Origin of the sequence: Paenibacillus hodogayensis (assembly GCF_039536325.1) — a bacterium.
GTDB lineage: Bacteria > Bacillota > Bacilli > Paenibacillales > NBRC-103111 > Paenibacillus_AB > Paenibacillus_AB hodogayensis.
In genome coordinates this window covers 173,015-288,357 of sequence record NZ_BAAAYO010000006.1, presented here as the reverse complement: position 1 = coordinate 288,357, position 115,343 = coordinate 173,015, and the positions used below count along the sequence as shown (strand labels likewise).

Below are 115,343 nucleotides of genomic sequence, written 5' to 3'. Positions count from 1 at the left end.
CAATATGTCGCAATCGACATCCGACGTTTGCCACACGGCGATGCGCATGACGCTTATCTCGGCGTGGGCCGGGTTGAAGCGGGAGCTGGATTTGCTGCATGCGCTGGCGAAAGTGAAGGCGTCCGAATTCGCAGACGTGCGGACCATCGCCCGCACGTGCCTGCAGGACGGCATGTCCGTCTCCTACGGCGATACGTTCGGCGGCTATGCCGCCTTGTTCGCCAGGAGAACCGGCGCTCTCGACGAGGCGTTCGGGAAGCTTCGGCAAGTGAATCTCGGCGGAACCGTTATCGGGTCCGGCCTGGGGGCGTCGGAGTCGTATCGCCGGATCATACTGGATAAGCTGCGGACGACGACGGGCGAGAGCTACGTTTACCGTGCCAGCTTATACGATGCGGCGCAAAATCCGGACGATTTGGCGGAAGTGTCCGCTCAGCTCGCTTTGCTGGCGCAAGCGCTGCTGAAAGTGGCCAAAGACTTCCGGCTGCTCTCGTCCGGTCCCGAGGCCGGCTTGGCCGAGCTCGTCCTGCCTTCCGTGCAGGCCGGCTCCTCCTTTTTCCCTGGCAAGGTCAACCCGGTTGTGGCGGAGACGCTCATTCAATGCTGCTTTCAGGTGCTCGGCTGCGACCGGACGGTACAGGCGGCCTTGGAGCACGGCGAGTTGAATCTGAACGTGTGGGAGCCGGCGGCGGGCATCAACGTTCTCGAAGCGGCGCAGATGCTCGCTGCGGCGGTTCGCCAGTTCGCGGACAAATGCCTCCGCGGCGTAACGGTCAATCGGGAACGCTGCGCGGTTTACTCCCGCAGCCTCATCCCGCTTGTGGTCGAGATGAAGGAGACATACGGATACGCGGCCGTTTCAAGCTTGTTGAAAGAGGCGGAGCGACAAGGCAAGGACCCCAAAGCATGGCTTATACAAGGAGGAGAACGCAATGGAGCAAGCGCGTCTGGATTGGGCGAACGAATGGCTGAAGACGACTAAGAGGCTTTATATAAACGGGGAATGGGTAGAGGGAGCCGGTCCGACGCTGGAAACGATCAATCCGGCTACCGGCGCGACGCTTGGCGCACTCGGAGGGGCAAGCAAGGACGATGTGGACGCGGCTGTGAAGGCAGCCAATGCCGCATTCCGGGCGGGCCCGTGGAAAGAGATGAGCCGCAAGGAGCGGGCCAACGTCTTGCATGCGATCGCCGATGCGATCCGCAGCCATCACGCGGAGCTCGCGACGCTGGAGTCGCTGGACAACGGAAAGCTGTACAAGGAGTCGTTCGCGGACGATATTCCGGAATGCGCGGATATTTTCGATTATTATGCGGGGTGGACCGATAAGTTTTACGGGGAGACGTGCCCGGTGGAAGGCTCTTACTTGAGCTATACGACACGGGAGCCGGTCGGCGTATGCGGGCAAATCGTGCCGTGGAACTTCCCGCTGCTCATGGCCTGCTGGAAGCTGGCTCCCGCATTGGCGATGGGCAACACGGTTGTGCTCAAGCCTTCAAGCGCGACTTCGCTGACGGCGATCCGCCTGTTCGAGATTTTGCACGAAAGGGCCGTGCTGCCGCCAGGCACGATCAATCTCATTCTGGGCAGCGGCAGCATCGGTACGGCGATTACGAAGCATATGGACGTCCATAAGGTTTCTTTCACCGGCAGCACCTCCGTCGGCAAGCAGCTCGTCCACGACTCGGCGGATTCCAATCTGAAGACGGTCACGCTCGAGTTGGGCGGGAAATCGCCCAATATCGTGTTTGCCGACGTCCCGGATCTGGATTTTGCCGTGGAACGTTCCTTCTACGGCTTGTTCACGCATAAAGGGGAGAAGTGCTCGGCGCCGACCCGGCTGCTCGTGCAGGAGAGCATCTACGCAACGTTTGTCGAGCGTCTTGCTCAACTTGCGGATAGCTATGTCTGCGGCGATCCTTTCGATCCGGACAGCGATCAGGGACCGCAATGCACGAAAGCGCATATGGAAAGCATTTTGCGCTATATCGAGATCGGCGAGCAGGAGGGCGCGCGCGTCGTGGCCGGCGGCCGGCGCGATACGGAGGGCACGAATGGCGACGGCTATTACGTGCGGCCGACTATATTTGCCGACGTCTCCAACGACATGCGCATCGCGCAGGAGGAAATATTCGGGCCGGTGCTCGTGGTCATTCCGTTCAAGGACGAAGAAGAAGCGGTAAGGCTCGCCAACGATTCCATATACGGGCTCGCGGCAGGCGTATGGACGAATGACGTATCGCGCGCCCATCGGGTGGCGAACTCGCTGGAGGCGGGAATGGTGTTCGTCAACAAGTACGGCTGCTACGATTTTGCCAGCCCGTTCGGAGGAGCGAAGCAAAGCGGCTGGGGCAAGGAATACGCGGTCCATTCGCTGGAATCGTATACGAAAGTGAAATCGATCTGGGTAAAAATCTAACCAATTACAGACGGAACAGGAGAATGCACGGTGGACATGAAAGCTGCGGTAATGAGAGAGGCGAACAAGCCGTTGACGATCGAGCGGGTGCAGCTGGCGCCGCCGGGACCGAGCGAGGTGCTGGTCAAGGTCGAGGCTTCCGGCGTCTGCCATAGTGATCTGAACAGCCTGATGGATGAAACGACGCCGACGCCTTCCATTCTCGGCCACGAGGGCGCGGGAATCGTGGTAGAGGTCGGATCCAACGTTCGCCACGTACGACCGGGCGATAAAGTGGCGCTGAGCTGGGTGCCGTTTTGCGGGACGTGTCCGTTCTGCGAGCAAGGACAGGTGCATCTGTGCGAGGCCGCCTTCGGACCGATGTTCAACGGGACTTTGCTGGACGGCACGTCCAGACTGAGCCAGGGAGGAAAGCCTATGTATCACTACTCCCTGTTGTCCACGTTCGCCGAATATACGGTCGTGGCCGAGCGATCTTGCGTCAAGCTCCCGGACGAAATGCCGCTTGTGCAAGCTTCGCTGCTGGGCTGCGGCGTCGCGACCGGATACGGCGCCGCGGTCAATGCGGCCAAGGTGACGCCCGGCTCATCGGTGGCCATTTTCGGCATCGGCGGCGTCGGCATCAATGCCATTCAAGGGGCGCGCATCGCGGGAGCTTCGAAGATTATCGCTTGTGACGTAAAACCGAAAAATCTCGAGCTGGCCAAAGCCTACGGCGCGACGCACACGGTCCATGTAGCGGAGCAGGATGCGGTCGAAGCCTTGAAGGAGCTGACCGGCGGTTACGGGGTGCAGTTCGCGATCGACGCCTCGGGCAATACGAACGCGGGCAGCACCGCATGGCAGGCGACGCGCAAAGGCGGTACGACGGTTATTGTCGGAGCGTATCACCCGCAGAAGCAGCTGAGCCTTCCGGCCGGCGGCTTTCACCGTGTCGGCAAAACGCTCAAGGGGAGCTTTTACGGAGACGTTCACCCGCTCCGGGATATTGCCGCTCTCGCCCAGCTTTATTTGGACGGCAAGCTGATGCTGGACGAGCTCGTGCTGGAGCAAATACCGCTGGAGGAGATCAATCGCGCGTTCGATTCGTTCCACGACTGCAATTGCGTAAATGTGGGTCGAAGCGTCATTGTGCTGTAATGGACACGGGGGACTTCGCTGCGGCGGGCTCCCCCGGTGCCGTTGCTGGGGGGGCGATCCGTCATGTGGTCCACGTTGGCGACCATTCTCGTCATTCAAATTGTGTACGTATCCGTTTTGACCGTTCGCCAAATTTTTACGCTTAAAGGCTATCGCTACAGGGCCGCTCTGCTTAGCTCGATCGATATTATGGTGTATGTCATCGGCTTTAAAATCGTCTTGGATCACCTCGATCAGCCCGCCAGTCTGATCGTCTATTGCCTCGGCTACGGGGCAGGCATTCTCATTGGCATCAAAATCGAAGAAAGACTGGCTCTCGGTTTCACCAATGTCCAAATTTTTCTGAAGCACGACGGCTTGGAAATCGCCCGGAAGCTGCGGACGAAGGGGTACGGCCTGACGATCTGGCATGCCGAGGGCATTCACGGGGAAAGTCTCGTGTTCTCCATCATTATTCCGCGTAAAAAACAGTCCCGACTTTATCAGGAAATCGTGGCGCTGGACCCGACCGCCTTTATCGTATCGTACGATGCCAAATACTATCGGGGCGGATTTTTGGCCAAGACGCCGGCCATGCGGAAAGACAACCGTTCCGCAACGAACAGGGAGGCTGGATTATGAACGAGACCGTATGCATCACCGGAGCAAGCCGCGGATTGGGCTTCGAGCTTGCCCGGCTGTTCTATGCCCGGGGCTATCGGGTGTTTCCGCTGGTCAGGTCGCCCGCATCGGCGGCTGCGCTGCTCCGGGAAATGCCGGAGTGCCGTCCGATTGTGGCCGATGTCGCCGACGACGGCTGCACGGTCGCCATGAGAACGGCTTTGGACGAACACTCCGGAACGCTCGACTTATTGATCAATAATGCGGGAATCTCGGGCATCGCCGACCGCTTCGCGAACGTATCTCCTCGCGAGACCGGCGAGCTGTTCAACGTACACTGCTCCGGCATTATCCGTACCGTTCATGGAGCGCTGCCTATGTTGGAGCGGTCATCCAATCCGCGAATTATCAATATTTCGTCCAGATTGGCGTCGTTATCCAAGACGGCTGCCGGCGAATTTAATCAGGGAGGATTTACGTATTCCTACCGGATGGCCAAAGCCGCGCAAAATATGCTGACGCTTTGCCTGCATCAGGAATTAAGCGGCAGGGGAATCCACGTGAGCGCCGTTCATCCGGGGAAAATTCAGACCGGCTGTGCCGCTCACGATGCCGATTTGAAGCCGCATGAGGCGGCGGAAAACGTATTCGACTGGTGTCGGACGGCCGGTCCGCTTAATTCCGGGCAATTCGTCGAAGCGGGCGCGGGAAAGCTGCCGTGGTAAACCGGCTTGCGTCGGCTGCGGTGTCGTTTCAACCCTCCGTTCACGGGTAATAACAAAAAAAGCGGTTTCGCTTTTTACCGGGAGGGGGCTATCGTATGAAGCGCATGGACAAGACGAAGCAATTGGTCAAGGCGCTGCTGAAGCGCTGCCGGGAGGACGAGGTGGCGGCGCTGGGCGCTCAGCTCAGCTACTACAGCGTGCTCGCTTTTTTTCCGTTCTTGATCTTCGTCGTCAGTCTGATCGGGTTCGCTAATTTGTCGAGCGACGATTTTATGGAAGATTTGATTCTTGTACTGCCCGGGGAGACGGGGAATACGGTCAGCGATATTATCGCCGAGGTCACGGCCAACCGCAGCGGCACGCTCATGTCGATCGGCATGCTGACGACGATCTGGGCGGCCTCCAACGGCATGAACGCTTTGATTAAAGGCTTGAACAAGGCGTACGACCGCCAGGAAAGCCGGCCCTTCTGGAAAGTGCGGGGGTTGGCCGTGCTGTCGACCGTGCTGCTTGCCGTCTTCATTCCGTTCGTCATGGGGCTGCTTATTTTCGGCAAAGCGATCAGCGGGTACGTGTTTCAATTGGCCGATTACTCCGGCAGCTTCGAGGCCATGTGGGGAATCGCCCGCTATGCGCTTCCGATTGTGGCGCTGGCCGTCGTGTTCCTCCTGCTGTATTGGATCGTACCGGACCGGAAGATGGCGATCCGCGAGGCGGTTCCCGGCACGTTGTTTACGACGTTCGGTTTGCTCGTCACGTCGGCGGGTTTTTCCTTCTATGTCAATAACTTCGGCACCTATACGAAAACGTACGGCAGTCTCGGCGGGATTATCGTGCTGTTGATCTGGCTCTATATGAGCGCGATGATCGTGATGATCGGCGGGGAAATCAATGCGGCGCTCGCATTCGACAGACCGGAGCGGCGCAGGGAGGAGCGGCAATCGCCATACGGATCCAAGGCTGCGCGTTCGGAAACGAACAATAACGGCGGCGGTATTCATGCCTGAACTGCTTGCGGCGATAGTAGCGCTTTCTTTTTACGCACTGACTTAACGCTAACCCCATTCTTCGGAGGAGTTAGCGTTTTTTGGTTTTCCGGCTGTACCAGTCGGCGGCTACGAGCGATAGCAGGATGGGCCCGTGCGTAATGCCGTTCACGACGATAAAGGTCCAAGGCCGCGGGGCGAACGTCAAGTATACTTCGTTATGAGGAACGTAACGGATCATGAGCAGAAGCCAGCAGCCGCTGAACAAGTATGCCCACACGAAAGCGTTAAATTTCATGAAAGACACCTTCCCATGCTCAGTTTCCCGTTCTTTCTCCCCTTTTATGCAAGGCATAATTTACAACGGCTGGCGCATACTGAGTGTACTCGTACCTTGTCAGACCTTTTAAGCGATTTCGTCAAAGGCCCGAAGCTTCCGAGTACGACGTACGGCTCTGTGTTTGTAAGAGGGAAAGGAAGACATACGCTATGGAGCGCGGGACTGTCATTTCCAACCAACAGCTGATGGCTTTGATCGTCATATCTACCGTCGGCACCTCGAGCTTATACGCTCCGGCCACGCTGTCCCATTATGCCGAGCGGGATTCGTGGCTGCTTGTGATGGTCGGCTGCGCGATCGGATTGTTGAATCTATTCGTATTTTTGCAGCTCAACAAGCTGCATCCCGACAAAAATCTGATCGAAATATGCCGCGAAGTGTTCGGACGATGGTTCGGGGGCTTGCTCGCTTTTGCTTTTATTTGCTATTTACTCGATTTGACGTCATGGGTGCTGCGCGAGTTTGCCCAATTTTTCATCATTGCACTGAATCCGATGATTCCCCAGAACTGGTATCTGATTGCCGGCGTCATCATGTGCGCGTATGCGGTTTATCACGGGCTGGAAGTTTTTGCGCGCGTGTCCCTCATTATTTTGGCCGTGACGATCGCGACATTCCTGACCATCTATGTGATGCTAGGCAATCAGTATCATCCCGAATATTTGCTGCCCGTCTTGGAAAATGGTTTGCTGCAGCCGCTGAAGGGAACGGTGGCGGTCTCGTCATGGTTCGGAGATCTGATGATCGTCTCGATGATTCTTAAGCATGTGAAGCGTTCGAAAAAGACGGTTCGCTGGGCGATCGCCGGCGTCGGCATTACCGGCTGCTTGTTGATGCTGTCCGTCGTCGGCTGCACGATTGTCTTTGGCGGGAAAACGACGAGCACGTTTACGTATCCGAGCATCAGTCTTATTCAAAACATTAAGCTGTTCCGCAATATCGAGAGACTGGATGCCGCTTTGATCGTCGTTTGGGTAATGAGCTGCTTTATCAAGATTACCGTCTATTTCTGGTCGGCGCTGAAGGGGATGACAGATTGGCTAAAGCTAAGCCGCCCGCGCTTGTTCATCGTACCGATGGCCGCGAGTCTGGTCGTGTGCTCCAAATATAAAGTGTGGGGCTTGATCGAGTTGGCGAGCTTCTACGATAAGCAAGCCTGGTATTTTGTTCTGTTCCAACTGCTCCTTCCCTCGCTGCTGTTGGGTGCGGCCTGGGTAAAGCAGAAGGCGAACAATCGGGAGGAGGGGCAATATGGTACGGGATAAGCCGCAGGAGCTGTCGTCCGACAGCGAGGACAACAAACGGCTCTTGCTCGATCGGATGCAGCAGACGCAGGATCTGGTCATGATCGATCTTGACGACGGGAAGAAGGGAACGGTCACCTTTTGCTATCTGGAGGGGCTCACCGACGATACGAAGCTGGAACGGCTGCTTGCCTTATACCGCAGTCATCATTCGGGATTGCAGCCGTATCGCATACAGAGCGGCATTCGCGCAATCAGAGATATAGCCCGAGAGCTGGCTTCCGGCATGACAGTGATGCTTGTGCACGGGGAGAAGAGCGCGATCGCTCTGGACACTCTGGGCGTAGAGCTGAGAAGCGTGGAGGAGCCGGCCAGCGAATCGACCGTAAAAGGCCCGCGCAGCGGATTCACGGAATCGTTCCGCAACAATATCGCTTTGGTGCGCTACTATTGCCCGTCCGCGGATCTGAAGGTGGAATATAAAGAAGTCGGGACGGTGAGCGAGCTAAAGCTAGCGGTTTTGTCGTGCGGCGGCATCGTCAATCCGCATCTGCTGAACGAGGTGCACCGGCGCCTCGCCGAAATTCCCGCCGATGCCGTCATAGGAACGAACTATATCGAAGAGTGGATAACCGATAACCGGGGCACGCTGTTTCCGCTAATCGAATCGACGGAAAGACCGGACCGCGTAGTCGCTGCCTTGATGGAAGGCCGCATCGCCATTCTCGTGCAAGGCAGCCCATTCGCGCTGATCGCGCCCTTCGTCTTCCTCCAAGCTTTTCAGGTGAGCGAGGATTACGCCTGGAACTATTACATCAGCTCCAGCATCCGCATGCTCCGTCTGCTATGCGCGGTGATCGGTATGCTGCTTCCGGCCTTCTACGTAGCGACGGTCACCTTCCATCAGGAATTGGTCCCCACGCCTCTCTTGCAAAGCATCGCCTCGGCGAAAGAGCCGGTGCCGTTCCCGGCGGTCGTGGAAAGCTTCACGATGATGATCGCCTTCGAAATCATGCGCGAGGCAGGCGTACGGATGCCGAAGCAGGTCGGGCAGGCCGTCAGCATCGTCGGGGCGCTGATTCTCGGACAGGCCGCCGTGCAGGCAGGCATCGTCTCGCCGATTATGGTAATCGTGGCCGCGCTGACCGGCATCGCCACATTTACGCTGCCTCCTACGGCGATGAACTACGTCGTGCGCATGATCCAATTCGGGATGACGCTGTTCGCCTCCATCCTCGGGTATGTAGGCATTATGGTCGGCATCATTATGCTGATGACGTATTTGGCGTCCTTGCGGTCTTTCGGGGTGCCGTATTTTGCTCCGGCCGCCCCATTCAATCTCGAAGAGCTGAGCGATATCGTCGTGCGTCGCCCGGCTACGCTCAACAACAAGCGCCCGGCCTTGTTCCAGCCGCTGAGGCGGATGAGGTTCCGGGGCAGGTCGGGACGATGAACGCGCGCGTGCCGTCCCGGCTCTTGCTGCTGGCGGTTTTGCTTTTCGCGACTGGCTGCAAAGGCAATGTGGAGCTGAACGAAATCCATATCGTACATTCCATCGCCCTTGATCAGGGGGAGGAAGGGCGCCTCCTGCTGACGGCCGAAATCGCCAAACTTACGCCAAGCGGGCAGCAGCCCAAAGGGATGCAAAACGATAAGTTTTTCTTGTCCTATGAAAGCGAAAGTTTGTTCGAGGCAGCTCGTCTGATGCGCAACAAATCCGATCGTACGCTGCTGTGGGGGCATACGACCGTTATCCTGCTGAGCAAGGACGTCGCCAAGCAGGGGATTGCAAAGCATATTGACGCTATTCGCCGATTGAGGCAAATTCGCAATTCCACGCTGCTGTATATTACGGAAGGCAAAGCGTACGAGACGATGAGCGTCGCCTCGCCCAGCGCTTCGATCTCGTCGCAGGTGCTGCGAGGTTTGGTCGAAGGCGGAGAGGTAACCGCCTCCACCCGGGAGACGAAGCTGATCGAAGTGTACCAGGAACTTATCAACGGATACAAGGATGTAACCATCCCGGCCATCGCAAAGGCGGCCGATCCTTCCGAGGGCGGAAAGCCGGTGCTGGAGGCCAACGGCTTGTACGCCTTTCACGGAGATCGTCTGGCGGGTCTTATGCGCGGAGCGGAAACGAAAGGATTCCTTCGGGCAAGCAATCAGATGAGCGGCTCCGTCGAATCGATCGGTTGCGGTTCGTCCGGACAGACGATTACATTCGAGAATATTGCTAGCTCGGTAACCGTACATACCGATTTCGACGCGAATGGAAAGCCGCGCGTAGGCATCGATATCAATGCCGACTTGAATATTACGAGCTTGCCTTGCAGGGAATTCGAGATTACAACGGAGTCGGTCGGTCAATGGGAATTCCAATTGAACGCTTCGATCGCCGAAGAAATCCGCCAATTTGTCCGTTATTCCCAAAAGCACAAAACCGATCTGCTCGGTATCGGCGAGCGCATTCACCGCAAGTATCCCAAGCAATGGAAAGCGTTGAAGGACGACTGGGTCGAGCGCTATGCCGACGTCGAGTTCGATGTGACCGTTCATTCCCGGATCGACCATTCCAATTTCATTATGTAAGCTCGGCGAGGGCCGGACCGACTACCGGCCCTATTCAATCGCATCGCCGAAGATAAAGAATAGGGCCAAGTCGGCGCATCATATTCTCCTTTATAACCATGAAGGCGTGATGCATATGAATAAGAGCAGAACAGTAGTCGTTCTGATGATAAGAGGCTCCACCATCAAAACATTCATCCTTTTGGACCTGCTCCTCGGTTCGGGGATCTTTTATGTCGTTAAATTTGTCGCGGCAAGCACATTGGCGGCTTCCATCGGCAGCTACCTGGGAACGGAAGGAATCAAGAAGGCTCCGAAGTTTTTTAAAAGATGACGCTTGTTCCGCCGCAACATGCTTGTATGTTTGAGCAATATCGTTGGATGTCTTCTTTCCTGTAAGCCATTACAATGGGTTGGGGAACGGATATTTCAATGATCGGAGTGTTGCGGATGTCTACGTTAGAAGCGATCAAGCCCGTCAAACGGCCGCGAATCGGTCTGTATTCCGTCGGCCTGCGCGCCTACTGGGAGCAGTTTCCGGGGCTGCGGGAACGGCTGTCCGAATACGGGCGTTTTATCGAGAAGCAAATGTCGGCCTGGGGGGACGTACGCCATTACGGGCTTGTCGACACCGAGGAGGAAGGTCGGCGGGCGGGGGAATGGTTCAATGGTCAAAACGTGGATCTCGTTTTCTGCCATGCCGCCACCTATTCGACCAGCTCGACCGTGCTTCCGGTTCATCAGCGGTGCAAGGCGCCTGCTGTGTTTCTGAATTTGCAGCCGACCGCGCGGATCGATTACGACCGGACGACGACGGGAGAGTGGCTGGCCCATTGCGGGGCTTGTCCGGTCCCGGAGTTCGCCAACGCGTTCAATCGCGCCGGAATCCCGTTCCGGGTCGTGAACGGCTTGCTCGGGCTGGATTATACGCCGGAGGCGTCTCTGACGAACGAAACGACGCACGAGCGCCCCGAGGCGGAGCGCTCGTGGCGGGAAATCAAGCAATGGATTGCCGCCGCTTCCGTTCGCCGGACACTGTACGGCTCGCGATTCGGCTTTCTCGGCAACACGTACGGCGGCATGCTCGACATGTACAGCGATTTTACGATGGTGCAGGCGCAAACCGGGCTGCAGGTCGTCGTGCTGGAAATGTGCGATCTGGATCGGCTGCTGAAAGACGTAACGGAACGGGAAGCGAAGGCGAAGCTGGACGACATCCGCGACATGTTCCGGATCAGCGACGATTCTCCGGCGGACAAAATCGCGAGAGAGCCGACGGACGAGCAGCTGGCATGGTCGTGCAAAGTGGCCGCCGCCCAGGAGAAGCTTGTCCGCGAATACGACCTGGACGCTTTGGCCTACTATTACCATGGCGCTCCCGGCGGCGTTTACGAGAAGCTGCAAAGCGGCTTTATCGTCGGCCATTCGCTGCTTCTCGCGCGTGGTATTCCTTGTGCGGGGGAAGGGGATCTGAAAACGGCGGTGGGGATGAAAATATGCGACATTCTGGGCAAAGGCGGCAGCTTCTCGGAATTTGTCGTAGTCGATTACGACGACGAAACGATTGTGCTTGGCCACGACGGTCCGTTCCATATCGCTATAGCCGAGGGTAAGCCGGTGCTTCGCGGCATGGGACTTTACCACGGCAAGCAGGGCGCGGGCGTATCGGTGGAGGCGACCGTGAGGAAAGGGCCGGTGACGACGCTCAACGTGACGCAGACCGGAGATGGCAGGCTGAAGCTGATCAGCAGCGAAGGAGAGGCGACCGACGGGCCGATTATGCGAATCGGCAATACGCAGACGCCGGTGCGGTTCCGCCTGCATCCGGACGACTATATGACGCAATGGTTTGCCGAAGCGCCGACCCATCACTCCGCGATGTCGGTCGGCCATAACGCGTCCCTGTTTCGTAAAGTCGGCGAGCTGCTGGATATGAAGCACGTAACGCTGTAAGACCGCCAAGGCGCGTCCGGTCTAATGCGTTCAGAACCGACGACGCGCCTTCAAAAGTCGAGAGCTCCGGCACCGATAGCCGGGGCTTTTTGGCGTCCGGCCCAAGCTCCGTCATGCTTTGCGTCGCAATAATCCGCGTATTTCCCGGATCGAACGGCTTTCCGGAAGCCCTGTGTGAACAAGTTAACGGATTGCCTCCCATGTAAGAAATTTACCGTAGTTATCATTTCGCCCCATTGACTATACTTGAAGCAGGATCAGGTCAAGGTTCTGCCACGCTATCCGGCTTCGATGCGCAGCGGGCGCCCGCCCATTGAAGATGAGTAGGATAGGTGCCGACTTTGTACAGGAATGCCTCTCGCCAACATTCATCATGTACTCTAGGGGGATACCAGATGCACGGTATACGCAAAACCGCTTCCGTACTCGCGATCGCAATGACAGCTTTAGCCGCCCTTTCGGCTTGTTCGGGCAATTCCGCACCGGAGTCGGCCGCCGGCTTTAATCCGGACGCGGGAAAAGGGGCAGGTCCGGGGCAGGTCGCCGGTTCGGGGACGATTGCCAAGTACGATCCGCCCGTCACGGTTACGACGGTCCGCGCCCAAGCGGACGTCACGACTTTCCAGGCCGGGGACACCCTCGATAGCAACCTATGGACGAAATTTTTGCAGGATACGTACGGCTTTCAGCTCAAGAACGTATGGGTGACGGATTCTTCCGGGTATACGGACCGGCTGAACGTGACGATCGCCTCCGGCGACCTGCCCGATTTCTTCAAAGTCAACTCCACGCAGCTCAAGCAGCTGGTGGAAGCCGGCTCGCTTGCAGATTTGACGGACGTTTACGGGAAATATGCTTCGCCGATGCTCAAGAGCAAGCTGAACGAGGATAACGGCATTACGCTCAAGGCTTCGACGTTCGACGGCAAGCTGATGGCGCTGCCGTATGTGACCGCCACGATGGACGGCGCCGGCATGCTGTGGATCCGCAAAGACTGGCTGGACAATCTCGGCTTGTCCGCACCGAAGACGATGGATGACGTACTCGCCATCGCCAAAGCGTTCAAAAACAACGATCCGGACAAAAACGGCAAGAACGATACGGTCGGTCTCGGCGTAAACGGGTCGAACGGCGCAAGCGGCATCTTTACCGGATTCGGCGGGCTTAACTTCTTCCTGAACGGCTACCACGCCTATGGAAAAATGTGGATCGAGGACCCGCGCGACAAAAGCAAGCTCGTCTACGGAGCGGTCCAGCCGGAAGCGAAGCAGGCGCTCGGCAAGCTTCAGGAGATGTTCAAGGCCGGGGAAATCGACAAGGAGTTTTCCGTTAAAACGCTTTCTCAGCTGACCGATGACATCGTCGGCGGAAAAGTCGGCATGGTGTACGGCATCATGGCGAATCCGATCAACTATTTCAGCAAATCGGTCGCCAAAGATCCGAAAGCGAAATGGGAAATGTTCGAGGTGCCTTCGATCGACGGCACGCCGGCCAAGACGCAGATCAGCTCGGGAATCGGCACGTTCTGGGTCGCCAGCAAAAAGAGCAAGTACCCCGACGCCCTCGTCAAGACAATGGACTCGTTCGTGCAGAAGCTGTATGGCGACAAGGCCGAATTCAAGTATATGTACGACGGCCCGAACAAGGAGCATGCTACGTTTAAATATATGGACGTGCAGGCGTGGGGCGCCAGAAAAAACCTGGACGCGTTTCTGGCGGTCAACCAGGCGCTCAAATCGGGCGATACGAGCAAGCTGAATCCGGAGCAGAGCGGCTATTACGACCAAGTCAAGAAGTATATGGGCGGGGACGCCTCGCAATGGGGAACGTATAAAGTGTTCGGACCGGAAGGCTCGCTCAGTCTGACCGAGAAAATCGTCAAGAATAATTCCATGTACCCGGATCAATATTTCAGCATCCCGACCGACCTGATGGTGCAGCGGTCAAGCACATTGTCCGATCTGCTGAACGAGACGTACATGAAAATCATTCTGGGCGATCCGCTCGACACGTTCGACGCCATGGTTCAGAAATGGAACCAGCTCGGCGGGGAACAGATGACGAAGCAGGTCAACGAATGGAAAGCGAAGCAAAAATGATCGGTGCGCGCATAACGCTCGCAAGGAACGGGCCGGGCTCCAGCAGCTACGGCTTCGTTCCCGCCTAATTCGCGCGCGTTTCGCGCTGCCCGATCAACATCAACGCTGCGAGGTAGATGCCGATGAACGCGATGTCCGAACGACTCCAGAGCGGTCCGGTGCCGCGGAACAGCCGCAAACGAAAACTATTGTGGTCGCTGCACCTCATGATGATACCGGGCATCCTGCTCGTTCTGGTTTATGATTATGCGCCGATGCTTGGGCTCGTAATGGCGTTTCAAAACTTCAAACCGGCGTTCGGTTTTTTTCGCTCCGAATGGGTAGGGTTGGACAACTTCCGTTACATGATGGAGCTGCCGAACATATACCAGGTCGTGTGGAACACGCTATTCATCGCCACGATGAAGGTGGTCGCCGGGCTGGCCGTTCCGGTGCTGATCGCCCTGCTCCTGAACGAAATCCGCGTCGGCGCCGTAAAGCGGGGCGTCCAGACGCTGATTTATTTGCCGCATTTCTTGTCATGGATCATTCTGGGCGGCATTTTGATCGATATTTTGTCCCCGTCCAAAGGAATCGTCAACCAGATGCTGCAAGGGCTCGGCTTCGAGCCGGTGTTCTTTCTGGGCGAACAGAAGCTGTTCCCCTACGTGCTCGTAACGACCGACCTATGGAAGGAATTCGGCTTCTCCACGATCGTCTACTTGGCTGCGCTTACAGGGATAAATCCCAGCTTGTACGAGGCGGCCGTTATCGACGGCGCGAGCCGTCTGAGACAGGCGTGGCATATTTCGCTGCCGGGAATGGCCCCGATCGTCATCCTGCTCGCTACGCTTAGCTTGGGGCAAATATTGAACGCCGGCTTCGATCAGATTTTCAACTTGTACAGTCCTCCGGTGTACAAAACCGGGGACATCATCGATACGCTTGTCTATCGGATGGGCTTGCAGCAGGCGCAATATTCGCTGTCGACGGCGGTCGGCGTGTTCAAGTCGGTCGTCTCGTTCGCGCTTATCTCTACGTCCTATTATTTGGCTTACCGCTTCGCCAACTACCGAATCTTCTGAAGGAGTGATCCCGATTGGTACAAGACCGCACTATGATCGGGCGCACTTTCGATCTGCTTAATTATGCGTTTCTTATCGGACTATCCCTGCTTTGTATCTTTCCACTCATTCATGTGCTGGCAATCTCGTTCAGCAGCAGCTTATCTGTAGGGGAAGTCGTACTGTGGCCGGTCGATTTTACGGCAGACGCCTACCGGTTCGTGCTCGGCAAGCCGGACTTTCTGACCTCGCTCGGCGTGACGCTGCAGCGGGTGGCGATAGGCGTTCCGTTCAACATGGCGATGGTTGTGCTGCTCGCTTACCCGTTGTCGAGGGACAATAAGGCGTTTCGCTCCCGGACGTTTTACGCCTGGTTTCTCGTGTTCACGATTTTGTTTAACGGCGGGCTCGTTCCGAACTATATGGCCGTCCGGTATACGGGCTTGCTCGACTCGATTTGGGCGCTTATTTTGCCGAAAGCCGTGCCGGTGTTCAATGTCGTGCTGCTGCTCAACTTTTTCCGCAACCTGCCGAAGGAGCTGGATGAAGCCGCTTTAATGGATGGTGCGGGCCATTGGAATATCCTGACCCGCATTTATTTGCCGCTGTCGCTGCCCGCGCTTGCCACGATTACGCTGTTCACGACGGTAGGGCATTGGAATGCATGGTTCGACGGCATGCTGTATATGAATTCGCCGGGTCATTTCCCGCTGCAAACGTATTTGCGCACGATCGTCATCGATCTCGATTTCACCTCGCTCGGGTCCGAGGATATTCTGAACCAGATGGACAGAATATCCGAACGGACGACGCGGGCGGCGCAAATTTTTCTCGGCGCTTTGCCTGTGCTTGTCGTGTATCCGTTCCTGCAGCGGTATTTCATGAAGGGCATCGTACTCGGCAGCGTCAAAGGATAATGTCAGCATATGGAATGTCGCGATGTCCTGCCGGTATGGCAGGACATCGTTGGCGTTGCGTCGAAACCGTGACAGCAGGAGGGAGACGTGCATGAGCCGTTCGTTTAACGTTTTCGGGATTTACTGGAAGCTGCTTCTCTCATTCCTGGTCGTCATTATACCGTTTGGCGCGATCAGCCTGAAGATGAACGAATACGGGGAGCGGAATGTCAAGAAAGAAATCGAGGATTCGATTCAATCCCGGGTTTCGTTCTACGGTTTGCTGCTGGAAAACGAGTTTTCGCGTATTGTCGGCATGCAGGAGGAGTATGTCAACGATCGGCCGCTGCTGAAGATGGGCATCGCGGACCCGTACATGAGCGATATCGAACGGCACGATGTGATCGTAGCGATCCACGAGCGGCTGGAGCGGATGATCAACTCCAGCTCCTATCTGGCCGGAGCGGACGCTTACCTCCCTTCGATAGGGCGGAAAATATCGGGCTCCGGCACGATGTACGGCGCGATTCCCGATGCGGAATACAACGCGCTGAAGGCAATCGAGGACCGTTACAAAAACCCGTTCGTCTATTGGCAGAATCGTCTGTTCCTCAGCTTCCCCTACTCCAATATGGCGCTTATCGGCGGACAGGAGCCATTGTTTCTGATCGGCGCGGAAATCGACCAAGGGCAGCTGAAGCAGGTGCTGGACCGCTTCGCGATCGGCGGCAGCGGCGGCTCGATGATCGTCGGTCCGGACGGCAGCTGGTCGGTCGCCAGCGACAGCGCGCTTATTCCATGGCCGGCAATCCAGCCGCTGCTTGGCGAATGGCCCCGGCATCGCTCCGCCTTCGTGAAGGAGGCCGACATTCAGGGCAAGACGTACTGGATCGCCGCCGAGAAGTCCCCGTCGCTTGGGATCACCCTGCTGTCGTATATGCCGGCATCGGACATCGTCGGTTCGCTGTCATTTTACCGGACGGTCTACTGGATATTGTGCGGGCTGTTTCTGCTCGTCGTCGCCGTGTTCGCCTACGGCATCTTCCTGCAGATTCACCAGCCGATGCGGCGCCTGATGCGGGCGTTCCACCGGGTGGAAAGCGGCAATTGGCATACTGCGCTGACTCACAGGCGGCGGGACGAGTTCGGTTATTTGTATGTCCAATTCAATTCGATGGTCGCCAAAATCGACGAGCTGATCCACGAGGTGTACGAGCAGAAGTTCCGCGCCAACTTGTCGGAGCTGCGCCAGCTCCAGTCGCAGATCAATCCCCATTTCCTGTACAACAGCTTCTATAATTTGTACCGGATGGCCCGCAACGAAGAGACCGAAAACGTCTCCGCGTTCTCCAAGCATTTGGGCGATTACTTTTATTTCATTACGCGCACGCGGGAGGACGATATTCCTCTGGAAGAGGAGGCGGGCTTCGCCCGAAACTATGTGGACATCCAGACGTTCCGCTTTATGGACCGCATTGCGGTGAGGTTCGATCCCGTCCCCGAAAGCGTTCGCGCGCTGCCCGTGCCGAAGCTGACGATCCAGCCGCTCATCGAGAACGCCTATCAGCACGGTTTGCGCAATACGGTCAGCGATGGAAGGCTGGAAGTCCGGTTCGAGCTGGAGGGAGGCAAACTAGCCGTCGTCGTGGAGGATAACGGGGAAGGGATCGGCGACGAACAGCATGCGGAGCTGCTGCGGAAATTGAAGTCGACCAGTCCAGATATGGAGACGACCGGTCTCGTCAATGTGCATCGCCGTATTCAGCTGAAGCATGGCAATGACAGCGGGATTGCGGTCATCCGTACCGAACGGGGCGTTCAGGTGAGGCTGTCGATCCCGCTGGATGGACGGCTGCCGGATGGGGAAGGGACGGAGTAGGGGAATATTCTAACATCGTTTGCAATCCGTTAACTTGTTGCGGCTAAACCGTTGCGCGCGCCCGCAGGGCGTTTATAATGAACGCATGAAGCATGCTTGCCGCATGTTTCCACGACAAGTAGAACGAGCAGGGAGCGATCTGCTTCTTGTTCGGATGGAGGTTAGCTATGAACGCGATGGAATCCCGCATGTTCGCCGACCCGCCGGCGGCTTACCGCACCGCTCCGCTATGGGTCTGGAACGACGATATGAACGCAGAGCGCATTCGCCTGCAGCTGGGGGAGCTGAAACGGGCCGGATTCGGCGGCGCCTTCGTGCATCCGCGTCCGGGGTTGATTACCCCCTACTTGAGCGCCGAATGGTTCGCGTTATGGGCCGAGGCGCTGGACGAGGCGGAACGGCTCGACTTGAAGCTGTACATTTATGACGAAAACTCGTATCCTTCCGGCTTCGCCGGCGGGCACGTCCCGTCCGAGCTGCCCGATTGCTTGGCGAACGCGGTCATGATGCGTGAGCTGGAACACGGCGAGCTGGCTTCGGTGCTTCCGGTCGCTTCCGGCATGCTGAACCGTCCCGGCCATCCGATCCGCGTATTCGCGATCGAGCACACGTCGGAGACTGTGGGGGAGAAGCCGGTCGTTCGCGACGTGACGAGCCTGCCTTTTGCCGAATGGGCCTCCTGCGGCCAGCGGTTTCTGGTGTTCACGCTCGGCACGCCGGAGACGAATTCGTGGTTGGGCGGCTTCGCCTACACCGATCTGTTGCGTCCGGAGGTGACCCGGCTGTTCCTGCACAATACGTACGAAGCTTACCGGGAGCGATTCGGCGACAAGTTCGGCGAGCGCATTCCGGCGATCTTCACCGACGAGCCGGAAATATCGCCGGGCAACCTGTTCCAGCAGAAGGGCTCGCATTTTTTGCCGTTCAGCTATTGGTTCGCCGGCCAGTTCGAGGAACGAAACGGGTACGACCTGAAAGATTATTTGCCCTGCCTGTTCATGGACGCGACGACCGGAGCTTCGGGCCGGGATCCGCGCAAGGTGCGCTACGACTATTACGATACGATTCGCGAGCTTTGGGTGCAAAATTTCGTGCGTCCGGTCTCCGAATGGTGCGAAGCGAACCGGATTGCCTGGACCGGGCATTACTTGGAGCATAACTGGCCATATCCGTGGGGACGCACATCCCCGTCGGTCATGTCGCTGTACGAATATATGCAATGGCCGGCGATCGACATGCTGCGCACGAATCTGCTCATCCAGGAAGGGCAGGAAGGCATGGAACCGTTGATGCTGACGATTCGCGAGGCGCACAGCGCGGCCAACCAGTTCGACCGGGAGCGCGTCTTATGCGAGGCTTACGGAGCAGGGGGCTGGGACTCCGATTTCAAAGACTACAAGCGGATCGGAGACTGGCTGTTCGTGCACGGGATCAACTTTCTGAACCAGCATCTGACGTTCTCAACGATCGTCGGGGCGCGCAAGCGGGACCACCCGCAATCGTTCGACTGGCGGCAGTCGTGGTGGGAAGAATACGGCGGAATGAACGGCTATTTCGGCCGGCTGTCGTACGCACTGTCCCGGGGGCAGACGCGAAATCGGATTTTGCTGCTTAACCCGTGCGCTTCCGGCTATTTGGAGACGCCAGGTGCACAGAATGGAGGATTGGCTCAGCGCGGCAACCCGCCTCAACACCCGGATATGAGGCTCTACTTGCAGACGGTGCAGCGTCTGTGCGACAGGCAGCGGAATTACGATTTCGGCGACGAGTCCATTATGGAGCGGCACGGCCGCGCCGATGCCGGGAGGCTTGCGGTCGGGGCGCGCAGCTACGACGTCGTCATTTATCCCGACAGCATGGCCACGATGAAGGCGTCCACGCTCAAGCTGCTGGAGCGTTATTTGCAATCCGGCGGTACGGTGCTGGCGATGGGTGAGCCGAGCGGGCGGATCGACGGGGAAGCGAGCCCCGAAGCGGCACGGTTGTCCGCTTATGCGAGTTGGATTCGCGTCGACGGTATCGACGATTTGCTCAGTCATCTGGATCGGCTGCTTCCTGCGGATATCGCCTGGACCGAGCCGGAACGGATTCCGGAAGGGGTTCATCATCTTCGCCGGATCATGCCGGACGGCAGCTCGCTCTATTTTATCGCCAACAGCAGCCCGCAAGCCGTCTCCTCGACGTTAACGATCGAAGCCGGACATGTCGAGACGCTCTGTCCTTGGGCAGGCACGATCGAACCGGCGGCTTATCGGCGACGCAAGGGAGGCCGGGTAGAGCTGGACGTCGAGCTTCCCCGCGAAGGGTCGCTGCTGCTCCGCGTCTGCGGCGCGGAGCGGGCCGATGGAGTCGATCCGGACGAAGCAGAGCCCCCGCTCGGTGCCGCCGTCGTGCGGAAAACGCAAGTTCCGCTCGTCCATGGGGAAACCGCCGCGATGCTGGAAAAGGACAATACGCTTGTCCTCGATTATTGCGATCTGCGGGTTGGCTCTAAGCAATTTGCCGGCATAAACGTCATCTATGCGCAAAAATACGTCTACGAAGCGCACGGCTTCGATATGAATCCGTGGGACAACGGCGTCCAGTTCAAGCGGCGGCTGCTTGACCGCAACGCGTTCTCCCCGCAGAGCGGCTTCGAGGCTTCATTCCGCTTCCGCGTCGGTCCTGGCGGACGGCCCGACCGACTGCTGCTGTGGGTGGAACGAGCTTTCTCCTACGAGCTGAAGGTCAACGGGAGGCAGGTGTCGTGGTCCGAGGAGCGCTCGGAACTGGATCATCATTTGCAGGCTGCCGACCTGGCGGCGTTCGTCGTCGAAGGGGACAACGTCATCGAGCTGAAGGCTAGCCCGTTCGACATTCATCTGGAGCTGGAGCCGGTGATGCTGACCGGCGCTTTCTCCGTAGGCGAGGCGGAGGGGCAGTGGATGATCGGTAAGCCGTCGCCGCTAACGGTCGGCTCTTGGAAGAAGCAAGGCTTTCCATTCTACGGTCATGGCGCGCTTTACGAAAATCAGGTGCGAATCGACGATTTGAGCAAACGGTACACGGTCAGGCTGCCGGGCTGGAGCGGAACGGTGGCGTCGCTGCGCGTCAACGGAGTCGCCGTCGGATTGTTCGGCGCCGGACAAGGCGAGGAGCTGGACATGACATCGGCACTGACGGAGGGCGCGAATACGATTCAGGTGCGCGTAAGCGGCAGCTTCAAAAACGTGTTCGGCCCGTTCCACGATCCGAACCGGCCGCGAAAAACGGCGTGGCCGGCCAATTGGAAACGGTCGCCGCTGTACGGTCCGCCGCCAGCGTCCGAATACGATCTGCTCGACAGCGGTTTGCTGGAGCCGTTCGTTGTGGAAGCTTGGCAAAGCAGCTGAAAAAGCGAATTTAACCGCGGAGCAGTCTTGCCGGGAGAGGCGTTAGCTTGGTGAGCGACGCCGCAGCGGGGCCCCGGCAGGATGCGCGTTCCCGGTTGCGGATGTCGTTAGCGGGGAAGAGGAATAGTCGGAAAGGGTTTTGAATCACGAGACGGAGGGTCGAGCTATGTACAACCTGCTTATTGTCGACGACGAGCCCCGGATCGTCAATGGCTTGTACGAGCAGTTTCTCGATTGGAAACAGGAGGAACTGAGCGTGTTTCGCGCTTACTCGGCTGCGGAGGCTTTGCGCATTGCGGCCTCGTACAAGATGGATATTGTGCTTACCGACATCCAGATGCCGGGCATGAACGGCATCGAGCTGCAGCGCAAAGTGCTCGAGCTGTGGCCGAGATGCAAGGTGCTCTTTTTAAGCGGATACAGCCATTTCGACTACGTGCAGTCCGCCATGCGCGAGGGCGGCATGGATTATATCCTCAAGGTGGAGGGAGACGAGCAGGTGCTGGCGGCTGTAGGCAAGGCGATCGTCCGGCTGCAGGAGGAGCGGATGTCCGAGCAGTTTATTCACAAAGCCCGCCAGCAGCTGCAAGCATCCAGACCGCTCATGCAAAAAGAATATTTGACGAGTCTGCTGCTCGGCGAACTGTCGAGCAAGTGGCTGGAGCAGAGCCGGTTCGACGAGCTGGAAATTCCGCTTTCCACAGACGAGGACGCGCTGCTCGTATACGGTCGTCTCGATCGGTGGCCGAACTATGTGCTTCCGACCGAAAAGTCGCTGCTGATGTACGCCGTACAAAACATTGCCTCCGAATATTTGAGCCCGCTGCGTGTCATCTCGTTCATGGTTAAGCCGTCTTATACGGTCTGGCTCATTCAGCCGGCCCCTCTGGCCGGGAGAGAGCTTGCGGCGTCGGACTGGGAGCAGTGCCTGGCCTTCGTCAGGGGCACGATGTCCGACATTCAGGAAGCGTGCAAAACGATGCTGAAGCTTCCCGTTTCGTTCGCTTTAAGCGGGATGCCTTGTACCTGGCGTTCGGCTGCGGTCCAGTTTATGCGGTTGGAGCAGCTGTTCCAGCAAGGATTCGGGCACGACCAGGAAATGCTGTTGTCCGATGCGCGGCTGCGCGAGCCCGCCGATCCGGATATGACCGTACACGGAATGACGAAGCAGGACATCGCCCTCCGGTTGCGAACGGTCAAGCAGTTGGAGACATATTTGCTCGGAGGACAGCAGGAAGAATTTCTCGAACAGTACGACGCGATTGCCGAAACGGCCCGCCTTATACAGGATTACGCCTCTTTTTATCCGTTCCTGGTGGAGATCGAGAACAATCTCGCCTCGATGATGCTTTCCTACATGAACCAGTGGGGGTTTTGGGACGCGGTCTCGTCGCTTGTCGATACGAACCCGCTGCTCGCGCGGCGGGGCGTCTTCGAATCGTGGGGCGATGCGGAAGCGTATTACCGCGGGCTGGCCGTCGTGCTGTTCACGCTCAAGACGGACGGGCAAATCGACCGGACGCAAAAAATATTGACAACGGTCAATCAATATATCGAGCAGCATCTAGCCAGAGATTTGTCGCTGGAAGCGCTGGCCGACCATGTGTACCTGCACCCGAATTATTTATCGCGGCTGTACAAGCAGATTGCAGGAACGCGGATTTCCGATCATATCAAGGAAAAGCGGCTGCAAAAGGCCAAGGAACTGCTCGCCAATCCGCGCCTGAAAATCCAGGAGGTGGCCACAAGCGTAGGCTTTGAATCGGCGCACTATTTTACGAAGGTGTTCAAGAAGGAGCTGCACATGACGCCGCAGGAGTTCCGCGAGCGGCAGCAGGACGAGAAAATTTGACGAACGGCCGAGTCCGTACGCTGAGGCCGCAAAGGAGAGATGGCAGCATGGAACGGCAAGGCGGGCTGAACCGGACGGCGCAATGGGCATGGGGCGGGACGGAGATCAGCCCCCGAACGAATGGCGCTGCTTGCGCACAACGTTCGCTGCTCCGGCAGATGGCTGGAGCGAAGCGCAGCAGGCCATTTTTGCCGGTCGCACAGGCAATGCGCAGCCATCCATACTACAAACCCGCCGCCGTCCGGCCTGGCGGGTTTGCTCTATGGTTGCCAAGGTCAAGGAGAACCGTCCACAACCTTCTGCAGCTCTTCCTGCATTTCGCGCTGCGACGTATTGATATCTCCGCCGTTCTTGTTCAATTCTCTGATTTTCTTGTTGAATAGGGCGTTTCCTTGCGTATCGAAAGCGCCGGGCACGTACAGCGATTGTTTGGGCGCTTTGACGGCGTTTATATTTTTTTTGGCGAATTCCGGGTTCATGTAGCCGTCTTCGATCGCTTTCGTATTGTCTTTACTGAGAATGGCGTCGATCAGCCGAATTGTCTCGTCTTTGTGCTCGCTGGTCGAAGCCACCATGTAGACGCCGTTGATCGGCGGGGCGCTGTTCGGCGTTTCTTCGAAAACCGGGAACGTCACGATATCCCAGTTCGGCAGCGTGTCCTTCTGTCGGGTGGCCTCCTCGATGAGGACGCCGACGTGTCCGGCGAACATCGCTACGTTTTTATCCTTCATAAAGGCGTCGACGTTGCCGAGCGGATCTTTTCCGATCACATTGTACGCTTTTTGATAAATGTGAAATATTTTTCCGAATAACGGATTCGACAAATCGACCTTTCTTTGCTTGTTCTGATAGTGGAGCGCCGATTGTTCGTACATGTATTGCGACGTACCCAGCCCGAGGCCGGTGTAGGCGGTTCCGCCATCCACCCGCTGAACGCGCTTGGCCAGCTCCACGACTTCGTCCCATGTCATATTGTCCTTCGGATAAGGCACGGCAAATTTATCGAAAATGTCTTTGTTGAACACGAGGGCATGGTACGCGTAGGGGAAATTGGCTTTATCGGGAACGGCATACAGCTTGCCGTCGCCGGTCAGCAGCCGGATAGCTTCCACATGTTCGGGAAGGAACCGGCCCATGTCGAACTGGTGCGTTTGAAGCAAGCCGGTCATGTCCGAGGTCAATTTCAACCGGACCGCTTCGAAAAACACTTTGGTCGTAATGTTCATCAGGTCGAACTTTACGCCGGACATCAGCAGGTTTTCCAGTCCTTGATTGAGACTGTAAAATTCAAACGAAACATGGGGCAATTTGGCTTTGACGATCGGGTTGTTCACCCGGTCGTTAAACGAATCTTCCCTACCCGTCCACAACACTTTCAGCGTTACCGGTTCGGGCGGTTTGGCTTCTGCCGTCCTGCCGGCGCTTCCGGAAGGGGCGGGCGCTTCGCCGCCGCAGGCTGCGAGCAGCGTGCCGATCAGCAGGGCGGTCGATACGAGTATCGCTACTTTCTTCAATTCGCTATCTCTCCTTCGGGATTCATGATGGGATGAACGAGTTTTTAAAGAATATCGTCGCCTTCCGTCCGCCCGCCGAGCCCGAGGCGAATCCGAAGCAGAGCCGGCCCGTACTTTCGCTGCTCGGATCGGTCAGATGAACCGCCAGCCCTTCAGGCTCCCTGTAAGTCAAAGACCCTCCGGCCTGCGTCAAGAAACGGTCGACCTGAGTTCCCGTATTGATATCCACTGTCGTTAAGTAGGTGTTGCCGGGGGAAGGATTGGAGGTGCCGTAGGCGGTTCCGTCCAGCAAATACAAGTAGCTTCCGTAGGCGCAATAGCCTTGAAAGACGCCCAAGGTGGAAGGCTGGTAGACGGTGGCGATCGGGTTGCGGTTGCCTGCCTTGAACGATTCCAGATTGTACACGTCGAATCGCGGGGTACCCCCCGTCCCTCTGTAGCGGACGATCAAATTTCCATGATAATGATCGATACTGCACGTATAGCTGCTGTTCGTGCCCGGGACCGTATACTTTGCGAGCGAGGCATCGGTGTTGTATAACGTCGTGCCATTTGCAAAAGGAAACCGGCATATTTTCGTTCCCCAGCTGTTTGTTCCGTCGCTGACCCCGTCCGTTTCCGTCCATAAATAGGCGGAGCTGCCGGAAGGCTCCACGCCGATGGATACCCCGTGCCCAAAGCCCTTCAGCTGCATTTGGCCCTGGATCGACCCGCTCAGGCCGAGCTTCGTTACCGTCAAATCGCCTGCGGTCGCAGGGGAGCCGTACGTCAGCTGGATCGTGTAAAGCGCGCTGTTGCCGCTGTCGAATCCGAAAGACTGCAGCACGGTTACGCTGCCGAGCGGTACTTCGCGGAACAGCTCGCCGCCGGAGCCGCTTAAGGAAAAGCGGGGGCTGGTCGGAATGGGGCACGAACAGGCCGATGCCTTCTCGCTTCCGAAAGCCAGCGCGGGAAGGAGAGCCGCCGCCGTAACCCCGCCGCTTAATTGCAGAAACTTTCTGCGGCTGAAGCTTTTGCCCCCAATCGGGGCCATTTCGGTCTGTTTCGGCTTGGTTGCGCTTTCAATCCCCGTTTCGTCCATTTTTCCGGTCTCGTGCATGCTCATATAACTCCACCTCCAACAAGGATAGGTCGTGCACTTTTAGTTTAGGGAAAGGATACCGAACTTAATAGAATCAAAAAGTTAATATTGCTTGTAAAATATTAACTTATTTCGGATCGGGACTTTGGCGCCCGAGACTTCCCTTAGTTCATCTCGCCTCAGCTTCGATTTTGTGCAAGAAATCGGTTTTGTTTGTCCATTGCCAATGGGGGAGCGGTACGCTACAATATCGTTGAGAATAAGTATCATTATCAAATGAAAAAGGCAGGAGGAATGGCGTTGCCGGAACAAGCGGAATTGTACGATGTGACGATCATCGGCGGAGGTCCTGCGGGGATGTACGCCGCCTTTTACAGCGGCATGCGCGATATGAAGACGAAGCTGATCGAAGCGAGGGAAGAGCTCGGAGGACGGATGCTGATTTATCCGGAGAAAATGATCTGGGACGTGGGCGGGTTCGCCCCGATCGTATGCGAGCAGCTGATCGTCCAGCTCGACAAGCAGGCGCGGCTGTTCGATCCGACGCTCGTATTCGGCCAACAGATTACCGGCCTGGAACGGCAGCCGGACGGCACGTACGTCCTTGTGGCGGCAACGGGGGAGCGGCATTGGACGAGGACGATCATCCTCGCGCTTGGCCGGGGCATTCTGAAGATGGCCAAGCTGGAAATCGAGGGAGCGGAGCGCTACGAGGTATCGAATCTGCACTATACGGTGCAGGAGCTGGAGCCGTTCCGGGGCAAGCGGGTGCTGATCTCGGGAGGAGGCAATTCGGCGGTGGATTGGGCCAACGAGCTGGAGCCGATCGCCGCAAGCGTCACTGTCGTTCATCGCCGCGACCGGTTCGGCGGGCACGAGAAAAACATTCTCCGCATGAAGTCGTCCTCGGCGGCGGTGCTCACTCCGTACGCGTTGACCCATCTGCACAGCGATAACGGAGAGACGATCGGAAAGGTAACGATCAGCCATGTGGAAACGGGCGAAACCGATCAACTCGATGTCGATGCGGTCATCATCAACCACGGGTTGAAGAGCGATTTTACCGGCATCACCGAGTGGGGCCTGAATATGGACGAATGGAACGTATTCGCGGGCGGAAAGCTGGATACGAACATCCCCGGCATATTCGCCGCAGGCGACTTCGTCCATTATGCGAGCAAGGTGAACCTGATCGCCGGCGCCTTTACGGACGCGGTACTGGCCGTCAACAGCGCGAAACTGCACATGGATCCGGAGGCGCCCCGGGCGGCTTACGTCTCCTCGCATAACGAACGTTTCAAGGAAAGAAACCGGGCGCTCGGGGTGGTCGAGTAGCAAGCCCCTCCCGCTTCTGCTCGCGGACCGTTTTGGCGGCCGGGTGAAAAGCGACGACACGAACGAAACACCGGATAGTCCCGGTGTTTTTTTACGTTCATCGTCGGCGCGGCGACAGGACTTTGGAAATAATTATCGAATCCGTAATAGAATCTGATTAGAGGGGGGCTGAAACGTGAGCAAGTCCAAACCGCAAAGCTATGAGAGCCATGCACAGTTTACGCCGCTGTACCATTACATTTTGGCTCCGATATCGTTGCTGATGTTTGTGGGGGCCGTCATCTATTTGTTCCGGGAGCGATTCAGCTTTTTGGCGATTTTGGCGTTCGCGATTTCTCTATGTATTATGCTGCTGGTCGGGGTTGTCCGGCAATTTGCAACCCGGCTCCAGGACCGCAGCATTTTGCACGAAGAAAATTTCCGGCACTTCCGGCTGACCGGCAAGCCGCTCGATTCGCGGCTCACCCTGCCTCAAATCATCGCGCTTCGTTTTGCCGGGGAAGAGGAGTTCCTCCAGCTGTGCAAGAAGGCCGCCGAGACGGGGATGGAATCCAAGGAAATCAAGAAATCGATCAAGCAGTGGAGAGCGGATCATTACCGCGTGTAATTCGACGGGTGAAGAGGCGAGCCCACGCTGGTATTGAACACGGGAGGCCGATCTGATCCAGATCGGCCTCTTGCGCAAGTGCGAAGGGAAGAGAGGGACGCATATGAAAGTGAAGCGTATCGTTTCCAATATTCATACCGTCGATATCGGTCAAGCCCGCCGGTTTTACGGCGATATTTTGGGGCTGGAGCTGTTGATGGACCATGGCTGGATCGCCACGTTCGGCTCACAGGAGCGGATGGATGTCCAGATCAGCTTTGCCTCGCAGGGAGGCTCGGATACGCCGACGCCGGATTTTTCGATCGAAGTCGACGATGTCGAAGCCGTGTACGAGCAGATGCGCGAAGCGGGATTTTCCGTCGAATACGGACCTGCCGACGAGCCGTGGGGAGTCCGGCGCTTTTATGTGCGCGATCCGTTCGGAAAGCTCGTCAATATTTTGGCCCATCTCTAGGAAGCTCTCCCGATCCTCGGACTGCGGGCTCCGCCGCGCATGGTCAGACTAGCCTTGCGCCGCCGTCTACGGTCAGCGTAACTCCTGTCGTGTAGCCGTTTCCGATCAGGAACAGGATGGCGTCGGCCAGTTCATCGGCCTCCGCGATGTGGCGGACTGGCAAGGTGGGAGCGGTCTGCTCGAACCAGGCTTGCTTCTGCTCGGCCGTCAAGCCGTCGTGCAGCGGTGTATCCGCATACCCCGGGGAGACGACGTTGACCCGCACCGGAGCCAGCTCCACGGCGAGCACGCGCGCCAGGTTTTCAATCGCCCCGTGCACGGCGGAAGGCACAGAAGCCCCCGGAATCGCTTTATCGCCGAAAAATCCCGAGATCAACGTCACGGAACCGTGTTCGCGGATCGCAGACGCGCCATGGCGCACCGCCAGGTACGGTCCCCAGAAGCGGCTTTCGAATTGCTCGCGCGCGCTGGACGTATCTAGCTCCGTAAGCTTCCCGGAGCCGTGCTTAAGCTCGCCCGCCGTTACGACCAGATGGTCAAAGGGGCCCGTCTCGGAAAAAAAAACTTGCACGTCGTCCTCCTTGCGAACGTCCAGCACTTTCGTACGGACGGGATTAGGGAAGTCCGCAGCCGCCCGTTCCAGCCGTTCCGCTCCGCGCCCGGCGATCGTAACCTCGGCCCCGAGCTCGGAAGCTCTGCGTGCGGCGGCAAGGCCGATGCCCGAACCTCCGCCGATGACGATGACGCGTCGTCCGTTCAACGATTTGTGTGCACTCATGTCCAATCGTCTCCTTCTCCTCTTATATGTATGACGGTTACGTTAACGTAAAGGTTTGGGCAAAAGAAACCGTGATCGGCAATCACGGCGACGACGACATCTGGTCGACGATCGTCTGAATTCGGTCTATGTTGGCTTGTATCTCTTGCCGGAATTGAGCCAGCGACTCCATCTTCGCATCGGTTTCCTGCAAATGCCGGGCCAAAATCTCCAGCACCTTTTGTTTGCCCTTGATCATAGTGGGTTCCTCGAAGTACAGATCGATGACGGATTGAATTTCATCCAGACTGAGGCCGATCCGCTTCAGCACATTGATTTTGTGCAAACGCTGCAAGGCGTTGTCCGTGTAATAATGAAAGCCGTTGCTCTCCTGCTCGATATTCCCCAGCAAGCCCAGCTGTTGATAATGACGAATCGTGCGAGGAGTGACTCCGGCTCTTGTCGCCAGCTCCCCGATCAGCATCTTTGGTTCCATATATGCCCCCAACCATGACGTTAACGTTAAGGATATTATAGGAAGTTCCCGGGGTCGTGTCAATGTGCAAACTTCAAACGATATCGTTATCGGGATAACGGCTATTCGCAATACGTATTTTCCTTGCCATAGGCTGCGAGCCATTTATGTTCCATGGTACAATGAAGGGAAAAACAGGAAGGAACGGAACCGATGAGAATCGTATGCGAACAACGGGATATGCCGGGTTTGCCGCTGCCGAATGAAGTCAGCATGATCGTCTCGGACGAGCTGCCGGAACGGCAAGGGGTGACAGGCGCGTTCGTGCTGGCTTTTCAAGGGGAGGCGCTTCTCTTGACGCAGTTGAAACGACGGGGCTGGGATATTCCCGGAGGGCATATCGAGCCTGGCGAGACGCCGGCCGAGACGATGAGGCGGGAATGCTACGAAGAGACCGGCGCAGTGCTGGACGCATCCGGCCTGCTCGGGTATCAGCGCATCCGGCTGCACGGAACGAAACCGGACGGATACCCATACCCGCATCCGGATAGTTATCTGGTGTTTTATTGGGCGACGATCGCCCGGCTCGAGGAAGTGCAGGAGAACGACGAAGTGCAGGGCCGCGGCTTGTTCGCGCCCCGGGAGGCGTCAGACATTCCGTGGATCAAGGCGAACACGGGCATGTACGAGGAAGCGCTGGCGATGGCCCGGAAGTCGGTCGAGGCTGCGCGCTGACCGCAGTGTCCGTAATAAATATACCGATAGTCGACGGGAGTGGGACGGAGATGAGGAAACGATGGCTGGCGGCCTGCTGCGCAATGGTGCTGCTGCTGACCGGATGCGAGGAGGACGGGGCGGCCAAGCCGCGCTTTGCCGACGAAGAAATCCGCAATGTGATCAGCGCCCTGAAGAAAACCCGGCAAAAAGAGATAGACCGGGCTGCTCTGCGCAGCAGTCTGGACAAGCAGAACATAACGGAGCCGCTTGCGCCCATGTCCGGCGAGCAAAGCGGAGAAGCGTACACGGTCAAGGTGGGCAGTCAAACGTACGAGTTCCGGATCGTCCCGGATCAAGAGGAGTTGAAACGGCAGATGGAGCAGCTCCGCTTCAACGGTCTGATTCGCTCCTGTATCGACTGCACCCCGATTTACGAAAACGTCAAAAATATGCTCGTCGTGCAAGACCCGCTCCATCGGTAACCCGCTTATATGCCGAACCGCCTATCGTGGCGCAAGGGTTAACGCGGTTCCATAAACGTGTAAAGTCGCACATGCCCGCTTCATGCAAGCGTGTCCGCTCCGCACAGCCGTACCGGTGGCCCTGCGGGGCTTTTTGGCGTCTGCGCGGTGTGGAAGTATATGCCCTCCTCCTACGCGAAGTTGCTTCTTAGCCCGAGACGCTGCCATTACCACCCCGGAGGCTCGTAGCCGAGACCCGGCCCCGTCGGTCCGGAGAAGGAATGGGTATGACGGGGGATGCTTAGCACGGTCAAATAGCTGCCGCCCTCCAGCTGAAAAGGCTCGTCGTTCAGCTCGGCGCTGAACAAATGGTAATGCGTTCCGTCTGCAAGCGCAATGGCCGGACCGGTCGTGCCATTGAACCGATGGAAGTGCGAGACGCCCTTATAATCGGCGACCCGGCTCGTGCCTTGATAATCGTGAACGTGGCCGTCCGCGGCGCTGCCGTTGACGGGATACGTGAAAAAATAAATCCAATGCCAATGCCCAAGCTCGGTCGAGGAACGGGCCGCGGCATAATGCGCATGCGCCGGACGGGGAGTTCGCCCCGCCGGAACCAAAATATCCGATTTGCCGGTAGCTTGCCGTACGAGCGGCATTCCCGGATTTTGGATGGACGGCATAAGACGATACCTCCTCGCGCAAACCCTCTATACGACTAAGCGTATGCCGCGGCGCAGGGGTCTACCACCCTACGATGGTCGAATCGAACAAATCGCCCCCTTTTCGAACAAAATGGGTCTATTCTGTCCGATTGAAACCGATTACAGTAGTAGTATGGGGTATGATGCGCAAAAAAAATGGGGTGGAAACGATGGATACGGTGCGCAAAGGGGATATGGCGCTTTACGATCCGACGCAAGACAGCGATCCGATTTTGAAGGCGGTCGGGATCAGACGGACATTCGGACGCGGCGGCGCGGCGGTACATGCCTTGAAGGGAGCCAACCTATCGATTCCGTACGGGCGGCTGGTCGCCTTGAAGGGAAGGAGCGGGTCGGGGAAGACGACGCTCATTAATATGCTGGGCGCGCTCGACGTACCGAACGAAGGAGCCATTTATTTTTGCGGCCAAGAAATAACGACGCTGGGCGAGAAGAAGCGCAACGAGCTGCGCCGCATCCAGATGGGCTTTATTTTTCAGTCGTTCGCGCTGATGCCGCTCATGTCCGCTTACGAGAACGTCGAATTCGGCTTGCGCATCGCCGGCGTGCCTGTCAAGCGGCACCGCGAGCTGGCCGAACGGGCTTTGGACAGCGTCGGACTGAAGGCGCGCATGAACCACCGTCCGTTCGAACTGTCGGGCGGGGAGCAGCAGAGGACGGCTATCGCCAGAGCGATCGCGCATCGGCCCAAGCTGCTGCTTGCCGACGAGCCGACAGCGGAGCTTGACAGTAAGATGGGTCTGCAGATTATTAAAATTTTCAAGGATCTGGTGCAGCAGGAAGGCATGACGATCGTCATCACAACTCACGATCCGGCGATCATGGAGATCGTCGATCAGGTCTACGCATTGGAGGATGGGCAAATTGTCGATCAAGGGTAAAACATTCGCTCGCCGAGCCTGCCTGGCTGCGCTTGTCGCGGTTGCCTGCTCCGGCTGCTCGCTCATTCCGAAAGAGGACGAACCGCTCAAGCCTCCGCTTGTCAAGCCGGTCAAGGAAAACTATGAGGTCGCCGAAGTCAAGAAAGGAACGGCTACAAAAAAAATCAGCGGCGTGGCGACGGTCGAATCGACCCAGGTGAAAAATCACGAGTTTACCGGTACGACCGGCAGAATTCAGGAGGTGCTCGTGATCAAGGACGCGCCGGTCAAGAAAGGCGATCCGCTGATCGTGCTCGATGCTGGCGACTCCGCAATCGTGCTGAAAGAAAAGGAGCGCGATTACGAGCAGGCCAAATACAACCTGGAGCAGGCCAAGACGACCCAGGACGTCAACAAAATGAAAATCCGCGTAATGGAGCTGGAAATCGCCACAGCGCGGCTCGAGGACGCCCGCAAGGCGGTCGAGGGCAAAATCATGCGGGCGCAGATGGACGGCAGGGTCACCTTCGTCGAAGCCGCCAAACCCGGCGATTCCGTGCAGCAGAACAAAACGTACGTCATCGTTTCCGATCCGAAGGCCATTCGTCTTGCCTATACGTCCGGAAACACGGGCGATATGCTGGAGGTGCAGGCCGGCATTGCGGTCGACGTCACCTTCAAAGGCGCGAAGCTGGCCGGGAAGGTCGTACAGGCTCCGTCCAATACGCCGCCCACGGACAACAAGCAGCTGGCGGACAAGTACGCGAAGACGGTATACATCGAGGTGCAAAATCCGGTCGAAGCGATGACGCTCGGCTCGACGGCCGATATCCAGATCGTGACGCGTGTGAAGGAAAACGTGCTGCTCGTCCCTCAACGGGCGATAGCCCAATATTTGGGCCGCAATTACGTGAAGGTTCTGGACGGGGACAGCCTCAAGGAGGTCGACGTGGAGAAAGGTCTCGAAACCGCGGACGGCGTGGAGATCGTCAACGGTCTCAAGGAAGGCCAGAAGCTGATCCTCCAGTAACATACGGGCGGGACGCGCTCCGGCGGGCAGCCCCGCTTTCAGCCCGAAGCCTCGAAAGGAGGACCGCATTACGTGGCCATTCTAGTAATGATTTTTCGCAAAATGCTGAAAAACAAATGGCTGGAGCTCAGCCTGCTGTTCGGCCTGGTGCTGTCGGTGGCGCTCGTCAGCAGCATGCCGATTTATACCGAAGCGATTTTGCAGCGCATGCTGGTCAAGGAGTTGGAAAACTACCAGGTGACGTCGGGCGCGTATCCGCTGACTCACCGTACGGGTATTTTTCTGACCGGCGAAACGCCCAAGGAGAACGGGGACAGCGCACGCAGCGTCGACCAATTCATGCAATCGATAGGCCCCCGCTTCCATCTGCCGGTGCTGGAATATGTCCGGGAACGGGGCACCGATTCGTTTGCTTTCACGCCAAAGGACAAGGAGCGGGTGGATGCCACCGTCAAACGGAATGTGGACATCGTCGCCCTGACCGATTTCGAGCAGCATGTGAAGCTGGTGGACGGCGTCATGCCGGCAAAGGAACCGGTAAACGGCGTATTCGAGGTGCTTGTCGTGGAAAGCGCTTTGGCGCAGCTGAAGATGGTGCTCGGCAACGAGTTCGTGATCGAGGACGAACGGGTCCCGAACCCGATTACGGTCAAGCCGGTCGGCGTCATCAATCCGAAAGACGAGCACGACCTGTTCTGGAATACGCCGCTCGAAAGCTACGGACGGTCGTTTATTATGAACTACGACGTATTCGAGAAGTACATTACCGGCGGGGACGCTATTTCCGTGCGGGCCGGCTTCTGGTATTTCGCATTGGATTATTCGCGGATGAACATGGACACGATCGGTTCGTTCATAACGACGCATCAGCGCATCGACGGCTTCGTCTCGAATACGTTCACCAGCCAAGCGTTAAAGGCGCCCGCGCTCGGCGTCATCTCGAAATATATGGACCGCCAGGAGCAGCTGCGCGTCATGCTGTGGTCCTTGAACGTGCCCGTCATGATTATGCTCGGCTTCTACCTGTTCATGGTGTCCAATCTGATCGTCGACAGGCAGAAGACGGAGATCGCCGTGCTGCGCAGCCGCGGGGCGAGCCGTTTGCAAATTTTGCTCAGCTATGTGATCGAAGGGCTCATGCTCGGTGCGATCGCCTATGCGGTCGGCCCTTACGCGGGCATGGCCCTCACGAACATGCTCGGAGCCTCCAACGGCTTCCTGGAGTTCGTGCAGCGGTCGGCGCTGCTTGTGGAGGTCAATGCCACGGCTTACAAGTATGCGCTGTACGCGGTCGGGTTTTCGCTGCTGATGACGCTCATTCCAGCCTTTCTGGCGACGCGCGCCTCGATCGTCGGCCATAAGCAGCAGATGGCGAGAATGACCAAGATGTCGTTTTGGCATAAATATTTCATCGACGTCGCCCTGCTCGGCGTCGCCCTGTATGGACTGCAAAGCTTCAAGCGGCGCATGACCGATCTGCAGTCGCTCGGCCTCGATTCGGCCAACTTCAAGGTCGATCCGCTGCTGTTTCTCGTGCCTGCTCTGTTCACGCTAGGCCTCGGGCTGCTGCTGCTGCGGGTGTACCCGCTGTTCATTCGGCTCGTGTACGGGCTGGGCCGCAAAATATGGCCGCCCTCCTTGTATTCGACGCTGATCCAAGTCGGCCGTTCGAGCAATCAGTACAGCTTCCTGATGGTGTTTCTGATGATTACGCTTGCCACGGGACTGTTCAGCGCCAGCGCCGCGCGGACGATGAACAGCAATACGCTGGAGAAGGTGAAGTACAAGAATGGCACCGATATCGTCCTGAACGTGAAATGGGAAAACGACGCGCCGCCCCCGATGATGGGCGGAGGCGAGGAGCCGGCCGGGGAAGGGGAGACGCCGGCGCCGTCCACCCCGATTGCCCCGCCGAAGCGGGTGCAATATACGGAGCCGCCGTTCCAGGTGTTCGGCGAGCTGCCGGGCGTTGCTCAAGCGGCTAAAGTGTTCGTCAAGGACGACGCAATCGCCCAACTAGGCAAAAGTTCGTCCAAAATCAAACTGATGGGGATCGACACGGATGATTTCGGCCTGACGGCGTACGTGAAGGACGGCCTGCTCGATCATCATTTTTACGACTATTTGAACTTGATCTCGACAGAGCCGTCCGCGGTGCTCGTCTCGCGTACGATGGCCGAGCAGATGGGCGTGAAGGAAGGAGATTCGATTAACGTCGGCTGGAACGGGGTCTCCTACAAGCCGTTCACCATATACGGCATCGTCGATTACTGGCCGACGTTCAACCCGAATCCGTCTCAGCCCGCCAGCGGCGGCAAGAAGCCGGATCTGCCCAAGCTCGTCGTCGGCCATCTGAGCTATATCCAGAGCGCGATCGCTCTGGAGCCGTATCAGGTATGGATTCATCTGAAGGACGAACCGAACGCCAAGCAAACGTTCAACGATGCTTTGAACGAGAAAGACTTTCCGATCGAGAGCTTCATGGATACCGGTTACGAGATGACGCAGGCGAAAAACGATCCGTTCCAGATGGCGATCAACGGGGTGATGACGCTCGGGTTTTTGATCAGTGTTGTCATCAGCTTTTTCGGTTTCCTGTTGTACTGGGTGCTGTCCTTGAACGGGCGCGTGCTGCAATACGGCATCCTGCGGGCGGTCGGCATCTCCTTCCCCCAATTGATCGGCATGCTCATCACGGAGCAAATACTGACGTCCGGAGCGGCCTTCCTGCTCGGAGCGGGCATCGGCAGCGTGACGAGCCTGCTGTACGTGCCGTTGTTCCAGCTGTCGTTCAATCCGACCACCCAGGTACCGCCGTTTCAAGTCATGGTCGACCCTTCCGATTCGACCCGGCTGTACTTGATCGTAACGGCGATGATCGCCATCGGTCTATGCATACTGGGCTATCTTCTCTCGCGGATCAAAATCCATCAGGCCGTCAAGCTGGGGGAGGATTAGACTGATGATCCATTGCGACAATCTGGTGAAAATATACAAGGTGGCCGATCTGGAGGTCGTGGCGCTCCAAGGGCTCGATCTCCATGTAGAGCCCGGCGAGCTGATGGCGATTATCGGCAACAGCGGCAGCGGCAAGTCGACGCTGTTGAACATGCTCGGCGGTCTCGACCGGCCTTCCGCGGGCAATCTGGTCGTCGACGGCAAAGATTTGCTGAAATTTACCGAGAAAGATATCGTGAAATACAAGCGGGAAACGGTCGGCTTCGTCTGGCAGAACAACGCGCGCAACTTGATTCCTTACTTGACCGCGCTGGAAAATGTCGAGTTGCCCATTCTGCTGCAGGGGCGGCGACGCCGGCAGCGCGCAATCGAGCTGCTGGATGCCGTAGGCTTGAGCCACCGGATCCGCAACAAACTGCACCAGCTATCCGGGGGCGAGCAGCAGCGCGTAGCGATCGCGATTGCGCTTGCCAACCATCCCCGGCTGCTGCTGGCGGACGAACCGACCGGATCGCTCGATACGAAGATGGCCAACCAGATTCTGGATCTGTTTCGCGAGTTGAACCGCTCGCTCGGCCTCACGGTCGTGATCGTCACCCACGATCCGCTTCTAGCCCGGAAGGTCGACCGCGTTGTGGCAATCCGCGACGGCAAGACGTCGTCCGAATTTATCCGCAGCCGCTCGTATGCCGACGAGCTGGCGGAGATGGAGCAGGGCGCGGCGGCGCGGGAAGAGACGCATGTGGAATACGCCATTCTCGACAAAGCCGGCAGGCTGCAAATTCCCGCCAATTATTTGGATGCGGTCGGCATGAAAAATACGAACAAAATGGTCGTGACGGTGGAGGACGGGAAAATCGTCCTGCTGCCGCCGGCCGACGACAAGCTGGTCAAGTGAGAAAGGCGCCTGTTTGCCCAAGCCCCGCCGGCCGCGGGGCTTTTGGCATACGCAAAAACTTCGCGCATTTGATCGGCCCGGCAATCAAGTGGTATAATTTGGTGCGAGAAACGAGCACGAGATGCACATCGACAAGGGAGAGATGCGGGTTGTTCCACACATACCGGACATGGAAGGCCGCCGCGCTGGCAGGGGCGCTGGCGTTGACGCTGGTCGGCTGCGGTGGCGGCAGCGGCAGCGGCGCGCCGAAGGGCAAAATCGGCGAGAAAAGCTGGAGCGCGCCGCCGGCAATGGCACTGAAGGCGGACAAGAAATACGAGGCGGTATTCGATACGACGGAGGGCAAGTTTACGGTCAGCCTGTTCAACGACACCGCGCCGAAGACGGTCAATAACTTCGTATTCCTGTCCAAGCAAGGCTTTTACGACAACGTCGTGTTCCACCGGATTGTCAAAAGTTTCATGATTCAGACCGGCGACCCGACCGGAACCGGAATGGGCGGACCGGGCTACACGATCGAGGACGAGCTGAAGACGACCCGTAAGTACGATCCAGGCATCGTGGCGATGGCGAATACGGGAAAGCCAAATTCGGGCGGCAGCCAGTTTTTTATTTGCACGGGAGCAACCTGCGCGAACTTGAATCAGAAACCAGGATATGCGATTTTCGGACAAGTGACCTCCGGGATGGATATCGTTCAGAAAATTGCCGCCACGCCGGTGAAGGTCGGAGCGAGCGGGGAGGAAAGCGCCCCTACGAAGGAGGTGAAAATCAACAAAATCGACATATCCGAGAAGTGACGGGCTTTATATGACGATTGGGGAGGTTGAGAGCGAGTTGATTCGAAAATATGCGGATCGAAACGAATGGGGGAAGATCGAGGAAGAGGATATTACGGTCGTATCGGTCCGGACGATCGGATTTTCCGGCACGGTGACGCTGGTGAAGCTGCGCAAGGTGAAGGAGCCATTGTACAAGCAGTACGATCGCAACAAAATCTGTGTCGCGGGGTCCGGCTATACGTGGCTGCAGCTGTTTCCCGAGCACGCGAACTATAACGTGACCTCTATCTACGACGAGCGCAACCGCATCGTGCAGCACACCATCACGATCTGCAAGAGCCAGGGAGTCACGGTCAAAGGCGTTCCTTGGTATGACGATCTGTATCTGAGCCTTGTCGTCCTGCCGAACCGTCAGTTGTTCGTCCTGCATCAGGACCGGCTCGAGGATGCGGTGCGGCGCGGCGAGCTGGCCGAGAAGGACGGCGAGCTGGCATGGCGGACGGCCAATCTGGTGATGGACGAGTACCGGAAAGGCTCGTTCGACTTGCTGCTTGTGGCCGATAAGCATCTGGACGAGCTTGTGAAGGGTGTAAAGTGTTAAAAACGACGCGGCGCCGACTGTTGTCCCTGGCCGCCGTTCTAGTCGCGCTCGGCCTCATCTGGGTCGGCTACATTCAGTGGCTCATTCATGCGGCGCAGTTTCATTCACCGTCCGCACAGGCGCGAACCGCTATCGTGCTAGGGGCGGCGCTTTGGAACGACCGGCCAAGTCCCGGCCTGCGCGAACGGCTGGACCAGGCTTACGCTTTGTATGAGGACCGCAAGGTCGATCGCCTGATCGTATCGGGCGGACTGGACAATAACGGCGCGACCGTCACCGAAGCGGAAGGCATGAAGCGGTATTTGATCGAACGGGGCGTTCCTGCGGATGAGGTTATCGAGGAACCGGAAGCGACGAGTACATACGAAAATCTACTGTTCAGCAAGGCGATTATGGACCGGGAAGGCTGGACCGACCCGATCATCGTGACGCACCAGTACCATGGAGCAAGAGCGGTGGATATAGCCCGCTTCGTCGGCTTTGTTGATCCGGCCGTGGCGCTGACCGACTCGCAGGTGATGTGGATGCCTTGGCACAAGGTGCGAGAGACGCTAGCCTATACGAAATGGATTGTGGACAAGCTGCGGATGAAGCTTGTCGGGTCAGCTTTTTAAGCATTGTTAGACAGCTTGGGAAACGATAAAACAGGCCGAGTGCCCTCAACGACGGTTGAGTCTCTCGGCCTGTTTTTATTGTTCGCCTTGCCAAACTGTGACTTTTAGGGCGCCGTCACGGTCAGGCAATATAACGAATTTTCAATTCGTTTTTGGAGATCGCCACGATTTTCGGTTCCAGCAAATTCGTCTTCTCCTTCAATCTCTCTTTGCCGTTAGGATGCACGACATAAAGCAGCAGACGCAAATAAGTGCGGGTCATCCGGGCGAACCAGCCATTCGGCAAATCGAAGACGGTGAAGCCGAGCTGCTTGGAGCCGCGGTGGATCATCGTAATGCCATATAATCCTTTTACGTGCTGGTATTGCGGGTCGGTAAGCAGCAGCTTGCTGATCTCCGGCATCAGCATGCGGGTTCGGCGGATGAGCTGTGTGGCGAGCTGCACCGAGCTGCGCGAGTCGATTCCTAGCCGGAACAGCGTATAATTGTCCAGATGCATCTCGGCGACCAGATCGCCCTTGCGGATCTGCTCCCCGTCGGGCAGGACGATCGATTGCCGTCCCTGGTATTCGCGGACGCGCAGCTTCACGAGCGGGTTGCCGATATCGACGAGCTTCAGATGGAACAGCTTGACGAAGCAGCGTTCCCAAGCCATCCACGCATTGACGAGCACCCGCTTGAACAGTCCCAGCCGGTGTTTCAGGGAAGAGTTCAGCAGTTCGTCCACACGAACCGGCTCCAGTCCGCGCTGCTTCATGCTCGCCAGCACTTCGTCCAGGGCATTCAGCATGTAGCCGGGAGCGTCCGCATCCGCGCCGAACGTATCTCCGCTGTCGTGCAGCAGTACGACGGAACCTTCGCGGATCCGACTCAGCAGACGGCTTTTCAATTTGGTCCGGCCGACCCGGCTGCGCCAATCTTTCGGCATGACCGACCACAGCACGACCGTGTACGACTTCAGCAGGAACAGGTCGAACACATTGAGAACGCCCCATGGCGGACGGTACACGACCGGCTTCGTTCCGGTAATGGAGGCGACGATGTCCGCCGATCGGTCCGCCTGTTTTCGACGAACGGTCCAGGGGGACATAAACCAGTTCGACTTGTGGGAATAATTATGAATGCCGATCTGATGACCGTCGCGATGAATGCGCTCGATCAAGTCCGGGTATCGCTCGGCTTTGGAGCCGAGAACGAAGAAGGTCGCTTTCGCCCCGTGCCTGCGCAGCAGATCGAGCAGAACCGGCGTGTAGGCCGGGTCCGGACCGTCGTCGAAGGTCAAGGCAACCTGACTGGAGAGCTTTCCTTTGCGAAATACGCCGATAGCGAAAATTCGCGTCGCGATCCAGGGAACGATCATATAAATCCCAATGATAAGCACGAGTGTAAACAGGAGACGTTCCTTCATCATTATCACTCCCTCAGCAGTTAAACCACCCCTGCAAGTTGCTTTTACGTGAAGTCTAACATATGCGCGCGGGAACTTCCAAGTGAAAAATAATTCAAACGAAAACGGACCTTCCCGCGCCGGTTTTAGCCGGTTCTTCATACAAAATTTGGCGAAAACGGCGAACTCGCGATCATAGGACAACTTGTTGCTTTGTACATTATTAGGGTAGCTCGTTGTCTGCACCTTCCAACAGAAGAGGTGATAACCGTTGAACGTTCGTGTCGTTTCCGACAATATGGGCAAGGCTTCGAGGCAAATCAATGTCGTGCTGCGCACCCCCGAGCCGCAGCCGCTAACCGAACCGGAGCCGCAGACTGGCGGCAAGGCGGTTCCCGCCCAGGGGCCATTCGCCGACGTCATGAAAGAGCTGGAGCAAATGGTCGGACTTGACAACGTCAAGGAGCTCGTTTACGAGATCTACGCTCTGCTGCAAATCGGCCAGTATCGGGCGGACGCGGGGCTCGCGTCTACGCAGCAGGTGTACCATATGGTGTTCAAGGGCAATCCCGGCACCGGTAAAACGACGGTAGCCCGCATCGTCGCCAAGCTGTTCCAGACGATGGGTTTGCTGCAAAAAGGTCATTTGATCGAGGTCGAGCGGGCGGATCTGGTCGGCGAGTATATCGGGCATACGGCGCTCAAGACGCGCGAGCTGATCAAGAAGGCGATGGGCGGCATTCTGTTCATCGATGAAGCATACAGTCTGGCCAGGGGCGGCGAGAAAGATTTCGGGAAAGAAGCGATCGATACGCTAGTGAAGGCGATGGAGGACTATAAAAATCAGTTTGTGCTCATTCTGGCAGGCTATTCGGAAGAAATGGACTTTTTTTTGGCAACGAATCCCGGTCTTCCGTCGCGCTTTCCAATTATGATCGAATTTCCCGATTATGCGGTCGATCAGCTGGTACAAATCGCCGAATGTATGGTGAAGGAACGCGATTATACGTTATTGCCGGACAGTGTGATGAAGCTGCGCCAGATGGTTTCGGCAGAGAAAAATCGCTATCCGTCGACGTTCAGCAACGCCCGCTTCGTCCGTAACTTGATGGAGCGCTCCGTGCGTCAACAGGCCGTCCGACTGCTCGGCCAGTATACCTCCTCCTCGCCAGGGAGGCATGAGCTGATGGCGATCCGGCCGGAGGATATGCGGGCGGACAAAAGGGTCGGCATATAGAGTGTGACGGGAATCGCTCATGATTCCGGCTTTGCCGCATTTGCCGGCGCAATGCTATAATACGGTCATCCGCCCGGTCTTGTCCGGTCTGCGGGGAGAAGCTGGGAAGGAAGATGACCATGACGGGAATACGGGCGATTGTACTTGATTTTGACGGACTCATCCTGGATACGGAAACAAACGAATACCACGCTTACGCCGAGACGTACCGGCATTACGGCGCCGAGCTGCCGCTGGAAGTATGGGGTAACGTGATCGGGACGGATATGCTGTCCGTCTTCGATCCTTACGAATATTTGGAGAGTCTGATCGGCCGGGCCGTGGATCGGGAGCAGTTCCGGACGATGAGGCGCAAACGGTTCGACGAGCGGATGGAGCAGGAGGCGCTGCGTCCGGGTGTTACGGACGTACTGGAGCAGGCGAAGCTGCTCGGTTTGCCGATCGGGCTCGCCTCCAGTTCGGGCACCGATTGGATTACGGGGTATATGGACAAGTACGGAATACGCGGTTATTTCTCCGTCATCCGCACCCGCGACCATGTGGCGAAGGTGAAGCCGGACCCGGAACTGTACCGTCAGGCCGTCGAGCAGCTCGGTGTAAAGCCCGGCGAGGCGCTTGCCTTCGAGGATTCGCCTAACGGGGCTTTGGCCGCCTATCGAGCCGGTCTGCATTGCGTGATCGTGCCCAATTCCGTGACGGCGACGCTGCGCTTCGGCGAACACAGCAAACGGATCGATACGATGGACGGACTCCGGCTCGACAGACTGCTGGCCGAGCTACAACCGCGAGGACTTTGAAAACGTTGTATTTCCTGTTTCGCTGGCGGTGAACCTATGGTATAGTATTGTCAGATACTAGCAACAACTGTGAGATGGAGAGTCGCCTTAGTCAGGTCGCCTCGTCCATCGGCCGGACGCGAAGCACAGACCGATTAGGGCTCGATGAGCTAGATGCAGCCGGGTTGCTGAAACGTTCGCGTTCGCGCTGCCAATGTTGTATCCATCGGCCGTCCCCTAATTCGGGGGCGGCTTATTTTATTTTCACATTGCTGGGAGATAGACTTCGCAGAAGCTACGTTCTTGTTACAGCTAGCTTGCGGCTGCCGGATATTCTGCCGCTATTCGCCAACCGTACGGGAGGGAACATGCTGTCATGTATGTCATGCGCTTATTTCGATCGTTTCGGACAACCGCATTCCGCAAAAAAGATACGATGCTTGCGGGACTTGCCCTGCTTATCGGCCTCAGCGCGATGGTCGATTCGATCCCCGACTGGGAAGGAATGGCGGCTTCCTGCCTGCTGGCCGTGCTGCTGATGTCGGCCGTTCATTGGAGCAGGCAGCGCGTTCTGGCTTATACGCTTTGCAGCTTGGCCCTGCTTGTGTACATGACGACGGCCCGGCCGGACCATCTGTTCGTCGCGTTGATTATCGCTTACGTGCTGCTGCTGTTATTCGCCTTCCTCCTTCCCAATCCTCTGTATACTCTTGCAGCCGCGCTTGCGATCGGCACGACCCTGTATCTCTCCGACGAATTTTCGCATGACAGCGAGTGGATCACCCATTTGTTCTTCATCTCGCTCAATGCGGCCGCTTATACGATTCTGGCCTACTATACCCGCAGCCTCGAGCGGGAACGAAACGAATACCGCCACCTGAGCATGATCGACTCGCTGACTGGGCTCGCTTCCTTGCAGCAGACACTGCTGTTCGGACAAAGACTGATCGACGAAGGACATCCGGTGCGGGTGCTCCTGATCGACCTGAACTTTTTCAAGCAAATCAACGATACATACGGTCATATGGTGGGTAATAAGGTCATTCTGCTGGTCGCCGACTACTTGCGGCAGTTGATCAAGCCGTTTAACGGCATCGCCGGTCGGCTGGGCGGGGACGAATTCGTCGTCGTCGTCGAGGATACGGTCCGGCTCGGCAACATCCGTCAAAGGCTGCTGGACGAGCTCAGCGGGCAAACCTTTATTCCCCACGAAGGCGCGGCGCCGGTATCTTTATCATTCTCCGTCGGCGTGTCGGCTACCCGGCCGGAGCGAGATGCCCGTATCGAGGACTTGCTGCACGACGCCGATCTGAATATGTACGAATTCAAGCTGCACCACCGTCTGCCTACGTTTCACGGCAAAACGGCCGATCTGATCGAGCACAACCCGGACCCGATCTGCACGTTTGATCGCAGAGGCAAGCTGATCGCCGTCAATCCGGCGGCCGCCAAACTGCTCGGTCATCCGGCCGATGCGATGACAAGAGGACAGTTTATCGGAATGATTCATCCGCAGGACCGTTCCCGAGCGTTTGCTTCGTTCTCCGAGACATTGAAGGGGGCGCCCGTTCAGCTCGATCTGCGAATGCTTCATCGGGACAGCCATACGGTGCTTGTGCACGTTACGAATATTCCTATTATCGCCGACCATCAGATCGTAGGGATGTATGCGATCGCCAAGGATATGACCGAACAGAAAAAAGCGGAAGAGCTGCTGCGCAACTCCGACCGGCTCGCCGTGACCGGTCAGCTTGCAGCCGGGCTGGCTCACGAAATCCGTAATCCGCTGACCGCTCTGAAAGGATTCATCCAGCTTCTCCAGTCGCAGCAGCAGGCCAATAAAGCGTACTATCCAATCATGCTTACGGAGCTGGAACGCATCAATTTTATCGTCAACGAGTTTCTGCTGCTGTCGCGGCCCCGTCCGGCCAATTTCCGGGAGGCGGATCTGCGTATCGTCATCGAGCATGTGGTCACGCTCCTGGAAACGCAGGCGATTCTGAACAAGGTGCATCTGGTCTTCGAGCAGCCATTGCCGATTCCGCCGATCCGCTGCGACGAGAACCAGATGAAGCAGGTGTTTATCAATATTTTGAAAAATGCGATCGAAGCGATGCCTCATGGAGGCGAGGTGACGATTCGCGCAGCAAAGGCCGGGGACCGGCTTCTGGTGCGGATTGCCGATCAGGGCGGCGGTATTCCGGACGAGCTCATTCAACAGGTGGGCCAGCCTTTTTTTACGACGAAGGAGACGGGAACGGGACTAGGGCTGATGATCTGCCATAACATTATGGAAAATCACGAAGGCAAACTGAAAATCCGCAGCGTACCAAACGAAGGCACGACGGTGGAGCTGGAGCTGCCGTTCTCGCCTTCCGCCGGATCGGGGACATACTAAAAAAGCGGCCCTTTACCAAAATGGCTGCCGGAATATGGTACAATGGCCTTATGCCTCTGTACGGCGAACTGACGATAAAGGAGCTGGAGCTGCAGAATGAAGCAAACGACGCATGAAGTAACGGATGGTCAGACGGACAAAGCCGTCGTGGTCAGTCTGGTGCTGAAAAGCGAACGGCTAACCGAGGACATGGTACAATATTCGCTCGACGAGCTGATCCGCCTGGCGGACAGCGCCGGCGTACAAGTGCTTCATTCAATGGTGCAGACGAAGGATGCGGTGGATTCAAGATGGTTTGTGGGCAAAGGGAAAGTTGAAGAAATCCGTGCCGTCGCCGAGACGCTAGGCGCCAATACGGCTATATTCGACCAGGAGCTGTCCGGGGCCCAAGTTCGCAATCTGGAGCAAGCGCTCGATCTGAAAATTATTGACCGCACCCAGCTTATTCTGGACATCTTCGCGCAGCGAGCCAAAACGCGCGAAGGATATTTGCAGGTCGAGCTGGCCCAGCTCAGCTACTTGCTGCCACGCCTGTCCGGCCACGGCGTCAACTTGTCGCGACTAGGCGGGGGGATCGGCACGCGCGGACCGGGGGAAACGAAGCTGGAGATGGACCGCAGGTACATCCGCAACCGGATCCATGAGCTGCGCGTCTCTCTGCACGAGGTGAAGCGGCATCGCGAGCTGCACCGCGTCAGACGCAAAAAAAGCGGCGTATTCCAGGTCGCGCTCGTCGGTTATACGAATGCGGGCAAATCAACGCTTCTTAACCGGCTGACGCAGGCCGACGTCTATGCCGAGAACCAGCTGTTCGCTACGCTGGACCCGACATCCAGAGCGCTGCAGCTGCCCAACGGACAAGAGGTCGTCCTGACGGATACGGTCGGTTTTATCCAAAACCTGCCGCATGATCTCGTTGCCGCTTTCCGCGCTACGCTGGAGGAAGTATGCGAGGCCGATCTGATCGTTCACGTCGTGGACGGCTCCAGCGATATGCAGGATGCGCAAATGCGCGTCGTCGACGACGTATTGCGCGAACTGGGCGCTCACGGGAAACCGACAATCGTCCTGTTCAACAAATCCGACCTGCAGCAGGACCGCCGAGAGCTGCGGCTCGGAGGTCAAGGCGAGGCGCTGCGGGTGTCGGCATTTTCACCCGACGATATGGAGCGGCTGAAGCTGGCTGTTCAGGAAAGGCTGATGGGGGATACGAGAAGCTTCGTTATTCCTGCCGGACGCGGAGATTTGATCTCGCTCGTCTACCGCGTAGGGGACGTGCTCGGACAGGAAGTCGAAGGGGAGGATATCCGGTTCGACGTCCGACTGAAGCACAACGAGTTCGATAAGCAAGGCACTATGCTTCAGGCGTTTATTGCGCACGAGGCGATACAGCAAGAGGGAGAGAGCTACTGAGATGATCGTACCGGAGAAGATCGCCCGGCTTATGGAATTGGCGGAGGCTCAGGCGGAGCCGAAGCTGAGAGAAATCGACCAACGGGTGGACCGCAATCAATGGAAGGTTATAGAAGCCTTCCAGAAATACAAAGTAAGCGACTATCATTTCGCCGGATCGACCGGCTACGGGTACAACGATCGCGGCCGGGAAGTGCTCGATCTGGTGTATGCCCAAGTGTTTGGGGCGGAGGCCGGACTTGTCCGGCCGCATTTCGCCTCCGGCACCCATACGATCGGCACCGCCCTGTTCGGCGTGCTCCGTCCGGGCGATCTGCTGCTGTACATAACAGGCAAGCCTTACGATACGCTGCATAAAGTGATCGGGAAGCCGGGAGACGGACTGGGCTCTCTGCAGGACTGGGGAGTTCGCTACGGCGAGCTGGCGCTGGCCGAGGACGGTATGCCGGACTGGGACGCTTTAAAGGACAAGCTTCTTAGCGACCCTCCCAAGGTCGTCGGCATTCAGCGTTCGCGCGGCTACGATTGGCGGCCCTCGTATTCGGTGGGTCAAATTGACGAAATGGTCCGCTTCGTGAAGGCTCTTTCGCCGCAGACGATCGTATTCGTCGACAACTGCTACGGGGAATTTACGGAGGAGAAGGAGCCGACCGAGGTCGGCGTCGATCTGATGGCCGGCTCGCTCATTAAAAACCCCGGCGGTGGACTGGCGCCGACAGGGGGCTACATCGTAGGCCGACGCGAGCTGGTCGAGCTGGCCGCTTACCGACATACGGCGCCGGGGATCGGCGGCGAGGTCGGGGCGATGCTAGGCACGACGCGAAACATTTTTCAAGGCTTGTTCCTGGCCCCCCATCTTGTCGGACAAGCGCTCAAAGGGAGCGTCTTCGCCGCGGCGCTTTTCGAGCAGCTTGGTTTTGAAACGAGTCCGCGCTGGAACGACGAGCGGACCGATCTGATTCAAGCAATCCGGTTTACCGGCGCCGAGCATTTGATCGCATTCGTGCAAGGCATTCAGAAGGCGGCTGCGGTCGATTCCCACGTCGTGCCCGAGCCATGGGACATGCCGGGATACGAGCATCCGGTCATTATGGCCGCCGGCACGTTCATTCAAGGGGGCAGCCTGGAGCTGTCAGCCGATGCGCCGATTCGTTCCCCGTATATCGCTTACATGCAAGGTGGGCTTACTTACGCTCATGTGAAGTGGGGGGTCATCAAGGCTTTGTCGAATATGATCGACAAAGAGCTTCTGTAAGTGAATCAGGGGATAGGCGCATTCAACCGTGAAGTCCGAGCTCAGAAGATAATTGCGATTTTCCTGTAATTAAACCTAACATGCATTGACATGTTTGTGTCCGATATGTACAATTAAGTTATCCTCTACATGTTGGAGTGGTGTAAAGTGAGCGATGAAATCCGCCGTAATATGGCATTGTTCTCCATCGGCTCGGTCATGAAGCTGACTGATCTGACCGCCCGGCAAATCCGTTATTACGAACAGCATGAATTGATCGTCCCGGCGCGAACCGATGGCAATCAACGGTTGTTTTCGTTTAACGATGTGGAACGGCTGCTTCAGATCAAGGCACTGATCGAGAAGGGCGTCAACATTGCCGGCATCAAGCAAGTGCTTAATCCCGTATCCAAAGACTCCGAGGACGCGACGGTTATTACCGACCAGTCCGGAGTGAAGCGCAAGGAGCTGGACGACGCGCAGCTGCACAAGATGCTTAAGCGCGAGCTGTTGACCGGCAATCGCCGGGGTAAAGTATCCCTTATTCAAGGCGAGCTTTCGCGGTTTTTAAATCATAAGTCATAAGGAGGAGTTGTACGATGACTCAATCGAACTACACGAAGGAAGACATTTTGCGAATTGCCAAAGAGGAAAATGTCCGCTTTATTCGGCTGCAATTTACCGACCTGCTCGGCACGATCAAAAACGTGGAAATTCCGCTCAGCCAGCTGGAAAAAGCGCTTGATAACAAGATGATGTTCGATGGCTCCTCTATTGAAGGCTATGTGCGCATCGAAGAATCGGACATGTATTTGTACCCGGATCTGGCCACCTGGGTCATCTTCCCTTGGGTTGCCGAGGATCGCGTAGCCCGTCTGATCTGTGATATCTATTTGCCGGACGGCCGTCCGTTCCCTGGCGATCCGCGCGGCATTCTGAAGCGGGCGTTGAAGGAAGCGGAGGATATGGGCTATACGGCCATGAACGTTGGTCCGGAGCCGGAATTTTTCCTGTTCAAGACCGACGAGAAGGGTAATCCGACAACGGAGCTGAACGACCAAGGCGGTTACTTCGACTTGGCGCCTACCGATCTCGGCGAGAACTGTCGCCGCGAAATCGTGTTGACTCTGGAGGAGATGGGCTTTGAAATCGAAGCCTCCCATCACGAAGTTGCTCCGGGCCAGCACGAAATCGATTTTAAGTATGCGGACGCCATCAAGGCGGCCGACCAGATTCAGACGTTCAAGCTCGTCGTGAAGACGATCGCCAGACAGCACGGCCTGCATGCAACCTTCATGCCTAAGCCGCTGTTCGGCGTCAACGGCTCGGGCATGCACTGCCATCAATCGCTGTTCCAGGGCAGCACGAATTCATTTTTCGACGACAGCGACAAGCTCGGATTGAGCGAAACGGCCCGCCATTATATGGCAGGGGTGCTCAAGCATGCCCGCGCGTTCGCAGCGATCACAAACCCGACCGTCAATTCGTACAAACGGCTTGTTCCCGGCTATGAAGCCCCGTGCTACGTAGCATGGTCGGCGAGCAATCGCAGTCCGATGATCCGGATACCGGCTTCCCGCGGCTTAAGCACCCGCGTAGAGGTGCGCAACCCCGATCCGGCGGCCAACCCTTACCTGGCGCTTGCGGTTATGCTGAAGGCCGGCTTGGACGGCATTCAGAACAAAACGGTGCTGCCGGCCCCGGTCGACCGCAATATCTATGTCATGACCGAAGAAGAGCGGGAAGATCAAGGCATTCCGAGCTTGCCGGCCGATCTTCGCGAAGCGCTGATCGAGCTGCTGAGCGACGAAGTGATCTGCGACGCCCTCGGCGAGCACGCGCTTTCTCACTTCGTAGAGCTTAAGGAAATCGAGTGGGACATGTACCGCACCCAGATTCACGCTTGGGAACGCGATCAGTACATGACGTTGTACTAAGAGCGGAAACCTTTATCGCATAAGCAATAGCGGGGGGATCCTTTTGGGGCATGCTACCGCATTCAAGACCTGTCGCAGGTGGGGCCCCTGAATGCCACCACCATTGTTCCTTTCGAATCGCGAGACTCGAACTAAATTAAGCAGCCCTTGAAAAAAGTGCCTCCACGCTACGGAGGCGCTTTTTTTCACTTGGACGAGGCAGACATGATCGCTTCGACGTCGTAAATTCGTAATACCGTAACCAAAGGAAGGCTATTTCTGGCTAACATTTTGTGCTGCGAACGATAGGGCTCCTATCCGTATAGGGCATTCGTCCAAACCATTTCGATTTTCGCTCATACTATGTGATTGTAGTTAAAAAGAAGGTAGGTGACAAAATGTCTGATGTTGGTGGATTCGGCGGCGGCTTCAGCTGCGGAGGCGGCGGGCTGTGGACGAGTACGGGCGTTATCCTTGTTCTCTTCATCCTTCTGGTAATCATTTCGAGAGCGTTTATTTAATCGCAGCCCGCTGTACATCAGTACCCCCTGCCATGCTTATGGCAGGGGATTTTTTAGTTGGAAAGAGTCCGCGGTGTTGTGGGAACGAACCCGCAGGCTTCCATCCATATAAAAACAGCCCTCCCGATTCGATGCGGAGGGCTGCTTGCTGTTGTCTCAATGAATATCGCGGAACAGGCCGATCACTTTGCCGAGAATGGTGACGTTACGAAGCCGGATCGGGTCCATGGCCGGGTTTTCCGGCTGGAGCCGGATATGGTCGCGTTCCCGGTAGAACGTCTTCACGGTCGCTTCGTCGTCCTCGGTCATCGCCACGACGATATCTCCGTTGTTCGCGGTCGGCTGCTGCTTGACAATGACGTAATCGTTATGGTGAATGCCGGCATCGATCATGCTTTCTCCGACAACCCGCAGCATGAAGACGTTATGATCGCCTACGAAGTGGCTGGGAAGCGGGAAATATTCCTCGATGTTCTCGGTTGCCGTAATCGGCACCCCGGCGGTAACTTTCCCGATGAGCGGGACGCGCGCGATAGAGAAAGAGAAGGCGGACAACGAATCGTCATGTCCCAATATCTCGATCGCCCGGGGCTTCGTCGGGTCCCTACGAATGAGCCCTTTCCTTTCCAGACGGTCCAGATGGCCGTGAACCGTGGAGCTGGACGCAAGCCCTACGGCTTCGCCGATTTCCCGCACGGAAGGGGGATAGCCTTTATCGCGCACTTCGTTCTTAATAAAATCGAGTATCGCTTGTTGGCGATTGGAAACCTTGCTCACGATCATCACTCCAATACGGACATGTTATATTGGGTAAATTATACCACAGAACCGGAGTTCGTACAAACATAAGTTCGATTTTTCCCGATAAAATACGAACATGCGAACGCTTGTTCGAAAATCATTGACGCGAATATACGTTCGTGTTAATCTGATACCAGAACAAGTGTTTGGGGAGGTAATTCCAATGTCCAACTCTTTTATGTACATTCCAAGCGATTTCCATCGCAGCACTCATACAGCCGCCGGCTCCGCGGCGGGCCGGTCTCGTACCGTTTCCCGTCCGTCTTCGAACCGTTTCGAAGCTGTCCGGGCGGTCGTCGTCCGCCTCAAGGTGCGACTGCTGGCGGCCGCCGCAGCGCTTCTGTTGTGCGTCGGCATTGCCGCCGTGCTTTCCGCCGTGATCGGCGACGGCGAAGTGCAGGCTGGGGCTATTCGAACGTACGAACATGTCGTCGTTCAGCCTGGCGACTCCTTATGGTCGATTGCGGAGGGCCGCGCCAAGAAGAGCGAGGATATACGCGTTTATATCGAAAAGCTGAAGAAGGTTAACGGCTTGTCCTCGTCTGCCGTTCGCGCCGGCCAGGTGCTGCAGCTGCCTCAATAAACGGATATTTCTCCATCCTATCGAAGGCAATCGATTCCCGCCCGGACACGCTCCGGGCTTTTGCGCGTTTGCTCCGCTTTCCTTGACAATCGGCTCGGAACCATGCAAAGTAGAAGTAACCGACACAAGGAGGCCGAACATGATTACCGAACAAATGATTGCCCGCATCAACGAGCTTGCCAAAAAGGCGAACACCGTCGGCTTGACGGACGAAGAGCTGGAAGAACGCAACGAATTGCGCAAGCGGTATATCGATGCGTTCAAAACGTCGCTCCGGGCGCAGCTTGATTCGATCGAATTCGTGGACGGCGACCAAGGGGCCGGCCCTGATAAAAAGCCTCATTAGAACGGAGGAGCCGCATGTCCCGAAAATGGGAACGCATGGTGCAAAAAAACAGCAAGGATATTAACAGCCGCCGGAAGAAAACCGGTCATACACCGATATCGGTGTCGGCACAGGAGCAAATGGATGTCTACAAGGGAAGAAGCTGGTTTTTGCCCGCTCTGCTTGTAGCCTGTTCGCTCTTCTTCGCAATCGTCTCGGTCATGCTGTACGAATCGCAGTCGTTGTACTGGATTACCGTACTCGGCTACATGGTGCTGGGGGTCATGTACTTCTTGCGCAGACCGTATATCAAGATCGGCAAGCAAAAGCTCGCCACCCGGCGCATGGGCATGGATAAAGTGTTCGGAGCCGATGAGATCGAATCGATCTCGGTGCAGAGCGGGAGCGTGGCGATTCAGCTGAAAGGAAAACGGACGCGCTGGGTATTGTCCAAGTTTCAGAGCTTGTACGACATACCGGCTATTGCTGCGCGGCTGAAGAAGTTCGCCGAACATAACGGAATCGCTTATAAAGAAGAAGCGGCTTAATGGGGATAAAGGGGAGAAACGGTTCATGGCTATTCAGGCAATCCTGTTCGATTTGGACGACACGCTGCTGTGGGACGACCGCAGTGTAAAAGAAGCGTTTCAGGCGACCTGCGCCGCCGCCGCCGAGCGGTATGAAGGACTCGATCCGGCCTTGCTGGAGGAAGCCGTACGTAGGGAAGCGCGCGCGCTGTACGAATCGTACGAGACGTTTCCGTTTACGAAGCAGATCGGCATCAATCCGTTCGAAGGGCTGTGGGCCCGGTTTAGCCAAGGCGAGCAGGAGGAATTCCGCAAGCTGGAGAAGCTGGCGCCTGGCTACCGCAAAGCGTCTTGGGCGAGAGGGCTCAAGGCGCTCGGGGTAGACGACGAGGAGCTTGGATTTCAGCTCGGAGAGCGATTCGGGGCGGAGCGCCGAGCGCGGCCGATCGTCTATGAAGAAACGTTCGAGGTGCTGAACGATTTGAAAGGGAAGGTCCAGCTGTTGCTGCTGACGAACGGCTCGCCGGATTTGCAGCGGGAGAAGCTGGACGGGGTTCCGGAGCTTGCCGGCTATTTCGACCATATCGTGATTTCCGGTTCGTTCGGCCAAGGGAAACCGGCGGCTTCCATCTTCCATCATGCCATGGAGCTGCTCGGCATCTCGCCGGACCAAGGCTTGATGGTCGGAGACAAGCTGACCACGGACATCCTGGGCGCGAACGGAGTCGGCATGAAGTCGGTATGGATCAACCGTCACGGCGTATCCCGTTCGGACGAGATCGTACCCGCCACGGAAATTGTCAGCTTGCGTCAAATCCGCGGACTCGCCGGTTTATAGCACAAACGGCTCTACACAAAAGCCCGACGCTTTCCTGAGGAAAGCGCCGGGCTCGTTTCGTGCCAGTAGCGTACAATATGAAAATCAGGCTTTTTGGAACGCGGGGTCGTCGTACGGATGCGCGATCCAGCCTTCGGTTTCGATAAAGAGGCGGACGGCGACGATTTTGCGGTTTTCCATCAGCGTGAAGAAGTGGGCTTTGTTCTCGGGAACGGAGATGACGTCTCCCGCCTCCAGCTCGACATCGAAATATCCGACGTCCTCGCTGCCTTTAATGATAAAGATGCCTTTGCCCGCCGTAATGGCGCGCACTTCGTCCTCCGTATGGGTGTGCACCTGCTCGAATTTCTTCAGCAGCTCGTTCAGGTTCGGGGTGGCGTCGGACAAAGCGATCAAATCCCACGTTTTGTAACCGCGGCGGCCGGCGAGATCGCGAATTTCGGCATCGAACGTGTTCAAAATTTGCTGTTTTTCCTCGTCGGACAACACAAACTTCTCCTGCAGTTCGGCAGGAAGCTTGGTCGGGTTCCAGTGCTCGTAAAGCACCTCTTGGTTTTCCAAAAACGACTTGACGTTGTCTTCGCCTTGAATGCGTTCGTTCGTATTGCGGATGCGAATTTCAGCCATAGCGCTCCCTCTCCTCTTTCCGTAAAGGAATAATTGCTTATTAATAGGTATTATATTCGAAAAAGCAACAGGTGTCGATGGATCGGTCTAAATAAATTATTAAATTCCGATAAGAAAACTAGAAAATGTCGCTCTTTCGAAAAGCGGTGTATTCTGGTAGACTAAAGTGCAGACGTAGAGAAGGCAATCGCTAAGGGGTGGACCTCATGCAAAAAACAGCTTTGGCCAAAAGGCTTAAAGAGAAAATATTGATTTTGGACGGAGCTATGGGCACGATGCTCCAGCAGGAAAATTTGACGGCAGACGATTTCGGCGGGGAGGAGCTGGACGGCTGCAACGAGATATTGGCCGTAACCCGGCCGGATGTGTTGACCAAAATCCACGAGGCTTATTTGGAAGCCGGAGCGGACATCTTGGAGACGAATACGTTCGGCTCGACGAGCGTCGTACTGGCCGAATACGATATTCCCGAAAGGGCCTGGGAGCTCAATGTGGCCGCCGCCCGGCTGGCCGTGGAGGCCGCCGCCAAATTTTCGACGCCGGAATGGCCCCGCTATGTGGCCGGAGCGATGGGACCGACTACGAAGACATTGTCCGTAACCGGCGGGGTGACGTTCGACGACTTGGTGGAGAGCTACTACGATCAGGCTGTCGCTTTGATCGAAGCGGGCGTGGACGCGCTGCTGCTCGAAACGTCCCAGGACACGCTCAATGTCAAAGCCGGAAGCATCGGCATTCGCAACGCTTACGAGAAGACTGGCATTACTTTGCCGATTATGATATCTGGTACGATCGAGCCAATGGGCACGACGCTGGCCGGTCAAAATATCGAATCGTTCTACATTTCCCTGGAGCATTTGAAGCCGGTATCCATCGGCCTGAACTGCGCCACCGGTCCGGAATTCATGAAGGACCATATCCGCACGCTGTCTGGACTGGCAGGCATGGCCGTAAGCTGTTATCCGAATGCGGGCCTTCCCGACGAGAACGGCCATTATCACGAATCGCCGGCGTCGCTTGCCAAGAAACTGGCCGGTTTTGCGGAGCAGGGCTGGCTCAATATCGCCGGCGGCTGCTGCGGCACGACGCCGGACCATATTCGGGCGATCGCCGAGACGATGAGCGAGTTCCCGCCGCGGGCCATGGACGGCACGCACCCGTCGGCCGTTTCCGGTATCGAGACGGTCTATATTGAGGCGGAAAACCGCCCCTACATGGTCGGGGAACGGACGAACATCTCCGGTTCGCTGAAGTTCAAACGCTTGATCAAAGAAGGCAAGTTCGAGGAAGGCTCGGAAATCGCCAGAGCGCAAGTGAAGAACGGGGCGCACGTCATCGATATCAACTTGCAGGACACCGATGTCGACGAGGCTTATGCGATGGAGCAGTTTTTGCAGCAAGTGGTCAAAAAGGTCAAAGCGCCGCTCATGATCGACTCGACTTACGATCATATTATCGAGCTCGGGCTCAAATATTCGCAGGGCAAAGCAATCATTAACTCCATTAATCTTGAGGACGGCGAGACGAAGTTCCAAAGCATCCTCCCGCTTATTCATCGTTACGGCGCGTCGGTCGTCATGATCCTGATCGACGAGCGGGGCCAGGCCGTATCGCGGGAGGCGAAGATGGAAGTCGCGGATCGCGCTTACGAGCTGCTGACCCGCCAATACGGCATGGATCCGCAGGATATTATTTTCGACCCCAACATGTTCCCGATCGGCTCGGGCGATCCCCAGTATATCGGTTCTGCGGTGGAAACGATCGAAGGCATCCGCATGATCAAGGAAAAATATCCGGAATGCAAAACGATTCTTGGCTTGAGCAACATTTCCTTCGGTCTGCCGCCGGCCGGCCGGGAAGTGCTGAACTCGGTTTATTTGTACCACTGCACGAAGGTCGGTCTTGATTATGCGATCGTCAATACCGAGAAGCTTCAGCGCTACGCCTCGATTTCCGACGAGGAGAAGCAGCTTGCCGAAGCGCTCATCTACAATACGAACGACGAGACGCTGGCGGAGTTTGTCGCTTTTTTCCGCGAGAAGAAGGTCGAGAAGAAGGAGAAAATCTCCAATCTGTCGCTCGAGGAAAGACTCGGCTCCTACGTCGTGGAAGGCACGAAGGAAGGGCTGATTCCCGATCTGGAGATTGCGCTCCAGAAATATGCGCCGCTCGAAATCATCAACGGACCGCTGATGAAAGGGATGGAGGAAGTCGGCCGGTTGTTCAACAACAACGAGCTGATCGTCGCCGAGGTGCTGCAAAGCGCGGAAGTAATGAAAGCTTCCGTCGGTTATCTGGAGCAGTTTATGGAACGTGCGGAAAGCGCCGTGAAGGGGAAAATCCTGCTTGCCACGGTCAAGGGCGACGTGCATGACATCGGTAAAAACTTGGTGGAAATCATCCTGTCGAACAACGGCTACCAGATTATCAATCTGGGCATCAAGGTGCCTCCGGAGCAACTGATCGAGGCATACCGCAAAGAAAAGCCGGATGCCATCGGCTTGTCCGGACTGCTCGTCAAATCGGCGCAGCAGATGGTCATCACCGCGCAGGACTTGAAAGCCGCCGGCATCGAGGTGCCGATTCTGGTTGGAGGCGCAGCTCTGACGCGGAAGTTTACGAAGACGCGGATCGCCCCTGAATACGACGGCGTCGTGCTTTATGCGAAGGATGCCATGGACGGACTCGACATCGCCAACAAGCTGAGCGATACGGAGCAGCGCCAGAAGCTCATTCAGGAGCTGCGCGACAGTATGGAATCGGTCGTCATGGAAGCGGGCAAGGGCTCGGAAGAAATCAAGCTGACCCGCGCGGCCAAATCGTCGGTCTCGCAGGACAACCCGGTATATATTCCGCCGGATTTGGATAGACATGTGTTAAAGAACTATCCGATTGATCATATTTATCCGTATGTGAATATGCGTACGCTGCTCGGACATCACCTCGGCTTGCGCGGCAACGTCGACAAGCTGCTGGAGGAGAAAGATCCGAAGGCGCTGCAATTGAAAGAAACGATCGACGAGCTGTTCGGCGAAGCGCGCACGCAGGGCTTGATCCAGGCGAACGGCATGTACCGCTTCTTCCCGGCGCAGTCGGACGGCAACGATATTCTGATCTACGATCCGGCGAATACGTCGGAGGTCCTGCACCGGTTCTCGTTCCCGCGGCAGGAAGTCGAGCCGTTCCTCTGTTTGGCCGATTTCGTCAAATCGGTATCGAGCGGCACGATGGACTATATCGGTTTCCTCGTCGTAACGGCCGGTCAAGGCATACGCGCCAAAGCCGAGGAGATGAAGGACAAAGGCGACTACTTGCGCTCGCATGCGCTGCAATCGTTCGCCATCGAGCTGGCGGAAGGGTTCGCCGAGCGGATGCATCATATGATGCGCGACATGTGGGGCTTCCCGGACTCGCCGGATTTGACGATGCAGCAGCGGTGGGGAGCCCGGTATCAGGGCATTCGCGTGTCGTTCGGTTATCCGGCTTGTCCGAATTTGGAAGACCAGGAACCGCTGTTCCGGCTGATGAAGCCCGAGGATATCGGCGTGGAGCTGACCGAAGGGTTCATGATGGAGCCGGAAGCATCGGTTTCGGCAATGGTGTTTGCGCATCCGGAGGCGCGTTACTTTAATGTAGACAAAGCGTAATCCGGCGAAAGGAGCAGCATGGAGCTTTATTTTCTCGGAACGGGGGCGGGCATGCCCTCGAAGGAACGAAACGTAACCGCCATCGCCCTGACGCTGTACGACGAGCGCGGTACGATGTGGCTGTTCGACTGCGGGGAAGGGACCCAGCATCAGATGCTGCGCTCCCCCCTGAAGGCGAGTAGACTTGAGCATATTTATATAACGCATCTGCACGGCGATCATATTTATGGGCTTCCGGGCCTGTTGACCAGCCGTTCGAACCAGGGAGGGACGAGTCCGCTCGTCCTGTTCGGCCCGCCCGGTTTGGAAGCGCTGCTGGAGCCGGTGCTCCGGCTTAGCCAAGCGCATCTGTCGTATGAGCTGATCTACCGCGAGGTGAGCGAAGGGCCGGTGTTCGAGGACGACCGGTTCGAGGTCCTATGCGCCAAGCTGGACCACCGGATCGACAGCTACGGCTACCGGATCGTGGAGAAGGACAAGGCGGGCAAACTCGACGCGGGCAAGCTGAAGGCGCTCGGCATCCCGCCGGGTCCGCTGTTTGGACGTATCAAGCAGGGAGAGACGGTCACGCTGTCCGACGGCACCGTCGTCGACGGCAAGGCGTTCATCGGCCCGCCGATCGCGGGTCACAAGGTCGTCATTCTCGGCGATACGCGCAAATGCGAATCCGCCGTGGCATTAGCGGCGGACGCCGACGTGCTGGTGCACGAAGCGACCTTCGACGGCTCCTTGAACGATCTGGCCCAGGCTTATTACCACTCGACCGCACTGGACGCCGCCCGGACGGCCCGGCAAGCCGGGGCCAAAGCGCTCATCATGACGCATATTAGCTCACGCTATCAGGAGGAAGAGACGCGGCTTTTGCTGGAAGAAGCCCGCACTGAGTTCGAACAGGCTTGGATCGCGAAGGATCATTGGAGCTTCCCGATCAGGCCCTGATAGGCCGGTACATAAGCGGGCGAAGACGGCCCGGCGGAGACGCTTTAACGGACAGGGAACGGACTGCTTCGCCTGACGTTCGGGCATTCGGTCGGAGCAGGGAGGCAAGCCCGATTCAGTCGGTTTGAATCGGGACTTTGTCGTTCGGTTGGACAACTGTATTTTGGGGAAAACTGGATAAGGCATACGACCGCAAAACGCTATGCGCCGTGCCGCGTAGGCAGCAAAGGTTGCTCATTGGCTAGGCGGGAGCACAGACCCGGGTGCATGCTCATATAATGGAAAGTATGCTACGGAAAGCAAGTTTTCGAGGATAACGTAGGAGGGTTCCTTATGGAAAAGGTCCACTTTATAGGCATAAAAGGCGCCGGTATGAGCGCCTTGGCGCAGGTGCTCCATGATTCGGGATACCCGGTGCAAGGATCGGATACGGATAGCGAATTTTTCACGCAGAAGCCGTTGGAAAAACGCGGCATTCCGATGTTCCGTTTCGGCGAAAGCGAGATCGGCCGCAGCGTCGGGAGAGCGATCGTCTCCAACGCTTTTGCGGACGATCATCCGGAAGTGGTGCAATGCGGGCAAACGGGCATTCCGGTGGAACGGTATCATCATTTTCTGGGCCGCTGGATCGGCCGTTTTACGAGCATTGCGGTGACCGGCGCGCACGGCAAAACGTCGACGACCGGCATGCTGGCCCATACGTTTAGCGGCATTCAGCCGACCTCCTACCTGATCGGGGACGGGACCGGTGCCGGCCATCCGGACAGCAAATATTTCGTATTCGAGAGCTGCGAATACCGGAGGCATTTTCTGGCTTATGCGCCCGACTATGCGATTGTGACGAATATTGACTATGACCATCCCGATTACTACAGCGGATTGGACGACGTGACGCTCGCTTTCCAACAGATGGCGGAGAAAGTCAAGAAGCATCTGGTCGCATACGGCGACGACGAGCAGATCCGGACGCTGAAACCGACAACGCCGATCCTGTATTACGGAACGGGAGAGCGCAACGATTTGCGGGCCGACCGCATCCGTGCAGGCGAAAACGGGATGACGTTCGACGTTTATTTGCACCATAATCTGCTGGGAACGTTTACGGTCGCCGCCTACGGCAAGCATAGCGTGCTGAATGCGCTCGCGGTCATCGGCGTCGCCGTGCTCGAGGATTTGAACCTCGATGAGGTGCGGGAACGCTTGGCCACGTTTGGCGGAGTGAAAAGGCGCTTTTCCGAGAAAAGCGTGCGTGGCAATGTCGTGATCGACGATTACGCCCATCATCCGACGGAAATTTCCGCTACGCTGGACGCCGTCCGCTCCAAATATCCGGGTAAAAAGGTTGTCTCCGTGTTCCAGCCGCATACGTACTCCCGACTGGAGGCGTTTATCGACGATTTCGCCACGTCGTTGTCCGGGTCGGACGAAGTGTATTTGTGCAACATCTTCGGATCGGCGCGAGAGCAGCAGGGTAACGTCTCCATCGAGCACCTGATGAATAAAATTCCCGCCTCCAGGCACATTTCCGAGCAAAATATCGACCAGTTGAACGGTTACTCGGATTGCGTGCTGCTGTTTATGGGTGCGGGCGATATTCAGAAATACCAGGCTTGGTACGAACGCGTGACGGTTTGACGACGCTAGCGATCCAAAACCGCAGGTCTTCTTCCGGAGCAATTGTCTCCGGGAGGAGGCTTTTTTCGTTTTGAGGCGTCGCATGGTCAAAATAGTATAGCGGAGGCGGTTTATTATCGCTTGAAAATAACCGAGAAAAATGGGACTTTCGTGCTATAATGGATGCGTATACATACATGGATAATCCGTTTGGGGGAGTCGAAAGTGGCGGAGACGAGAGCGGACCGGTTAGGCCGCATGCTGAACGTGACAACGGAGCTTTTTATCGGACGGGAGAGAGAGCTGTTCTGGGACGGATTGCTGCAAGGGCGTTCGGCGAAGGTCCTCGATATCGGCTGCGGAAACGGGACCTATCTGAATCAAATGCGAGTCTGGTATCCGGATGCCGAATTTACCGGCGTGGAGCTGGACAAGGAGATGCATCGGCAGGCTGCCAGCCTGGAGCAGGACAGGCTTCGCTTCGTGCAGGGCAGCTACGAGCAGTTGGACGGGAGCGGGCCTTACGACGTCGTCATCGCCCGGCTCGTCGTGCTGCATATCCGCAACCGCATGTCGTTCGCCGACTGGCTGAGCCGGCATACCCATGAGCGTTCGACGATCGTCGTGATCGATTACGACGACAGCCGGTATCGGGACGATGCGCGGCTGCCGCAGTTTTCGGCGCTGTACCGGAAGTCGAGGCGGGCGTTGCGGGGAAAAGGTTCGTTCCTGGACGTGCCGGAGGCGTTGAAATTCGAATTCCGCCAGGCCGGGTATGTTTGCGCCCGCAGCGAGTTCTACTCTGTTCGCGCCGCCAGGCCGGAGCTGAAGCTCGTTTGCGGGGCCTATATGCGCCATGCCACGGAATATTTGCTCGATGCGCCGATCGGGGACGAACGCGAAGACGAGCTTCAGGCGTGGCTGGCCGCACCGGATGCGACGATGGACATTCCGATGTTCGGGCTCGCATTCGGCCCGTCCGGGGAGGCTTCATGAACTGGCTGAACGGGTACGAGGAGGAGCTGCGCAAGCTGTTTGCCGAAGCGAGGGAAGCCATCGCACAATTTCCGGCGCCATTGGACAGGCGTGGTCTGGCCTATTTGCAAAAATTCGATCCGCTGCAGAAGGAAAGCACCAAAAACTACATCTGTTACCTGCTTCCTTACTGGGTCAAGGAGGCCGCGGGGGCGGACGACGACACATGCCGACGGCTTGCGCTGGCCAACGTCTTCGTCATGCTGTACTACTTTATCCAGGACGACCTGATGGATACGGTCCCGTCCGAATGGAGAGAGCAGCTCGCCTTGGCCAATCTGATGCAGACCCGGCTGCTGGAGCTGTACCGCCCGCTGTTCCCTGCGGAATCGCCTTTCTGGGCGTACTACCGCCAATACGTGGAGGAATGGGCGGCAAGCGTATCGGCCGAGAACGAGCCGGAGCTGTTTCTGCGCGAGCCGCTGCGCATCGCGCACAAAGCCAGCCCGGTTAAGTTCGCTTCGACCGGACTGCTGCTGCTTACGGGTAGGGGAGACCGGATCGCGCCTGTATCGCGGCTGGTCGAAGAGACGCTCGTGACACTGCAGATGGCTGACGATCGTGCGGATTGGCGGGAGGATCTGGAGCTTGGGAGCGCCAACTGCTTGCTGGCGATGATCCGCAGCGAGCGGGCAACGTCAGGCGCTCTGGACGTCGCCGAGGTGAAGCGGGCGATCTACATGGAGGGGGTTCTCGGCCGCTATGCGCGGGTGGCGGAAGAACGACACAGGCTCGTTTCCGCAGCGGGAACGGACGTTCCGGAGCTGGTCGGCTTTCATGCTTTTTTGACGGATCATCTAGTTCTTTCCGCTGAGTCTATAGAACGAGATCTGCAATTGCTAAAATTAGGTGGATTTACCTACTGGTCGTCAAAAAACGTCAAATAAAAGTGGAATATATCCTGGTTTCATGCTACACTTGGGACGTTGGACTTATCCAAACACTGGAAAGGAAGGGTGGTTATATATGTCTACAGAAGAAACGTTAAAACAGCAAATTATTGAAAAAGCATGGCAGGATTCGACGTTCAAACAGCAGCTGCTGAGCGATCCGAAAGCGGCAATCGAGGGGGCGTTCGGGGTAAAAGTACCGGATGGCATCAAGCTGAATGTGGTTGAGGAATCGTCGACCGATTTCTATCTCGTTCTGCCGCAAAACCCGGCTGACGCGCTTGACGGCGAAGACGACGTGAACGCGGCCTGGTAAGGACGCAAAAGCTTTGCGAAGCCCCGATCCGCAGGCGCTAGCGTGCCGTCCGATGGGACGGGGATAAAAGAATGGCGCCATTGTGCGTGTTAGCACAATCGCGCCATTCGGTCTGGCCGGAAGCCGTGTGAACGGCTTTTTTTACGTAATACCTGCAATTCGATCGCAGTCAATCTGCCGCTGCGGCAGGGAAACGGACGATCGCTTCCGTCCCGATCCCTTTCTGGCTTTTGAACTCGATTTTTCCCCGCATGACCTCGATAATTCGGAACGTTACCATCAGACCTAGCCCGGTCCCTTTCGATTTGCTGGAAAAGTAAGGCTCTCCCAAACGGGATAGTTCGTTCTCGTCCATTCCGATTCCCGTATCCTTAACGTGGATAACAATCTCTCCGTTGTCGCGATATGCCCATATATCGACCCGCCCTTCGCCGTTCAAAGCTTCGATGCTGTTTTTGACGATGTTGACAAAAGCTTGCTTCAGCTTCGAGGAATTGCCTTCGATGTACAGACCGTCCGCAAGCCGTACGTTAACTTCCCCCCCTTGTATATTGGCCATCGGCGCCAAAATGCCTTCGATATGCTGGAACTCTTCGGACAGGCGAAGTACGGTCACGTCGTCAAGCTGCGGTTTCGCAAAGGTGAGATAGTCGGTAATGATGGCGGATGCGCGGTCCAGCTCTTCCATTGCGTAGCCTATATACGTTTTCGGGTTGCCCTCGGCTGTCTCCCGGAGCAATTGCAGAAAGCCGCGCGTCACCTGCAAAGGATTGCGCACCTCGTGGGCTACGGAAGCCGCCAGCTCGCTTAAAATTTCCATCTTCTCGTGACGCTGCAGCCGCGTGTTGTACAGCTCCAACTGCTTGGAGTAATTGACCACCTGCTCGTGATCGAGAGCGAAGCGGCGGGCCAGAACGACGATGAAGGCGACGACGAAGCACAGAACGCCCCACTTCCAGATGAACAGGTCGTAGTTTTTGGCGTGGTAAAAAAACCAGATCAGTTCGCCGATTCCCGTGACGGCAAACAGGGCGAAGCCGCCGGACATGATAAGGGCGTCGCGGTTTCCTTTGACCGCATGCTTGATCGTAGTGCCGATCAATATCGAAAACAGGACGATCATGACGATGCCGAGTACGTTTAACGTGAAGAAGTAGTAAATCTTGATATAGCGGGAATCGCTCAACTCGTTAAAAATCAACAAGGCAATGCAGAACCCGGAATAGGCCGTCATTAATTTGCGCACTAAGGGAAGGAGGACGATTCTGCCGCTGTCGAGCGCTTTCTCGATAAAGCAGGCCAGCGCCGGCAAAAAGATGAATAACGACAGATCGAACAACGTGATGCAAATTTTACCGTACGGCCCTATAAAAATGTAAGGGAACGGCGAGAAAGCGGCGATGAGCGTGCCGGTCGTCAAGATGACAAGCGATAACGAAATCCAGCGCGTCATTTGGGACTTTTTCAGAAACGACGAGCAGGCGAGCATAATGATTCCGAAAAAAACGAGCGAACCGCCGAGCATCAGATCGATGAAATCGTTTTTGTAAAAACGCGGAACGCCGTCACTGTATTCGGTTACCTCAATCTGATGATGAAGGCCGATCCGGTCGCTCAGCGTCGTGATTTTCATGTAGACGCTATCGCCGAGCTCCGACTGTTCGATCGGAAGAGCGAGCTTGAATACGTCGTACGTGTAGTGACGGTCGGCTTCATACAGGGTGCGATCTCCGGTATAAATCCGCACCTGGTGGCCATACAGCTTGTCGATGAACAGGCCCGGCTGTTTCCATACCGTCCCGGAATCGGAAGGAGGGGGAAGCGCAATCTTGAGCCAGGCCGACGTCGCATGGGTCGGATTGTCCGGTACAGGATTGCTGTAGCTGACTGTGGTCCAGCCGCCCGCCCGGTCCAACTCCTCCCACGTTCGCTGTTGAACGGGGTCGTCGTCCCAGCGGAACTGCCATTCGGCAATGATCGTTTTGGGCACGGAGTTTGCGGCATGTACCGGCAATACCGGCACGAGAAGGAGAAGCAGCAAAAGCAGGCCCAAAGACGCGATTCGGGAAGCGGCGTTCATGTCAGCACCTCGAAGTGGCGCCATTTCCCCGCACGCCCAATTTTGATAAAATTCGACATTATTTTTGCTTTTCTCCTTCGATATTTGCTGGCTCCCTCAAAAATATGACATTTTGCGAGAAAAGGCAATACCATTTCGGAAGCGGCAATCGTTGTTGCGCGATTATCGTCCCCCTTCATTTATGATATACTTTTTCTGGTTTATCCAAAAGCGTATTGGGGGAAAGGCGGTTTGCGATGCGAGGTTTGGCCATTTTGCTGGCGTTTCATTTTACCGGACTGCTACTGCATCGGCTGCTTCATATTCCACTGCCGGCCAATGTGATCGGACTGATATTATTCGTTGCTTCGTTGTTTGCCGGCTGGGTCAAGCTGGAGTGGGTCGAAGAATGCGCGCAATTTTTGCTGCGCCATATGATGCTGTTTTTTGCGCCTTTTATTGTCGGCACGATCGTATTCGTTCGCGTCATCGGCGCCAATGCGCTCGGCATCGGATTGAGTCTGCTGCTGGGGACGCTGCTCGTACTGCTCGTCACGGCGAAGACGACCGGCGCTCTGGGGCCGAAGGAGGGAGCTCGCGATGACGGCAAACGAGCTGTGGAATGATCCGTTGTTCGGCGTTACGGCGACCGTTATCGCTTATGTCTTCGCCTTGCGGCTGCATGCCCGTTACCGCTGGCTGCACCCGCTCTTCTTCTGCTCGGCGCTGCTGGCCGCACTGCTGCTCGCCTTCGGAATTCCTTACGAGTCATACCGCAGCGGGGCGGATCTGCTCGTCTTCTGTCTCGGACCGGCGACAGTGGCGCTTGGCGTTCCGATGTACAAACATGCGGTGCGGCTGCGAAAGCATCTGCGCGCGATTTTGACCGGCGTAACGGCGGGAAGCTTGTGCGGAATGACCAGCAGCGCTTTTTTCGTATGGGCGGCAGGCGGCTCCCGCGAGCTATGGCTGACGGCGTTGCCCAAGTCGACCAGCTCGCCGATCTCGATCGAGATCATTCGTCAGCTTGGCGGCATTCCCGAGCTTGGGGCGGTGCTGACCGTACTGACCGGGTTGATCGGCAGCATGATTGGGCCGGCGTTCCTCCGTTTGGTCGGCGTGCGCAGCGATGTAGCCTTGGGTGTAGCGATCGGCACGGCCGCCCATGGCATCGGCACGGCGCGCATCATTCGCGAATCGGAGCTCCAGGGGAGCGCCGGCGGCCTGGCCATGGGGTTGTCCGGCATCGTCACGTCGCTGATGGCGGTACCTCTGTATGTGCTGCTCCAGTAGCAGCGGAAATGTGTGGCGGAAAACGAAAACCCCCGGCAACGCTTCGTTATAAGAAGCAGTCGGGGTTGTTTTACGGCCGTATCGTCGGGAGCCGAGCCTGATTGCTTACTTTTCCCGGGCAATAGCCGATATGCGTTACGAGTGGACGTGCTGTTTGATCGCCTTCTCCAGCCCGTTCCAGCCAAGCAGGGAACAGTTGTGGCGGGCCCGCAGCTTGTGAACGCCGGAAAGCGCGAGGGCATCGCCGAGTTCATCCTCATCTTCGGGCAGCTCGCCGTTTTTGATCATGTTTGTAAAAAGATGAATCAGATGTTCCGCTTCCTCGACCGATTTGCCCTTGACCAGGTCGGTCATCATCGAGCAGGAGGCCATGCTGATCGAGCAGCCTTCGCCTTCGAATTTTACGTCACGAATGTTCCGGTTTTCGTCCAGCGTCATGTACAGAACCATTACATCGCCGCAAGTCGGGTTTTTATATGGGAACTGGATCGAGTCATCCCCTTCTAGCTTGCCCTTGTTGCGAGGATTTTTAGAATGATCCATGACGATTTGCTTATATAGGTTTTCCAACATTGTCGCTCACCTCACGTTTCCATCATTGCTCCTATTCTACACCAATTCGCGCGAGATGAAAACTGTCGTCGTCGCGTTGGCCGCCGACCGTAAGTCCGGGCAGGGCAATACCGCACCCCAAGAGCTGCGCTCGATCGGTCGTTGCGGCGAAAACGGCCACGCCATGCGGCGATTCGGCTGGGGAAATACAATACTTTCCCGGGAAAGCGCAGGAAGCGACAGAAGCCGAGTTTGTTTTATTCGGAATAGTTTGAATATTCTATCGTAAACGACACGTTTAACGGCAATGCGACCGGATGACTGACGGTTCACGGCCGGAAATCGCTGCGCTGCGCTCCGGAACGCTTGAGGCGGTATGATTTTGTCGTCCGTGCAAGCGAGAATGTGTTGTCATGCGAACGTGCATTCTGTACAATTGGAGTAACGGAACCGCTTGTACGGGATTCGCTTGTACGAAAGGGGGAGGTTGACGATGAACCGGCTGACCGGCAAAGTTTCCTCTATCGAAGAAATGATCGAGACGATCCGCAATACGCCCGAGCTGATGAGCCAGGTCACGCACTGGCAGACGATCGCTCCGCGACCGGCGAGCTACGCGGATTTTCCCGCGACGATACATCCCGGACTTCGTCAGGCGCTGGCGGACAAAGGGGTCGAACGGCTTTATACGCATCAGGCGGATTCGTTCCGCGCCGCCGAGGAAGGCCGCAGCGTCGTGGCCGTAACTCCGACGGCGTCGGGCAAGACGCTGTGCTACAACTTGCCGGTGCTTAACCGCATTTTGCATGACGAGAGCTCGCGCGCCCTGTATTTGTTCCCGACGAAGGCGTTGGCGCAGGATCAGGTCGCGGAGCTGCACGAAATCGCCGACCGGCTCGGAGCGGATATCAAATCGCACACGTACGACGGGGATACGCCGCCGGCGGTGAGACAGGCGATCCGCAATGCCGGGCATATCGTGGTGACGAACCCGGATATGCTGCATTCGGCGATTTTGCCGCATCATACGAAGTGGGTCAAGCTGTTCGAGAATATCAAATATATCGTGATCGACGAGCTTCACAGTTACCGCGGCGTATTCGGCAGCCATGTCGCCAACGTCATTCGCCGGCTGAAGCGAATTTGCCGGTTTTACGGCTCGGAGCCGCAATTCATTTGCGCCTCGGCCACCATCGACAATCCCGGAGAGCATGCCGAGCGGCTTACGGGCGGACCGGTAACGGTCGTGGACAACAACGGGGCGCCGTCCGGCGAGAAACACTTCGTCTTCTACAACCCTCCGGTCGTCAACAAGCAGCTTGGCATACGCCGGAGCAGCGTGCTGGAGGCGCGCAAAATCGCCGCCTTTCTGTTGAAAAACGACATCCAGACAATCGTATTCGCCCGCAGTCGTGTCCGAGTGGAGCTATTGTTGACGTACTTGCAGGAGCTGGTCCGCCATGAGCTGGGCGCGAAGTCGATTCGCGGCTATCGGGGCGGCTACTTGCCGAAGCAGCGCCGGGAAATCGAGCGCGGCTTGCGCTCCGGGGAAATTCGCGGCGTCGTCAGCACGAATGCGCTGGAGCTCGGCATCGACATCGGCCAACTGCAGGCATGCGTCATGAACGGCTATCCCGGCACGGTGGCCAGCACGTGGCAGCAATCGGGCCGAGCGGGGCGGAGGCAGGAAAGCTCGATTACCTTTATGGTAGCCAGTAGCAACCCGCTCGACCAGTTTATGATCGAGAATCCGCGTTACTTTTTCGAGCGGTCTCCGGAGCGAGCCCTGATTCAGCCGGATAATCTGATTATTTTGCTCGACCATGTCAAGTGCGCCGCCTATGAGCTGCCTTTCGAGGAGAACGAACGATTCGGGGACGAGCCGCTGTCGGAGTTGCTCGAGTTTTTGGCCGAGGAGAAGATCGTCCACCGGGTTCAAGGGCGCTGGTATTGGATGGAGCAGTCGTTCCCGGCGCACGACATTTCGCTGCGCTCTGCGGCACAGGAAAATATCGTCATCATCGACATGTCCGACGGCAGCCGCGTGATCGGCGAGGTCGACCGGTTCAGCGCGCCTACGCTTGTGCACGAGGAAGCGATCTATATCCACGAGGGCGTACAATACCAGGTAGAGAAGCTCGATTACGAAGAGAAGAAGGCGTACGTTCGCGAGGTGAACGTCGATTATTACACGGATGCCAATCTGGCGGTGCAGTTGAAAGTGCTGCACATTCACAAGGAGGAGCAGGCCGGGCTTGCCGAACGGCGCTTCGGGGAAGTGACGCTCAACGCCAAAGCGACGATTTTCAAAAAAATCCGGCTGCGCACCCACGAAAATATCGGCTCCGGGCCGATTCATCTGCCCGAGGAGGAAATGCATACGAATGCGTACTGGATCACGTTCGGGGAGCAAGCGACGGATGGCTTGAGCGCCAACGATTTGCAGTTCGCCCTGCTCGGCTTGTCGAACGTGATGGTTCATCTCGCTCCGCTTTATCTGATGTGCGATTCGTTCGACATTCGCGTCGTGCCGCAGGTTCGCTCGGTGCACGACAAACAGCCGACGATATTTTTCTATGATCGGTACCCCGGCGGTGTCGGCTTGAGCGAACGTCTGTACGAGCTGCACGAAACGCTCATTGCCGAGGCGTCGCGGCATATTGTCGGATGCGGCTGCTTGAGCGGCTGCCCGGCCTGCGTCGGTCCGATCGAGGAGGTCGGCTTGACCGGCAAGCCGCTGGCGGTCAAGCTGCTTGCGTCGTTGAAAGGATGGAGGTGACGAAGCGATGAGCTTGCTCAGGGAACGGTTGGGACGGCTCAAGAAAAGCACCGGCGGAGGCCCCTCTCTGGACGAGATCGGAACGGGTAGCGGAAGCTCGCCGGAGGAAAGCGCGTTTCCGGGGATCGACCCCGGCTGGGACCGCCTCGATGCCCGTCTCGAAAGCAACGGCTGGGGCTCGTTCATTATGCGGCGCAAGGAATATCCGCTGGATTATGCTCACGGTACATACCGTCTCGGGGAGCTGCAGGGGGAAGCGGGTTGCTTGTCCGCGTTGGCGGCTCCGGCAGTAAAGCGGGGCGGCCGCAAAATCCCGGTTGCGGTCCGTGCGGAAGACGATGGAGCGAAGGAGGCTATGGTGCCCCCTGGGGGAACGTCCCTTCATCGCGAACGTCTGCTGTTTCTCGACACGGAAACGACGGGTCTCGGGGTAGGGGCCGGTAATGTGGCGTTTATGGTCGGTATCGGTTTCTACGAGGATCAGGCTTTCGTCGTCGAGCAGCTGTTCATCCGCAACCCGGCCGAGGAAGCGGCCATGCTGCACCATTTGCGCACACGGCTTGCGGAACGCGACACGCTTGTATCGTACAACGGCAAATGCTTCGATTGGCCGATTTTGAAAAACCGCTACATTTTGAACAGGCAGAAGGAGCAAGCCACCGATCCGAGCCATCTCGATTTTTTGTATCCGTCCCGCAGCTTATGGCGCAACACGCTGCCTTCGTGCCGGCTCAGCTCGGTGGAGCGGGGGCGCCTCGGATTGAGCCGGCTGGACGATGTGCCGGGCTCTCTTGCTCCGGCGCTTTATTTTCAATATTTGGCCGAAGGCGATCCGGCGTTGTTGTCCGGCGTATTCGAGCATAACGAGAAAGACGTGCTTACCCTGGCTTGCCTCGCGGCCCATCTGGCTAAGCTGCTGCGCGGAGAAGCCGCCACGTCGCGCATGGAGCCGGAGGAGCTGTTCCGGCTGGCGCTCTGGCTCGACAAGCTGGGGCGGGAGACGGAAGCGGACGAGGCGTTCCGAGAGCTGCTGGAGCGGGAGAGCGATCAGGCGGCCGATTATTGGCTGCCAGCGGCGGAATTTTACAAGCGGCAGGGCCGGTTAGCGGCGGCGGTGGCGTTATGGGAGCGGACGATCGAGCGCAAGCGCCGTTCCCGGATAGCCTCGCTGACGCCCTATGTGGAGCTGGCGATGTTTTATGAGCACCGGGACAAAGATTATGCGCGTGCCCTTGCTTATGCGGAGCAGGCACTGGAAAGAGCCTCCGGAAGGTTGTCCGCTCTGCGCGGCGAAGGCGGGGGCGACGAGCTACAGGCGATCCGCAAGCGTGTCGAGCGGCTGCGGGCGAAGCGGGACGCGGTCGAACGAAAGGCGGGCGCTGTCCGAGGTACGGGAGCGGGCGGGCGTACGGCCGGGAAGCGGGCGGCGGAACGGAGTCGGGGGAGCCGCGAACGGGCGCATCTCGGCGAACAGGAGCTGCTGCCGCTCTCGCAGGAGGACGATTATCGGGAACAAACGCACCGAGCGAAAGAGGGAGTATAGATGACGGATTACCGAAGCGGTACGGCGGGCTTGGACAAGCGGCCTGCCTTTTTGATCGATCTCGACGGCACGATGTACGCGGGACATGCGCCAATCCCTCATGCGGCTGCATTTATCAAGAGGCTGAGGGAGCTGAAGCTGCCGTTTTTGTTCGTGACGAACAATTCGTCCCGCACGCCCGAGGCGGTCGCCGGGCATTTGCGGCAGCACGGCATCGAAGCCGAGCCCCGGGAGGTGGTCACCTCCTCGCAGGCGGCCGCCCGCTATGCGGCGGAACGCAAGCCTGGAGGGCGCGTGTACGCGATCGGCGAAGAAGGGCTGCGCGCGGCGCTGACCGAAGCCGGCCTGGAGCTGGTGGACGAGGACGAGCGGCCGGACTTTGTCGTGCAGGGCATCGACCGCGAATTTTCCTATGCCAAGCTGGAGCGGGCAGTCGGCTTTATTGCGGCGGGGGCCGAGTATGTGTTAACGAACCCGGACCGGCTGCTTCCGGCCGACGGCAAGCTCCTTCCCGGCGCGGGAACGATTGCCGCTTCGATCCGGGAGGCGATGCAAATTCAACCGCTCGTGATCGGCAAGCCGTACGAGCCGATTATGCGCTTTGCTTTGGAGCGGTTGGGGACGGCGGAGAACGTATGGGCGGTCGGCGATAATCCGCTGACGGATATCGGGGCCGGGAAGGCGGTCGGGCTGCGGACGGCGCTCGTGCTGACCGGAATTGCCACGCCGGACAATGCGGAGCGGCTGCTCGGCATCGAAGGAACGCCCCAGCCGGACATCGTTTGCGCGGATTTGGCCGATCTGCTGGACCGTCTCGGTTTATCTTAGCCCCTTTGCCGTATGTTGGCCGACGGCGGGGATCGAGCGAGTATGAAACGAATCCGGAAAAGGGTAAAATAGGAAGAAAGATGAAGGTAGGAGACCCTATGCCCGAAATTCCGGAAATGGAAACATACCGCGCGCTGCTCGCCCAGCGCATTTTGCATACGCCGATCGTCGCAGCGGACGTGCAGCGCGAGAAATCGATCAACGTGCCGGTCGACGCGTTCCGCCGCCGGGTGGAAGGACGGACGATCGTCGGCATTGCCAGAAGGGCCAAGCATCTGCTGTTTCATCTGGACAGCGGCGATGTGCTGCTGCTACACCTGATGCTGGGCGGCTGGATGTTTTACGGGACCGAGAGCGAGAAGCCCGACCGCACGACGCAGGTTACGCTTTCCTTCGGGGAGCGCAGCCTGTATTTCATCGGGCTGAGGCTCGGCTACTTGCATCTGTGGAGTTCGTCGGAAGCGGAAGCCCGGCTGGCCGAGCTCGGTCCGGAGCCCCTCGAGCTTTCTTTTACGGAAGCCGAGCTGAGGCGTACGATCGGCCGCAAGCGAACCGTGCTGAAGCCGACGATGACCGACCAGAAAACGATTGCCGGCATCGGCAACTGCTATGCGGACGAAATTTGCTTCGACGCCGGCATTTTGCCTATTCGCAAAATCGAGTCGCTGTCCGAGGAAGAGTTCGGGAAGCTTTACGGCTCCATGCGCTCCGTTCTGCTGGAGGCGATCCGGTTTGGGGGATATATGGAAAATCCGCTGTTTCCGGGAGACGCCCTGACCGGCGGCTTCGACAGCCGCTGCGCGGTGTATGACAGGGGCGGCGAGCCTTGCGTCCGCTGCGGAAGCCCGCTTGTCCAGGAGGAGCTCGCTTCCCGTAAAGTATTCTATTGTACCCGCTGCCAACGGTGAAGGGGGAATCGGCGTGTATTTCGGTTCCCATGTGAGCATCCGCCGCGGTTTTCTGGAGGCGGCCAAGCATGCCCGCAGCATCGGCGGGCGGTCGTTTCAATATTTCCCGAAAAATCCGCGCAGCCTGACGCTCAAAACGTTGGACCGTCGCGATGCCGAGGCATGCGCCGCTTTTTGCCGCGAACACGATATGCGCTCGATCGCCCATACGCCGTATCCGACCAATCTGGCCGTCGAAGCCGGCGAACGGCGCGATATCGTCGTCCGCTCGCTGCTGAATGACCTTGAGATCGCCGAAGCTTGCGGCTCTGTGGGGATCATCGTGCATTTCGGCATTTACAAAGGGTCCGATCCATTGGACGGCTATAAAAATATTGTGGCGACTTTGAACGAAGTGCTGGACCGATGGAGCGGCGATACGCCGCTGCTGATCGAAAACCAATCGGGCGAGCATGCCAGGATGGGGATGACGCTCGAAGAACTGGTCGGCATACGTAATCTGTGCGTCAGGCCGGAAGCGGTAGGCTTCTGCCTGGATACGTGCCATTCGTTTGCAAGCGGCCTATGGGACGGGAGCAATTGGACGGATGTGCTGGCGCGGGGAGATGCGCTCGGCTATTTCGCGCAGCTGAAGGCGGTTCATCTGAACGACTCGGTGTACCCGTGCAGATCGTTCAAGGACCGGCATGCCAATGTAGGAAAAGGCTTTATCGGCGAAACGGCGTTCCGCAGCTTCTTGGCCTCGCCATGGATCGAACGCCTGCCGGTCGTGCTGGAGACGCCGGCAGCCGGCAGCGATACGCACGAACAGGAAATTCGACAACTGCATCGATTGGCGGAGGGGAAACGATGATCGATCTTTATTTGGACGACGCCCGGCCGCGTCCGCAAGGGTTCGTGCTGGCCCGGGATGTGGACGAGTGCGTGGAGCTGCTGAGGGCAAGCCCGGTCCGCGTGCTTTCGCTGGACTACGATTTAGGCTGGAACCGGCCGAACGGCATGGAAGTCGTCCGTTATATCGTGTCCGAGCGTACGTACCCGGCGGTCATTTATTTACATACGTCCAGCGCGTCGGGCAGACGGCTTATGTACGAGTCGTTGTATGCGAACAAGCCCGGACATGTGCGGTTGTACAACCATCCGGTTCCGGACGAGACGCTGCGGGAAATCGCCGAAGGAAAATTCCGGGTGGAAAACGGGGGCTGACCTGCGCTACAATAGGTGATGCCGCCGACAAGCGCGAGGAACGGACTCGTTCCGGCTATCGGCAAAGGAAAGGACATTGGCGGGAGAGAGGGGAAACGCGAAGCATGATCCGGTTGGACAACATTCATTTTATTCGCGGCGAGCGCACGATATTGAACGATGTGAATTTGCATATGAAGCAGGGCGAGAATTGGGTTATATTGGGGAAAAACGGCTCCGGCAAGACGACGGTGCTGGAGCTGATCACGGGCTACCAGTTCCCGAGCTCGGGCAAGGTGCGCGTCTTGGGTCAGCCTTACGGGGAAATCGATCTGCGGCTTGTTCGCAACAAAATCGGCTACATCAGCCAGTCGCTGATGGAAAAGCTGACCATGCGCGACCCGGTCTGGGAAGTGGTGGCGACGGGCGAGTACGGCTTCCTCCGCTTCTATCAGGATATTCCCGACGAGGTGAAGCGCAAGGCGATCGAAAAGCTGGAGCAGGTTCGGCTGCCGCATGTGGCGGAGCAGCCGCTCGGTACGCTTTCCCAAGGCGAGCGCAAAAAAATTATGCTGGCTCGCGCGCTGATGACCGATCCGTCGGTGCTTATTTTGGACGAGCCTTGTTCCGGGCTCGATCTGTACGAGCGTGAGCAGCTGCTGACCGATATCGAAGAGCTGGGCAAAACCGGACTGCTGATGGTTTATGTCACGCACCATATCGAGGAGATCGTGCCGGTGTTCACCCATATCGCCTTGATGGACCAAGGCAAGATCGTGGCACAGGGCAAGAAAAACGACGTCCTCACCGCCCAACTGCTCCGGGACGCCTACCAAGTGCCAGTAGAGATCGATTGGCACGGCGGCCGCCCGTGGATTCACGTTGTTTAATGCCATTAATCATTAAAGTCATAAACCAAAAAGTCGAGGTGCGTCGAAGATGATCGAACAGTCCCATCCCGCCGGTGCCTCGCAATTCGTCGTCACGTCCAACCGCGGCTTCGCGGCCTATGCGCAGGACGAGCTGCGGGCGCTCGCGCCGGGAACGAAATTCGCGGAACTGATCGCCGGGGAAACGTATGCGATGCGCATTCCGCTCGGGCGCGAGGAAGCGATCGCCGCGGTTTTGCGGCAGGAGCCGATTTTCCTGCGGCATATGCATCCGATCGACGCCGAGATAGCCTGCGCGGGCACGGACGGAGATATAGCGCCGATTGTCTCGGCGATCGTGCGGCTCTACGATCCGGCAGACCGCGGGGCGGCAATCGCCGTGCAGATCCGCAAGGCGGAAGGCTTCCACCCCGGCTATGAAACGGGCGCGCTGCGGGATGCGGTATCCGCGGCGTTGAAGGAAGCAAACGAAACGGAGATGGTCGTCAAGGACGCGAAGCGGATTGTTTCCGTCTTCTTGAACAACGGAGTCGCGTATATCGGCATTTCGCCGCCTGAGTACAATTTGTCCGATTGGCCGGGCGGAGCCGTTCGGTTTCGCAAGGAGGAAGGGCAGGCGTCGCGGGCCAAATTCAAGCTGCTGGAGGCGGAATACGCCTTTGGCCTTGACTTGTCCGGCTTCCGGAAGGCGCTTGATATCGGAGCGGCCCCCGGCGGCTGGACATCCTTACTGCTGGAGCGGGGGGCGGAGGTTACGGCCGTCGATCCGGCGGTGCTGCATCCCGAGCTGCTCACCCACCCGCGGCTCACCCACCTGAAGCGCAATGCGGGCGACGTGCAGTTTCCTCCCGATACGTTCGATTTGCTCGTATGCGATATGAGCTGGAGCCCGAAGCAGATGATCAAGCTGCTGCTTCCGCTGCTCGCTGCGCTGCAGCCAGGCGGAACGGCCGTCATTACGCTGAAGCTGATGCACGGCAAGCCGTTCCAGACGGTAAAGGATTCGGTTCGGGCAATGCAGCCGGACATGGAGCTGCACAAGGCGAAGCAGTTGTTCCACAACCGCGACGAGCTGACCGTTTATTTGCGCAAAAGACGTTGAACTTCCCGCAGCGTTATGCTATATTGAGATTCAAATCCAATGAGCAAATTCGATGAAGAGGAAGAGTACATGCTTTCCCCTGTTCCCAGAGAGTCGGCGGTATGGTGCGAGCCGATGTGCAGACGGCGTGGAAAATCACCTCGGAGATGGAACCCGAACGCAAGTAGGGAACACGGATGTCCACCGTTACCAGGAACGGCATATGATGGTATGCCGAATGAAGCGCCGATGCACCGTTTTCCGCCTTTAGACGGGGAGAACGACGATCGGAATTAGGGTGGTACCGCGAGAATGCTCTCGTCCCTTTTGGGATGAGGGCTTTTTTTGTTGTTCATTACACTATAACGGGGTGGTTTAGTTGGGGATTGCTCAGTAACGTACAAGGATATCGTGCAAGCTACCTTTCGCTTGCGCGGGCACGTGCACCGCACGCCGCTCGTCCATTCGCAGACGTTCAGCCGGTTGACGGGGACGGAGCTGTATCTGAAGCTGGAAAATATGCAAAAAACGGGCGCATTCAAGGTGCGCGGGGCGATGAACAAAGTCGCCGCTTTGTCGGCGGCCGAACGGGCTGCCGGCGTCGTAACCGCGTCAGCGGGTAACCATGCGCAGGGCGTGGCGCTTGCCGCCGCTCAAGCGGGCATTCCGTCTACGGTGGTCATGCCATGCGGGGCGCCGCATGCCAAAATAGCGGCCACCGAAGGCTATGGGTCCGACGTTATTTTACACGGGTCCGGTTATGACGATGCGTTTGAAGAAGCGGGACGAATTGCCCGCGCCACGGGAGCGACGCTCATTCATGCGTTTGACGATCCGTCCGTCGTTGCCGGGCAAGGCACGATCGGCATGGAGATCGTGGACGATTTGCCTGATGTGGATGCGATTGTCGTTCCCGTCGGGGGAGGCGGGCTAATATCCGGCATCGCGTTAGCGGTCAAGAGCGTCTGTCCGGCTATCCGGATAATCGGGGTCCAGCCGGAGACGGCCAGCTCCGGCTTCGATTCCTGGCAAAGCGGGAAGATCAGCCGCGCGGAGCGGCCGGTCTCCGTCGCCGACGGCTTGCTCGTCAAGCAGCCCGGCGCGCTGAATTTGCAGATGATGCTGCGCTACGTGGACGAGTTTGCGCTCGTATCCGAAGAAGAAATCGCCCGAGCGATGATCATGCTGCTGGAGCGGACGAAGATGCTTGCCGAAGGGGCCGGCGCGGTAGCTCTTGCCGCGGTTATGCACCGCTCTCTCGGGTTGGAAGGCAAGAAGGTGGCGCTCGTCCTGAGCGGAGGCAATCTCGATCTGCTGCGTTGGGCGCATACGTTGGGTCCGCAGACGCAGACGCTCCACCATGCTTGAAAGGTTCGATTCAGCGGTCTGACATAAAGGCGGAGAGGCTCGCATAAAGAGCAACATAGACGATAAAGCGGGGAAACGCATGGTGTATAAGAAATGGATGCTTATCGGCTTGGCACTCCTGGCGGTGCTGCCGGCCTGCGGCGATTCCGCGCGGGAGTCGGCATTGCCGTCGGCGGCGGAATGGACGATCCGGGAGGTGTCCCCCTCGGGAACGGGCGTTTTCGGTTATACGGACGCGGTCGGTCTTGCGGCCCACGACTACTCCGTCGACGAACCGGACGTTATCGCAAACAGCGCGACCGAGTCCGAGATGAAGGAAGGGGATGCATTATTCGTGGAAACGGGGATGGGGACGTCGATCGGCCGGCAGGCGGAGGAGACGGATAGCGGCGGCTGCGGCAAGCTGGAGACGCAAGGGAAGGAATGGCTGGTCAATGCGCCGGTCGCCACGCTATGGACCGGTCCGGGGCTAGGTCGGGCCAAGGATAAGCCCGGTCAAGCTGCGTTAGCCGATACGCGCAAGTGGACGGACAAGTTGAATGCCGAGGATCGGCTGTGGCTCGTCGGCAAGCTGGAGACGCAGGCGCTGTTCGGCCAACCCGTAAGCCTTGTGGAGGAACGGGGCGAATGGACGAAGGTCATCGTGCTCGGACAATCGACTTCGCGCCATACCGAAGGCTACCCGGGGTGGATGCCCCGTGTTCAGCTGGCGGAAAGTGCGATCAGGCTGGACCATGCCGCTTGTCCGGTGCTGGTCATCCGGGCGGCCACGGCCTTTTTGTTCGACGATGCAGAGGGAACGGTGCCGTTTCTAGAGCTCAGCTTTAATACACGGCTGCCTCTATTGCGCGAGGACGGGGAGTCCTACGTTGTGCAAACGCCGACAGACGGCCCCAAGTACATGATGAAGGCAGATGCTTTTACGACTGCCGAAAGGGAGCAAAGCGCTCCGCCCTCCGGCGAACGGATTGTCGAAACGGCGAAGCAGTTTCTCGGGCTGCCCTACTTATGGTCCGGCATATCCGGATTCGGCTTCGATTGCTCCGGTTTTACGCATTCGCTTCACAGCTTCTACGGCATCGACATTCCGCGGGACGCTTCCGATCAGGCAAAACAAGGCGCGCCGGTCGACCGGGGGGCGCTGCGGCCGGGAGACCTGCTCTTTTTCGCCGACGCGAATGGCAAAGGAAAGGTGCATCACGTCGGGATGTACGCCGGCGACGGACAGATGATTCATTCCCCGAATTCCCGTCGTTCCGTCGAGACGATTGCGCTGGATACGCCGGCTTATGCCAAGGAATTTGCGGGAGCCCGGAGGTTTATCCCGGAGTAGGCGAGATTGCGGTGGAAACGACAAGGGGTCATCCGTTATAATGGGTATATCTTCCATTGGAAACGGAGGGACATCATGAATCGTTTTTTTGACGAGGCGCCCGACCTCGTCCGGATCGTCGGCACGGTCTTCGGGGGGCGTTACCGGATCGTCCGGCCGCTTGGGGAAGGCGGCATGAGCACCGTATTTTTAGCCGACGATCTGAAGCTTCCGGGCAAACGATGGGCGGTCAAACGGACTCGCGAGCAAGGGATATCCGAGCTGTCCGCCGCCCGCGAAGCGGCCGTGCTGATGAAGCTGAGCCATCCGTATCTGCCGCATGTCGTCGATTTTTTTCCTCCGGACGAAGAAGGCTTCAGCCATCTGGTCATGGAATACATCGAAGGCTCGACGCTGCAGCAATTGTTCGACAGCCATGGCGGAACGCTGCCGCCCAAAGCGGTGATCCGTTATGCGATGCAGCTGTGCGAGCTGCTCCAGTATATGCACGAGTTGGACTCCGGGCCCGTCATCTTCCGCGATATCAAGCCGTCGAACATTATGATCGACGCTCGCGATCACGTGCGGCTGATCGATTTCGGCATTGCCCGCAGGCAGACGCCGGGGCGGGCGGCCGATACAGTGGCGCTCGGCACGATCGGCTTTGCCGCACCGGAGTTGCTGGAGCACGGCAGCTCGGATTACCGCTCCGATCTGTATTCGCTCGGCGCGACTTTGTATTATTTGCTTAGCGAGGGACGTACGTACCATGCGATCCGCAAGCCGCTCGAACTGGCTGGGGGAGAACGCGAGCGCCTGTTGGGCGAGCTGGTGGGAAAACTGCTCGACAACGATCCCATGCAGCGGCCGCCTTCGGCTTCCGCGGTCCGGTCCATGCTCGAACAGTGTCTCGAATCGGAGAGAGGACGCGCGGCGGATTCCGCGGCGAACTCCCAGGCTCCGCTGTACAGCGGTCGCCGGCTGCGCATCGTGGTCGGAGGCCTGTATGCGGGAGCGGGGGCGACGTTTACGGCAGTGGCGCTTGCCGTATTGCTAGGCGATGCTGGCATCGCCAATGCGGTTGTGGAGCATCCCGGCGTCCGTCCGGACTTATTCGGGATGCTCGACGGAGACCGGAATGCGCCTGCCCGTTACGACTATTGGTCGGCCAGGCATGACGCGGGTGAAGCCTCGTGGACGAGCCGGCACACGGAATGGGTGGCGCTGGACCCGCGTCAGCCGCCGCCAGCCGTCTCTCCCGGGAACATGGAGCAGAGGCTTTACCGGATTCAAGCGGCCGTTACGATTATCGACATCGGAGACCGCTGGCTGGAGCCGGACGTAGCCGAGCTGCTCGACGAGGCGGACATCCTGGTGGCCGTCGCGGACCCCGTGCCGTCTCGCTGGATGCTGCCTTCCGCCCGGGGCTGCGCGGATCTCCTGCAAAGGCTGCACGAGGCGGGGAGACATGTGGCCTTTATTGCCAATAAATCGGCATCCTTTCAGGGAAGCAAGGAGTGGCTCGGCTCTTTTCCGTTGAAACCGGCCGCGGTCATTCCAAGCATTCCGTTCGAGGAAATCGTGCGCAGCCTGTGGAAGGGCGAGCCGGTGCAGCAGCAGCCCGGCGTGAAGCCGCAGCTGCATAAAGCGCTCGGGCCGTGGCTTGGCAAAACGGCGGCGCAAGCCCGCCAGTCTCGGAACGGAGCGTCCGGCAAAGGCTGGCTGGGCAAAATTTTTTCATTGCGCTCTTGAACAATTGGGAGGGTATGGTATAATCAGGATAAATTTGAATATGCCATATGCGGAAGCACCGCAAGCAACGGTATCGATTACCGTCGTTTGCGGTGCTTTTTGTCGTGACCAAGCACTCCGGTGGAGCGGGATCTCGTCTGCGCGCCAGACGGGCTCTCCGGATAGGAATGGCAAGGCGGCGAGGAGGGACCCGGATGAATCGAAAGCAAACGATCGGCGTAGCGGTCGGCGGAGCCGCTGCGGGATTGGTGCTGATCGTGGCAGGCTTGTGGAGCTTGTACGGTCCGTAAACAGCTTGGTGAAAGGAGGTGATGAGTGTTGACGGATAAGCTGGAACTGATCGTCGCGGACCGGGACGCGGAGTTTTTGAGGCTGCTGGCCCACTATATCCGCGATACCGATTGGAGCCGCAGGCTGACGGTGCGGCAGGTGACGAGACCGGAGATGCTGCCGGAGCTGATCCGCAGCCGACCGGCCATGCTCGTTCTGGTCCATGTCGATTTCGGGGACATCGAGCCGGGCGGAGCCTGCCGCATCCGATTGTGCGAGATGAAGCGGGAAGCGGAGGATACGACCTCCGAAGCCGCCGGCATTTATAAATACCAGCCGCTGCACCAGTTGCTCGGGCGGATGATGGAGCTGTACAGGGCCGGCTCCCCGAACAAGGAGCAGCGGCTGCGGACGGAAGGGGCGTCGATATATTCGGTGTTCTCCGCATCCGGAGGGGCCGGGAAAACGACCGTAGCGGTCCATCTGGCCCGAGCGCTCGCCGATCGGGGCGGACGGTGCCTGTATTGGAGCATGGAGCTGGTCCCCGCAGCGATATTTCCGCAAGAGGCGGATGCGGAGCTGACCGCGCGGTTTGTTTACGGATTGCGGAGCGATGCGGCTTGGGCGGCAGACTGTCTGCCCGGTCTTGTGTACCGGGCCGATTCCGGGATTGATTATTTTCCGGGCTTTCGTAAAGCGCGCGAGGCGCTGGAGCTGACCAGGGACGATGTGGGCAAGCTCGTTGCGTGTCTCAGACGGACTGGCAACTACGATGCGGTCGTGTTCGATCTGGAAGCAACGATGCACGATCGCGTGCTGGGGGCGCTCGCGGAGAGCGAAGCGATTGTCTGGCTCGTGACGGAGGACGGGCAGTCTGCGGAGCGCACCGGAAAGCTGCTGGCGGAGCTTGAGGAGCTGCGCGGTCCGGAACCGCAAGCCGGCGCGGGCAGGGGCGGGATTCGGCTGGTGATGAATAAGCATACCGGCTTCGACGGCCATATGCTGCCGATTCCCGGCGGCGCGGGAACGGCCCTCAGCCTTCCGATCGCGGTCAAGCTGCCGTACGTTTCCGGCTGGAAGCAGAGCCACGGCGCAAGGCGGCAGCGGCCCGAGCCGTTGTTCGAGGCGGGAATGGCCAGACTGGCGGAGACGATCCGCTCTTCCGAAGGAGGCGACGGTTTTCGATGATCGAGCCCATTGTCCGTTCGCTTCGCGAACGAATCCGCGAGCAGATCGATCTGTCCGGCTCCCATACGGACGACAGCTTTATGCGCATGATCGAAGAGACGGTGCTTCGCTATTCTCCGGATTTTTACTTATCGGCCAAGGACCGGAGGGATATCGTAACGGCCATCTATCATTCATTCCGGGGGCTGGACGTGCTCCAGCCGCTGATCGACAACCCGGCGATTACGGAAGTAATGGTCAATGCCCACGATGAAATTTTCATCGAGCTGGAGGGACGCATCGAGCGGGCGCCGGGGGCGTTCGAATCGGCGGAGAAACTGGAGGACGTCATCCAGACGATCGTGGCCAAAGTGAACCGGGTCGTCAACGAGTCCAGTCCGATCGTCGACGCCCGGCTGCCCGATGGCTCGCGGGTCAATGTGGTGCTGCCGCCGATCGCGCTAAAAGGTCCGGCGATGACGATCCGCAAATTTCCGGCCAGCCCTCTGCTGATGGACGATCTGGTCGCCCGCGGGGCGATCGGGACGGAAGCCGCCGAATTTCTGATCAAGCTGGTGCGGGCCAAATACAATCTGTTTATCGGGGGAGGGACCGGCTCGGGAAAAACGACGTTTCTCAACGCCCTGTGCGCCTTCGTTCCTGCCGACGAGCGGATCGTGACGATCGAGGATTCCGCCGAGCTGCAAATTCGGGGCGTGCCGAACTGGGTGCGGCTGGAGACGCGCAACGCCAATACGGAAGGCAAAGGGGCCATTTCGATCCGCGAGCTGATCCGGGCTTCCCTGCGGATGCGGCCGAACCGCGTCATTGTCGGCGAAGTGCGGGGCGCCGAGGCTTTCGATATGCTCCAGGCGATGAACACGGGACATGACGGCAGCCTCTCGACCGGCCATGCCAATTCCGTGGCGGATATGCTGAGCCGGCTGGAAACGATGGTGCTGAGCGGCGCGGCGCTGCCGGTCGGGGTTGTGCGCAAGCAGATCGATTCCGCGCTCGATGTGATGATCCACCTGTCGCGATTTCGCGACCGGAGCCGCCGGGTGACGGAAATTACCGAGCTGGACGGGATGGAGGAGGGCGAGCTGCGTCTGAATCCGCTGTTCGTATTCGTGGAGCGTGGAGAGGACGAGATGGGCCGGGTGATCGGCGGTCTGGAGCGTACCGCCAATCCGCTGCTCGGTGTGGAGAAGCTGAAGCTGGCCGGACTGGCCTAACGATGAAAGGAGGTGATCGATCGACATGTGGGGCGTAGCGATTGCGCTCTTGGGCGGGGGGGCGGCTTATGCCGTCTATTGGCTGGTCGGCCGCTTGACGAAGCGCCCCCTGCGCCATCAGGCTGAAAATCCGTCAGAATCGCGTGCTGCCGAGCGGGCCGCGGTCAAACGAGCGAAGGAGGCTCGCAGCGCAGGCTTCCGCGAAGCGGGCGACTACGACCATTATTTGATGTCGAAGACCGAGACGGTTACGGTATGCGCGATTGCAGGCGCGGTTTTGTTCGCTATCGGGTTTTTGTTCTACAAGAACATCGGCATTTGCCTCGTGCTCGCTATGGCCGGTCTTTATTTTCCGAAAATCCGGCGTAAGCAAATGATCCGCAAACGAAAAGACGAGCTGCGCCGCCAATTCAAGCATGCGCTATACTCGCTGTCCACCGCGCTGTCTGCGGGCCGATCGGTGGAGAACGCGTTCCGCGAGGCGGACGGCGACCTGCGGATGCTTTATCCGGACGCAGCGACGGATATGCAGCGTGAGCTGGCGCGCATTAACCGGCGCACGGAAAACGGAGAGCCGGTGGAAAAATCGCTGCTCGATTTCGGACGCCGCAGCGGCATCGAGGACGTTCTTCAGTTCGCAGAGGCGTTTGCGGCGTGCAAGCGGACGGGTGGGGACCTGGTCGAGGTGATGCGAAGGACGTCCAATATGATCGGGGAGAAGATGGAGATTGAACAGGATATCTCCGTTATGGTGGCGCAAAAAAAGTTCGAAGCGAGAGCGCTCGGCTTCATCCCGTTCATCATCGTCGCGTTTCTGGCCTTCAGCTCTCCGGACTATATGGAGCCGTTGTACGGGGGCGCCGGGCATCTCGTCATGACGGGGGCTCTGGGCATATTGGCGGCAAGCCAGTGGCTGGCCCGCAAAATTATGAATATCGGGACGTGAAACGATGGATATTCTTCGGTTTATGTCCCCGCTGTCGGCATCGATCGCAGCCAGGATGAAGCTGGCGGAACGGCTGTCCTCCAGCCGCTGGAATATTTATCAGAAGATGATCGCCCTGCACGGGGACGATGCCGACATGCGGCATACGAAACGGTTTGCCGCCGATCTCGTGTCTGCCGTTCTGCTGTGCGCGCTTCTGTTGGTCGGTTGCGCCGCGGCTACGGGCGGAGACGTCTACTTGATCGGAGCGCTGCTCGCCGCTCTGGCTTTGTGCCCGTTCGTTATGGTGCAGAGGCTCGATAAGCAAATCGCCGATAAAAAAAGAAAGCTGATCATGGAGCTCCCGGAATTTTTGAACAAGCTGACGCTTCTTGTCAATGCAGGCGAAACGGTGCAAGGAGCGATCGTACGCTGCGCGGAAGCTTACGGCGCCTCCGGAAGCTCGGGCCCGCTGCAAGCCGAATTGATGATGCTGGCGAACCGGCTCGGCAACAACGAGTCGTTCCCGATCGCGATGGAGAAGCTGAGCCGAAGATGCTCGGTCGCCGAAGTATCGGTTTTTACGACAACGGTGCTGATGAATTACCGGCGGGGAGGCGAACAGTTCGTCATGTCGCTGCGTGCCCTGAACCGCGATATGTGGGAAAAACGCAAGGCGATGACGCGCATTCTAGGCGAGGAAGCGTCCGCGAAGCTTATTTTTCCAATGCTGCTTATTTTGTTGGCCGTTATGGCGATTGTCGCGGCGCCTGCGGTTATGCTGATGGATTGACCGTCGAGAAGAAGGGGAGGAATGAATATGAAACAGCTGGGCAAACGCCTGCTGGGCTTTTGGCATGACGAGGAAGGTTTGGGCACGCTGGAGCTTCTGCTGATCGTAGCGGTTCTGGTTATCGTAGCGGTCGCGTTCCGCAAGTGGATTCTTGCTTTTATTAGGAAATTGTTTGGGGAGGCCAATACGGAACTGGACAATAAAGGAGTCCAGGATAACTGCTTCAGCACTCCGGACACTTGCACCAAATTACCGTAATGATCAGACGCGGCCATCCCATGGCTTATGCTCCCTCTTCCGCACTCCGGCCGGACTTAGGCAATGCGAGGAACTTGAACTTGAGGCCCATGAGACGGAGCGGCGCGCGTCTTATGGGGAACGCAGCGAAAGGAGCCGCCGCGCTGCAGCGGTTCGTCCGTTCTGAACGCGGCAGCTATACGCTGGAGTCCGCGCTCATTTACCCGACGATTTTATTGGCGCTTGTTTCCATCGTGTTTATGAGCCTGTTTCTTTATGAGAAATCAGTGTTGTATTACACGGCGTCGATGACGGCGGAGCGGGCCGCTTATAGTTGGGACAATACGCGCAAGGACTGGACGACGGGCAATGTCGCCCCAGGGCAATACGACGGCTTGTACTGGAGAACCGGCAGTGACGGGATAGGCGGCATGTTTGCCTTCGGCTCCGCCCTTGGACTGCAGAAGGTGCTGCTGCCCGCAGACGGCTCATCCGGGGGGCAAGGTCCGAAGGCGAAGCTGACAAGAGCCGCCGAAGGACTGCCGGCCGATGTAACGGGCGAGCTGACGTACCGTCACGGCTTGATCGATCGTGAAGTGACGGCCCGGCTCGGCCGCCGCGGCCTGCTGCCCTTTCTGGCCTCGCAGTGGGACAGCTCCTATATGCAGGCGCAGGTCAAATCCATTGTTACCGAGCCGGTCGAACTTATACGCAACGTCGATTTTGTCCGGACGTTTGTCGTACGGGTCAAGGATTTGATCACCGTATCCAAGGCGGGGGAAACGGTGCCGCGGGAGCCTCCGCCGGAACAGAAGAAGCTTGTGTTCGCCCGGGCTGAGGAAGCAGCGGTCTACGTGAGGGGGATCACCGGAGGCGTCAAGAAATGGGTGAGCGCGCCGAGCGGAGATCGGCAGCTCGATTCGCTTGATGCTGACGGTTTAATGCACGAGGTGAAGCTGGGATACACGTCCAAAGCGAAAGATATCCAGTCTCAGGTCGATAAAGATCTTGAATTGATGCGGCAAAGCTCGGAAGTAAAGGGCGTCGTCTGGCACTTCTTTCGTAAAGAAAAAGACGGCAAGATCGGGCCGTCCAAGCCGCTGCGCGATTATTTGGAGCAGCGGGGCATCATCGTCGTTATCCATCAATAACGAAACGAGGGGGCAAAGTCATCATGTGGAAATCCCGGGCCGGCACGGTTTCGTTGTCGCTTATCCTGCTGCTGGCCCCGATGTTCGCCTTCCATGCCGCACTGATCGACGCCGCGCGGGCGAAGATGGGCGAGCGCCAGACGGAAGCGGCCGCCAAGGCCGCACTCCGCTCCGTGCTGTCCGCATACGATCCGTCCTTGCGCAACTACGGTTTGTTCGCCATCGGCCAAAGCCCGGAGGAAAGCCGCGAGCTATTCGGGCAGGTGTTCAAGGACAATCTGGATGCAGGCGGAGCAGACGGGGCGTATCGGCTTATTGTTCCGGCGGCTTCGTCCACCACGCTACAGCCTCTGTATACGCTCGGCAACAAGGCGGTATTTCAGCGGCAGGTGCTCGAAGAGATGAAGTACCGGGCACCCATCGAATTCGCCTTGAGCGTTACCGATAAGTTGAAAAACAAATCGGGAGCGACGTCCATGCTGTCCGGGGTGTCGTCTTTTACGAAGCAGGCGCAAGCGATCGAGCAGCTGCTGGAACAACGCGACGACGAACTGGACGAAGCCTGGACGAGCTCGCAGCGGCTTGTAGAGAAAGCCGGACTGTTTCGCGCCTACTATGCTCGCAAGCTGGAAAGGCTTGACGAGCTGTGCCGGCTTATCGGCTTGCGTGATGCCGAGGAAGTAACCCGTTCCATCCAATCGCTCAAAGCGCAGGCTGAAGCGGTTCGGCGGTCGATCGCCGAGAGACAGGCCGGGTTGGCGGGAATGCTGCAAGCCGGCGTTCAGGCCGCCGAGGCGATTGCCGCCATCCAGCAATCGATCAACGAGCTGGAGCGCAGTCTTGGCGAGATGAACCGGCAGATCGGCGATTTGGAGACGATTTTGCGGTATATTGCCGAATATACGCTGCTGCTCCAGACGACGAAGCTGGAGGCGAAGCGCGATCAGCAGACGGTATCCGCACTAACGGCGGACATTTTCCAGCGTCTCGACCGGGCCAAGGCGCTGGACGAACGAATACGCGAGCAGGCAGGCGCCAGCGCGTCGTCCACGGCCGAATTATCTCCGGAAGTCTGGGCGGTAGCGTCCAAGCCGGATTCTTATTACATGCAGTACAAAACCGGTGTCGGGGGCATCGGGGCTTTGTTCAACGGCTTCGAAGCCGCTCTGGACGCAACGACGCTGTTCGTCGGAGCCGCCAAGTTCGATTCGGTTCGTATGCAGGTGCTGTCGGATTCGAATAACGCTTACGGAGCGAAAGCCGAGCAGTTTGCCGCCGCCCAAGGAGCGGAGGAGGAGCGCGGGAACGCGTCGCGCAGCGAAATAGCCAAAAGAAAAAAAGAGCAAAAAACGAAGTTCGCCGGCGTTTGGGATGAAGCCCGTAAACTATGGGCGGCTTGCGGAAACGGCGACTCGGATGCGTATGCGCGGCTGGAAACCGGCAATCCCGCTTCCGGCGAGGCTGCGCTTTACCGCAAGTACGCCGAGTATAACCGGACCGAACCGGTTGTTGCTGCCGGAGTGGACGAGATGGGCGACGCCGACAAGGCGATGAAGCAGACGACGGGCATGATCGACAAGCTGCTGGAAGGCATTTCGAACGCGGCCGGCGCATTCCGCGACGAGCTGTATATCAATGAATATGCGCTGACGACTTTCAATTACCGGACATACGGCAAAGAAAAGGAGCCGGACGGACAGCCCAAAAAAGAGTATGGAGCATCACAGAGGGACAGCCATCAACTGCAAGGGCAGGAGGCGGAATATTTGCTGTACGGGCTCGGCTCCTGCCTTAAAAACCAATCGGCCGCCTATACGGAAATGTTCGCGATCCGGCTGGCGATTCGCACGGCAGAGGCGCTGATGGCTCCCGAATCGAAAATCGTCACGTTCGGCAATCCTTTGCTGACGCTGCTGTGGGCGCTTGCGGAGGGAGCCGGAAAAGCGTTTATCGATATGACGAAGCTTGTCAACGGCGAAGAGGTGGTCGTATCGTCCAAGGCGCCACCGATGTTGACGATGGGCTACAAAGACTACTTGCGCCTTTTTATGCTGATCCAAACGAAGCGCGACCCGATGACGGCCCGCATGCAAAGCCTGATCGATCTGAATACGGGATGCGACTTGCGCCAAGCGGTCTCGCAAATGCAGGCCCGCACCGAAACGAAGCTGGGCTTGTGGTTTATGCCCTACACGATGACCGCTTTCGGATACCCGACCGAAGGCAACAAGGCGGTTATAGCCAAATCCGTCGTCCTGTCTTATTGATGTTGCTGCGACGGCCGGAAAGGGGGAGAGGAGTGTAAACAAAACGGCGAGCGCTTCCTATACAGCTGCCCGCAAGACGAAGGCCCCGTCGGCGACAGGCTTGGTCCGATCGTTGGCCCGCGACGTGAGCGGCAGCGTCAGCCTGGAGGCGACGGTGGCGCTGCCCTTTTTCCTCGCCTTTGTGCTTGCGCTGGCATGCCTGATCAAACTAACGGTAGCGGATATGGCGCTGCAAAGCGCGGTGGCCGAGACGACCAAACAGATGGCAGCCAGCGCCTATCCGGTGGACCAGCTTGCCGAAGAAGCGATTCAGGCTTACGCGCAGAGCGGCGTCGGCCAGAAGGCTAGCGAGTGGCTCGGGCAGATTGGTGCGGCGAGGGACAAGCTAGAGCAAGGGGAACAGTGGGTTGAAGACTACAAAGCGTACATACCCGATTTTATGGTCAATTTGGTGGAATGGGAGCGGGAGATTAGAGAGAAAACCGCGCAGATGGCCTTGGACGAGGCCGAACGGTTCGTGGCCGAGCGGATCACTCCGCTTGTTCATGCCGCCTTCAAGCAGGCGGTCATGCATTATGCCGATGAAGGCGTTTTGAAGGCGGACAAGCTAAGCGTAACTCGTGTTGTGCTGCCCCGTTTCGGAAGCGACGACAACCGGTTGATCGGAATAACGGCGGAATATACCGTCAAGCTGCCGATTCCGTTCGTGAGAAAGACGATTACGCTGCGAAAAACGGCGGTGGAGCGAATTTGGACGGGAGCGTAAGCGGGCGGCTGCGGAACGTCTCCGGAACGAAGGGAGCCCGAACAGATTTTTATCGGAATGAGCAGAACAGGTGAAAAAGTACCGGCGACGGGGCGAACGGACTGGCCGCGCTTTTGACGAGAGAGAGGAGCTTAGGGCGATGATTGCCGGATTGATTGTATTGCTGGCGATATGTTTTTATCACGATTGCAAGGAAAGTAAAATCCCGAACCGCTATACGGTATCCGGTATTGCGCTTGGCCTGTCGTACCAAGGCTGGAGCGGAGGCTGGGACGGTCTGGCGCATGCCGCAATCGGCTTTGCTGCCGGCTTCGGCATTATGCTTGCGCTGTATGCCATGCGTGCCGTAGGGGCGGGGGACGTCAAGCTGTTCGGCGCCATCGGCGCGATGACCGGAGGGGTCTTTGTTGTAAACGGCGCATTCAACTCCATTGTTTTGGCCGCTGTGATCGGGCTGGTCCTCGTCGCTTTCCGCGGCGAGCTGTTGCACCGGCTGCGTCATACGTTTGCGCTCGTGTTCAACCTGCTGCTGCTCCGAGACGTCAAGGGCATGCTTGCCTACAAGAGCAAGGCGGCCACGTTTCCGTTCATGTATGCCGTATTGCCGGCCATGGCGCTGACCTCTACCTACTGCTCTCCGCTGACTTGAAGGAGGGACTTGGACTCCCATGAATCAATCTTTATACGGCTTTCATTACGACTTCGTCCGGCATCGAGGCACCTGCCTTGTCTTATCCGGAACGAAACCGCTTAGTTTTGGCCAACTCGAGCGGATCGAGCTGCGGATGCTGGAGGGCGACGCTATTCCCGGCCTGCTGCCGTTCGAGGCCGAGGAAATCGATCTGAACGTACGTCTCCGCTACGATATTACAGGCAAGCGGATGCTGTCGCAGTGGATGAAGACCGGCAAGCTTACGCTTGCGTCTTACTACCGGTTGCTGCTCGGCTGCGCGGGCACGATCGACGACAGTCAAACGTATATGCTGCGCGAGGATGGTTATTGGCTCCACGATGAGTTTATTTTTGTCGGCAGCGACAATGATATTGCCGGGGATTTATCGCTGCTTTACGTACCGGTCCGCGATGCGGACAATAAACCGCCGGTTCGGGTGCAGTTCAAGGAGCTGGCGCTTCGGTTGTCGGCCTGCATCGAACGGATCGAGGGTGGGGGCTTCACGGCTCTGATGGCCGCTTTGAACCGCGACCGGTTCGAATTCCGCGATATCCGTTCGCTGCTTGCCGGTCTGCTCGATCCGGAGGCGTCGCGCGAATCCGCCCGTTATGCGTCCGGTTTCGAACCGGAGCCTGTTGCCGCGACTCCCGCTCCGCCGCAGAGGGAGCACGAGCCGTCACCCTTCTCCGCCGTCTCGCAACGCCTGTCCTCCAGTTCGCGAAACGAGCCCGCCGATTCGCCTCGACCGTTCTCCGCGCTGCCGGTATCGGGATCGGAGGAAGAAGCGCGTCCGGTCTTGCCGTCATGGATTTCATCCGCAAAGCCGCTTCATTCGCGCATGCGTTCCCCTGACGAGGAGCCCGGCCCAGAGCCTTGGTCCGGCGAAGGGAGCACCCCGGCAGAGGTATCGGCCGCGACCGCCGCAACGCCGCGGACCCGCAAGCAAGCCGCGCTCGGGGCGGGGGCTGCGGCAGCGTTGGTTTTGCTGATCTGGAGCTTTTATCCGCCGGACGCAGCGGAAGGGTTTCTCAGCATATGGTCCGGACTGACGGTGCTGCTGCTCGATGCGCTGTTCGTCTGGCTGCGGCTCGGACCGTCTTTGCCGCTGCCGTCCGGCCTGGAGTCGTTGGCCCGGTCCTACAAGGAGATGGAGGAGCGGGAAATGACCGGCCTGACCGGCCTGCTCTCCGCACGTCCTTCCGTACAGCCTTCCGCACAGCCGTCGGCCGTCGCCCCGGCTCCGCGCGCCGATCGTCCGAAGCCTTGGCTGCCTGCCGGTCAGGAACCTGCGCTGCGGCGTCCTGAGGGGCAGGAGTCTGTCTTGCCGCAGCCCGTGGAGTCGTATGGAGCTGCGTCCACGACGCTGCTGCGCCAGCCCGATGCGACCGTGCTGCTGCGGCCGGGGACGTCCCGTCTGTCCGGACAAGCGGAAGACGGAGCGGATGGGAAGCGGCCTCCCGTGCTGGAGGTCGCCAAGAGCGGAAAGGCCGAGCGGCTCCCGCTTGCCGGAGAACGGTTTCTGATCGGCCGAGAGCGCGATGCGGTCGATTATGTAGAAGAAGCCGCCGGAGTATCGAAGCTGCACTTGGAAATCGCCCGCGAGCAGTCCGACTACTTTGCCAAAGACCTCGGCTCCAAAAACGGGACGTTATGGAACAACGAGCCGATGGTTCCTTACAAGCGCTATCCATTGGCAAACGGGGATACGCTCCAGGTGATCGGCACGCGCTTTACGTTCCGCCTGCCGGAGTCCGACTGACAGCTCGAAAGCTCCCGTACGCAAGGAAGCGCGTCCCTCGCGAACATCGGTAGACCTTACGGTCGATACCGATGAGTGGCAAGGGGCGCGCTTCCTGTAGCTGGACTGCTTTATGAGATTACCGGTATTCCCGCGGAATGCGGCGGGCTACGCCGGTACGGATAGCCGCTTCCACGACGCGGTCGCGGATCAGTTTGGCCACTTTCTGATTAAAGGCGCTCGGGATAACGTACAGCTTGTTGCGCTCTTCGTCGGTAATAACCGAGGCGATCGCTTCGGCGGCAGCTAGCTTCATCTCTTCGTTGATGTCCGTTGCCCGGCAGTCGAGCGCCCCGCGGAATATGCCGGGGAAGCAGAGCACATTGTTGATCTGGTTCGGGTAGTCCGAGCGACCCGTCGCCACGACGGCGGCTATATCCTCGATCTCCTCCGGTCTGATTTCCGGATTCGGGTTGGCCATGGCGAATACGATCGGGTCGGCCGCCATGCTCAGCACGTCCTCGCGCTTCAGCAAGCCTGCCGCGGACACGCCGATAAACACGTCGGCACCTGCCAACACTTCTTGCAACGAGCCGGTCGTTTTGTTCGGATTCGTATTCTCCGCATACCAGGCCCACATTGGGTTGTCATAGTTCCGGCCCGATACGAGCGCGCCATCCCGGTCGACGCCGATCAGTTCCTTGACGCCGGCTGCGAGCAATATTTTACTGCAGGCGATACCGGCTGCGCCGATACCACAGACCACGACCTTGATCGAATCGATCGACTTGCCGACCAGCTTGAGTGCGCTGATCAGTCCGGCATACAGCACGACCGCTGTTCCGTGCTGGTCGTCGTGGAATACGGGGATGTCCAGCTCGCGCTTCAGCCGTTCTTCGATCTCGAAGCAGCGGGGAGACGCGATGTCTTCCAGATTAATGCCCCCGAAAGCGGGAGCGATCGCTTTGATCGTGCGAATGATTTCTTCCGTGTCCTGCGTATCGAGGCAAACCGGAAAAGCGTCCACATCGGCGAACTGTTTAAACAGCATCGCTTTGCCTTCCATAACCGGCATGGCGGCGTACGGGCCGATGTTGCCGAGTCCGAGCACCGCCGTGCCATCGGAGACGACGGCAACCGTATTGCGCTTGATCGTCAAGGAGTAAGCTTTGCGCGGGTCCTCTTTGATGGCCAAGCATACGCGGGCTACGTCAGGCGTATAGACGCGGGACAAATCGTCCCGGTTTTGGATCGGGCTTTTCAGCTTCGTCTCGATTTTGCCGCCTAGATGCAAGAGAAACGTCCGGTCGGACACGTTAACGAGAGCGACCCCGTCGAGTTCCTTAATCTTATCCACGATTTTCGATGTGAATAACGTATCGGCCACATTGACCGTCAAGTCGCGAATCGACAGCTCTTGCTTCGTCTGGATGACGTCAATCGCGACCAAGTCTCCGCCTTCATCGGCAATGGCGGATACGATATCGCTGAATCGGATCCGGTTGGTGTCGATTTCAAGACGCAAAATAATACTTTTCCCCGTGATTAACTGCTTGTTTCCTTCGCTCACGATGATGGCCTCCTTCAAAGCTACAGAGTGGTGGACGACTTTTCTGTTGCTCCATCAGTGTATACCAATCGCCGGCAAAAACCAATATGTGGACGCGAGTGGCGATTTTATCGGCAAATTCCCGAGCTTTCCCTTTGAAGCGGCCCCAAATTATGCTATACTAACGATTTGATGGCAAGATTCGATAAGGGGGATTCGCTACATGATCAGTACAAGCAACGTTACGCTGCGTTACGGCAAACGCGCCTTGTTCGAAGACGTTAACATAAAGTTCACGCCGGGCAATTGCTACGGTTTAATTGGTGCAAACGGGGCCGGCAAATCGACGTTTCTGAAAATTTTGTCCGGCGAAATCGAGGCGAACAGCGGCGAGGTATTCGTTACGCCCGGCGAGCGGTTGGCCGTGCTCAAGCAAAACCATTTCGAATTCGACGACGTTCAAGTATTGAAGACGGTCGTAATGGGCCACCGGGAACTATACTCTATTATGGAAGAGAAGGACGCGCTGTATGCAAAGCCGGACTTCTCCGAGGAAGACGGCATGCGCGCCGCCGAGCTGGAGGGCGAATTTCAGGAGCTGAACGGCTGGGAGGCGGAGTCGGATGCGGCATCGCTGCTGCTCGGCCTGGGTATCGGCACCGACCTGCACGACAAACAAATGAAGGAGCTGAGCGGCAACGAGAAAGTACGCGTGCTGCTGGCGCAGGCGCTGTTCGGCAGCCCGCAAAACCTGCTGCTTGACGAGCCCACCAACCATTTGGACATCGAATCGATCAACTGGCTGGTCAACTTCTTGGGCCGCTTCGAAGGCACCGTTATCGTCGTATCCCATGACCGCCACTTCCTGAACGAAGTTTGTTCGCATATTGCCGATATCGACTTCGGCAAAATCCAGCTGTATGTCGGCAACTACGATTTCTGGTACGAATCCAGCCAATTGGCGATCAAGCTGATGCGCGACGCCAACAAGAAGGTGGACGAGAAGCGCAAAGAGCTGGAGACGTTTATCGCCCGATTCAGCGCCAATGCGTCCAAGTCGAAGCAGGCTACCTCCCGCAAAAAGCAGCTGGAGAAGCTGACGCTCGACGACATCAAGCCTTCCAACCGGAAATACCCATATATCAATTTCAAACCGGAGCGCGAAGCCGGGAAAAACATATTGACGGTCGACCGGCTCAGCAAGACGGCGGACGGCGAAAAGCTGCTTAACAATATCAGCTTTGTCGTCAACAAAGGGGACAAAATCGCGCTTGTCGGTCCGAACGGGTCCGCCAAATCGACCTTGTTCCAGGTACTTGCGGGCGAGATCGAGGCCGATCAGGGCGAATTCGTATGGGGCGTCACGACGACCCAAGCCTATTTTCCCAAGGACAACGCTACTTATTTCGACGGCGTTGACCTGACTTTGGTCGACTGGCTGCGCCAATATTCGAAGGATCAGGACGAGACCTTTATCCGCGGCTTCCTCGGCCGGATGCTGTTCTCCGGCGAAGAATCGCTCAAGAAAGCATCGGTGCTATCCGGGGGAGAGAAAGTCCGCTGCATGCTGTCCAAAATGATGCTGAGCGGAGCCAACGTGCTGATGCTCGACGAGCCGACGAACCATCTCGATCTCGAGTCCATTACCGCGCTTAACAACGGCTTGATCGACACCGACGTGACGATGCTGTTCGTCTCGCATGACTGGCAGTTTATCCAGACGGTCGCCAACCGGATTATCGAGATTACCCCGAACGGTCTGATCGACCGGCAGATGACGTACGAAGAGTATTTGAGCAATGCCGACGTGAGCAAGCTGCGCGAAACGCTTTACGTTTAAATTGCGGCGGGGGAACTTTACAATGTTCTCCCGTTTTTTTTGTTGATCGCAGCGACAAGCTATCGGAACGGCTTCCCTTCCGTCTTTTTGAAGAAACGGGGCGAAAAAGAAGGATGGGCGGCCTCTGTGTCGTAATATATATGGAAATATGGTAATATGACAGTTTAGACTTGCCGACGGGGCGTCGCTAAAGGGGCCGGGAACCGGAAGGAGAGGATCGTATGTTCGACCCGACGATCTATGAAAATTTGAAAGTCGTGTTCGAAGGAGCCGTTTACGATCTCGATCTGGACGGGCAAATCGTCGTCATTCATCGTGCCGACCTGATGGATCTGGCCGCGATGTCCAGAAGCTATGCCATACGCTTCAGGCTCAAGGACGGGCATAGCTCGGCGGAAATCCGCCTGTCCGCCGGTCTGACCGATCTGGCGGGAGAGAAGCTGGAATGGCGCAACGCCCGGCCGGGCTGCGGCCTGGAAATCGTGTTTTCGCTTATGCTGCGCAACCCGGTAACGGCTTGCCGCAACATTCAGGATATTTTGCAGCAAATATGGGATATCGGCACTGCGGTCGTCCAGACGCTGTCCTTCCGGTATGGCGATGACGGATCGCGCTGCCATAACGAAATCGCAGTCCGGTTCGACCGTAAAATCGGGGAAAGTCAGGTGAGCGACATCCCCGACCTGCTGGAGCATACGGTGCGCACGCTGCGGCAGTTGGAGCCTTATCATACGGAGGAGTAAACGAATGCCGGAACGTTCGGAGGCCGAACTGCGCAAGCAGACGGAGAGCGGCGAGCCGTTCGCCGTATATATGTATACGCCGCTGTGCGGAACCTGCAAGGTCGCGGCCCGCATGCTGGAGATCGTAGAGGCGATGCGGCCCGCATACGCGCCTGTCCGGGTCAATGTGAACGAGCTACCCAAGCTTGCTCAGCAATGGCAGGTGGAAAGCGTCCCGTGCCTGCTGCATATCGAGGGGGGCGCGGTACAACGCAGGCTCTATGCTTTTGCGTCGGTGGAAACGGTGCTCGCTTTCCTGGAGCCTTTGTACGAGAAGACGAATAGGAAGGATGAAAACCGATGAGCAGCAATGAAACCTATGTCCGGATCGAGCATAAGACCGGCGCGTATATCGCCAAGACGGTCGAGACGTCCCCGCCGCGTACGCTGGTGGAAATCGTCGGCGTCGAGCGGCATCCTTTACAGGGTGATCTGCACCACCCATACGATCCGGACGTGCCGCTGTTTCACGAACGGAGAGCGTCCGCATACCGGGAGAAAGTGTGGGTCCCGACGAATGCGGCCAAGCCATACGAAGGCGACATTCCCCCTTATGCCGAATCGCTGCGCCGGGCGTGGGAGGAACTGGTCCAAGAGACGGGCAGACTGGCTGAGGGCGAGGACGCGCACGAGGGCGGTCCCGGGCTGAAGGAATGGGCTCGTAAAGCGCTGCACAATCTGCGCCAGCTGGAGAAAGACTATTGGGGATAAAAAAATGATACAATATAGCAATAATGCGACAATGGGTCGAAATGGAGGAGCTTGTGCATGCTGACAATCGGAATAGCCGGAGGAACCGGCTCGGGTAAAACAACGGTGGCGGAGCGTCTGGTCGAATCGCTCGGACCGCAGGACGTCGTTCTGCTTTCCCAGGACTCGTATTATGCCGACAACCGGCATCTATCCATACAGGAACGGGAGCGCGTCAATTACGATCATCCGGATTCGGTCGACGGCGATTTGCTGCTGAGCCACCTGCGCATGCTGCGCAGCCGTCAGGCGATCGATATGCCTATATACGATTTTTCCAGCCATACGCGAATCGACGAGACCGTGAACATTCAGCCGAAGTCCGTCGTCATTCTGGAGGGTATTCTCATTTTCGCCGATCCGGCGATTCGGCAGGAGCTCGATATTAAGGTGTTTGTCGATACGGATGCCGACGTGCGGGTGCTGAGACGGATGTCGCGCGATATTCAGGAGCGGGGACGGTCGTTCGATTCGGTGTTCCACCAATATTTGAATACAGTGAAGCCGATGCATGACGCCTTCGTGGAGCCTTCCAAACGGTTCGCCGATCTGATCGTTCCCGAAGGCGGCCAGAACGAAATCGCGATCGGACTGCTCGCTTCTCGCATCCAGACCTATTTGAAGATCGGGTAAGAGAGGAAGTGGACCGGTTGAGCGAATCATGGACGTCGATGAGCCAAGTTCCGCAGCAGCAGCTGCAGGATCGGCTTCAATCGGTTAAAACGTTGGCCGGAGACGAGCGGGCGGCAGAGCTGTACGAGATTGTCAAGGATGCGGATACGGGCGACCATTATTTGCACTACGCCTACATGCACCTGACGGTCGCGGACGGCGAGGAGCAGACGTACCACCAGCTGCTGCCGCTCGACAGCGACAACGTGCTGGGGATTCTATTCGGAGGGCAGCCGTATGCCTATCCCGATCATTGGCGCAGCCCATACTTGCGCAACGGTCCGGATGGCACCTACGTCTGGTTTGATCCCTCGCAGTCGTTCGAGGGAGCGGCGGAAGGGCAGGAGAAGCTGGCCCGGGAAGTGGTCGGCATGCTGGGCGAATGGAAGAGACGGGGGACGTACGATTCCGAATCGGTCAAACGGCTGCTGGAGCAGATCGACCGAACGATGGAGCGGGACGAAGAACGTTAAGCCGTCTCGATGCCGTGCAAAATCGAAACGAAAAAATCCGGTTCTCCTTTCGAGAGACCGGATTTTTTCGTTTTTCGGGCTAACCGAACCGGTTGAGCGGAATGGAGACGGTGAACGTCGTTCCGTTCTCCTCGTTGCTTTCTACCGTAATGCTGCCTCTGTAGGCATGGACTCTTTTTTTCGTAACCGCCAGACCGATGCCGGAATGGGCATCGGTTCCTTTGGTGCTGTATCCCGGCTCGAATATTTTCGATTTCTCGGCGTCAGTCAGCGTTCGTCCCGGGTTGCGTACGGCGATGATCATCGACCCTTCGCGATAGGAGCCGCTCAGCTCGACCCAGCGCTCCCGGACAGGCAGCCCTGCCACCTCGTCAAAGGCATTGTCGATCAAATTGCCGATAATGATCACGATATCGACCGAGGTGACGCCCAGGTTCAGGCTGCCGATCGGGGCGAACTGGTGACGGAAATCGATATGTTTGTCCATCGCGGTCACGACCTTGGATTGAACGATTGCCGCCAAGGCGGGATGGCCGATTTGAATAATATCGTTTGTCTGACGAATTCCCCCGACCAGTTCTCCGGTATAGCGGTGCAGGTCGTCGTATTTTTTCAGCTGAAGAAACGTATGGATCGTCTGCACATGGTTCAGAAAATCGTGTCTTTGTCCGCGAATGGTCGTAAACATATCGTTGACTTCGTCGATGTACGCCTCCTGGGTAACCCGAACCGCCTCGTCTTTGCTCCGCCGGATCGCCTGGAACACGATAAACAGCAGCACGAGACTGATCGCCGTTGTCGTCACGAGCCGGCTGACGATCCAACGGGCTTGCACGCTGAGAGCCTCGTGAATGACGTTGGAATCGAACACGACTCCGATCACATACGGGTAATCGTCTTCGGCTGCCGGCGAAGAGTTAGGTGCAGGGACGAAGCTCTTCACCACTTTATGCCCGTTCAGCTCGGCCAGGCGTGTAATCGGCTTGTTCGAATCGTACGCTTCCCGGACAAAGGCGGCATCGCTGGTCCGCTCGCTGTATACATAAGTGCCGAATGGAATCGGACGCTGGTTCAACGGGACATAGGGGCGACCTTTCGGCGATTTGGACAAGGCGAGCGGTTTCCCAAACGTATTCACGTTGAAGCCGGTCATCTCCAGCATCCCCGGATTGTCTACGATCATGCGGTGCAAAATGGCGTCAGGGCCGACGAGCCGATCGTATTGCTCGATCTGGACGTCTTCGACGTAAGGGCTGACGATATAATCCGTCGTGCCATCGTAAAAATACCCCCACTTGGTCATTAGGGAAGGATCGGCAAGCTCGATCGAATCGGACCAGTAATTGGGCAGCTTCTGCCCTTCGGGGATCGTCACGTTCCGGTTTTCCAGCAGCTGCTGAAGGGCTGTATACCAATAGCCCCACTTTTCCGCACCCGCCATAAGCTCCATCGGATCAGAGGAGCGAACCGGGACAAAATCGTCCCCCCGCCGCTGAAGGAGCGCAATGTGGGAGACGCCGAGCTCGCTGCTTAGCTGTTCCAGCTGGGCGTTGCTGACGTTTTCCGCCCGCGGGGGCAGCCGGTCTTTGGCCGCGATGGCGGCGATGCGCAGCTGCTGCCCAACCATGCTTTCGATGTATCGTACGCTTGTTTTATACCGGTCAATGGAATCGCGCAAATGATAGGCGGCCTGCAGCGATTGCTGCTCGACATGGTCGACGAGCTTGTTCTTAATCGTATAATAAAACATGACGTTATTAAAAAAGAGCATAAGCACTATACTTACAAACACGATATACAGGAAAGGCGATCTCGGTTGCATGAAACACCCCGATAAGTAGTCGCACGGGCAGTCCTGCCGCGGCAACAGAATAGGCGAACAGGCAAGATGCCAGCTACACCCATTATAGCTGAAAAGTAGTGATTTTGTTATTGTTTTTTCGACTTTATTCGATAAAATAATCAAAAAATAAGTCGTAATTTGTCAGTTATGTACCAGAATTTGTGCATAATCTCGGGCATCTTGAACAAGCGTCGCCCCATATCCTTTACAAAGCGCGTTTAATCGGAAAGAGCCGCGTCCCATGCGGCTCAAGCGCACAGGAAGGTGGATGACGCATGGACCCGCGACCCTGGCATTCCCATTACCCGCAAGAGGTGCCGCCCGTTCTCGATTATTCGTCCGCGCCGCTGGCAGCTTTGCTGCAGGAAGCGGCCGACCGGTACCCTGACCGGACGGCTATGACGTTTTTCGGCAAAAAAACGACTTACCGCCACTTGCTCGACCGCGCATACCGGTTCGCCGACGCTCTGCAACGTCTCGGGGTTCGACCGGGGGATCGCGTCGGACTGCTGCTGCCCAACATTCCGCAATACGTAATCGGCTTCTACGGCACGCTATTTGCCGGCGGCGTCGTAGTCCAGCTGAATCCGCTGAACGTCGAGCGCGAGCTGCTGCGTCACATCACGGACGCGGGGGCGGAGACAATCGTATGTCTGGACCTCCTTCTGCCGCGCATCCGCCGCATTCGCGAGAAGGCCGGCTTGAAGCGTATTATCGTAACCGGCATCCGCGAGGAGCTGCCCGCCGTTAAGAAAGCGCTTTATCCGCTCGTTCAGAAAAAGGACCGGGATGCGCGGAGCTACGATGCGGAGGGGGAGCAACTGTTCGAGTTCCGGCGTTTGCTTCGTACTGCCAAGCCCGTTCTCCCGGCTGTCGACATCGAGCCGGAAACCGACGTGGCGGTGCTGCAATATACCGGAGGCACGACCGGCATCGCCAAAGGAGTGATGCTGACTCACGCCAATTTAACGGCCAACGTGAGCCAATGCCGGGCGTGGCTGTACAAAGTGGAGGGCGGGCAAGAAGTGATGCTGACCGCGGTGCCGCTTTTTCACGTTTACGGAATGACCGTGTGCATGAACTTCGGCTTGTCCATCGGAGCGAATCTCCTATTGGTGCCCAAATTTGAAATCGAGTCTTTGCTGAAAACGATTCATCGCTTCAAGCCGACTATTTTTCCCGGGGCACCTACGATGTACCTTGCGATTAATCATCATCCCGCAGCGGCGGTCAAATACAGGCTGTCTTCGATCCGCTGCTGTATCAGCGGTTCCGCGCCGCTGCCCCAAGAAGTGCAGCAGCAGTTTGAGAGGCTGACCGGAGGGCGATTGGTCGAAGGGTACGGCTTGTCGGAATGCTCCCCAGTGACGCACGTGAATCCGATGTGGGGACGCAGCAAGAGCGGCAGTATCGGCTTGCCCTGGTCCGATACCGATGCGAAAATCGTCGATCCGGATACGCTCGAGCCGCTTGCGCCTCAGGAGATCGGCGAACTGTTTGTCCGCGGCCCTCAAGTGATGAAAGGGTACTGGAACAAGCCGGAGGAAACGGCAAAGACGCTTGTCGACGGCTGGGTGCGAACGGGAGATATGGCCTTTATGGACGAAGAAGGCTATTTCCATATTGTCGACCGCAGGAAGGATATGATTATCGCCGGGGGCTTCAACATTTTCCCGCGGGAGGTAGAGGAGGTGCTGTTCGAGCATCCGGACGTGCAGGAGGCGGCGGTTATCGGCATTCCCGACGAGTACCGAGGCGAGACGGTGAAAGCATTTGTCGTCCGGAAGCCGGGGACGGACGTCTCCGAGCAAGCGCTGAACGGCTTCTGCCGATCGAAGCTGGCTGCCTACAAGGTGCCGCGCGTATACGAGTTTCGCGATTCGCTGCCGAAGACGATGGTCGGCAAGGTGCTGCGCCGGGAGCTGAGGGAGGGGGAACGGACGGAGGACGATGGATCCAAGGAGTAAGCCCCGAAAGGGTGCACGAAAAAGAGATGCTCCGGGCATAAAGCCCGGAGCATCTTCGGTAAGGAGCGCGACAGCGATCAGCGGCCGCGGCGATACGGACCGAAAGGCATTGCTGACGCCGAAGGATATTCGTTTCTCTCGGAATAGCAATAGACGTGGCGAGGTACGGGCACGCAATGATGGCGGTTGACCACCTCGACTTGATGAATGACGTTAACGATTTGCGGGTGGTAGTGGTCGCGGTATACCACTTTTGGCGGATCGAAGACATTACTGGTCGGACACAACGGTTTTGGGCAATGAGACATTTTATAAATTCATCTCCTTTATGTCGGGATACGGGATATTATATGACTCCCCGTCTGCCGGGGAATGTGTTAGCGCCTAGTTCTTGTACCCATTTGTGGCTGTCGGCTCAAAATGTCCGTAGTCGGCTTCGCGGCGCGGTGTTACAATGGATGGGAATCGTCGCATCAGCGGCGGTTACGGGAGAGGAGGAGTCCGATGGATCGGCATAAGGTTCGGGCATGGGTCATGTACGATTGGGCTAACTCCGCGTTCGCGACGACGATGATAGCGGCGGTGCTTCCGATCTTTTACAGCGGGGTAGCCGCCTCGACGCTGCCGAACGAGCAGATGGCGACCTCGTACTGGGGAATGACGCAGTCCATCGCGATGCTGATTGTGGCGGTGCTGACGCCCATCCTGGGGGCGATCGCCGACTACAGCGGCTTCAAGGTACGGTTTTTGCGGCTGTTTTCGTATTTGGGCATACTCGCTTCCCTTTGCTTCGTCTTTGTAGGCAAGGGCGACTATGTGCTCGCCTCGTTTCTGTTCATACTGGGGACGATCGGCTTTACCGGAGGCAATGCTTTCTACGATGCGCTGCTGAACGATCTGGTCGAGCCTGAGAAGCGCGACTACATATCGTCCAGAGGCTACGCCTACGGCTATATCGGCGGCGGCGTGCTGCTTATTCTTAACCTGTTGATGATTCAGAAGTTCGAATGGTTCGGGCTGCCCGACAGCTTGGCGGGTACGCATCTGTCGTTTGCCTCGGTTGCGGTGTGGTGGTTCGTCTTTTCCTTGCCGCTGTTTCGCCGGGTCAAAGACACAAGGACGGGTTCGTCGCATACGATCGGACAATATGCCAAGATCGGATTTTCGCGCATCATACATACGTTTAAACGCATCAGACGTTACCCGGAGCTGCTCAAATATTTGATTGCCTACTGGTTCTTCAATGACGGAATCAGCACGATCATTACGATGGCCACGATCTACGGCACCGAGATCGGGCTCGATTCGTTCAGCCTGATCGCCGCGCTCGTCATCACGCAGTTTGTCGGTATTCCGTTCACGCTGTTGTTCGGTAAAATCGCCCAGCGGCTTGGTTCTAAAATTTCTCTCTACATTTCGCTCGGCGTCTATGTTCTAATTGTCGTGTTCGGATATTTCATGACCCAGGCGTGGCAGTTTTATGCGCTGGCCTGTGTGGTGGGGATGGTTCAGGGAGGCAGTCAGGCGATCGCTCGTTCGATTTACAGCCGTCTGGTCCCATCGGATCGCCCGGTCGAGTTTTTCGGCTTCCTGAGCGTTTCCAGCAAATTTTCCGCGATTGTCGGACCTTTCGTTTTTTCCGTGGTCGGTTTGGCCACGGGATCGAGCCGTCTGGGCATATTGGCCTTGGCCGTATTCTTCATCGTGGGCATTTGGCTGCTGGCCAAAGTCGATTTGCGCAAAGGGGCGGCCGAGGCGGAAACGATTCATGCCTGACGCTCGACACTTCGCCGCTTTGCGGCATAAAGCCGCTTCCGCAAGCCGTTTTGGCTGCTGAAGCGGCTTTTTTGCGGTTATCTCGTTTATCCTCGCTATACGCCCGCCTTCTTGCGATTCCATACACTCCATACGAGCAGACCGAGGGCGATCAAAGCCCCGAATAAGGCGACCATCATATCCTTTTGCGTATCGAACAGGTCCCCCTGCATCCCGAGGAATTGCTCGCTGTTCTGCCCTTGCCCCGACCAACTGGCCGCTGTCATCTCCACAATCTCGAACAAGGCGCTCAACCCGAGCACGGCAGCAAGGGGAACGAGGAACAGCCACACGCCACGCCGTCCGGTCAGCCGGGCATACAGCTCCGCGAACGGATAGATCCAGAACAAGCCGAAGGCGAAATGCACTATTCGGTCATAATAGCTGCGCTGGAAATGAAAGACGGCTTTCAGCCATGCGTCGAGGGGGTTCGCTTCATACGAGTAATGCGCCGCATAAGTATGCAGGGACAAGAACAGCACGATAAACAAATATGACCGATTGCTGAACCGGAACCACCGGTACGTCCAGACTAGCGCGGCGGCCAGGCAGACGAGCAGCACGTTTTCCGCTATCCAGAGCGACCGCTGCACAGGCCATAGGGCCATAAACGCCCAATAGAGGACAAAGGCGCCGACGAGAAGCTGGAGCCATCCGTTGTCCCGGAAGGGAGGGCTGCCGCCGGACGGGAAAAGGCCGGGGCGGTATTCGGGGGGATATCGGTTCATCGGAGTCCGCTCCTTTTGGCTTTTCTTAGCGTGATTGTCCCCTTCCGGACGGTAACTTATACCCAAGCTAGACGCCCTCCCGGTTGCCTCCCCAACGTTGTCTAGTTTTTGTTATTGCAATGACCGTATTGTGGTGGAAGCGCATGCAAAATAAATTTATACTGAGAAAACAATAAATGAACAAGGGGTGTTATAAATATTGACATGGACGAGGCGTCTCCGCCAATGGAAGCGGTTCAGAGTGTTGCTGCTCATGATGGTGCCCGGCTTGGCCTACCTTTTGATTAACAATTACTTGCCCATGTTCGGCGTCGTGATCGCTTTCAAGAACATTAACTATGCGCAGGGCATCTGGGGAAGCGAGTGGGTCGGATTTAAAAACTTCGAGTATTTGTTCAAGACGGACGACGCTTTCGTCATTACGCGAAACACGCTGCTGTACAACGGAGCTTTTCTCGTTCTCGACCTCGTCGCAGCCATCGGCCTCGCCATCTTGATTAACGAAGTCAAAAATAAAGTGATGAAAAGCTTTTATCAAAGCGTGCTGCTGCTGCCTTTCCTGATCTCGATGGTTGTTGTCGGCTACCTGGTGTATGCGTTTTTAAACGTCCAGAACGGATTGATGAACAAAACCGTCCTCCCGCTGCTGGGGCTCGATGAAATCTCTTGGTACCTTGAATCGAAATATTGGCCTTATATTCTGACACTGGTCCAAGTATGGAAAAGCGTCGGCTATTACAGCATCATCTATCTGGCGGCGATCATCGGGATCGACAAAGAATACTACGAAGCCGCAACGATAGACGGAGCGGGCAAGTGGAGACAACTGACCAGCATTACAATCCCTTCGATTATGCCGGTTATCATTATGCTGACCTTGCTGCAGATCGGACGCATTTTTTATTCCGACTTCGGGTTGTTCTTCCAGGTTCCGCTCAACTCGGGGCCACTGCACAACGTAACCGATGTGATCGATACGTATGTGTACCGTTCGCTGATCACGCTCGGAGATACGGGGATGAGCTCTGCCGCGGGGTTGTATCAGGCGACCGTCGGGTTCGTGCTCGTCATCCTGTCCAACTATGTCGTACGCAAAATAAGCAAAGACAACGCGCTGTTCTAAACCATACCGCTATGAAAGGAGCACCACATGACAAAATCGAACGGGGTTTGGCGCTTCTCGCTGCACGCGGGTTTGCTGCTTTTGTGCTTGCTGTCCATGCTGCCTTTATGGCTGCTCATATCTGCTTCCTTGACCGAAAAGAGCGCATTGCTCGCTCACGGGTTCACTTTTGTGCCAAGCAAGGCGAGTTTGGATGCTTACCGGTACATCTGGAATCAATCCGAGGCGGTCATGCGGGGCTACGGCATCTCGATCTTCGTTACGGTTACGGGCACCGTGGCTGGCATCGCGATTTCGGCCTTGCTGGCTTATCCTCTATCTCGGAACGGCCTGCCCTTCAAAAACTTCTGGATGTTTGCAATCTTTTTCACGCTGCTGTTCAACGGAGGGCTGGTTCCTACTTACCTCGTGTATACGCAAATTTTCGATATCAAAAACACGCTTTGGGCGCTTCTGATCCCCGGTCTGCTGACGAACGGCTTTATCATTTTGCTGCTGCGGACGTTTTTCACGACGTCCATTCCCGTGCCGATTCTCGAATCCGCTTATGTGGACGGGGCCGGGGAGTTCAAAATTTTTTATAAAATGGTGCTGCCGCTTTCGCTTCCGATACTGGCCACGACCGGCCTTACGCAAATGATCGGATATTGGAACGATTGGTTCAACGGTTTGATCTATGTTACCGACAACAAGCTGTTCAGCCTGCAAAACCTGCTCAACCGCATTCTGATGGACATGCAGTATTTGAAAAACAACAGTACGATGGGCGAGGCGTCCCGCTTGGCGGCGGATACCCCGAGCGAGTCGATTCAGATGGCGATGGCCGTCATTGGCACGCTGCCGCTAATTATGGCCTATCCGTTCTTCCAGCGTTTTTTTGTCAAAGGGCTGACGGTAGGCGCAGTCAAAGGGTAGGTTTCACTCAGCAATCGCTGATGAGCATAAACAAATCAAGCGGGGAGATGGGCATGATCAGAAGAAAGCGCACGTTCGCATTCATCAGTCTTATTGTCGTCATGGTGCTCGGGGGATGCTCTTCCGGGAGCAAAACGGAGGGCGGCAAGGAAGCCGTCTCCGGATCGGGAGAGATGGGGAAGCCTTACGAGCTTACGATCGCCTACCCGGGCGAAAATCAGAAGGATCTGTCGCTGGTTCAAGACGCGATCAATCAGATCGCTTTGAGAAAAATCAATGCCACCGTCAAGCTGCTGCCGATCTCGTTCAGTGCTTGGGCACAGCAAAAAAACCTGATGATTGCGGGCAACGAGAAGCTCGATCTGATCGTCACGCTCGGGTCCGAATACACCACGGATACCGTAAAAGGCAGCCTGCTGCCGCTGAACGATCTGATTGACAAGCACGGCTCCGATATTAAAAATGCGGTCGGAAAAGCTTACCTCAAAGGCGCCGAAATCAACGGGAAGCTGTACGCGGTTCCAAGCGTCAGGGATTTTGCTGCCGGATCGGGCGTTCTGATGCGCAAGGATCTGGTCGCCAAATACAACATCGACGTATCGTCCATCCGCACGCTGGACGACGTAGGGAAAGTGCTGGATATGATCAAGCAGAAGGAGCCGGGCATTACGCCTTTGGCCAATCTGACCGGCGCTACGCCTGTCTTTTTTCTGGCAAGAGGGGCTGTGGACGGGCTGGGCGATCTGTTCGGAGCGCTTCCCGGGTACGATAACGGGTTGAAGGTCGTGGATTGGTACGAGTCCGACCAATATGCCGGTTACTTGGACACGATGCGGAACTGGTATACGGCCGGTTATTTGTCGAGGGACGTAGCGACCAGCAACGTAAACGCCTACGATTTGTTCCGCTCGAAGCAAGCGTTTGCTTATTTCGCCAGCATGAAGCCGGGCATCGAGAGGCAAGAATCGCTGGCGGCGGGAGTCGAGCTGGTGGCGGCCCGATTGGGCGGGGCTTATACGTCCACGAGCAATATTACGGTTGCGCAATTCGGTATTGCCCGCAACACGAAAAACGCGGATAAAGCGATGCAGTTCCTGAATCTGATGTACGCCGATGCCGATATCGTCAATTTGTTCGATTGGGGAGTGGCCGGGAAGCATTACACCGTGAAACCCGACGGTCTGATCGCCTACCCGGACGGAGTCAGCGCTGCGACAGTCGGCTACAACAATAGCTCGTTCAGCTTTCTGTTCGGTAACCAGACGCTCAGCCATATATGGGAAGGCAATGACCCGGCGCTTTGGGACAAGCTGAAAAATTTCAATAATGAAGCGACGAAGTCCAAGGCGCTCGGGTTTTCGTTCGACACCTCGCCGGTGAAGACGGAGATTGCAGCCCTGATGAATGTGACGTCCCAGTACGCGACCAGCCTGGAAACCGGCTCCGTCGATACCAAGAAGGTGCTCCCGCAATTTATCGAAAAGCTGAAGATAGCCGGCATCGACAAGGTCATTGCCGAGAAGCAAAAGCAGTTGAATGCATGGGCGGCCGCCAAGCCGTAATCCGCAACGAAAAGAGGAGAGATGAATATGATCGATTCTTTATACCTGTATCCCCAACCGCGAGGAGTTTATCGGACGGAGGGGCAAACCTCCTTTAAAAGCCGCGTAAACATTAGCATGGAAACGACCGAAGCTGAAGAGAGTGCAGTGTCGGACGTGCGGGCAGAGGAACGGATCTGTTCCGCGTTGGAGCGGTATACGCAGGATAGCGGCGGCCCGGTGGACGATACGCAGGTCACCGTCCGCCGGCGCCCGGACTTGCATCCGCAAGGGTATCGGCTCGAACTGAGCGGCAACCGGGTCGAGATAACGTACAGCGGGGCAGCGGGACTACACTATGCGGTAATTACCTTTGAACAGCTGCTGCGCCGTTATGGCGGCTCGCTGCCGAATTGCGCCATCGAGGACGAGCCGGATCTGGAGGTCCGGGGGATCATGCTGGATATCGGCCGGAACAAAATTCCCAAGATGGAGACGCTGTACGCCCTGATCGACAAGATGACCGAGTTGAAGCTGAACCATCTTCAACTGTACATGGAAGGGTATTGCTTCGAATACGAGAAGTACAGCGAACTGTTTCCCGAGGAGACGCCGATTACGGCCAAGGAATTCCAGGAACTGGACGCGTACGCCAAGAAGCGGTTCGTCGATCTGGTGCCGAATCAGAATTGCTTCGGTCATATGGCACCTTGGCTGGCGAAGGAAGGGTTCCAAGAGCTGGCCGAGCTTCCCGAAGGGTTTGCGATTACGCCTGCCTGGCATATGCCGGCTTCTACCTTGAATCCGCTGGACCCGCGGTCGATCGAGCTTGTAACGGACTTGTTCGATGAGCTTCTTCCGAACTTCACTTCGTCCTTTGTCAACGTGAATATGGATGAGCCCTTCGAATTGGGTATGGGCAAAAGTAAGGAACGCGCAGCCGAGATTGGTGTCGGCAGCCTGTATATGGAGTTCGCCTCCAAAGTGTTCGATGCAGTTCGCAAGCATGGCAAGAAAACGCTTATGTGGGGCGATATCGTCACCCGGCACCCGGAAGTGATTCCGTCTCTGCCGAAGGACGTAATCGTGCTGGATTGGAATTACGAGGGCGCAAGCTCGTTCGAGAATCATTGCCGGCTGCTGCGGGACAACGGAATCTCATTCTATGTATGTCCCGGAACCAGCTCGTGGACGACGCTGTCCGGGCGGACGGCGAACATGAAGAAGAACATTCTCGATGCGGCGGAGAACGGCCTCAAATACGGCGCAGGCGGACTGATCGTCACCGATTGGGGCGATATGGGCCACTGGCAGTCGCTGCCGGTCAGCTATCCCGGCTATGTGTATGCAGCGGGTGTGAGCTGGCAGGTGGAGGCGAACCGCGAGCACGAGATGGAGACGTATTTGAACGATGCCATTTTTCAGGACCGCAGCGGAGTCATAGGGGCGTTCCTGATGGAGCTGGGCGACTATTACCATCTGGAGCGCAGCACGCTGATGAATATGACGTATACGAATTATGTGCTGACGAGAGGACTGCTTTCGGTCGAGGAGCTGGAGCAGGGGCTAAAGGATCTGATTCAGGTATTCTCGATGATGGGCGGAGTTCAGCTGGAGTACGCCATCGATTATCAATACGAGGCTCTGATCGAATGGCTGGAGCGGATGAGTCTTCGGCTGAAGGAAGTACGTATGTCCGTCGAAGATGCGAATACGGTCGCGGCGGAGCTGGAGAATACGATCCGGCTCATCGAACAGGGGGTCGGTCTCCACCGGTATATGTACCGGATCGGCCTTCAGGACGTAACTGCGGAAAAGGCGTTTTTACAGGAGATTATCGACAAGCTGCGCAAGACGATCGCCGAATACGAGCGATTGTGGCATATGCGCAATCGGGCGGGCGGATTGTTGTCCAGCATGCAGTCGTTCCGTACGCTGCTGAAGCAGTACGAGGACGAGCTGGGTCGGCTGGAGTCCGTCACCTGATCGGTACCGGACGGTAATAAAAGAGGGCTGACCGAAAGGTCAGCTCTCGTGGTATTCTGGAAGCACACCTTAGGCACGGCTGGGAGGCTTCTCTTGGATGGATATTCGGCGTCTGGATTTTGTATCATCCCTCGGCTTTAAACTCATAGGCGGCTTCCTTGTCGTCATAATTCCGCTTTCCGTTCTTCTTATCTACAATAATTTCTATGCCATTCATGTCGTGCGCAACCAGGTCGCGTACACCTATGCGGATTTAACCGCCTTGTACATGAAGCAAGTGGACCAAAGCCTGAGCATCGCGGACGACTACTTGTACGATCTGATCGTGCGCGAGACCGACCTGCTGCTGCTGGACTCCGTTCGGTCCGAGGACGATACGGACTATCATTTTGCAAAGGTACGTTTACTTAACCGGCTATCCTCGGATATTACGAATTACCGGTACCTGGATTCTTTCTTCGTCTATTCCCAAAGCAACGGCGAATATATCAGCTCCCGCAGGCCTTCTGGGAATTTCGAGCGCAGCGAGCTCATCAAGGAGGCGCTGATCGGGCGCATCTCGCACCCGGTCTCATCGGATAACGAGGAATGGCTGACGATGGAGATCGGCGGAACGGATTACATGGTTCGGATCGTCCGGACGGGGAACGTATATGTGGGGGCCTGGATGGGGATCGAGCATTTTGCCGAGCCTTTGCAGCAGATCGATACGGGACGCAACGGCAAAACGTTTTTCGTCAGCGGCGACGGCCGGCCGATCGGGGCGCAATCGTATATTCGCCAGAACGAAATCGACTGGACAAGAGACCGCGATGGGGATACTTTGAAAGGGGCTGACGGGCGGTATTTGTCCATCCGCCGGAAGTCCGAGGAAGGCTCGTTCTACTTGAATGCGCTAGTCCCCGAAAGCCGCGTGCTGGAGAGTCTGCCGCATTTCAAGCAGATCATATCCGGTGTCACGATTTCCTCGATCATTCTGCTTCCCGTCGTCTTCTTCTATTACCGGCGGGTGTTCCTCCTGCCTATCTACAGATTGATTGGCGTGATGAAGAGGGCCCAGGAGGGCTACCTCAACGTCAGAGCGTCGTCCGGCAGCGGAGCGAAGGAATTTCAGATTATGAACAAGGCATTCAACGATATGATGGCGGAGATCGGAGAGCTGAAGATTCACATTTACGAGGAGAAGCTGCGCTTCCAGAATGCAGAGCTGAAACATTTGCAGATGCAAATCAACCCCCATTTTTTCCTGAACGCCCTGAATACCGTTTATTACTTTGCTCAATCTCAAAACTATGAGATGATACGCAAGCTGTCGCTATCATTGATTCAATATTTCCGTTATATGTTTCGCAGCGGCACGCCGTTCGTATCGCTGCGCGAGGAATTCAACCACATTCATCACTATTTGCACATACAGGAAGTGCGATTTCCGCAAAACTTGACGTTTGCGATCTCGGTGGAGGAGGCTGTGGCCGATTGTCTCATTCCGCCGCTGCTCATTCACACCTTCGTGGAAAATACGATCAAGCATGCCGTCGATCTGGACCGTTTTACGCAATTGAGCGTACGGGCACAATCCGACCCGCTCGATCCGGAGGGCATGTGTACGTTAACGGTGCGGGATAACGGCAAAGGCTTCGGGGAAGAAATCCTCCGGCTGCTGCGGACGGACGAGCAATCCGTCAACGATACGGGCGAGGGGATCGGCATCTGGAACACGACGCGGAGGCTGCTCCTCGCTTTCCCGGCAGCGGCGCGGATTTCGTTCGGGAATCATCCGGAGGGAGGAGCGCTCGTTCAGATTTGGTTTCCTCAGAAGCGGCGTACAGAGGACAAGGAGGGGTCCGAGCATGAAATATAGTTTGTTGATCGTAGACGACGAGGTTCATATCGCCCGCGGCATTCGAGCCAGCCTGGACTGGGACTTGCTCGGAATCGGGGAAGTGCTCGAAGCGCAAAGCGCGAACCAAGCCAGGCAAATATTCGGCACGCGTACGGTGGACATTCTGTTATGCGATATCGAGATGCCGCAGGAGAACGGACTGGAGCTGTTGAGCTGGGTTGGCCGGGCACATCCGCACACGGTCTCGATATTGCTGACCTGCCATGCGGATTTTCATTATGCCAAGCAAGCGGTCAAGCTCGGCAGTTTGGACTATTTGCTGAAGCCCGCGGAGGATGGGGAATTGAAGCAAGCGATGGTGAAGGCGGTCGCCCATTTGGCAAAAAGCAAGGCCGCTCTCCACTACAAAGCGATCTATGAGCACTATTATCAACGGTGGCAGAGCCACGAGCCGTCGATAAACGAGCTGTATTGGCGGCGGTTGCTCGCTTCCGGCGACAACGGCATATATGCGCTGCCGCTTGAAGAGGCGGGGAGCGGGCTCGCTACTCGCAATAACCGATTTCTTCCGATCTACATTCAGTTGCGGAACTGGGAACGGCCGTTTTCTTTTCCGGAACGGCAGACGATGGAGTTTGCGATGCGCGATACGGCGGAGCGCATGCTAAGCGCAGCGGGCCATCTCAGCCAGGTCGTGTCGCTGGAGGAGGGCGGCTTGCTCGCTATCGCCGCAGGAGACGGCGAGGCCGATGCGGAGCCGGAGAAATGGCGGGAGGCTTGCCATCAATATATCGAAGCGTGCAGCCAATATTTTTATTGCGAGTTGAACTGCTGCATCGGAGAATACGTGCCGGCAGAGGGCATCAGACAAGCTTTCGAACGGCTGAAAGCGATGGAGAAGGCTAACGCCCATCCTCCCGGCCGCGTGCTCGGACTAAGTGACGATCCACCGGCCGTTCCGGCGGCGGTTCGGACATCGGCCGTTTCCCAGCCGATCATTGAACGGATGAAGCGTTGTATCGCGGAGCAACTGGACCAGCATGTGTCCCGGGAGCAGTTGGGGGAAGCAGCCGGGCTGAATCCCGATTACGCCTCGAAGCTGTTCAAGAAGGAGACGGGAATGTCGGTAACCGATTATACGGCCAAGCTGCGTGTAGATATGGCCCAGCAGATGCTGACGAAAACCGAAATGCCGATCAGCGCGATTGCCGTATCGGTCGGGTTTTCGAATTTTTCTTATTTTGCCAAGGTGTTTAAGAAATGGATGGACAGAAGTCCCCAAGATTTCAGGAAAGAACAACTGAGCGGACGTTCGTCTTAAACAGGGAAGACCTTGAGAACAACCAAGGTCTATCCCAGCGGATGAAATGCCAAGGCAGAGAAATCAGGACAACGGAACAAGCTTCAGGGCGTTGCCCGAATAAATTTTGCCGAGCACGTCGGCGGGCAGGTCGAGCGATTCCAGCACTTCTTGATGCACGTTGTCGAAGTAGTCGCGTCCATACAAGATGCGGTCCTGGAACTCCAGCAGGAACGAGCGGGCGAACTCCGGATCGCGTTTGAATGCGTTTGCGCCCGAACCGGCGGATATGTCGCAGTACAAGTTCGGGTACTTGCGCAGCATCTCGCCGACTTTGCCCCCGGGAGCGACCTTACCGTTCGGGTACGCCGTCTTGTCGTATTGATCGTCTCCAGAGATATGCGCCCAGAATCCGGGAGCGTGGCCGAGGAACGTCGTGTCCGGACAAGCACGGACGGCGCGTTCGAACGAATCGATGCCGCCTCCGTACCACCAGTTCGGACGCGGATAGGCAGAGCCGCTGTCGAATTCGTAGTCGATATGGACGGTAACGGGCAATCCTTTTTTTCCGCAAAAACGGAACAGCCGGATCGCATCGGGATTATCGTACATCATCCGCAGCTTGATTTCCCCATAGACGCGTACCCCGTAGAGCCGGATAGCGTGGTCGAGCTTATCGATCGCATCCGGGCGTCGCGGGTCCGGGGCGTAGCCGAGAATGAACTTGTCGGGATATTGCTCCGCATAAGCTGCACAGCGGCGGAACGAGATCGGTCCGTCCGGCAGCCCCGCGTCCGGAATGTTTTTCTTGTAGGCGGGATTGTACTCGTCATCGGGGCATTCCCAGCTGAGCAGCCAGGTTTTGTCGATACGGTACTGCTTCATGTTGTCCAGGTAGCGGGAGATGTCGTACCCGTACCAATCCGGGTGATTATGGCAATCGATGATCATTGCGCGAAACCTCGCTTTGTAAAGGAATAGGGATCGGTTCTCCAAAACATTGTACAAGTTAAATACAGGTTGGACAATCCCTATGGGCAATATGGCGGAAATTTTAATTTTTTTTCATAAAACTGTGATTGACTCCGAAACAGTTAGGATATATACTGTGCATAGATTTGAACAGTATAACCGTTTCAATGGTTAGCGATCATTATGATTCAGCATAATAAGAAAACACGCACTGGAGGAATTCTCATGTCTACACCAACACCCACAACGACTCAGGCATCGTCGCAAACCGATTTTTTCGCCGTCGCCCACGGGCGCCGCTCGGTAAGAACGTTTGACCCGCAATGGAGCATACCGGAAGAAGAACTCCGCGACATTTTGACCACCGCTACACGGGCGCCTTCCTCTTCGAACATACAGCCTTGGCGGCTGCTGGTGCTGCAGGACGCCGAGCTTAAGCAGAAGTTGCTGCCGATCGCCTTCAACCAACAGCAGGTCGTGGACGCTTCGGCTGTCATCGTCGTGTTGGGGGATATGAAAGGGTATGAGAGGGCGGAGCAGATTTACGGCGCAGCGGTCGCAGCCGGCTTTATGACGGAAGAAGTGAAGCAGAATTTCGCCAAACGTACGGTTCAACTGTATCAATCGCTTCCGGAAGAAAAACGGAGAGGCATCGTACTCACCGATGGCGGGCTGCTGTCGATGCAGTTGATGCTTGCGGCGAAGGCGAAAGGGTACGATACGGTTCCGATGGGCGGATACGATGCTGCAAAATTGATCGAGGAATTCCGTATTCCGGCCGACTACGTGCCGGTTATGCTGATCGCGCTCGGCAAGGCGACGAATGAAGGGCATCCGACAACACGTCTGCCGCTTGAGGACGTTGTGTCCTGGGACCGTTTCTAAGCCAGCCACGGCAAGAACGCGTTAATGCGGATATCGGGAAAAGAAGGAATGGGAGAGGCTCGAAGCGGTCTTCCCGTTCTTTTTTTATGCGTAAAATAAGAATAGCGCGAAATTCGTTCAACTTTTATAATGGAACATGACTGGGATATAAAGAGAGGTTGGTTAACGAAATGGCATTCATTCAATGTAATTTTTCATCCAGAACGCTGCAGGTCGGCGTATCGGTAAACGTGCTGCTGCCGGACCCGAAGCCGGACCAGCCGGAGGACTACAAATATCCGACCGTCTATTTGCTGCATGGGCTGTCGGACGATCATACGGCCTGGATGCGCTGGACGTCGCTCGAGCGTTATGCGCGAAACAAGGAAGTGGCCATCGTCATGCCTGCGGTTAACCGCAGCTTCTATACGGACATGGTGGGCGGATATCCGTATTGGACGTTCGTCAGCGAGGAACTGCTGGACGTCACCCGGGCCATGTTTCCGCTCTCCCGCAAACGCGAAGAGACGTTCGCAGCGGGTTTGTCGATGGGCGGCTACGGCGCGTTCAAGCTGGCGCTGCGCCGTCCGGATCTGTTCGCGGCAGCGGCCAGCCTGTCCGGCGCGCTCGACATCGCGAACAAGCCGAACTGGGGACGGGATTTTGCGTACATATTCGGTGAAGGCAGCACCGTCCCTCCGGAGGACGATCTGCTGAAGCTTGCCGAACAAGTGGCCGCCGGCGAAGGGCCAAAGCCGAAGCTGTTTCAAGCATGCGGCACGGAAGATTTTCTGTACGAGGCCAATCAGGCCTTTTTGCAGCATGCGCGTTCGCTCAAGCTCGATTTGCATTACGAGGAAGGTCCGGGGAACCATAACTGGGAATACTGGGACAAGTATATCGGCCGCGTGCTCGATTGGCTGCCCGTCTGAAAGGAAGCGAGTTCAGAATGAAGATCGATGGCGCGTATATGATGGCGCTTTTGGAGAAGCTGCTGGGTACGCCCAGCCCGTCCGGCTATTGCGGACGCATCGCCGCGCTCGTGGAGCAGGAAGCCGCTGCGCTCGGCTTTGGCACCGAGCGGACGCCCAAAGGCAACATCATCGTGACGGTGCCGGGTCAAAGGGAAGAGACGTTAGGCTTGTCCGCGCATGTAGACACGCTTGGCGGTATGGTCCGGGCGATCAAGCCGAACGGCGCGATCCGGTTCACGCCGGTGGGCGGCTACATGATGCAGTCTGTCGAAAATGAGTATTGCCGCATTCATACGCGCGATGGCCGCGAATACGAAGGGACCGTTCTGCCGGTTAAGCCGTCCGTACACGTATACGGCGACGCCCGGGAGTTGAAGCGCGAGGAATCGTCGATGGAAATTCGCGTCGATGAGCGAGTCGCGTCCAAGGAAGACGTACTTGCGCTGGGCATATCCGTCGGCGACTTTATATCTTGGGAGCCTAGAACAAGGGTGCTGGCCAACGGCTACGTCAAGTCCCGTCATCTCGACGACAAGGCGGGAGTAGCCGCCGTATTCGCCATGCTTAAGGCGCTGCGCGACTCCGGCACGATCCCCGTACGGACGCTGAACGTCGTCATTACCGT

At 57.3% G+C, this 115,343-nt stretch carries 101 protein-coding genes and 1 other annotated feature (2 of these 102 running past the window's edge); of the genes, 85 read left to right on the top strand and 16 right to left on the bottom strand.

Features of this window, described 5'->3' with window-relative positions; translation table 11 throughout:
• From ABD796_RS12425 to ABD796_RS12400, 6 genes are all read left to right on the top strand, one after another.
• A protein-coding gene (locus ABD796_RS12425; protein ID WP_344908151.1) for a lyase family protein crosses the window boundary here: on the top strand, positions 1-982 show its 3' portion. 422 nt of this gene lie to the left of the window's left edge; only the last 982 of its 1,404 coding nucleotides appear in the window; the start codon falls outside the window, past its left edge; it ends in the stop codon at positions 980-982.
• The gene (locus tag ABD796_RS12420; RefSeq protein WP_344908148.1) at positions 933-2,420 is read left to right on the top strand and encodes an aldehyde dehydrogenase family protein; all 1,488 of its coding nucleotides are present in this window, start codon (positions 933-935) and stop codon (positions 2,418-2,420) included. Before ABD796_RS12425 ends, ABD796_RS12420 begins: the two co-directional genes overlap by 50 nt.
• A 36-nt stretch (positions 2,421-2,456) precedes the next feature.
• Positions 2,457-3,560, top strand: a complete 1,104-nt coding sequence (locus ABD796_RS12415; RefSeq protein WP_344908941.1) for a Zn-dependent alcohol dehydrogenase — start codon at positions 2,457-2,459, stop codon at positions 3,558-3,560.
• A 63-nt stretch (positions 3,561-3,623) separates the two neighbouring features.
• The gene (locus ABD796_RS12410) at positions 3,624-4,181 is read left to right on the top strand and encodes a DUF2179 domain-containing protein (protein ID WP_344908146.1); all 558 of its coding nucleotides are present in this window, start codon (positions 3,624-3,626) and stop codon (positions 4,179-4,181) included.
• Positions 4,178-4,885 carry an SDR family NAD(P)-dependent oxidoreductase gene (locus tag ABD796_RS12405; protein ID WP_344908143.1) on the top strand — a complete coding sequence of 236 codons (708 nt, stop codon included), beginning with the start codon at positions 4,178-4,180 and terminating at the stop codon, positions 4,883-4,885. Before ABD796_RS12410 ends, ABD796_RS12405 begins: the two co-directional genes overlap by 4 nt.
• A gap of 95 nt (positions 4,886-4,980) precedes the next feature.
• Positions 4,981-5,892, top strand: coding sequence for a YihY/virulence factor BrkB family protein (locus ABD796_RS12400; RefSeq protein WP_344908140.1), 912 nt, complete (start codon positions 4,981-4,983; stop codon positions 5,890-5,892).
• Between the two features lie 70 nt (positions 5,893-5,962).
• Here the strand turns inward: ABD796_RS12400 and ABD796_RS12395 are convergent, their stop codons facing one another.
• Positions 5,963-6,169, bottom strand: a complete 207-nt coding sequence (locus tag ABD796_RS12395) for a hypothetical protein (RefSeq protein ID WP_344908138.1) — start codon at positions 6,167-6,169, stop codon at positions 5,963-5,965.
• 191 nt (positions 6,170-6,360) lie between these two features.
• Here ABD796_RS12395 and ABD796_RS12390 point away from each other — a divergent pair, with 191 nt between their 5' ends.
• From ABD796_RS12390 to ABD796_RS12345, 10 genes are all read left to right on the top strand, one after another.
• Positions 6,361-7,476, top strand: coding sequence for a GerAB/ArcD/ProY family transporter (locus tag ABD796_RS12390; protein WP_344908135.1), 1,116 nt, complete (start codon positions 6,361-6,363; stop codon positions 7,474-7,476).
• Complete coding sequence (locus ABD796_RS12385) at positions 7,463-8,908, top strand: spore germination protein (RefSeq protein WP_344908133.1); 1,446 nt, start codon at positions 7,463-7,465, stop codon at positions 8,906-8,908. Before ABD796_RS12390 ends, ABD796_RS12385 begins: the two co-directional genes overlap by 14 nt.
• Positions 8,905-10,044 carry a Ger(x)C family spore germination protein gene (locus tag ABD796_RS12380; RefSeq protein ID WP_344908130.1) on the top strand — a complete coding sequence of 380 codons (1,140 nt, stop codon included), beginning with the start codon at positions 8,905-8,907 and terminating at the stop codon, positions 10,042-10,044. Before ABD796_RS12385 ends, ABD796_RS12380 begins: the two co-directional genes overlap by 4 nt.
• 429 nt (positions 10,045-10,473) lie before the next feature.
• A complete protein-coding gene (locus ABD796_RS12375) occupies positions 10,474-11,976 on the top strand; it encodes an L-fucose/L-arabinose isomerase family protein (RefSeq protein ID WP_344908127.1) in 1,503 nt (500 codons plus the stop codon).
• 395 nt (positions 11,977-12,371) lie between these two features.
• The gene (locus ABD796_RS12370; RefSeq protein WP_344908125.1) at positions 12,372-14,075 is read left to right on the top strand and encodes a type 2 periplasmic-binding domain-containing protein; all 1,704 of its coding nucleotides are present in this window, start codon (positions 12,372-12,374) and stop codon (positions 14,073-14,075) included.
• Between the two features lie 131 nt (positions 14,076-14,206).
• Positions 14,207-15,139, top strand: coding sequence for an ABC transporter permease (locus ABD796_RS12365; protein ID WP_379120376.1), 933 nt, complete (start codon positions 14,207-14,209; stop codon positions 15,137-15,139).
• 14 nt (positions 15,140-15,153) lie between these two features.
• Positions 15,154-16,035 (top strand): carbohydrate ABC transporter permease, encoded by an 882-nt coding sequence (locus ABD796_RS12360; RefSeq protein WP_379119984.1) that lies wholly within the window; start codon positions 15,154-15,156, stop codon positions 16,033-16,035.
• A 91-nt stretch (positions 16,036-16,126) separates the two neighbouring features.
• Positions 16,127-17,893, top strand: a complete 1,767-nt coding sequence (locus ABD796_RS12355) for a sensor histidine kinase (protein ID WP_344908122.1) — start codon at positions 16,127-16,129, stop codon at positions 17,891-17,893.
• Positions 17,894-18,060: 167 nt separating this feature from the next.
• On the top strand, positions 18,061-21,264 hold the full coding sequence (locus ABD796_RS12350) for a glycosyl hydrolase (RefSeq protein ID WP_344908119.1): 3,204 nt from the start codon (positions 18,061-18,063) through the stop codon (positions 21,262-21,264).
• Between the two features lie 166 nt (positions 21,265-21,430).
• On the top strand, positions 21,431-23,116 hold the full coding sequence (locus ABD796_RS12345; RefSeq protein WP_344908116.1) for a response regulator: 1,686 nt from the start codon (positions 21,431-21,433) through the stop codon (positions 23,114-23,116).
• A 275-nt stretch (positions 23,117-23,391) separates the two neighbouring features.
• Here ABD796_RS12345 and ABD796_RS12340 read toward each other — a convergent pair whose 3' ends face one another.
• Together ABD796_RS12340 and ABD796_RS12335 are read right to left on the bottom strand one after the other, a co-directional pair.
• On the bottom strand, positions 23,392-24,630 hold the full coding sequence (locus tag ABD796_RS12340) for an ABC transporter substrate-binding protein (RefSeq protein ID WP_344908114.1): 1,239 nt from the start codon (positions 24,628-24,630) through the stop codon (positions 23,392-23,394).
• A gap of 22 nt (positions 24,631-24,652) precedes the next feature.
• The gene (locus tag ABD796_RS12335; RefSeq protein WP_344908110.1) at positions 24,653-25,735 is read right to left on the bottom strand and encodes a phage baseplate protein; all 1,083 of its coding nucleotides are present in this window, start codon (positions 25,733-25,735) and stop codon (positions 24,653-24,655) included.
• Positions 25,736-26,011: 276 nt separating this feature from the next.
• On the opposite strand from ABD796_RS12335, the gene ABD796_RS12330 reads away from it, so the two are divergent.
• The 3 genes from ABD796_RS12330 (at position 26,012) to ABD796_RS12320 (ending at position 28,107) form a co-directional block, all read left to right on the top strand.
• Positions 26,012-27,046, top strand: a complete 1,035-nt coding sequence (locus ABD796_RS12330) for an NAD(P)/FAD-dependent oxidoreductase (RefSeq protein WP_344908107.1) — start codon at positions 26,012-26,014, stop codon at positions 27,044-27,046.
• 175 nt (positions 27,047-27,221) lie between these two features.
• The gene (locus tag ABD796_RS12325) at positions 27,222-27,653 is read left to right on the top strand and encodes a DUF6526 family protein (RefSeq protein ID WP_344908104.1); all 432 of its coding nucleotides are present in this window, start codon (positions 27,222-27,224) and stop codon (positions 27,651-27,653) included.
• 103 nt (positions 27,654-27,756) lie between these two features.
• Positions 27,757-28,107, top strand: a complete 351-nt coding sequence (locus ABD796_RS12320) for a VOC family protein (protein WP_344908101.1) — start codon at positions 27,757-27,759, stop codon at positions 28,105-28,107.
• A 43-nt stretch (positions 28,108-28,150) separates the two neighbouring features.
• On the opposite strand, the gene ABD796_RS12315 is transcribed toward ABD796_RS12320, so the two are convergent.
• Positions 28,151-28,885: an SDR family oxidoreductase gene (locus ABD796_RS12315; protein ID WP_344908098.1), complete on the bottom strand. Its 735-nt coding sequence runs from the start codon at positions 28,883-28,885 to the stop codon at positions 28,151-28,153.
• 82 nt (positions 28,886-28,967) lie between these two features.
• On the bottom strand, positions 28,968-29,360 hold the full coding sequence (locus ABD796_RS12310) for a MerR family transcriptional regulator (protein WP_344908095.1): 393 nt from the start codon (positions 29,358-29,360) through the stop codon (positions 28,968-28,970).
• 192 nt (positions 29,361-29,552) lie between these two features.
• Here ABD796_RS12310 and ABD796_RS12305 point away from each other — a divergent pair, with 192 nt between their 5' ends.
• Together ABD796_RS12305 and ABD796_RS12300 are read left to right on the top strand one after the other, a co-directional pair.
• The gene (locus ABD796_RS12305; protein ID WP_344908092.1) at positions 29,553-30,074 is read left to right on the top strand and encodes an NUDIX hydrolase; all 522 of its coding nucleotides are present in this window, start codon (positions 29,553-29,555) and stop codon (positions 30,072-30,074) included.
• 50 nt (positions 30,075-30,124) lie between these two features.
• On the top strand, positions 30,125-30,538 hold the full coding sequence (locus ABD796_RS12300) for a hypothetical protein (protein WP_344908089.1): 414 nt from the start codon (positions 30,125-30,127) through the stop codon (positions 30,536-30,538).
• Positions 30,539-30,744: 206 nt separating this feature from the next.
• On the opposite strand, the gene ABD796_RS12295 is transcribed toward ABD796_RS12300, so the two are convergent.
• Positions 30,745-31,200, bottom strand: coding sequence for a YmaF family protein (locus tag ABD796_RS12295; RefSeq protein WP_344908086.1), 456 nt, complete (start codon positions 31,198-31,200; stop codon positions 30,745-30,747).
• Between the two features lie 215 nt (positions 31,201-31,415).
• Here ABD796_RS12295 and ABD796_RS12290 point away from each other — a divergent pair, with 215 nt between their 5' ends.
• The 7 genes from ABD796_RS12290 (at position 31,416) to ABD796_RS12260 (ending at position 38,985) form a co-directional block, all read left to right on the top strand.
• Entirely contained in the window at positions 31,416-32,123 is a 708-nt protein-coding gene (locus ABD796_RS12290; protein ID WP_344908938.1) for an ABC transporter ATP-binding protein, read from the top strand.
• On the top strand, positions 32,107-33,132 hold the full coding sequence (locus ABD796_RS12285) for an efflux RND transporter periplasmic adaptor subunit (RefSeq protein ID WP_344908082.1): 1,026 nt from the start codon (positions 32,107-32,109) through the stop codon (positions 33,130-33,132). The genes ABD796_RS12290 and ABD796_RS12285 overlap by 17 nt, the downstream gene beginning before the upstream one ends.
• A 72-nt stretch (positions 33,133-33,204) precedes the next feature.
• Positions 33,205-36,090 carry an ABC transporter permease gene (locus ABD796_RS12280; RefSeq protein ID WP_344908079.1) on the top strand — a complete coding sequence of 962 codons (2,886 nt, stop codon included), beginning with the start codon at positions 33,205-33,207 and terminating at the stop codon, positions 36,088-36,090.
• 4 nt (positions 36,091-36,094) lie between these two features.
• Positions 36,095-36,988: an ABC transporter ATP-binding protein gene (locus tag ABD796_RS12275; RefSeq protein WP_344908076.1), complete on the top strand. Its 894-nt coding sequence runs from the start codon at positions 36,095-36,097 to the stop codon at positions 36,986-36,988.
• A 149-nt stretch (positions 36,989-37,137) separates the two neighbouring features.
• The gene (locus ABD796_RS12270; protein ID WP_344908073.1) at positions 37,138-37,788 is read left to right on the top strand and encodes a peptidylprolyl isomerase; all 651 of its coding nucleotides are present in this window, start codon (positions 37,138-37,140) and stop codon (positions 37,786-37,788) included.
• Positions 37,789-37,825: 37 nt separating this feature from the next.
• Entirely contained in the window at positions 37,826-38,371 is a 546-nt protein-coding gene (locus ABD796_RS12265; protein ID WP_344908070.1) for a ribonuclease FAU-1 family protein, read from the top strand.
• Positions 38,365-38,985: a SanA/YdcF family protein gene (locus tag ABD796_RS12260; RefSeq protein ID WP_344908067.1), complete on the top strand. Its 621-nt coding sequence runs from the start codon at positions 38,365-38,367 to the stop codon at positions 38,983-38,985. Before ABD796_RS12265 ends, ABD796_RS12260 begins: the two co-directional genes overlap by 7 nt.
• A 121-nt stretch (positions 38,986-39,106) precedes the next feature.
• Here the strand turns inward: ABD796_RS12260 and ABD796_RS12255 are convergent, their stop codons facing one another.
• Entirely contained in the window at positions 39,107-40,393 is a 1,287-nt protein-coding gene (locus ABD796_RS12255; protein WP_344908062.1) for a polysaccharide deacetylase family protein, read from the bottom strand.
• Between the two features lie 277 nt (positions 40,394-40,670).
• Here ABD796_RS12255 and ABD796_RS12250 point away from each other — a divergent pair, with 277 nt between their 5' ends.
• The 7 genes from ABD796_RS12250 (at position 40,671) to glnA (ending at position 49,367) form a co-directional block, all read left to right on the top strand.
• Complete coding sequence (locus tag ABD796_RS12250; protein WP_379120372.1) at positions 40,671-41,609, top strand: AAA family ATPase; 939 nt, start codon at positions 40,671-40,673, stop codon at positions 41,607-41,609.
• 119 nt (positions 41,610-41,728) lie between these two features.
• Positions 41,729-42,406 (top strand): HAD family hydrolase, encoded by a 678-nt coding sequence (locus ABD796_RS12245; RefSeq protein WP_344908054.1) that lies wholly within the window; start codon positions 41,729-41,731, stop codon positions 42,404-42,406.
• Positions 42,407-42,761: 355 nt separating this feature from the next.
• Positions 42,762-44,783, top strand: coding sequence for a diguanylate cyclase domain-containing protein (locus ABD796_RS12240; RefSeq protein ID WP_344908051.1), 2,022 nt, complete (start codon positions 42,762-42,764; stop codon positions 44,781-44,783).
• A 96-nt stretch (positions 44,784-44,879) separates the two neighbouring features.
• On the top strand, positions 44,880-46,196 hold the full coding sequence (gene hflX / locus ABD796_RS12235; RefSeq protein ID WP_344908048.1) for a GTPase HflX: 1,317 nt from the start codon (positions 44,880-44,882) through the stop codon (positions 46,194-46,196).
• Position 46,197: 1 nt separating this feature from the next.
• Entirely contained in the window at positions 46,198-47,451 is a 1,254-nt protein-coding gene (locus ABD796_RS12230) for a methionine gamma-lyase family protein (RefSeq protein ID WP_344908046.1), read from the top strand.
• 147 nt (positions 47,452-47,598) lie between these two features.
• Entirely contained in the window at positions 47,599-48,015 is a 417-nt protein-coding gene (locus ABD796_RS12225; protein ID WP_344908043.1) for a MerR family transcriptional regulator, read from the top strand.
• Positions 48,016-48,029: 14 nt separating this feature from the next.
• Positions 48,030-49,367, top strand: a complete 1,338-nt coding sequence (glnA, locus tag ABD796_RS12220) for a type I glutamate--ammonia ligase (RefSeq protein ID WP_344908040.1) — start codon at positions 48,030-48,032, stop codon at positions 49,365-49,367.
• 335 nt (positions 49,368-49,702) lie between these two features.
• Here glnA and ABD796_RS12215 read toward each other — a convergent pair whose 3' ends face one another.
• Together ABD796_RS12215 and lexA are read right to left on the bottom strand one after the other, a co-directional pair.
• Entirely contained in the window at positions 49,703-49,885 is a 183-nt protein-coding gene (locus ABD796_RS12215) for a hypothetical protein (RefSeq protein WP_344908970.1), read from the bottom strand.
• 138 nt (positions 49,886-50,023) lie between these two features.
• A complete protein-coding gene (gene lexA / locus ABD796_RS12210; RefSeq protein ID WP_344908037.1) occupies positions 50,024-50,644 on the bottom strand; it encodes a transcriptional repressor LexA in 621 nt (206 codons plus the stop codon).
• Between the two features lie 187 nt (positions 50,645-50,831).
• Between lexA and ABD796_RS12205 the strand changes: the two genes are divergently transcribed.
• The 4 genes from ABD796_RS12205 (at position 50,832) to ABD796_RS12190 (ending at position 52,941) form a co-directional block, all read left to right on the top strand.
• Complete coding sequence (locus ABD796_RS12205; protein WP_344908034.1) at positions 50,832-51,251, top strand: LysM peptidoglycan-binding domain-containing protein; 420 nt, start codon at positions 50,832-50,834, stop codon at positions 51,249-51,251.
• A 139-nt stretch (positions 51,252-51,390) separates the two neighbouring features.
• Positions 51,391-51,597: a DUF896 domain-containing protein gene (locus ABD796_RS12200; protein ID WP_344908032.1), complete on the top strand. Its 207-nt coding sequence runs from the start codon at positions 51,391-51,393 to the stop codon at positions 51,595-51,597.
• A gap of 14 nt (positions 51,598-51,611) precedes the next feature.
• Positions 51,612-52,124, top strand: coding sequence for a hypothetical protein (locus ABD796_RS12195; protein ID WP_344908029.1), 513 nt, complete (start codon positions 51,612-51,614; stop codon positions 52,122-52,124).
• A 25-nt stretch (positions 52,125-52,149) separates the two neighbouring features.
• Positions 52,150-52,941, top strand: a complete 792-nt coding sequence (locus ABD796_RS12190) for an HAD family hydrolase (protein WP_344908027.1) — start codon at positions 52,150-52,152, stop codon at positions 52,939-52,941.
• An 84-nt stretch (positions 52,942-53,025) separates the two neighbouring features.
• Here ABD796_RS12190 and ABD796_RS12185 read toward each other — a convergent pair whose 3' ends face one another.
• The gene (locus ABD796_RS12185; protein WP_344908024.1) at positions 53,026-53,568 is read right to left on the bottom strand and encodes a 1,2-dihydroxy-3-keto-5-methylthiopentene dioxygenase; all 543 of its coding nucleotides are present in this window, start codon (positions 53,566-53,568) and stop codon (positions 53,026-53,028) included.
• A gap of 206 nt (positions 53,569-53,774) precedes the next feature.
• Here ABD796_RS12185 and metH point away from each other — a divergent pair, with 206 nt between their 5' ends.
• From metH to ABD796_RS12155, 6 genes are all read left to right on the top strand, one after another.
• Positions 53,775-57,215 (top strand): methionine synthase, encoded by a 3,441-nt coding sequence (gene metH / locus ABD796_RS12180; RefSeq protein WP_344908021.1) that lies wholly within the window; start codon positions 53,775-53,777, stop codon positions 57,213-57,215.
• Positions 57,216-57,233: 18 nt separating this feature from the next.
• The gene (rnz, locus tag ABD796_RS12175; protein WP_344908018.1) at positions 57,234-58,154 is read left to right on the top strand and encodes a ribonuclease Z; all 921 of its coding nucleotides are present in this window, start codon (positions 57,234-57,236) and stop codon (positions 58,152-58,154) included.
• A gap of 333 nt (positions 58,155-58,487) precedes the next feature.
• Entirely contained in the window at positions 58,488-59,789 is a 1,302-nt protein-coding gene (gene murC, locus ABD796_RS12170; protein ID WP_344908016.1) for a UDP-N-acetylmuramate--L-alanine ligase, read from the top strand.
• 204 nt (positions 59,790-59,993) lie between these two features.
• The gene (locus ABD796_RS12165) at positions 59,994-60,764 is read left to right on the top strand and encodes a class I SAM-dependent methyltransferase (protein WP_344908013.1); all 771 of its coding nucleotides are present in this window, start codon (positions 59,994-59,996) and stop codon (positions 60,762-60,764) included.
• Entirely contained in the window at positions 60,761-61,690 is a 930-nt protein-coding gene (locus ABD796_RS12160) for a hypothetical protein (protein WP_344908010.1), read from the top strand. Before ABD796_RS12165 ends, ABD796_RS12160 begins: the two co-directional genes overlap by 4 nt.
• Positions 61,691-61,769: 79 nt before the next feature.
• Entirely contained in the window at positions 61,770-62,009 is a 240-nt protein-coding gene (locus ABD796_RS12155; protein WP_344908007.1) for an NHLP leader peptide family RiPP precursor, read from the top strand.
• A gap of 169 nt (positions 62,010-62,178) precedes the next feature.
• Here ABD796_RS12155 and ABD796_RS12150 read toward each other — a convergent pair whose 3' ends face one another.
• Complete coding sequence (locus tag ABD796_RS12150; protein ID WP_344908005.1) at positions 62,179-64,089, bottom strand: ATP-binding protein; 1,911 nt, start codon at positions 64,087-64,089, stop codon at positions 62,179-62,181.
• A gap of 236 nt (positions 64,090-64,325) precedes the next feature.
• On the opposite strand from ABD796_RS12150, the gene ABD796_RS12145 reads away from it, so the two are divergent.
• A complete protein-coding gene (locus tag ABD796_RS12145) occupies positions 64,326-64,694 on the top strand; it encodes a CidA/LrgA family protein (RefSeq protein WP_344908002.1) in 369 nt (122 codons plus the stop codon).
• Positions 64,669-65,361, top strand: coding sequence for an LrgB family protein (locus tag ABD796_RS12140; protein WP_344907999.1), 693 nt, complete (start codon positions 64,669-64,671; stop codon positions 65,359-65,361). Before ABD796_RS12145 ends, ABD796_RS12140 begins: the two co-directional genes overlap by 26 nt.
• Positions 65,362-65,496: 135 nt before the next feature.
• Here the strand turns inward: ABD796_RS12140 and sufU are convergent, their stop codons facing one another.
• On the bottom strand, positions 65,497-65,934 hold the full coding sequence (gene sufU, locus ABD796_RS12135; protein ID WP_344907997.1) for a Fe-S cluster assembly sulfur transfer protein SufU: 438 nt from the start codon (positions 65,932-65,934) through the stop codon (positions 65,497-65,499).
• Between the two features lie 472 nt (positions 65,935-66,406).
• Here sufU and ABD796_RS12130 point away from each other — a divergent pair, with 472 nt between their 5' ends.
• The 21 genes from ABD796_RS12130 to ABD796_RS12030 all read left to right on the top strand — a co-directional run bounded on the left by ABD796_RS12130 (position 66,407) and on the right by ABD796_RS12030 (position 90,802).
• The gene (locus ABD796_RS12130) at positions 66,407-68,692 is read left to right on the top strand and encodes a DEAD/DEAH box helicase (RefSeq protein WP_344907994.1); all 2,286 of its coding nucleotides are present in this window, start codon (positions 66,407-66,409) and stop codon (positions 68,690-68,692) included.
• 7 nt (positions 68,693-68,699) lie between these two features.
• The gene (locus ABD796_RS12125) at positions 68,700-70,235 is read left to right on the top strand and encodes a ribonuclease H-like domain-containing protein (protein WP_344907992.1); all 1,536 of its coding nucleotides are present in this window, start codon (positions 68,700-68,702) and stop codon (positions 70,233-70,235) included.
• On the top strand, positions 70,236-71,063 hold the full coding sequence (locus ABD796_RS12120) for an HAD-IIA family hydrolase (RefSeq protein WP_344907989.1): 828 nt from the start codon (positions 70,236-70,238) through the stop codon (positions 71,061-71,063).
• A 98-nt stretch (positions 71,064-71,161) separates the two neighbouring features.
• On the top strand, positions 71,162-71,971 hold the full coding sequence (locus ABD796_RS12115; RefSeq protein ID WP_344907986.1) for an Fpg/Nei family DNA glycosylase: 810 nt from the start codon (positions 71,162-71,164) through the stop codon (positions 71,969-71,971).
• A 13-nt stretch (positions 71,972-71,984) separates the two neighbouring features.
• Positions 71,985-72,824, top strand: a complete 840-nt coding sequence (locus ABD796_RS12110; RefSeq protein WP_344907984.1) for a deoxyribonuclease IV — start codon at positions 71,985-71,987, stop codon at positions 72,822-72,824.
• Positions 72,821-73,177 (top strand): cyclic-phosphate processing receiver domain-containing protein, encoded by a 357-nt coding sequence (locus ABD796_RS12105; RefSeq protein WP_344907981.1) that lies wholly within the window; start codon positions 72,821-72,823, stop codon positions 73,175-73,177. The genes ABD796_RS12110 and ABD796_RS12105 overlap by 4 nt, the downstream gene beginning before the upstream one ends.
• Positions 73,178-73,281: 104 nt before the next feature.
• Complete coding sequence (locus ABD796_RS12100) at positions 73,282-74,046, top strand: ABC transporter ATP-binding protein (RefSeq protein ID WP_344907978.1); 765 nt, start codon at positions 73,282-73,284, stop codon at positions 74,044-74,046.
• A gap of 49 nt (positions 74,047-74,095) precedes the next feature.
• A complete protein-coding gene (locus tag ABD796_RS12095) occupies positions 74,096-75,148 on the top strand; it encodes an SAM-dependent methyltransferase (protein ID WP_344907975.1) in 1,053 nt (350 codons plus the stop codon).
• 43 nt (positions 75,149-75,191) lie between these two features.
• Positions 75,192-75,456 (top strand) — a binding site (T-box leader).
• 82 nt (positions 75,457-75,538) lie between these two features.
• Complete coding sequence (gene ilvA / locus ABD796_RS12090) at positions 75,539-76,495, top strand: threonine ammonia-lyase (RefSeq protein ID WP_344907972.1); 957 nt, start codon at positions 75,539-75,541, stop codon at positions 76,493-76,495.
• 79 nt (positions 76,496-76,574) lie between these two features.
• Positions 76,575-77,828: a C40 family peptidase gene (locus tag ABD796_RS12085; protein ID WP_344907969.1), complete on the top strand. Its 1,254-nt coding sequence runs from the start codon at positions 76,575-76,577 to the stop codon at positions 77,826-77,828.
• Positions 77,829-77,903: 75 nt separating this feature from the next.
• The gene (locus ABD796_RS12080) at positions 77,904-79,559 is read left to right on the top strand and encodes a serine/threonine protein kinase (RefSeq protein ID WP_344907966.1); all 1,656 of its coding nucleotides are present in this window, start codon (positions 77,904-77,906) and stop codon (positions 79,557-79,559) included.
• Positions 79,560-79,877: 318 nt separating this feature from the next.
• Complete coding sequence (locus tag ABD796_RS12075; protein ID WP_344907963.1) at positions 79,878-81,017, top strand: nucleotide-binding protein; 1,140 nt, start codon at positions 79,878-79,880, stop codon at positions 81,015-81,017.
• Positions 81,014-82,231, top strand: a complete 1,218-nt coding sequence (locus ABD796_RS12070; RefSeq protein WP_344907961.1) for a TadA family conjugal transfer-associated ATPase — start codon at positions 81,014-81,016, stop codon at positions 82,229-82,231. The genes ABD796_RS12075 and ABD796_RS12070 overlap by 4 nt, the downstream gene beginning before the upstream one ends.
• Before the next feature lie 25 nt (positions 82,232-82,256).
• Positions 82,257-83,177 carry a type II secretion system F family protein gene (locus tag ABD796_RS12065; protein WP_344907957.1) on the top strand — a complete coding sequence of 307 codons (921 nt, stop codon included), beginning with the start codon at positions 82,257-82,259 and terminating at the stop codon, positions 83,175-83,177.
• 4 nt (positions 83,178-83,181) lie between these two features.
• Positions 83,182-83,949 carry a type II secretion system F family protein gene (locus ABD796_RS12060; protein WP_344907954.1) on the top strand — a complete coding sequence of 256 codons (768 nt, stop codon included), beginning with the start codon at positions 83,182-83,184 and terminating at the stop codon, positions 83,947-83,949.
• Positions 83,950-83,976: 27 nt separating this feature from the next.
• A complete protein-coding gene (locus tag ABD796_RS12055) occupies positions 83,977-84,207 on the top strand; it encodes a Flp1 family type IVb pilin (protein WP_344907952.1) in 231 nt (76 codons plus the stop codon).
• A gap of 113 nt (positions 84,208-84,320) precedes the next feature.
• Complete coding sequence (locus ABD796_RS12050) at positions 84,321-85,337, top strand: TadE/TadG family type IV pilus assembly protein (RefSeq protein WP_344907949.1); 1,017 nt, start codon at positions 84,321-84,323, stop codon at positions 85,335-85,337.
• 23 nt (positions 85,338-85,360) lie between these two features.
• Positions 85,361-87,604, top strand: coding sequence for a hypothetical protein (locus ABD796_RS12045; protein WP_344907946.1), 2,244 nt, complete (start codon positions 85,361-85,363; stop codon positions 87,602-87,604).
• A 100-nt stretch (positions 87,605-87,704) separates the two neighbouring features.
• On the top strand, positions 87,705-88,370 hold the full coding sequence (locus tag ABD796_RS12040; protein ID WP_344907943.1) for a hypothetical protein: 666 nt from the start codon (positions 87,705-87,707) through the stop codon (positions 88,368-88,370).
• Positions 88,371-88,509: 139 nt separating this feature from the next.
• A complete protein-coding gene (locus ABD796_RS12035; RefSeq protein ID WP_344907940.1) occupies positions 88,510-89,019 on the top strand; it encodes an A24 family peptidase in 510 nt (169 codons plus the stop codon).
• Positions 89,020-89,038: 19 nt separating this feature from the next.
• Positions 89,039-90,802, top strand: a complete 1,764-nt coding sequence (locus tag ABD796_RS12030) for a DUF6382 domain-containing protein (protein ID WP_344907937.1) — start codon at positions 89,039-89,041, stop codon at positions 90,800-90,802.
• Between the two features lie 118 nt (positions 90,803-90,920).
• Here ABD796_RS12030 and ABD796_RS12025 read toward each other — a convergent pair whose 3' ends face one another.
• A complete protein-coding gene (locus ABD796_RS12025) occupies positions 90,921-92,351 on the bottom strand; it encodes an NAD-dependent malic enzyme (protein WP_344907934.1) in 1,431 nt (476 codons plus the stop codon).
• A gap of 202 nt (positions 92,352-92,553) precedes the next feature.
• Here ABD796_RS12025 and ABD796_RS12020 point away from each other — a divergent pair, with 202 nt between their 5' ends.
• The 6 genes from ABD796_RS12020 to ABD796_RS11995 all read left to right on the top strand — a co-directional run bounded on the left by ABD796_RS12020 (position 92,554) and on the right by ABD796_RS11995 (position 96,847).
• Positions 92,554-94,170: an ABC-F family ATP-binding cassette domain-containing protein gene (locus ABD796_RS12020; protein ID WP_344907932.1), complete on the top strand. Its 1,617-nt coding sequence runs from the start codon at positions 92,554-92,556 to the stop codon at positions 94,168-94,170.
• A 221-nt stretch (positions 94,171-94,391) separates the two neighbouring features.
• A complete protein-coding gene (locus tag ABD796_RS12015; protein WP_344907929.1) occupies positions 94,392-94,913 on the top strand; it encodes a hypothetical protein in 522 nt (173 codons plus the stop codon).
• A gap of 4 nt (positions 94,914-94,917) precedes the next feature.
• Entirely contained in the window at positions 94,918-95,256 is a 339-nt protein-coding gene (locus ABD796_RS12010) for a thioredoxin family protein (RefSeq protein WP_344907925.1), read from the top strand.
• The gene (gene kapB / locus ABD796_RS12005; RefSeq protein WP_344907921.1) at positions 95,253-95,663 is read left to right on the top strand and encodes a sporulation phosphorelay system protein KapB; all 411 of its coding nucleotides are present in this window, start codon (positions 95,253-95,255) and stop codon (positions 95,661-95,663) included. The genes ABD796_RS12010 and kapB overlap by 4 nt, the downstream gene beginning before the upstream one ends.
• 57 nt (positions 95,664-95,720) lie before the next feature.
• A complete protein-coding gene (gene udk / locus ABD796_RS12000; RefSeq protein WP_344907918.1) occupies positions 95,721-96,335 on the top strand; it encodes a uridine kinase in 615 nt (204 codons plus the stop codon).
• A 17-nt stretch (positions 96,336-96,352) separates the two neighbouring features.
• The gene (locus ABD796_RS11995) at positions 96,353-96,847 is read left to right on the top strand and encodes a hypothetical protein (protein WP_344907915.1); all 495 of its coding nucleotides are present in this window, start codon (positions 96,353-96,355) and stop codon (positions 96,845-96,847) included.
• A 79-nt stretch (positions 96,848-96,926) separates the two neighbouring features.
• Here the strand turns inward: ABD796_RS11995 and ABD796_RS11990 are convergent, their stop codons facing one another.
• Positions 96,927-98,669 (bottom strand): sensor histidine kinase, encoded by a 1,743-nt coding sequence (locus tag ABD796_RS11990; RefSeq protein WP_344907912.1) that lies wholly within the window; start codon positions 98,667-98,669, stop codon positions 96,927-96,929.
• Positions 98,670-98,965: 296 nt separating this feature from the next.
• On the opposite strand from ABD796_RS11990, the gene ABD796_RS11985 reads away from it, so the two are divergent.
• Complete coding sequence (locus ABD796_RS11985; protein WP_344907909.1) at positions 98,966-100,657, top strand: long-chain-fatty-acid--CoA ligase; 1,692 nt, start codon at positions 98,966-98,968, stop codon at positions 100,655-100,657.
• A gap of 504 nt (positions 100,658-101,161) precedes the next feature.
• Positions 101,162-102,433, top strand: coding sequence for an MFS transporter (locus ABD796_RS11980; protein WP_344907906.1), 1,272 nt, complete (start codon positions 101,162-101,164; stop codon positions 102,431-102,433).
• 95 nt (positions 102,434-102,528) lie between these two features.
• Here ABD796_RS11980 and ABD796_RS11975 read toward each other — a convergent pair whose 3' ends face one another.
• Positions 102,529-103,200, bottom strand: coding sequence for a DUF2238 domain-containing protein (locus ABD796_RS11975; RefSeq protein WP_344907903.1), 672 nt, complete (start codon positions 103,198-103,200; stop codon positions 102,529-102,531).
• 253 nt (positions 103,201-103,453) lie between these two features.
• Here ABD796_RS11975 and ABD796_RS11970 point away from each other — a divergent pair, with 253 nt between their 5' ends.
• The 6 genes from ABD796_RS11970 to ABD796_RS11945 all read left to right on the top strand — a co-directional run bounded on the left by ABD796_RS11970 (position 103,454) and on the right by ABD796_RS11945 (position 111,929).
• Positions 103,454-104,323, top strand: coding sequence for an ABC transporter permease (locus ABD796_RS11970; RefSeq protein WP_344908937.1), 870 nt, complete (start codon positions 103,454-103,456; stop codon positions 104,321-104,323).
• A gap of 27 nt (positions 104,324-104,350) precedes the next feature.
• Positions 104,351-105,238: a carbohydrate ABC transporter permease gene (locus ABD796_RS11965; protein ID WP_344907901.1), complete on the top strand. Its 888-nt coding sequence runs from the start codon at positions 104,351-104,353 to the stop codon at positions 105,236-105,238.
• Between the two features lie 53 nt (positions 105,239-105,291).
• A complete protein-coding gene (locus tag ABD796_RS11960) occupies positions 105,292-106,800 on the top strand; it encodes an ABC transporter substrate-binding protein (RefSeq protein WP_344907899.1) in 1,509 nt (502 codons plus the stop codon).
• A 27-nt stretch (positions 106,801-106,827) separates the two neighbouring features.
• Positions 106,828-108,765, top strand: a complete 1,938-nt coding sequence (locus ABD796_RS11955) for a beta-N-acetylhexosaminidase (RefSeq protein ID WP_344907896.1) — start codon at positions 106,828-106,830, stop codon at positions 108,763-108,765.
• A gap of 97 nt (positions 108,766-108,862) precedes the next feature.
• Positions 108,863-110,626, top strand: a complete 1,764-nt coding sequence (locus ABD796_RS11950) for a sensor histidine kinase (protein ID WP_344907893.1) — start codon at positions 108,863-108,865, stop codon at positions 110,624-110,626.
• A complete protein-coding gene (locus ABD796_RS11945; RefSeq protein WP_344907890.1) occupies positions 110,616-111,929 on the top strand; it encodes a response regulator transcription factor in 1,314 nt (437 codons plus the stop codon). The genes ABD796_RS11950 and ABD796_RS11945 overlap by 11 nt, the downstream gene beginning before the upstream one ends.
• A gap of 63 nt (positions 111,930-111,992) precedes the next feature.
• On the opposite strand, the gene ABD796_RS11940 is transcribed toward ABD796_RS11945, so the two are convergent.
• On the bottom strand, positions 111,993-112,859 hold the full coding sequence (locus tag ABD796_RS11940) for an amidohydrolase family protein (protein WP_344907887.1): 867 nt from the start codon (positions 112,857-112,859) through the stop codon (positions 111,993-111,995).
• A gap of 246 nt (positions 112,860-113,105) precedes the next feature.
• Here ABD796_RS11940 and ABD796_RS11935 point away from each other — a divergent pair, with 246 nt between their 5' ends.
• From ABD796_RS11935 to ABD796_RS11925, 3 genes are all read left to right on the top strand, one after another.
• Positions 113,106-113,765: a nitroreductase family protein gene (locus ABD796_RS11935; RefSeq protein WP_344907884.1), complete on the top strand. Its 660-nt coding sequence runs from the start codon at positions 113,106-113,108 to the stop codon at positions 113,763-113,765.
• A 170-nt stretch (positions 113,766-113,935) separates the two neighbouring features.
• The gene (locus ABD796_RS11930; RefSeq protein WP_344907881.1) at positions 113,936-114,676 is read left to right on the top strand and encodes an alpha/beta hydrolase; all 741 of its coding nucleotides are present in this window, start codon (positions 113,936-113,938) and stop codon (positions 114,674-114,676) included.
• Between the two features lie 17 nt (positions 114,677-114,693).
• Positions 114,694-115,343, top strand: the 5' portion of a protein-coding gene (locus ABD796_RS11925) for a M42 family metallopeptidase (protein ID WP_344907878.1). Its footprint extends 382 nt past the window's final position; the window shows 650 of its 1,032 coding nt (coding positions 1-650); the start codon lies at positions 114,694-114,696; its stop codon lies beyond the right edge, outside the window.

What these genes read in the sequence shown, in the direction of transcription:
- ABD796_RS11940 (WP_344907887.1), bottom strand. Translation starts at nt 112,859, where the DNA reads ATGATCATCGATTGCCATAATCACCCGGATTGGTACGGGTACGACATC.
- ABD796_RS12370 (WP_344908125.1), top strand. Translation starts at nt 12,372, where the DNA reads ATGCACGGTATACGCAAAACCGCTTCCGTACTCGCGATCGCAATGACA.
- ABD796_RS12190 (WP_344908027.1), top strand. Translation starts at nt 52,150, where the DNA reads ATGGCTATTCAGGCAATCCTGTTCGATTTGGACGACACGCTGCTGTGG.
- ABD796_RS12215 (WP_344908970.1), bottom strand. Translation starts at nt 49,885, where the DNA reads ATGTACAGCGGGCTGCGATTAAATAAACGCTCTCGAAATGATTACCAG.
- ABD796_RS12375 (WP_344908127.1), top strand. Translation starts at nt 10,474, where the DNA reads ATGTCTACGTTAGAAGCGATCAAGCCCGTCAAACGGCCGCGAATCGGT.
- ABD796_RS12415 (WP_344908941.1), top strand. Translation starts at nt 2,457, where the DNA reads ATGAAAGCTGCGGTAATGAGAGAGGCGAACAAGCCGTTGACGATCGAG.
- ABD796_RS12200 (WP_344908032.1), top strand. Translation starts at nt 51,391, where the DNA reads ATGATTACCGAACAAATGATTGCCCGCATCAACGAGCTTGCCAAAAAG.
- ABD796_RS12195 (WP_344908029.1), top strand. Translation starts at nt 51,612, where the DNA reads ATGTCCCGAAAATGGGAACGCATGGTGCAAAAAAACAGCAAGGATATT.
- glnA (WP_344908040.1), top strand. Translation starts at nt 48,030, where the DNA reads ATGACTCAATCGAACTACACGAAGGAAGACATTTTGCGAATTGCCAAA.
- murC (WP_344908016.1), top strand. Translation starts at nt 58,488, where the DNA reads ATGGAAAAGGTCCACTTTATAGGCATAAAAGGCGCCGGTATGAGCGCC.
- ABD796_RS12150 (WP_344908005.1), bottom strand. Translation starts at nt 64,089, where the DNA reads ATGAACGCCGCTTCCCGAATCGCGTCTTTGGGCCTGCTTTTGCTGCTT.
- sufU (WP_344907997.1), bottom strand. Translation starts at nt 65,934, where the DNA reads ATGTTGGAAAACCTATATAAGCAAATCGTCATGGATCATTCTAAAAAT.
- ABD796_RS11970 (WP_344908937.1), top strand. Translation starts at nt 103,454, where the DNA reads ATGATGGTGCCCGGCTTGGCCTACCTTTTGATTAACAATTACTTGCCC.
- ABD796_RS11930 (WP_344907881.1), top strand. Translation starts at nt 113,936, where the DNA reads ATGGCATTCATTCAATGTAATTTTTCATCCAGAACGCTGCAGGTCGGC.
- ABD796_RS12070 (WP_344907961.1), top strand. Translation starts at nt 81,014, where the DNA reads ATGATCGAGCCCATTGTCCGTTCGCTTCGCGAACGAATCCGCGAGCAG.
- ABD796_RS12390 (WP_344908135.1), top strand. Translation starts at nt 6,361, where the DNA reads ATGGAGCGCGGGACTGTCATTTCCAACCAACAGCTGATGGCTTTGATC.
- ABD796_RS12300 (WP_344908089.1), top strand. Translation starts at nt 30,125, where the DNA reads ATGAGGAAACGATGGCTGGCGGCCTGCTGCGCAATGGTGCTGCTGCTG.
- ABD796_RS12365 (WP_379120376.1), top strand. Translation starts at nt 14,207, where the DNA reads ATGTCCGAACGACTCCAGAGCGGTCCGGTGCCGCGGAACAGCCGCAAA.
- ABD796_RS11950 (WP_344907893.1), top strand. Translation starts at nt 108,863, where the DNA reads ATGGATATTCGGCGTCTGGATTTTGTATCATCCCTCGGCTTTAAACTC.
- ABD796_RS12160 (WP_344908010.1), top strand. Translation starts at nt 60,761, where the DNA reads ATGAACTGGCTGAACGGGTACGAGGAGGAGCTGCGCAAGCTGTTTGCC.
- kapB (WP_344907921.1), top strand. Translation starts at nt 95,253, where the DNA reads ATGAGCAGCAATGAAACCTATGTCCGGATCGAGCATAAGACCGGCGCG.
- metH (WP_344908021.1), top strand. Translation starts at nt 53,775, where the DNA reads ATGCAAAAAACAGCTTTGGCCAAAAGGCTTAAAGAGAAAATATTGATT.
- ABD796_RS12010 (WP_344907925.1), top strand. Translation starts at nt 94,918, where the DNA reads ATGCCGGAACGTTCGGAGGCCGAACTGCGCAAGCAGACGGAGAGCGGC.
- ABD796_RS12255 (WP_344908062.1), bottom strand. Translation starts at nt 40,393, where the DNA reads ATGAAGGAACGTCTCCTGTTTACACTCGTGCTTATCATTGGGATTTAT.
- ABD796_RS11935 (WP_344907884.1), top strand. Translation starts at nt 113,106, where the DNA reads ATGTCTACACCAACACCCACAACGACTCAGGCATCGTCGCAAACCGAT.
- ABD796_RS12085 (WP_344907969.1), top strand. Translation starts at nt 76,575, where the DNA reads ATGGTGTATAAGAAATGGATGCTTATCGGCTTGGCACTCCTGGCGGTG.
- ABD796_RS12015 (WP_344907929.1), top strand. Translation starts at nt 94,392, where the DNA reads ATGTTCGACCCGACGATCTATGAAAATTTGAAAGTCGTGTTCGAAGGA.
- ABD796_RS12385 (WP_344908133.1), top strand. Translation starts at nt 7,463, where the DNA reads ATGGTACGGGATAAGCCGCAGGAGCTGTCGTCCGACAGCGAGGACAAC.
- ABD796_RS12065 (WP_344907957.1), top strand. Translation starts at nt 82,257, where the DNA reads ATGTGGGGCGTAGCGATTGCGCTCTTGGGCGGGGGGGCGGCTTATGCC.
- ABD796_RS11965 (WP_344907901.1), top strand. Translation starts at nt 104,351, where the DNA reads ATGACAAAATCGAACGGGGTTTGGCGCTTCTCGCTGCACGCGGGTTTG.
- ABD796_RS12120 (WP_344907989.1), top strand. Translation starts at nt 70,236, where the DNA reads ATGACGGATTACCGAAGCGGTACGGCGGGCTTGGACAAGCGGCCTGCC.
- ABD796_RS12245 (WP_344908054.1), top strand. Translation starts at nt 41,729, where the DNA reads ATGACGGGAATACGGGCGATTGTACTTGATTTTGACGGACTCATCCTG.
- ABD796_RS11960 (WP_344907899.1), top strand. Translation starts at nt 105,292, where the DNA reads ATGATCAGAAGAAAGCGCACGTTCGCATTCATCAGTCTTATTGTCGTC.
- ABD796_RS12410 (WP_344908146.1), top strand. Translation starts at nt 3,624, where the DNA reads ATGTGGTCCACGTTGGCGACCATTCTCGTCATTCAAATTGTGTACGTA.
- ABD796_RS12130 (WP_344907994.1), top strand. Translation starts at nt 66,407, where the DNA reads ATGAACCGGCTGACCGGCAAAGTTTCCTCTATCGAAGAAATGATCGAG.
- hflX (WP_344908048.1), top strand. Translation starts at nt 44,880, where the DNA reads ATGAAGCAAACGACGCATGAAGTAACGGATGGTCAGACGGACAAAGCC.
- ABD796_RS12275 (WP_344908076.1), top strand. Translation starts at nt 36,095, where the DNA reads ATGATCCATTGCGACAATCTGGTGAAAATATACAAGGTGGCCGATCTG.
- ABD796_RS12310 (WP_344908095.1), bottom strand. Translation starts at nt 29,360, where the DNA reads ATGGAACCAAAGATGCTGATCGGGGAGCTGGCGACAAGAGCCGGAGTC.
- ABD796_RS12395 (WP_344908138.1), bottom strand. Translation starts at nt 6,169, where the DNA reads ATGAAATTTAACGCTTTCGTGTGGGCATACTTGTTCAGCGGCTGCTGG.
- ABD796_RS12030 (WP_344907937.1), top strand. Translation starts at nt 89,039, where the DNA reads ATGAATCAATCTTTATACGGCTTTCATTACGACTTCGTCCGGCATCGA.
- ABD796_RS12205 (WP_344908034.1), top strand. Translation starts at nt 50,832, where the DNA reads ATGTCCAACTCTTTTATGTACATTCCAAGCGATTTCCATCGCAGCACT.
- ABD796_RS11975 (WP_344907903.1), bottom strand. Translation starts at nt 103,200, where the DNA reads ATGAACCGATATCCCCCCGAATACCGCCCCGGCCTTTTCCCGTCCGGC.
- ABD796_RS12020 (WP_344907932.1), top strand. Translation starts at nt 92,554, where the DNA reads ATGATCAGTACAAGCAACGTTACGCTGCGTTACGGCAAACGCGCCTTG.
- ABD796_RS12050 (WP_344907949.1), top strand. Translation starts at nt 84,321, where the DNA reads ATGGGGAACGCAGCGAAAGGAGCCGCCGCGCTGCAGCGGTTCGTCCGT.
- ABD796_RS12230 (WP_344908046.1), top strand. Translation starts at nt 46,198, where the DNA reads ATGATCGTACCGGAGAAGATCGCCCGGCTTATGGAATTGGCGGAGGCT.
- ABD796_RS12295 (WP_344908086.1), bottom strand. Translation starts at nt 31,200, where the DNA reads ATGCCGTCCATCCAAAATCCGGGAATGCCGCTCGTACGGCAAGCTACC.
- ABD796_RS12250 (WP_379120372.1), top strand. Translation starts at nt 40,671, where the DNA reads ATGGGCAAGGCTTCGAGGCAAATCAATGTCGTGCTGCGCACCCCCGAG.
- ABD796_RS12145 (WP_344908002.1), top strand. Translation starts at nt 64,326, where the DNA reads ATGCGAGGTTTGGCCATTTTGCTGGCGTTTCATTTTACCGGACTGCTA.
- ABD796_RS12060 (WP_344907954.1), top strand. Translation starts at nt 83,182, where the DNA reads ATGGATATTCTTCGGTTTATGTCCCCGCTGTCGGCATCGATCGCAGCC.
- ABD796_RS11980 (WP_344907906.1), top strand. Translation starts at nt 101,162, where the DNA reads ATGGATCGGCATAAGGTTCGGGCATGGGTCATGTACGATTGGGCTAAC.
- ABD796_RS12400 (WP_344908140.1), top strand. Translation starts at nt 4,981, where the DNA reads ATGAAGCGCATGGACAAGACGAAGCAATTGGTCAAGGCGCTGCTGAAG.
- rnz (WP_344908018.1), top strand. Translation starts at nt 57,234, where the DNA reads ATGGAGCTTTATTTTCTCGGAACGGGGGCGGGCATGCCCTCGAAGGAA.
- ABD796_RS12035 (WP_344907940.1), top strand. Translation starts at nt 88,510, where the DNA reads ATGATTGCCGGATTGATTGTATTGCTGGCGATATGTTTTTATCACGAT.
- ABD796_RS12125 (WP_344907992.1), top strand. Translation starts at nt 68,700, where the DNA reads ATGAGCTTGCTCAGGGAACGGTTGGGACGGCTCAAGAAAAGCACCGGC.
- ABD796_RS12320 (WP_344908101.1), top strand. Translation starts at nt 27,757, where the DNA reads ATGAAAGTGAAGCGTATCGTTTCCAATATTCATACCGTCGATATCGGT.
- ABD796_RS12115 (WP_344907986.1), top strand. Translation starts at nt 71,162, where the DNA reads ATGCCCGAAATTCCGGAAATGGAAACATACCGCGCGCTGCTCGCCCAG.
- ABD796_RS12305 (WP_344908092.1), top strand. Translation starts at nt 29,553, where the DNA reads ATGAGAATCGTATGCGAACAACGGGATATGCCGGGTTTGCCGCTGCCG.
- ABD796_RS11945 (WP_344907890.1), top strand. Translation starts at nt 110,616, where the DNA reads ATGAAATATAGTTTGTTGATCGTAGACGACGAGGTTCATATCGCCCGC.
- ABD796_RS12420 (WP_344908148.1), top strand. Translation starts at nt 933, where the DNA reads ATGGAGCAAGCGCGTCTGGATTGGGCGAACGAATGGCTGAAGACGACT.
- ABD796_RS12185 (WP_344908024.1), bottom strand. Translation starts at nt 53,568, where the DNA reads ATGGCTGAAATTCGCATCCGCAATACGAACGAACGCATTCAAGGCGAA.
- ABD796_RS12350 (WP_344908119.1), top strand. Translation starts at nt 18,061, where the DNA reads ATGAACGCGATGGAATCCCGCATGTTCGCCGACCCGCCGGCGGCTTAC.
- ABD796_RS12105 (WP_344907981.1), top strand. Translation starts at nt 72,821, where the DNA reads ATGATCGATCTTTATTTGGACGACGCCCGGCCGCGTCCGCAAGGGTTC.
- ABD796_RS11955 (WP_344907896.1), top strand. Translation starts at nt 106,828, where the DNA reads ATGATCGATTCTTTATACCTGTATCCCCAACCGCGAGGAGTTTATCGG.
- ABD796_RS12045 (WP_344907946.1), top strand. Translation starts at nt 85,361, where the DNA reads ATGTGGAAATCCCGGGCCGGCACGGTTTCGTTGTCGCTTATCCTGCTG.
- ABD796_RS12095 (WP_344907975.1), top strand. Translation starts at nt 74,096, where the DNA reads ATGATCGAACAGTCCCATCCCGCCGGTGCCTCGCAATTCGTCGTCACG.
- ABD796_RS12055 (WP_344907952.1), top strand. Translation starts at nt 83,977, where the DNA reads ATGAAACAGCTGGGCAAACGCCTGCTGGGCTTTTGGCATGACGAGGAA.
- ABD796_RS12355 (WP_344908122.1), top strand. Translation starts at nt 16,127, where the DNA reads ATGAGCCGTTCGTTTAACGTTTTCGGGATTTACTGGAAGCTGCTTCTC.
- ABD796_RS12380 (WP_344908130.1), top strand. Translation starts at nt 8,905, where the DNA reads ATGAACGCGCGCGTGCCGTCCCGGCTCTTGCTGCTGGCGGTTTTGCTT.
- ABD796_RS12315 (WP_344908098.1), bottom strand. Translation starts at nt 28,885, where the DNA reads ATGAGTGCACACAAATCGTTGAACGGACGACGCGTCATCGTCATCGGC.
- ABD796_RS12240 (WP_344908051.1), top strand. Translation starts at nt 42,762, where the DNA reads ATGTATGTCATGCGCTTATTTCGATCGTTTCGGACAACCGCATTCCGC.
- ABD796_RS12140 (WP_344907999.1), top strand. Translation starts at nt 64,669, where the DNA reads ATGACGGCAAACGAGCTGTGGAATGATCCGTTGTTCGGCGTTACGGCG.
- ABD796_RS12290 (WP_344908938.1), top strand. Translation starts at nt 31,416, where the DNA reads ATGGCGCTTTACGATCCGACGCAAGACAGCGATCCGATTTTGAAGGCG.
- ABD796_RS12155 (WP_344908007.1), top strand. Translation starts at nt 61,770, where the DNA reads ATGTCTACAGAAGAAACGTTAAAACAGCAAATTATTGAAAAAGCATGG.
- ABD796_RS11985 (WP_344907909.1), top strand. Translation starts at nt 98,966, where the DNA reads ATGGACCCGCGACCCTGGCATTCCCATTACCCGCAAGAGGTGCCGCCC.
- ABD796_RS12405 (WP_344908143.1), top strand. Translation starts at nt 4,178, where the DNA reads ATGAACGAGACCGTATGCATCACCGGAGCAAGCCGCGGATTGGGCTTC.
- udk (WP_344907918.1), top strand. Translation starts at nt 95,721, where the DNA reads ATGCTGACAATCGGAATAGCCGGAGGAACCGGCTCGGGTAAAACAACG.
- ABD796_RS12335 (WP_344908110.1), bottom strand. Translation starts at nt 25,735, where the DNA reads ATGAGCATGCACGAGACCGGAAAAATGGACGAAACGGGGATTGAAAGC.
- ABD796_RS11990 (WP_344907912.1), bottom strand. Translation starts at nt 98,669, where the DNA reads ATGCAACCGAGATCGCCTTTCCTGTATATCGTGTTTGTAAGTATAGTG.
- ABD796_RS12100 (WP_344907978.1), top strand. Translation starts at nt 73,282, where the DNA reads ATGATCCGGTTGGACAACATTCATTTTATTCGCGGCGAGCGCACGATA.
- ABD796_RS12345 (WP_344908116.1), top strand. Translation starts at nt 21,431, where the DNA reads ATGTACAACCTGCTTATTGTCGACGACGAGCCCCGGATCGTCAATGGC.
- ABD796_RS12080 (WP_344907966.1), top strand. Translation starts at nt 77,904, where the DNA reads ATGAATCGTTTTTTTGACGAGGCGCCCGACCTCGTCCGGATCGTCGGC.